The sequence below is a fragment of the Nitrospirota bacterium genome (assembly GCA_040755395.1).
Classification (GTDB): domain Bacteria; phylum Nitrospirota; class Nitrospiria; order Nitrospirales; family Nitrospiraceae; genus DATLZU01.
The window spans coordinates 56,419-170,261 of record JBFMAX010000006.1 but is presented as its reverse complement, the minus strand read 5'-3'; the positions used below and the strand labels follow the sequence as shown (position 1 = coordinate 170,261).

General features: G+C 61.9%; 107 protein-coding genes, 3 tRNA genes, 1 other RNA gene and 3 pseudogenes (2 of these 114 only partly in view). 61 read left to right on the top strand and 53 right to left on the bottom strand.

The window, feature by feature from the left end; translation table 11 throughout:
* From gyrB to AB1555_11615, 3 genes are all read left to right on the top strand, one after another.
* Positions 1 to 1,963: the 3' portion of a DNA topoisomerase (ATP-hydrolyzing) subunit B gene (gyrB, locus tag AB1555_11625; GenBank protein MEW6247340.1), read on the top strand. It extends 539 nt beyond the left edge of the window; 1,963 of the gene's 2,502 nt are visible here — the last part of the coding sequence; its start codon lies beyond the left edge, outside the window; the stop codon is at positions 1,961 to 1,963.
* A 92-nt stretch (positions 1,964 to 2,055) separates the two neighbouring features.
* A complete protein-coding gene (gene gyrA, locus AB1555_11620; GenBank protein MEW6247339.1) occupies positions 2,056 to 4,530 on the top strand; it encodes a DNA gyrase subunit A in 2,475 nt (824 codons plus the stop codon).
* Positions 4,531 to 4,702: 172 nt separating this feature from the next.
* Entirely contained in the window at positions 4,703 to 5,278 is a 576-nt protein-coding gene (locus tag AB1555_11615) for a hypothetical protein (GenBank protein MEW6247338.1), read from the top strand.
* Here the strand turns inward: AB1555_11615 and AB1555_11610 are convergent.
* The gene (locus tag AB1555_11610; protein MEW6247337.1) at positions 5,229 to 5,729 is read right to left on the bottom strand and encodes a DUF721 domain-containing protein; all 501 of its coding nucleotides are present in this window, start codon (positions 5,727 to 5,729) and stop codon (positions 5,229 to 5,231) included. The genes AB1555_11615 and AB1555_11610 overlap by 50 nt on opposite strands.
* 151 nt (positions 5,730 to 5,880) lie before the next feature.
* Here AB1555_11610 and smpB point away from each other — a divergent pair, with 151 nt between their 5' ends.
* The 16 genes from smpB (at position 5,881) to ssrA (ending at position 18,133) form a co-directional block, all read left to right on the top strand.
* Positions 5,881 to 6,363 (top strand): SsrA-binding protein SmpB, encoded by a 483-nt coding sequence (gene smpB / locus AB1555_11605; protein MEW6247336.1) that lies wholly within the window; start codon positions 5,881 to 5,883, stop codon positions 6,361 to 6,363.
* A gap of 144 nt (positions 6,364 to 6,507) precedes the next feature.
* Positions 6,508 to 7,134: a TetR/AcrR family transcriptional regulator gene (locus tag AB1555_11600; GenBank protein ID MEW6247335.1), complete on the top strand. Its 627-nt coding sequence runs from the start codon at positions 6,508 to 6,510 to the stop codon at positions 7,132 to 7,134.
* Entirely contained in the window at positions 7,131 to 8,117 is a 987-nt protein-coding gene (locus tag AB1555_11595) for an HlyD family efflux transporter periplasmic adaptor subunit (GenBank protein MEW6247334.1), read from the top strand. The genes AB1555_11600 and AB1555_11595 overlap by 4 nt, the downstream gene beginning before the upstream one ends.
* A 3-nt stretch (positions 8,118 to 8,120) precedes the next feature.
* Positions 8,121 to 9,062 (top strand): ABC transporter ATP-binding protein, encoded by a 942-nt coding sequence (locus AB1555_11590; GenBank protein ID MEW6247333.1) that lies wholly within the window; start codon positions 8,121 to 8,123, stop codon positions 9,060 to 9,062.
* A complete protein-coding gene (locus AB1555_11585) occupies positions 9,059 to 10,201 on the top strand; it encodes an ABC transporter permease (protein ID MEW6247332.1) in 1,143 nt (380 codons plus the stop codon). The genes AB1555_11590 and AB1555_11585 overlap by 4 nt, the downstream gene beginning before the upstream one ends.
* A 241-nt stretch (positions 10,202 to 10,442) precedes the next feature.
* Positions 10,443 to 10,892 carry a DoxX family protein gene (locus AB1555_11580; GenBank protein MEW6247331.1) on the top strand — a complete coding sequence of 150 codons (450 nt, stop codon included), beginning with the start codon at positions 10,443 to 10,445 and terminating at the stop codon, positions 10,890 to 10,892.
* Positions 10,893 to 10,921: 29 nt separating this feature from the next.
* Positions 10,922 to 11,782 (top strand): NmrA family NAD(P)-binding protein, encoded by an 861-nt coding sequence (locus AB1555_11575; GenBank protein ID MEW6247330.1) that lies wholly within the window; start codon positions 10,922 to 10,924, stop codon positions 11,780 to 11,782.
* A 25-nt stretch (positions 11,783 to 11,807) separates the two neighbouring features.
* Entirely contained in the window at positions 11,808 to 12,860 is a 1,053-nt protein-coding gene (locus AB1555_11570) for a trypsin-like peptidase domain-containing protein (GenBank protein ID MEW6247329.1), read from the top strand.
* 26 nt (positions 12,861 to 12,886) lie between these two features.
* Positions 12,887 to 13,624, top strand: a complete 738-nt coding sequence (locus AB1555_11565) for a pirin family protein (protein ID MEW6247328.1) — start codon at positions 12,887 to 12,889, stop codon at positions 13,622 to 13,624.
* Between the two features lie 25 nt (positions 13,625 to 13,649).
* Positions 13,650 to 14,306: a DsbA family oxidoreductase gene (locus AB1555_11560; protein ID MEW6247327.1), complete on the top strand. Its 657-nt coding sequence runs from the start codon at positions 13,650 to 13,652 to the stop codon at positions 14,304 to 14,306.
* A gap of 84 nt (positions 14,307 to 14,390) precedes the next feature.
* Complete coding sequence (locus AB1555_11555; protein MEW6247326.1) at positions 14,391 to 14,837, top strand: VOC family protein; 447 nt, start codon at positions 14,391 to 14,393, stop codon at positions 14,835 to 14,837.
* An 11-nt stretch (positions 14,838 to 14,848) separates the two neighbouring features.
* Positions 14,849 to 15,751: an MBL fold metallo-hydrolase gene (locus tag AB1555_11550; GenBank protein MEW6247325.1), complete on the top strand. Its 903-nt coding sequence runs from the start codon at positions 14,849 to 14,851 to the stop codon at positions 15,749 to 15,751.
* A 9-nt stretch (positions 15,752 to 15,760) separates the two neighbouring features.
* Entirely contained in the window at positions 15,761 to 16,165 is a 405-nt protein-coding gene (locus tag AB1555_11545) for a VOC family protein (GenBank protein ID MEW6247324.1), read from the top strand.
* Between the two features lie 98 nt (positions 16,166 to 16,263).
* Positions 16,264 to 16,650 (top strand): rhodanese-like domain-containing protein, encoded by a 387-nt coding sequence (locus AB1555_11540; protein ID MEW6247323.1) that lies wholly within the window; start codon positions 16,264 to 16,266, stop codon positions 16,648 to 16,650.
* A gap of 15 nt (positions 16,651 to 16,665) precedes the next feature.
* On the top strand, positions 16,666 to 17,640 hold the full coding sequence (locus tag AB1555_11535) for a DedA family protein/thiosulfate sulfurtransferase GlpE (GenBank protein MEW6247322.1): 975 nt from the start codon (positions 16,666 to 16,668) through the stop codon (positions 17,638 to 17,640).
* Positions 17,641 to 17,782: 142 nt separating this feature from the next.
* Positions 17,783 to 18,133: a transfer-messenger RNA gene (ssrA, locus tag AB1555_11530) on the top strand.
* A 417-nt stretch (positions 18,134 to 18,550) separates the two neighbouring features.
* On the opposite strand, the gene AB1555_11525 is transcribed toward ssrA, so the two are convergent.
* Positions 18,551 to 18,793, bottom strand: coding sequence for a type II toxin-antitoxin system HicA family toxin (locus AB1555_11525; GenBank protein MEW6247321.1), 243 nt, complete (start codon positions 18,791 to 18,793; stop codon positions 18,551 to 18,553).
* Positions 18,790 to 18,996, bottom strand: coding sequence for a 2-oxoisovalerate dehydrogenase (locus tag AB1555_11520; protein MEW6247320.1), 207 nt, complete (start codon positions 18,994 to 18,996; stop codon positions 18,790 to 18,792). Before AB1555_11520 ends, AB1555_11525 begins: the two co-directional genes overlap by 4 nt.
* 675 nt (positions 18,997 to 19,671) lie before the next feature.
* On the opposite strand from AB1555_11520, the gene AB1555_11515 reads away from it, so the two are divergent.
* The 3 genes and pseudogenes from AB1555_11515 (at position 19,672) to AB1555_11505 (ending at position 22,582) form a co-directional block, all read left to right on the top strand.
* Positions 19,672 to 19,944: a hypothetical protein gene (locus AB1555_11515; GenBank protein ID MEW6247319.1), complete on the top strand. Its 273-nt coding sequence runs from the start codon at positions 19,672 to 19,674 to the stop codon at positions 19,942 to 19,944.
* Between the two features lie 517 nt (positions 19,945 to 20,461).
* Entirely contained in the window at positions 20,462 to 21,022 is a 561-nt protein-coding gene (locus tag AB1555_11510) for a Panacea domain-containing protein (GenBank protein ID MEW6247318.1), read from the top strand.
* Between the two features lie 409 nt (positions 21,023 to 21,431).
* Positions 21,432 to 22,582 (top strand): annotated as a pseudogene (locus tag AB1555_11505) (IS3 family transposase).
* Positions 22,583 to 22,648: 66 nt separating this feature from the next.
* Here the strand turns inward: AB1555_11505 and AB1555_11500 are convergent.
* From AB1555_11500 to AB1555_11465, 8 genes are all read right to left on the bottom strand, one after another.
* A complete protein-coding gene (locus AB1555_11500) occupies positions 22,649 to 23,194 on the bottom strand; it encodes a PIN domain-containing protein (GenBank protein MEW6247317.1) in 546 nt (181 codons plus the stop codon).
* Positions 23,187 to 23,546, bottom strand: coding sequence for an STAS-like domain-containing protein (locus AB1555_11495; protein ID MEW6247316.1), 360 nt, complete (start codon positions 23,544 to 23,546; stop codon positions 23,187 to 23,189). The genes AB1555_11500 and AB1555_11495 overlap by 8 nt, the downstream gene beginning before the upstream one ends.
* A gap of 25 nt (positions 23,547 to 23,571) precedes the next feature.
* The gene (locus AB1555_11490; protein ID MEW6247315.1) at positions 23,572 to 24,444 is read right to left on the bottom strand and encodes an ATP-binding protein; all 873 of its coding nucleotides are present in this window, start codon (positions 24,442 to 24,444) and stop codon (positions 23,572 to 23,574) included.
* Between the two features lie 123 nt (positions 24,445 to 24,567).
* Positions 24,568 to 25,824 carry a restriction endonuclease subunit S gene (locus tag AB1555_11485; protein ID MEW6247314.1) on the bottom strand — a complete coding sequence of 419 codons (1,257 nt, stop codon included), beginning with the start codon at positions 25,822 to 25,824 and terminating at the stop codon, positions 24,568 to 24,570.
* Complete coding sequence (locus tag AB1555_11480) at positions 25,821 to 27,581, bottom strand: class I SAM-dependent DNA methyltransferase (GenBank protein MEW6247313.1); 1,761 nt, start codon at positions 27,579 to 27,581, stop codon at positions 25,821 to 25,823. Before AB1555_11480 ends, AB1555_11485 begins: the two co-directional genes overlap by 4 nt.
* A complete protein-coding gene (locus tag AB1555_11475; protein MEW6247312.1) occupies positions 27,578 to 27,772 on the bottom strand; it encodes a type II toxin-antitoxin system RelE/ParE family toxin in 195 nt (64 codons plus the stop codon). Before AB1555_11475 ends, AB1555_11480 begins: the two co-directional genes overlap by 4 nt.
* A gap of 59 nt (positions 27,773 to 27,831) precedes the next feature.
* Positions 27,832 to 28,044 (bottom strand): hypothetical protein, encoded by a 213-nt coding sequence (locus tag AB1555_11470; GenBank protein MEW6247311.1) that lies wholly within the window; start codon positions 28,042 to 28,044, stop codon positions 27,832 to 27,834.
* Positions 28,045 to 28,055: 11 nt separating this feature from the next.
* Positions 28,056 to 30,356, bottom strand: a complete 2,301-nt coding sequence (locus tag AB1555_11465) for a DEAD/DEAH box helicase family protein (GenBank protein MEW6247310.1) — start codon at positions 30,354 to 30,356, stop codon at positions 28,056 to 28,058.
* Positions 30,357 to 30,680: 324 nt separating this feature from the next.
* On the opposite strand from AB1555_11465, the gene AB1555_11460 reads away from it, so the two are divergent.
* Entirely contained in the window at positions 30,681 to 30,929 is a 249-nt protein-coding gene (locus AB1555_11460) for a hypothetical protein (GenBank protein ID MEW6247309.1), read from the top strand.
* Between the two features lie 52 nt (positions 30,930 to 30,981).
* Here the strand turns inward: AB1555_11460 and AB1555_11455 are convergent.
* Positions 30,982 to 31,388 (bottom strand): annotated as a pseudogene (locus AB1555_11455) (SAM-dependent methyltransferase).
* 43 nt (positions 31,389 to 31,431) lie between these two features.
* Between AB1555_11455 and AB1555_11450 the strand changes: the two are divergent.
* The 6 genes from AB1555_11450 to AB1555_11425 all read left to right on the top strand — a co-directional run bounded on the left by AB1555_11450 (position 31,432) and on the right by AB1555_11425 (position 37,874).
* Positions 31,432 to 32,250 (top strand): polyphosphate kinase 2 family protein, encoded by an 819-nt coding sequence (locus AB1555_11450; protein MEW6247308.1) that lies wholly within the window; start codon positions 31,432 to 31,434, stop codon positions 32,248 to 32,250.
* A gap of 723 nt (positions 32,251 to 32,973) precedes the next feature.
* On the top strand, positions 32,974 to 34,020 hold the full coding sequence (locus tag AB1555_11445) for a chromosome partitioning protein ParB (protein ID MEW6247307.1): 1,047 nt from the start codon (positions 32,974 to 32,976) through the stop codon (positions 34,018 to 34,020).
* Between the two features lie 93 nt (positions 34,021 to 34,113).
* The gene (locus AB1555_11440; GenBank protein MEW6247306.1) at positions 34,114 to 34,464 is read left to right on the top strand and encodes a 4a-hydroxytetrahydrobiopterin dehydratase; all 351 of its coding nucleotides are present in this window, start codon (positions 34,114 to 34,116) and stop codon (positions 34,462 to 34,464) included.
* Positions 34,465 to 34,501: 37 nt separating this feature from the next.
* Positions 34,502 to 36,364: a RiPP maturation radical SAM C-methyltransferase gene (locus tag AB1555_11435; GenBank protein MEW6247305.1), complete on the top strand. Its 1,863-nt coding sequence runs from the start codon at positions 34,502 to 34,504 to the stop codon at positions 36,362 to 36,364.
* A gap of 66 nt (positions 36,365 to 36,430) precedes the next feature.
* Positions 36,431 to 37,441, top strand: a complete 1,011-nt coding sequence (locus AB1555_11430; GenBank protein MEW6247304.1) for an NAD-dependent epimerase/dehydratase family protein — start codon at positions 36,431 to 36,433, stop codon at positions 37,439 to 37,441.
* Between the two features lie 100 nt (positions 37,442 to 37,541).
* Complete coding sequence (locus AB1555_11425) at positions 37,542 to 37,874, top strand: arsenosugar biosynthesis-associated peroxidase-like protein (protein MEW6247303.1); 333 nt, start codon at positions 37,542 to 37,544, stop codon at positions 37,872 to 37,874.
* Positions 37,875 to 37,907: 33 nt separating this feature from the next.
* On the opposite strand, the gene AB1555_11420 is transcribed toward AB1555_11425, so the two are convergent.
* Together AB1555_11420 and AB1555_11415 are read right to left on the bottom strand one after the other, a co-directional pair.
* On the bottom strand, positions 37,908 to 38,177 hold the full coding sequence (locus AB1555_11420) for a hypothetical protein (GenBank protein ID MEW6247302.1): 270 nt from the start codon (positions 38,175 to 38,177) through the stop codon (positions 37,908 to 37,910).
* A 92-nt stretch (positions 38,178 to 38,269) separates the two neighbouring features.
* Positions 38,270 to 39,082, bottom strand: a complete 813-nt coding sequence (locus tag AB1555_11415; protein ID MEW6247301.1) for an inositol monophosphatase family protein — start codon at positions 39,080 to 39,082, stop codon at positions 38,270 to 38,272.
* Positions 39,083 to 39,415: 333 nt separating this feature from the next.
* Between AB1555_11415 and AB1555_11410 the strand changes: the two genes are divergently transcribed.
* Positions 39,416 to 39,925, top strand: a complete 510-nt coding sequence (locus AB1555_11410; protein ID MEW6247300.1) for a winged helix-turn-helix domain-containing protein — start codon at positions 39,416 to 39,418, stop codon at positions 39,923 to 39,925.
* A 448-nt stretch (positions 39,926 to 40,373) separates the two neighbouring features.
* On the opposite strand, the gene lpxC is transcribed toward AB1555_11410, so the two are convergent.
* The 6 genes from lpxC to rplI form a co-directional block, all read right to left on the bottom strand.
* Positions 40,374 to 41,318, bottom strand: coding sequence for a UDP-3-O-acyl-N-acetylglucosamine deacetylase (lpxC, locus tag AB1555_11405; GenBank protein ID MEW6247299.1), 945 nt, complete (start codon positions 41,316 to 41,318; stop codon positions 40,374 to 40,376).
* 186 nt (positions 41,319 to 41,504) lie between these two features.
* Positions 41,505 to 42,176, bottom strand: coding sequence for a response regulator transcription factor (locus AB1555_11400; GenBank protein MEW6247298.1), 672 nt, complete (start codon positions 42,174 to 42,176; stop codon positions 41,505 to 41,507).
* On the bottom strand, positions 42,163 to 43,284 hold the full coding sequence (locus AB1555_11395; GenBank protein MEW6247297.1) for a sensor histidine kinase: 1,122 nt from the start codon (positions 43,282 to 43,284) through the stop codon (positions 42,163 to 42,165). The genes AB1555_11400 and AB1555_11395 overlap by 14 nt, the downstream gene beginning before the upstream one ends.
* A 150-nt stretch (positions 43,285 to 43,434) precedes the next feature.
* On the bottom strand, positions 43,435 to 43,899 hold the full coding sequence (gene nrdR, locus AB1555_11390) for a transcriptional regulator NrdR (GenBank protein ID MEW6247296.1): 465 nt from the start codon (positions 43,897 to 43,899) through the stop codon (positions 43,435 to 43,437).
* A 15-nt stretch (positions 43,900 to 43,914) separates the two neighbouring features.
* Positions 43,915 to 45,171, bottom strand: a complete 1,257-nt coding sequence (gene glyA, locus AB1555_11385) for a serine hydroxymethyltransferase (protein ID MEW6247295.1) — start codon at positions 45,169 to 45,171, stop codon at positions 43,915 to 43,917.
* Positions 45,172 to 45,270: 99 nt separating this feature from the next.
* The gene (gene rplI / locus AB1555_11380; protein ID MEW6247294.1) at positions 45,271 to 45,741 is read right to left on the bottom strand and encodes a 50S ribosomal protein L9; all 471 of its coding nucleotides are present in this window, start codon (positions 45,739 to 45,741) and stop codon (positions 45,271 to 45,273) included.
* 236 nt (positions 45,742 to 45,977) lie between these two features.
* Here rplI and AB1555_11375 point away from each other — a divergent pair, with 236 nt between their 5' ends.
* The 15 genes and pseudogenes from AB1555_11375 to pyrE all read left to right on the top strand — a co-directional run bounded on the left by AB1555_11375 (position 45,978) and on the right by pyrE (position 62,410).
* Complete coding sequence (locus tag AB1555_11375; GenBank protein ID MEW6247293.1) at positions 45,978 to 47,462, top strand: AAA domain-containing protein; 1,485 nt, start codon at positions 45,978 to 45,980, stop codon at positions 47,460 to 47,462.
* Positions 47,463 to 47,505: 43 nt separating this feature from the next.
* Positions 47,506 to 47,592: transfer RNA gene (locus AB1555_11370), tRNA-Leu, on the top strand.
* Positions 47,593 to 48,219: 627 nt separating this feature from the next.
* Positions 48,220 to 48,363 (top strand): hypothetical protein, encoded by a 144-nt coding sequence (locus tag AB1555_11365; GenBank protein MEW6247292.1) that lies wholly within the window; start codon positions 48,220 to 48,222, stop codon positions 48,361 to 48,363.
* 12 nt (positions 48,364 to 48,375) lie between these two features.
* A pseudogene (locus tag AB1555_11360) lies at positions 48,376 to 50,521 on the top strand (N-6 DNA methylase).
* Positions 50,518 to 51,225 (top strand): restriction endonuclease subunit S, encoded by a 708-nt coding sequence (locus tag AB1555_11355; protein MEW6247291.1) that lies wholly within the window; start codon positions 50,518 to 50,520, stop codon positions 51,223 to 51,225. The pseudogene AB1555_11360 and the gene AB1555_11355 overlap by 4 nt, the downstream one beginning before the upstream one ends.
* Positions 51,226 to 51,772: 547 nt before the next feature.
* Complete coding sequence (locus AB1555_11350; protein ID MEW6247290.1) at positions 51,773 to 52,573, top strand: type IV toxin-antitoxin system AbiEi family antitoxin domain-containing protein; 801 nt, start codon at positions 51,773 to 51,775, stop codon at positions 52,571 to 52,573.
* A complete protein-coding gene (locus tag AB1555_11345; protein ID MEW6247289.1) occupies positions 52,501 to 53,448 on the top strand; it encodes a nucleotidyl transferase AbiEii/AbiGii toxin family protein in 948 nt (315 codons plus the stop codon). The genes AB1555_11350 and AB1555_11345 overlap by 73 nt, the downstream gene beginning before the upstream one ends.
* Positions 53,445 to 55,250, top strand: a complete 1,806-nt coding sequence (locus tag AB1555_11340; protein MEW6247288.1) for a type I restriction endonuclease — start codon at positions 53,445 to 53,447, stop codon at positions 55,248 to 55,250. The genes AB1555_11345 and AB1555_11340 overlap by 4 nt, the downstream gene beginning before the upstream one ends.
* 24 nt (positions 55,251 to 55,274) lie before the next feature.
* Positions 55,275 to 56,855, top strand: a complete 1,581-nt coding sequence (locus AB1555_11335) for a type I restriction enzyme endonuclease domain-containing protein (GenBank protein MEW6247287.1) — start codon at positions 55,275 to 55,277, stop codon at positions 56,853 to 56,855.
* Positions 56,856 to 56,984: 129 nt separating this feature from the next.
* On the top strand, positions 56,985 to 57,941 hold the full coding sequence (locus AB1555_11330) for an ATP-binding protein (protein MEW6247286.1): 957 nt from the start codon (positions 56,985 to 56,987) through the stop codon (positions 57,939 to 57,941).
* Positions 57,942 to 58,190: 249 nt separating this feature from the next.
* Positions 58,191 to 58,418: a hypothetical protein gene (locus AB1555_11325; protein ID MEW6247285.1), complete on the top strand. Its 228-nt coding sequence runs from the start codon at positions 58,191 to 58,193 to the stop codon at positions 58,416 to 58,418.
* 450 nt (positions 58,419 to 58,868) lie between these two features.
* The gene (locus AB1555_11320; GenBank protein MEW6247284.1) at positions 58,869 to 59,807 is read left to right on the top strand and encodes a TIGR01777 family oxidoreductase; all 939 of its coding nucleotides are present in this window, start codon (positions 58,869 to 58,871) and stop codon (positions 59,805 to 59,807) included.
* 357 nt (positions 59,808 to 60,164) lie between these two features.
* Positions 60,165 to 61,139 carry a DUF523 and DUF1722 domain-containing protein gene (locus tag AB1555_11315; protein MEW6247283.1) on the top strand — a complete coding sequence of 325 codons (975 nt, stop codon included), beginning with the start codon at positions 60,165 to 60,167 and terminating at the stop codon, positions 61,137 to 61,139.
* A gap of 37 nt (positions 61,140 to 61,176) precedes the next feature.
* Positions 61,177 to 61,692 (top strand): CbiX/SirB N-terminal domain-containing protein, encoded by a 516-nt coding sequence (locus tag AB1555_11310; protein ID MEW6247282.1) that lies wholly within the window; start codon positions 61,177 to 61,179, stop codon positions 61,690 to 61,692.
* A gap of 118 nt (positions 61,693 to 61,810) precedes the next feature.
* On the top strand, positions 61,811 to 62,410 hold the full coding sequence (pyrE, locus tag AB1555_11305) for an orotate phosphoribosyltransferase (protein ID MEW6247281.1): 600 nt from the start codon (positions 61,811 to 61,813) through the stop codon (positions 62,408 to 62,410).
* A 250-nt stretch (positions 62,411 to 62,660) separates the two neighbouring features.
* On the opposite strand, the gene AB1555_11300 is transcribed toward pyrE, so the two are convergent.
* Positions 62,661 to 62,972: a hypothetical protein gene (locus tag AB1555_11300; GenBank protein ID MEW6247280.1), complete on the bottom strand. Its 312-nt coding sequence runs from the start codon at positions 62,970 to 62,972 to the stop codon at positions 62,661 to 62,663.
* 86 nt (positions 62,973 to 63,058) lie between these two features.
* Between AB1555_11300 and AB1555_11295 the strand changes: the two genes are divergently transcribed.
* Complete coding sequence (locus AB1555_11295; protein MEW6247279.1) at positions 63,059 to 63,487, top strand: rhodanese-like domain-containing protein; 429 nt, start codon at positions 63,059 to 63,061, stop codon at positions 63,485 to 63,487.
* On the opposite strand, the gene AB1555_11290 is transcribed toward AB1555_11295, so the two are convergent.
* The 16 genes from AB1555_11290 to AB1555_11215 all read right to left on the bottom strand — a co-directional run bounded on the left by AB1555_11290 (position 63,484) and on the right by AB1555_11215 (position 82,538).
* The gene (locus AB1555_11290; GenBank protein ID MEW6247278.1) at positions 63,484 to 64,419 is read right to left on the bottom strand and encodes a phosphodiester glycosidase family protein; all 936 of its coding nucleotides are present in this window, start codon (positions 64,417 to 64,419) and stop codon (positions 63,484 to 63,486) included. The two genes, AB1555_11295 and AB1555_11290, sit on opposite strands and share 4 nt — an antisense overlap.
* Before the next feature lie 187 nt (positions 64,420 to 64,606).
* Positions 64,607 to 66,229: a response regulator gene (locus AB1555_11285; protein ID MEW6247277.1), complete on the bottom strand. Its 1,623-nt coding sequence runs from the start codon at positions 66,227 to 66,229 to the stop codon at positions 64,607 to 64,609.
* Positions 66,230 to 66,253: 24 nt separating this feature from the next.
* Positions 66,254 to 66,709, bottom strand: a complete 456-nt coding sequence (locus AB1555_11280) for a response regulator (protein MEW6247276.1) — start codon at positions 66,707 to 66,709, stop codon at positions 66,254 to 66,256.
* A complete protein-coding gene (locus AB1555_11275; GenBank protein MEW6247275.1) occupies positions 66,706 to 68,205 on the bottom strand; it encodes an ATP-binding protein in 1,500 nt (499 codons plus the stop codon). The genes AB1555_11280 and AB1555_11275 overlap by 4 nt, the downstream gene beginning before the upstream one ends.
* A gap of 141 nt (positions 68,206 to 68,346) precedes the next feature.
* Positions 68,347 to 69,843 (bottom strand): NADH-quinone oxidoreductase subunit N, encoded by a 1,497-nt coding sequence (locus AB1555_11270; GenBank protein ID MEW6247274.1) that lies wholly within the window; start codon positions 69,841 to 69,843, stop codon positions 68,347 to 68,349.
* The gene (locus tag AB1555_11265; protein MEW6247273.1) at positions 69,840 to 71,561 is read right to left on the bottom strand and encodes an NADH-quinone oxidoreductase subunit M; all 1,722 of its coding nucleotides are present in this window, start codon (positions 71,559 to 71,561) and stop codon (positions 69,840 to 69,842) included. The genes AB1555_11270 and AB1555_11265 overlap by 4 nt, the downstream gene beginning before the upstream one ends.
* On the bottom strand, positions 71,558 to 73,192 hold the full coding sequence (locus AB1555_11260) for an NADH-quinone oxidoreductase subunit M (protein ID MEW6247272.1): 1,635 nt from the start codon (positions 73,190 to 73,192) through the stop codon (positions 71,558 to 71,560). The genes AB1555_11265 and AB1555_11260 overlap by 4 nt, the downstream gene beginning before the upstream one ends.
* Positions 73,193 to 73,214: 22 nt before the next feature.
* Positions 73,215 to 75,212 carry an NADH-quinone oxidoreductase subunit L gene (nuoL, locus tag AB1555_11255; GenBank protein ID MEW6247271.1) on the bottom strand — a complete coding sequence of 666 codons (1,998 nt, stop codon included), beginning with the start codon at positions 75,210 to 75,212 and terminating at the stop codon, positions 73,215 to 73,217.
* Position 75,213: 1 nt separating this feature from the next.
* Positions 75,214 to 75,516, bottom strand: coding sequence for an NADH-quinone oxidoreductase subunit NuoK (gene nuoK / locus AB1555_11250; protein ID MEW6247270.1), 303 nt, complete (start codon positions 75,514 to 75,516; stop codon positions 75,214 to 75,216).
* Positions 75,517 to 75,600: 84 nt separating this feature from the next.
* Positions 75,601 to 76,143, bottom strand: a complete 543-nt coding sequence (locus AB1555_11245; GenBank protein MEW6247269.1) for an NADH-quinone oxidoreductase subunit J — start codon at positions 76,141 to 76,143, stop codon at positions 75,601 to 75,603.
* A gap of 10 nt (positions 76,144 to 76,153) precedes the next feature.
* Positions 76,154 to 76,741: an NADH-quinone oxidoreductase subunit NuoI gene (nuoI, locus tag AB1555_11240; protein MEW6247268.1), complete on the bottom strand. Its 588-nt coding sequence runs from the start codon at positions 76,739 to 76,741 to the stop codon at positions 76,154 to 76,156.
* 50 nt (positions 76,742 to 76,791) lie between these two features.
* On the bottom strand, positions 76,792 to 79,503 hold the full coding sequence (locus AB1555_11235) for a molybdopterin-dependent oxidoreductase (GenBank protein ID MEW6247267.1): 2,712 nt from the start codon (positions 79,501 to 79,503) through the stop codon (positions 76,792 to 76,794).
* Positions 79,504 to 79,617: 114 nt separating this feature from the next.
* Positions 79,618 to 80,862, bottom strand: coding sequence for an NADH dehydrogenase (quinone) subunit D (gene nuoD / locus AB1555_11230; GenBank protein ID MEW6247266.1), 1,245 nt, complete (start codon positions 80,860 to 80,862; stop codon positions 79,618 to 79,620).
* A 65-nt stretch (positions 80,863 to 80,927) separates the two neighbouring features.
* Positions 80,928 to 81,419, bottom strand: coding sequence for an NADH-quinone oxidoreductase subunit C (locus AB1555_11225; GenBank protein ID MEW6247265.1), 492 nt, complete (start codon positions 81,417 to 81,419; stop codon positions 80,928 to 80,930).
* Between the two features lie 127 nt (positions 81,420 to 81,546).
* Positions 81,547 to 82,062 (bottom strand): NADH-quinone oxidoreductase subunit B family protein, encoded by a 516-nt coding sequence (locus tag AB1555_11220; protein ID MEW6247264.1) that lies wholly within the window; start codon positions 82,060 to 82,062, stop codon positions 81,547 to 81,549.
* Positions 82,063 to 82,154: 92 nt separating this feature from the next.
* Positions 82,155 to 82,538 (bottom strand): NADH-quinone oxidoreductase subunit A, encoded by a 384-nt coding sequence (locus AB1555_11215; protein MEW6247263.1) that lies wholly within the window; start codon positions 82,536 to 82,538, stop codon positions 82,155 to 82,157.
* A 654-nt stretch (positions 82,539 to 83,192) separates the two neighbouring features.
* Between AB1555_11215 and AB1555_11210 the strand changes: the two genes are divergently transcribed.
* Both AB1555_11210 and priA read left to right on the top strand, forming a co-directional pair.
* Entirely contained in the window at positions 83,193 to 84,593 is a 1,401-nt protein-coding gene (locus AB1555_11210) for an OmpA family protein (protein ID MEW6247262.1), read from the top strand.
* 140 nt (positions 84,594 to 84,733) lie between these two features.
* Positions 84,734 to 87,106: a primosomal protein N' gene (priA, locus tag AB1555_11205; GenBank protein ID MEW6247261.1), complete on the top strand. Its 2,373-nt coding sequence runs from the start codon at positions 84,734 to 84,736 to the stop codon at positions 87,104 to 87,106.
* On the opposite strand, the gene AB1555_11200 is transcribed toward priA, so the two are convergent.
* The 6 genes from AB1555_11200 to AB1555_11175 all read right to left on the bottom strand — a co-directional run bounded on the left by AB1555_11200 (position 87,101) and on the right by AB1555_11175 (position 92,360).
* Positions 87,101 to 87,541, bottom strand: a complete 441-nt coding sequence (locus AB1555_11200; GenBank protein ID MEW6247260.1) for a hypothetical protein — start codon at positions 87,539 to 87,541, stop codon at positions 87,101 to 87,103. The two genes, priA and AB1555_11200, sit on opposite strands and share 6 nt — an antisense overlap.
* Positions 87,542 to 87,723: 182 nt before the next feature.
* Positions 87,724 to 88,095 (bottom strand): response regulator, encoded by a 372-nt coding sequence (locus tag AB1555_11195; GenBank protein MEW6247259.1) that lies wholly within the window; start codon positions 88,093 to 88,095, stop codon positions 87,724 to 87,726.
* Positions 88,096 to 88,181: 86 nt separating this feature from the next.
* Positions 88,182 to 88,826, bottom strand: a complete 645-nt coding sequence (locus AB1555_11190; protein ID MEW6247258.1) for a response regulator transcription factor — start codon at positions 88,824 to 88,826, stop codon at positions 88,182 to 88,184.
* Between the two features lies 1 nt (position 88,827).
* Positions 88,828 to 91,233, bottom strand: coding sequence for a PAS domain S-box protein (locus AB1555_11185; GenBank protein MEW6247257.1), 2,406 nt, complete (start codon positions 91,231 to 91,233; stop codon positions 88,828 to 88,830).
* The gene (locus AB1555_11180) at positions 91,230 to 92,021 is read right to left on the bottom strand and encodes a hypothetical protein (protein ID MEW6247256.1); all 792 of its coding nucleotides are present in this window, start codon (positions 92,019 to 92,021) and stop codon (positions 91,230 to 91,232) included. Before AB1555_11180 ends, AB1555_11185 begins: the two co-directional genes overlap by 4 nt.
* A gap of 254 nt (positions 92,022 to 92,275) precedes the next feature.
* A tRNA-Leu gene (locus AB1555_11175) sits at positions 92,276 to 92,360 on the bottom strand.
* Between the two features lie 168 nt (positions 92,361 to 92,528).
* On the opposite strand from AB1555_11175, the gene AB1555_11170 reads away from it, so the two are divergent.
* The 9 genes from AB1555_11170 (at position 92,529) to AB1555_11130 (ending at position 101,132) form a co-directional block, all read left to right on the top strand.
* Complete coding sequence (locus tag AB1555_11170; GenBank protein MEW6247255.1) at positions 92,529 to 93,179, top strand: HAD-IB family hydrolase; 651 nt, start codon at positions 92,529 to 92,531, stop codon at positions 93,177 to 93,179.
* Between the two features lie 123 nt (positions 93,180 to 93,302).
* A complete protein-coding gene (gene queE / locus AB1555_11165) occupies positions 93,303 to 93,941 on the top strand; it encodes a 7-carboxy-7-deazaguanine synthase QueE (protein MEW6247254.1) in 639 nt (212 codons plus the stop codon).
* A 73-nt stretch (positions 93,942 to 94,014) separates the two neighbouring features.
* Positions 94,015 to 95,535, top strand: coding sequence for a leucyl aminopeptidase (locus tag AB1555_11160; protein MEW6247253.1), 1,521 nt, complete (start codon positions 94,015 to 94,017; stop codon positions 95,533 to 95,535).
* A gap of 94 nt (positions 95,536 to 95,629) precedes the next feature.
* Positions 95,630 to 96,730 (top strand): beta-N-acetylhexosaminidase, encoded by a 1,101-nt coding sequence (nagZ, locus tag AB1555_11155; GenBank protein MEW6247252.1) that lies wholly within the window; start codon positions 95,630 to 95,632, stop codon positions 96,728 to 96,730.
* Entirely contained in the window at positions 96,727 to 98,016 is a 1,290-nt protein-coding gene (locus AB1555_11150; GenBank protein MEW6247251.1) for an MFS transporter, read from the top strand. Before nagZ ends, AB1555_11150 begins: the two co-directional genes overlap by 4 nt.
* Before the next feature lie 23 nt (positions 98,017 to 98,039).
* A complete protein-coding gene (locus tag AB1555_11145) occupies positions 98,040 to 98,426 on the top strand; it encodes a hypothetical protein (protein MEW6247250.1) in 387 nt (128 codons plus the stop codon).
* Between the two features lie 78 nt (positions 98,427 to 98,504).
* A complete protein-coding gene (locus AB1555_11140) occupies positions 98,505 to 99,002 on the top strand; it encodes a phosphate-starvation-inducible PsiE family protein (protein MEW6247249.1) in 498 nt (165 codons plus the stop codon).
* Between the two features lie 19 nt (positions 99,003 to 99,021).
* The gene (locus AB1555_11135; GenBank protein MEW6247248.1) at positions 99,022 to 100,533 is read left to right on the top strand and encodes a DASS family sodium-coupled anion symporter; all 1,512 of its coding nucleotides are present in this window, start codon (positions 99,022 to 99,024) and stop codon (positions 100,531 to 100,533) included.
* A gap of 149 nt (positions 100,534 to 100,682) precedes the next feature.
* Positions 100,683 to 101,132, top strand: coding sequence for a hypothetical protein (locus tag AB1555_11130; protein MEW6247247.1), 450 nt, complete (start codon positions 100,683 to 100,685; stop codon positions 101,130 to 101,132).
* Between the two features lie 34 nt (positions 101,133 to 101,166).
* Here AB1555_11130 and AB1555_11125 read toward each other — a convergent pair whose 3' ends face one another.
* The 4 genes from AB1555_11125 to AB1555_11110 form a co-directional block, all read right to left on the bottom strand.
* Positions 101,167 to 102,618 (bottom strand): amino acid permease, encoded by a 1,452-nt coding sequence (locus AB1555_11125; GenBank protein MEW6247246.1) that lies wholly within the window; start codon positions 102,616 to 102,618, stop codon positions 101,167 to 101,169.
* Positions 102,619 to 102,728: 110 nt separating this feature from the next.
* On the bottom strand, positions 102,729 to 103,466 hold the full coding sequence (locus tag AB1555_11120; GenBank protein ID MEW6247245.1) for a gamma-glutamyl-gamma-aminobutyrate hydrolase family protein: 738 nt from the start codon (positions 103,464 to 103,466) through the stop codon (positions 102,729 to 102,731).
* Complete coding sequence (locus tag AB1555_11115; protein MEW6247244.1) at positions 103,466 to 103,915, bottom strand: hypothetical protein; 450 nt, start codon at positions 103,913 to 103,915, stop codon at positions 103,466 to 103,468. Before AB1555_11115 ends, AB1555_11120 begins: the two co-directional genes overlap by 1 nt.
* A gap of 127 nt (positions 103,916 to 104,042) precedes the next feature.
* A complete protein-coding gene (locus tag AB1555_11110; GenBank protein ID MEW6247243.1) occupies positions 104,043 to 104,513 on the bottom strand; it encodes a hypothetical protein in 471 nt (156 codons plus the stop codon).
* 105 nt (positions 104,514 to 104,618) lie between these two features.
* Here AB1555_11110 and AB1555_11105 point away from each other — a divergent pair, with 105 nt between their 5' ends.
* The 3 genes from AB1555_11105 to AB1555_11095 all read left to right on the top strand — a co-directional run bounded on the left by AB1555_11105 (position 104,619) and on the right by AB1555_11095 (position 107,684).
* Entirely contained in the window at positions 104,619 to 105,836 is a 1,218-nt protein-coding gene (locus tag AB1555_11105; protein MEW6247242.1) for a M24 family metallopeptidase, read from the top strand.
* A gap of 165 nt (positions 105,837 to 106,001) precedes the next feature.
* Positions 106,002 to 106,847 carry a twin-arginine translocase TatA/TatE family subunit gene (tatA, locus tag AB1555_11100; protein ID MEW6247241.1) on the top strand — a complete coding sequence of 282 codons (846 nt, stop codon included), beginning with the start codon at positions 106,002 to 106,004 and terminating at the stop codon, positions 106,845 to 106,847.
* A gap of 36 nt (positions 106,848 to 106,883) precedes the next feature.
* On the top strand, positions 106,884 to 107,684 hold the full coding sequence (locus tag AB1555_11095) for a HEAT repeat domain-containing protein (GenBank protein ID MEW6247240.1): 801 nt from the start codon (positions 106,884 to 106,886) through the stop codon (positions 107,682 to 107,684).
* Here AB1555_11095 and AB1555_11090 read toward each other — a convergent pair.
* The 6 genes from AB1555_11090 to AB1555_11065 all read right to left on the bottom strand — a co-directional run bounded on the left by AB1555_11090 (position 107,650) and on the right by AB1555_11065 (position 112,477).
* Positions 107,650 to 108,168 carry a PilZ domain-containing protein gene (locus AB1555_11090; protein ID MEW6247239.1) on the bottom strand — a complete coding sequence of 173 codons (519 nt, stop codon included), beginning with the start codon at positions 108,166 to 108,168 and terminating at the stop codon, positions 107,650 to 107,652. The two genes, AB1555_11095 and AB1555_11090, sit on opposite strands and share 35 nt — an antisense overlap.
* A gap of 28 nt (positions 108,169 to 108,196) precedes the next feature.
* Positions 108,197 to 108,715, bottom strand: coding sequence for a TIGR02266 family protein (locus AB1555_11085; GenBank protein MEW6247238.1), 519 nt, complete (start codon positions 108,713 to 108,715; stop codon positions 108,197 to 108,199).
* Between the two features lie 240 nt (positions 108,716 to 108,955).
* A complete protein-coding gene (gene clpX, locus AB1555_11080) occupies positions 108,956 to 110,206 on the bottom strand; it encodes an ATP-dependent Clp protease ATP-binding subunit ClpX (GenBank protein ID MEW6247237.1) in 1,251 nt (416 codons plus the stop codon).
* 16 nt (positions 110,207 to 110,222) lie between these two features.
* The gene (clpP, locus tag AB1555_11075; protein ID MEW6247236.1) at positions 110,223 to 110,861 is read right to left on the bottom strand and encodes an ATP-dependent Clp endopeptidase proteolytic subunit ClpP; all 639 of its coding nucleotides are present in this window, start codon (positions 110,859 to 110,861) and stop codon (positions 110,223 to 110,225) included.
* Positions 110,862 to 110,959: 98 nt separating this feature from the next.
* Positions 110,960 to 112,285: a trigger factor gene (gene tig, locus AB1555_11070; protein MEW6247235.1), complete on the bottom strand. Its 1,326-nt coding sequence runs from the start codon at positions 112,283 to 112,285 to the stop codon at positions 110,960 to 110,962.
* A 109-nt stretch (positions 112,286 to 112,394) separates the two neighbouring features.
* Positions 112,395 to 112,477 (bottom strand) — tRNA-Leu (locus tag AB1555_11065).
* Between the two features lie 467 nt (positions 112,478 to 112,944).
* Between AB1555_11065 and AB1555_11060 the strand changes: the two genes are divergently transcribed.
* Positions 112,945 to 113,843 carry the 5' portion of a HEAT repeat domain-containing protein gene (locus AB1555_11060; protein MEW6247234.1) on the top strand. It continues 172 nt past the right edge of the window, so 899 of the gene's 1,071 nt are visible here — the first part of the coding sequence; the start codon lies at positions 112,945 to 112,947; the stop codon falls past the right edge of the window.

The window sequence follows — 113,843 nt, the reverse complement described above, 5'->3', positions numbered from 1 at the left end:
CATGGTCACCTTCAAGCCGGACCCCCAGATCTTCGAAACGACCGACTTCAGCTTCGACGTGCTGGCCCAGCGGCTGCGCGAGCTGGCCTTCCTCAACAAAGGGCTCGCGATCACGCTCAAGGACGAGCGGAAGGAGCCGGTCAAGGAGCAGACCTTCCGGTACAAGGGCGGGATCGTCTCCTTCGTCGAGCACCTCAACGAAGCCAAGACGCCGCTGCACAAGCCCATCTACATCAATGTCGAGAAGCCCGACATGATCCTGGAAGTGGCGCTCCAGTTCAACGACGGGTATGCGGAAAACCTGTTCTCGTTCGCGAACAACATCAACACCCGCGAAGGCGGCACCCACCTGGTCGGATTCAAAGCGGCGCTGACCCGCACCATCAACAACTACGCCGGCGCGCACGACCTGCTGAAAAAGGAAGTCGAATCGCTCACGGGCGACGATGTGCGCGAAGGGTTGACGGCCGTCGTCAGCGTGAAGTTGCGGAACCCGCAGTTCGAAGGCCAGACCAAGGCGAAGCTCGGCAACAGCGAGGTGAAGGGCATCGTGGAGGCGGCAGTCAACGAGGCGTTGGGGACGTATTTCGAGGAAAACCCGACGATCGCCCGCAAGATCGTCGGCAAGGCGATCGACGCGGCCCGGGCGCGCGAGGCGGCCCGCAAAGCGAAAGAGTTGATCCGCCGCAAGAGTGCGCTCGACGGAGGCTCGCTGCCCGGCAAGCTGGCTGACTGCGCGGAGAAGGACCCGGCGCAGAGCGAACTGTTCATCGTCGAGGGCGACTCGGCCGGCGGCTCGGCCAAGCAGGGACGCGACCGCAAGTTCCAGGCCATCCTGCCGCTGAAAGGCAAGATCCTCAACGTCGAGAAAGCCCGATTCGACAAGATGCTCTCGAGTGACGAGATCCGCACCTTGATCATGGCGCTGGGCACCGGCATCGGCCGCAAGCGCGAAGACGCAGAGAGCGAGAAAGGGAAGGACGACAAGGAAGCCTTCGACATCGCGAAAGCCCGATACCACAAGATCATCCTGATGACCGACGCGGACGTGGACGGCAGCCACATCCGCACCCTGCTCCTCACCTTCTTTTTCCGCCAGATGCCGGAATTGATCGAGCGCGGCTACATCTACATCGCGCAGCCGCCGCTGTTCAAGGTGAAGAAAGGCAAGACCGAACGCTATCTGAAGGACGAGGCGGCGTTGAACGAGTATCTGGCCGACCTGGCCATCGAGGATGTCGAACTATACATGGACAGCTCCCAGGCCTTTGTCACCGGCCGCCGGCTGCTGCCGATTTTGAAAAAGCTGATCGCGTTCGAAAGCCTGCTCGGCCGCTTGAACAAGAAGCACCACGAGGCGAATATTCTCCGCGCGTTCGTGGACGAACCCGGACTGGATCGCGATCTGTTGAAGAACCAGGCGGCGCTCAAGAAGGTCGTGGCGAGCGTCAAGAAGACGCTCGCGCTCGCCTATCCCAAAGCCGCGCCCACGATCGACATCGTCGAGGACGAAGAACACCAGTCCAACAAGGTCATCACCCGGATTCAGACCAACGGGATGGTGCACAGCCTGGATGTGACGCACGAACTGGTCGGCTCGGCCGACTTCCGCGAGCTGCAGAAACTCGCGCCCTCCGCGATCGGGCTCGGCCGGGCCCCGTACAAGCTCAAGGCCAAGGGAGCCGAGACGCAGCACCCCGACACGTCGCAGTTGGTTCAGGCGATCCTGGAACACGGGAAACAGGGGTTGACCATCCAACGCTACAAGGGGTTGGGCGAGATGAATCCCGAACAGCTCTGGGAGACGACCATGAACCCGGAGACGCGCACGCTGCTCCAGGTGAAGCTGGAGGACATCACCGGCGTGGACGAAATCTTCACGATTCTGATGGGCGACGAAGTCGAACCGCGGCGGAATTTCATCCAAGAGCACGCGCTCGAAGTGCGCAACTTGGATGTATAAACGTTATTCGTGAATCGTGAACCGTAGAGAAATACCGGTTTGGAATTCGCGGTTAACGTTTCACGTTTAACGGTTAACGACAAAGGAAAGACATGCCTCCCGACGAACGACTAGGCCAGATCGCGATCGAAGACGAGATGCGCTCGTCCTATCTCGATTACGCGATGAGCGTGATCGTGGGACGCGCGCTGCCGGACGTGCGCGACGGCCTCAAGCCGGTCCACCGCCGCATCCTCTACGGCATGAACGAGATGGGCCTGGCCCACAACCGGGCCTATCGCAAGTCGGCCAAGATCGTCGGCGAGATCATGGGGAACTACCATCCCCACGGGGACGCCGCGATCTACGACACGCTGGTGCGGATGGCGCAGGACTTCAACATGCGCTACCCGCTCGTGGACGGCCAGGGCAACTACGGCTCGATGGACGGCGATCCGCCCGCCGCCATGCGGTATACCGAGGCGAGGCTGACGAAGCTCGCCGAGGAAATGCTGGCCGACATCGATAAGGAGACCGTCGATTTTGTGCCCAACTACGACGAATCGAGGGTCGAGCCGGTCGTCCTGCCCGCCAAGGTGCCCAATCTGCTCGTCAACGGCGCGGGCGGCATCGCGGTCGGCTACGCGACGAACATCCCCACGCACAACCTGGCCGAAGTCATCGACGGCCTGCTGCTGCTGCTGGAGAACCCGGACGTGACGGTCGCGCAACTGATGAAGAAGATCCCCGGCCCGGACTTCCCGACGGCCGGCTTCATCTACGGCACGGAAGGCATCAAGAAGGCCTACGAGACGGGGCGGGGCCTGCTGACCCTGCGCGCGAAGGTCAACATCGAAAGCGACGAGCGGACCGACCGCGAGCGGCTGATCGTCACCGAGATTCCGTATCAGGTCAACAAGGCGAGCCTGATCGAGAAAATCGCCGAACTTGTCCAGGACAGGCGGATCGAAGGCATCGCGGACCTGCGCGACGAGTCGGATCGGGACGGCGTGCGGATCGTCATCGAGCTGAAGCGCGGCGAAATTCCGCTGGTCGTGCTGAACAACCTCTACAAGCACACCCAGCTCCAGACGACCTTCGGGGTCATCATGTTGGCCCTGGTCAACAACCGGCCCGAGGTCCTGAATCTCAAGCAGATCCTGTCCGCGTTCGTCGAGCACCGCCGCGAAGTCGTCGTGCGCCGCACGTCCTTCGAGTTGCGGAAGGCGGAAGAGCGCGCCCATGTTCTCGAGGGGCTCAAAATCGCGCTCGACAACCTCGACGCGGTGATCGCGCTGATCCGCCGCGCCCAATCGCCGGACGAGGCGAGGGGCGGTCTGATGCGGCGGTTCAACCTGACCGAGATCCAGGCCAACGCGATCCTCGACATGCGCCTGCAGCGCCTGACGCAGTTGGAGCGCAACAAGCTCGTCGAGGAGTACCGAGAAGTCCTTAAGCAGATCGAGTATCTCCGCTCCGTGCTGGGCAGCGAGGCGCTGGTGCGAAAGATCATCAAGGACGAGCTGGTCGAGATCCGGGAAGCCTACAAGGACGAGCGGCGGACGCAGATCGTCAAGGAAGAAGCGGAGATCAACATCGAAGACCTCATCGCCGAGGAGGAAGTCGTCGTCACCATTTCCCACGCCGGCTACATCAAGCGGAACCCGGTGTCGCTCTACCGGGCCCAGCGGCGCGGCGGCAAGGGCAAGATCGGCATGGGTATCAAGGAGGAGGACTTCGTCGAGACGCTGTTCACCGCCTCCACGCACGACTCTCTCCTGTTCTTCACCGACGCCGGCAAGGTGTATTGGCTCAAAGTCCACGAGATCCCGGAGGCGGGCCGGGCCGCCAAGGGCAAGGCGCTCATTAACCTGCTCGCGCTGAAGTCGGACGAGAAAGTCACCGCCACGGTGCCGGTCAAAGAATTCCGCGAGGACCGATACGTCGTCATGGCGACGAGGCAGGGCGTCATCAAAAAGACCGAGCTCTCCGCCTTCAGCAATCCGCGCCAGGGCGGCATCATCGCGCTCTCGCTCGACGAAGGCGACAAGCTCATCGGCGTGGAGATCACCGACGGCCAGCGGGAAATCCTGTTGGGCACGAAACAGGGCATTACCATCCGGTTCAAGGAGGACGACGTGCGGTCGATGGGCCGGACCGCCCACGGCGTGCGCGGCATTACCCTCGAAGAGGGCGATGAAGTCATCGGGATGGAAACCATCACCCCCGACTCCACCACGTCCATCTTGACCGTGACCGAAGGCGGTTACGGCAAGCGGACGCCGGTCACGGAATACCGCGTCCAGGGACGCGGCGGGAAGGGGATCATCAGCGTTAAGACGACGGAGCGCAACGGGCTTGCGGTCGGCTTCCTCCAAGTCCGCGACGGCGACGAAATCATGCTGATGGCGGCCAAAGGCAAGATTCTGCGCTGCCGCGTGGACGACATCCGGGAGATCGGGCGCAACACGCAGGGCGTCCGGATCATCGAGCTCGAAGGCGAGGACGACCGGGTGGTCGCGGTGGCCCGGTTGGCGGAGAGCGGCGAGCGCGAGGACGCGGCCCCGGATAACGGGAACGACGGGTGAAGCAGAGCCGTCAGCGTTCAGCAAGAGTTTTGAGTCATCTGACCCTCCTCCATTCCGGACATGGCTTTCCCTTGTCGCCGACAGGGCTGACTGCTGATAGCTGACCGCTGAAGGCTCACGAGACGCGTCTATTATCCGCCCGCCAGTGCTTACCGCAGTCGCACCATCGTACATGCTCGCGCGGATACAAAAATTAGACACCGTCGTCAAACTGGCGCTCGGCGTGTTCGTCGGGTCGTTCGCGTTGATCTGGGGCGGGATGTTCCTCAGCCGTCCGGACCGGTCTATCCCGCCGTACAGCATCGGGTCACAGGAAGGCACGGCGGTCGCCGTGCATGTCCCGCCGTGGACCAGCGACACCGAAATCGAGACGTTGATCGAGCGGTTTAGAAAGGTGGGCCGGGAGACCCGCAACTTCGGTCCGATGAAGATCCGTCCCACCACGCCCGGCGATCCCCAAGGTCGCTATCGCCGCATCAACATCTATATCTTTACCCATGACGCCTGGACGGACCCCGACATTCTCCACAAGTACCTGACCGGCGAGGATCGGGCCGTGAGCGAGGGATTCGAAAAAGCGGTGCGGGGATTCTATCGGCTCGAGGACAACGAAGAGGAGGGGCGCATCGGTCCTCTTCTGCGCGGCAAGGACACGCTCGGCACGGCGGCGTACGCGCGGGAGCTGTTCAAGGGGTCGATCACCGCAGGGGCCGAGGTTTCCCGGGGAGAGACAGCGCCTGGGCCATAACGGCCGCCAATCGAGCCCGCAACTCCGGGTCCTTCACCGCCTCGGCATGCGCCGCCGCTTCGTGTTCAAGAGCGGTTCGAGGTTCCAGGGTCGAGGGTCGAGGTTCGGGATCCGGCGTCGAACGTCGAAGCTCTTCATCTTCCGGACCGAAGTCGCCGATGCGCAGGACGATGTCGGTGACCGCTTCGCCGCCGGCTTCGGCGTTGATCCTGGCCAGCAGATCCGGCTTGAGGAACGTCAGTTGGTGGAGCCACACGGAGTCGCGGACGAGCAGATAGAGTTTCTTGAAGCGAATGTGGTCCGGTCTTGTGTGCGCCGCGATCTGCAGGCCGACGATCTCCCCCCATCGCCGGCGAAGCCGGAATTCAGCGAGCTTCGCGTCCAGGCCCAAACGGCGGGCCATGCCGCCGAGGATGGATTCGAGGGAGTCGAAGGAACCGGCCGCAGGCATGGAGGCATTCTAGCAGCGTCGCGCACGCGAGACTAGCGCGACAGGCAAGAAAGTGGTGTTCCCGGGTTCGCGCCTTTCTCGCCCGTCTCGCGCGTCGGCCGATGCTGGGACTGATGGCTGAGCGCCGCTGCGGGTGCTATAGTGGCGCGTCATGGTCAAGGACAAAGACACGAGCGAAAAGGTCGTGGTGACCAATCGGAAAGCGTTCCACGACTATTTCATCGAGGAAAAGTTCGAAGCCGGGATCGTCCTCAGGGGCACGGAAGTCAAATCGCTGCGCGAAGGGCGGGCCAATCTGCAGGACAGCTACGCCAGCGTGGACGACGGCGAGGTCTTCCTCCACCACTGCCACATCAGTCCCTACAGCCACGGCAACATCATGAACCACGACCCGCTGCGGCCCAGGAAGCTGCTCCTCCACCGCAAGGAGATCAACAAGCTGATCGGCCGGACGCAGCAGAAGGGCCTGACGCTGGTCCCCCTCCGCATCTACTTCACCCGGCGCGGCCACGCCAAAGTCGAGCTGGCGCTCGCCAAAGGCAAGAAACAGTACGACCGTCGCGAAGCCATTAAGGAACGCGCGGCCGGGCGCGAGGTGGAGCGAGCGATGAAGGGTGCGCGCCGCAAGCAGTAAGCCTTCAACGCCACGGACACCGAATCGCCCTCCGGTATTTCTTCACCATCTCTATTCATTGCCTTCCGCGATTCACACATGTGTTGAGAGAAGCCCTTGACGTGAGGAAACTAGAAATACTATAAACGTTTCCTAAGGATCATCATGCGTCCCGGCAAGGCACGGCCGCAAAGGCTCTCGAACGAACATCCCGCCGTCCAGCGGATTGTCACCGCGGCCCGTCACCACTTTTTTGCCCACGGGTTCCGCAGCGTCACCATGGATGACCTCGCAGAAGAACTCGGGATGAGCAAGAAAACGCTCTACGCCTGTTTCCCGAGCAAAACCGCTCTTCTGGAGGCCGTGCTCCTGGACAAATTCCGCAGCATCGAGACGGACTTCGAAGCAATTACATCCGAGTCCGCGTCCGATGTGCTTGGCGCGCTGCATCGACTGCTCGCGTGTGTGCAGCGCCACACGGACGAGATTCAACCGGCGTTTGTGCGCGACATGCGGCGGGAGCCGGAACTGTTCAAGCTGGTGGAGAGCCGGCGACGGGATCATATTCAGCGGCATTTCGGCAAGCTCTTCGAGGAAGGGCGCAGAACGGGGATCATCCGCAAGGACATTCCGGCCAAGGTAGTTATCGAGATTCTGCTCGGCGCCGTGCAGGCCATCATGAATCCAAAAAAGATGGTGGAACTCGGTCTCACGCCGAAGACCGCGTTTTCCGCCATCATCGCGGTGATCCTTGAGGGCATGATCGCCGAGACCGGAAGGGCAAAGAGATGACCGGCTTGGACGCGGCGCATCGAAGCCTGCTGTTTCGCGTCGGCGGCGCGCTGGCAGTGCTGTGCCTGTTGTCGAGTTGCAGCCGCTCGGATCCTGATCGAGTGCAGGGATACGTCGAAGGAGAGTTCGTGTACGTGGCTTCGCCGCTGGCGGGCGCGCTGGAATCACTGCATGTGCAGCGGGGCTCGCAGGTGAAGGCGGGCGATCCGTTGTTCGCGGTGGACAGCACGGCGGAAAAGGCCGCTCGGGACGAGGCGGAACGGAGACTGGCCCAGGCCCGCGCCAATTTGGAGGATGCGAAAAAAGGCAAGCGTCCCTCGGAAATCGAATCCATCAAAGCGCAACTCAAGCAAGCATGGGCGGCATTGACGCTTTCAGAGAGCGAGTTTGCGCGACAGCAAGAGTTGATGCGTGTCCCCGGGGCGACCGCGGAGCTGGAGTTTGATCGAGCGCGTTCCGCGAGGGACCAGAATCGCCAGCGAGTGTCGCAACTCGAGGCCGAGTTGAAAACCGCGCAGCTCGGCTCACGCAGCGATCAGATCGCAGCGGCGGAGGCCGAGGTGCGGGCACGGGAAGCGGCGTTGGCCAAGGCGGAGTGGGACCTCTCGCAAAAGCGCCAGGCGGCGCCGCAAGCGGGGCTGGTGTTCGACACCCTTTATCGCCAGGGCGAATGGGTGCCTGCGGGGCGGCCGGTGGTCGTACTCCTGCCCCCGGAGAACATCAAGGTGCGCGCGTTCGTGCCACAGGCACAGATCGGCACGATTCATCCGGGAGACACCGTGCGCGTCACCGTGGACGGCGTGCGCGAGCCGTTCATCGGGAAAGTCGGTTTCATTTCACCGAAGGCGGAATACACGCCGCCGGTCATCTACAGCCAGGAGAGCCGCGAGAAACTGGTCTTCATGGTCGAAGCGATCTTCGACCCCAAGATCGCGGTCAACCTGCATCCAGGCCAACCGGTGGATGTGCAATTCGGGTCCTGATCCATGGCTCACGGCGTCGCCGCAAATAATCTCGCGATCGACGTGCAAGGCATGACCAAGCGGTTCGGCAACCTGACAGCCGTCAACCACATCAGCCTCCAAGTCCGCACAGGCGAAATCTGCGGGTTCCTCGGCCCGAACGGCAGCGGCAAGACGACCTTCATCCGCATGCTCTGTGGACTGCTCCGGGCTGATGCGGGCGGCGGCACGTGCCTCGGCTACGATGTGATTACCGAGAGTGAAGCGATCAAACGCGAAGTCGGCTACATGACTCAGCGGTTCAGTTTCTATGAGGACTTGAGCATCGCCGAGAATCTCGACTTTGTCGCGCGTATGTATGCCGTCAAGAATCGTCGTGAAGCCGTGGGCGACAGCCTGGAGCGACTTGGGCTCGCGGGACGGCGGAAGCAACTTGCCGGCGAGCTGTCAGGCGGCTGGAAACAACGCTTGGCCTTGGCGGCGTGCCTCATTCACCGGCCGAAATTACTGCTGCTCGATGAGCCCACGGCGGGGGTCGACCCCAAAGCGCGCCGGGAATTCTGGGAGGAAATTCACCAGTTGGCCGGACAAGGGCTGACGTTCCTGATCACCACGCACTACATGGATGAAGCCGAACGCTGCCATCGGCTCGCCTACATCTCCTACGGCACATTGCTGGCCTACGGCACGGTGGCCGAGGTGATCGCGCAGGCACGCCTGACGACGTGGTCGGTCAGCGGCCCGAATGTGCTGGCGCTCGCCGAGCAGCTCCGCGGCCGCTCCGGTGTGCGGCAGGCCGTGGCGTTCGGCAACAGGCTGCACGTGAGCGGAGACGACGCCGTCGCGCTTGAGCGAGCCATCGCACCGTTTCGCGTGGAACCCTATGAATGGCGCCGGATCGAATCGGGGCTCGAAGACGTGTTCATTCATCTAATGGACAGGTCACAGGAGAATGTTCCGTCATGAAGGCACGGCGCGCATTCTCACCGGCGCGGTTTTGGGCGATGGTCGTCAAGGAATTCATCCAGATGCGCCGGGACCGCCTCACGTTCGGCATGATGATCGGCATCCCGCTGATCCAACTGACCCTCTTTGGCTTTGCCATCAATTCGGATCCGAAGCGCTTGCCGACCGCCGTGCTCCTGGCCGACCATGGTCCGCAGGGCCGCACGGTCCTGTACGCGATACAGAACAGCGGGTACTTCGACTTCGTCCGTCAGGTCAAGACCGAATCCGAAGGGCACGCCGTGCTGGCGCGCGGCGAAGTCCAGTTCGTCATCAACATTCCGGAGAATTTCACCCGCGATCTCCTTCGCGGCGACAGACCCGCCATTCTCGTCGAAGCGGACGCGACCGACCCCGCCGCCACCAGTAACGCCCTCGGTTCCTTGCGCACCTTGCTGGACACTGCGCTACAGAACGACCTCAAAGGTCCCCTCGCCTTTCTCGCCGGCGCCGACGGCCCGGTGGATGTGCGCATCCACGCGCGGTACAACCCCGAAGCCATCACGCAATACAATATCGTGCCGGGCCTGATGGGCGTCGTCCTCACGATGACCATGGTGATGATCACCGCGCTGGCCATCACGCGAGAACGTGAGCGAGGCACCATGGAAAATCTGCTCTCCATGCCAACCAGACCGCTGGAAGTGCTGATCGGCAAGATCGTTCCGTACATTCTCGTCGGCTATATCCAGGTGGGGTTGATCCTCATCGCTGCCCGCGTTCTGTTCGACGTGCCCATGATCGGGAGCCTCGGTCTCTTGCTCGTAGTCGCCCTGGCGTTCATCGCGGCCAACCTGGCGATGGGCATCACCTTTTCCACCTTGGCCAAGAACCAACTCCAGGCGGTGCAGATGTCGTTCTTCTTCTTCCTGCCGTCGTTGCTCCTTTCCGGATTTATGTTTCCCTTCCGCGGCATGCCGTCCTGGGCTCAGGCGATCGGCGAACTCTTTCCGCTGACCCATTTCCTGCGAATCGTCCGCGGCATCCTGCTCAAAGGCAACGGCCTGGAAGACGTGGCCTTTCAGCTTTGGCAGATCGCGCTATTTGCCGTCGTCGCCCTCGCCATCGGCGTGACACGCTACCGGCAGACGCTGGATTAGAGCGCTCGCATGTGGTTGATAATTCAGGAGGCCATGATGGAATTCGAGCCGGGGTTTGGGCAAATTGGGGGCGAAATGCCCCCTTGACTATTGTTCTAATTAGAATTATTTTGATACAAACCAATAGCCGAGCGTGCGGGCAGACGCTGGATGGCGATAGGCGGCGACGCACTTCAAAGGGGGTATCTAGACCCACCGCATGCAAGCTACCTCCAACGGTTGGTATGCAGGAGGACAAACCATGAAGGCATTCTTTGAGACCGATGACAGTTGGACCGGGTTAGTCCTGCGCGTGACGTTGGGACTGGTGATGTTTCCGCACGGCGCGCAGAAGCTGCTGGGCTGGTACGGGGGCTTCGGCTTCAGCGGCACCATAAAGTTTTTCACGGAGACCATGCACCTTCCGTGGATCGTCGCCTTCCTGATCATCATGGGCGAGTTCTTCGGAAGCCTGGGCCTGCTCGCGGGTTTTCTGACGCGGTTCAGCGCGGCGAGCATCGGCGTCATCATGCTCGGGGCGGTCTCGCTCGTCCACTGGCCGCACGGGTTCTTTATGAACTGGTTCGGCAAGCAACAGGGCGAAGGGTATGAATATCATCTGCTGGTGATCGGAATCGCGATCGCGCTGATCATCACCGGCGCGGGGCGCTGGTCGATGGATCAGCAGATTGCCGAGAGGATCGCCAAGTAAAACGGTCGCGGTCAGAAAGGAGGCGGATCATGTTTGTCGTGGCGGGAGCCACAGGACACACGGGCGCAGTGGTGGCGGACACGCTGTTGGCGCACAGACAGCCGGTCAACGTCATCGTGCGGACGCCGGACAAGGGAGCGGCCTGGAAGGCCAAAGGGGCTCAAGTGGCCGTCGCGTCGCTGGAGGACACGCCGGCGATGGCCGAGGTCTTTGAGGGAGCCACGGGCGCCTATCTGTTGATACCGCCCAACTATCAGGCGCAGGCTTATCTCGATGACCGCAAACAGGTCGTCGATGCGTTGGCGCAGGCGGTGAAAACGAGCGGGATCGATCATGTCGTGTTCCTCTCCTCGATCGGCGCGCACTTGCCCGAAGGCACCGGGCCGATCCGCGTGCTCCGTTATGGCGAGCAGCAACTCGGCGCCGCGGCGAAAAACCTGACAATCCTGCGCCCGCCCTCGTTCTTCGAAAACTGGGCGCCGGTGCTGGGTCAAGCCAAGACCGAGGGGACGCTTCCGTCGTTCATCGCGCCCGATCGCAAGATCCCGATGATCTCGACGCGCGACATCGGACGCCTCGCGGCGGAGCAGCTCATGGCGGGAGGCCGGGGGCGCAAGGTGCTGGAGCTGTCCGGTCCCGAGAACTACAGCCCCAACGACGTCGCGGCGGCGCTGGGAACGATTCTCGAGCGGGCGATCAGCGTTCGGCACGAGCCGCTCAGCGCGGTCGTGCCGACGCTCAAGTCTTTCGGATTCAGCGATGACGCTGCGCGCCTGTTCGAGGAGATGTATGAAGGCTTTGAACAGGAACGGATCGATTTGGAGCGGGAGGGCGCGACGCATGTGCGCGGGCGTGTCACGCTGGCCGAAGCGCTCGCCGAATTCCTCTGACGCACGGAAGACAGGGAATGATCCCATGGCACAGGGTCTTTACAGAGCCACGAACGGCGACACGGCGGCCTCGACCGGCGGACCGATCCCGGCGTCCGCCTCCGACGAGGAATTGCTCGACGCGTATTCGCGCGCGGTCATCCATGCCGCCGAGACGGTCAGCCCATCGGTGGTGAATATCGAGGTGGTTCACCGCGTGAAAGGCCGCGCCTCAAGGGATGCCTGGTCCCCGAGGGAAGCGCACGGCGGCGGATCCGGCTTCATCTTCACGCCGGACGGGTTCGCGTTGACGAACAGCCATGTGGTGCACGGCGCGGATCGGATCGAGGCGACGTTGTCGGACGGCCGGCGCTACGAGGCCCGCCTCATCGGCGATGATCCGGATACGGACTTGGCGGTCGTCAGGATCGACGCGCCGAACCTGGAGCCGGCGATGCTCGGCGACTCGGAGCGTGTCCGTGTGGGTCAACTGGCGATCGCGGTCGGCAACCCCTACGGGTTCCAGTGCACGGTGACCGCCGGCGTCGTCAGCGCGCTGGGGCGGTCGCTGCGATCCACCTCGGGTCGGTTGATCGACAACGTGATCCAGACCGATGCGGCGCTGAATCCGGGGAACTCGGGCGGGCCGCTGGTGACGTCGCGCGGGGAAGTCATCGGAGTGAATACCGCGATCATCCGGCCGGCACAGGGCCTCTGCTTCGCGATCGGCATCAATACGGCCAAGTTCATCGCAGGTCGCCTGATCAAGGAGGGCAAGGTGCGGCGCGGATATCTGGGGATCGCCGGCCAGAACGTGGACCTCCCGCGGCGGCTGGTCTTGTTGTATGGATGGCGCGCGGAGAGCGGCATCCTGGTCGTCTCGGTGGAACGGCCTAGTCCAGCCGACCGGGCCGGCGTCCAGGAGGGCGATGTGATTGTGGGCTACGGGGACCAGACGGTCGAGAGCATCGACGATCTGCACCGGCTTCTGGTGGAAGAACGGGTCGGCCTGCCCATGCCGCTCACGATCATCCGGCGCGGCGTCAAACAGACGCTGGAAATCATGGCGGAGGAATCGCCGGTCCGGGCGCCGGCGTGAAACCCCGGAGGGAAGGAGACGCGATCATGGAGACGATGCGGACGGCGGACAGGGCTTCGACGATCGACATCCGGCGAGGCCGCGAACGGTTCCATACCCAAATCGGCTGGCTGGATTCGTATCACAGCTTCAGCTTCGCGGACCACTACGACCCGCTGAACACCCATCACGGCCTGTTGCTGGTGAGCAACGACGACGTGATCAAGGCCGGCACGGGATTTCGGACGCACCCGCACCGGGACATGGAGATCGTCACCTGGGTGCTGGACGGCGAGGTGGAGCACAAGGATTCGGTCGGCAACAAGGGGATCATCTATCCGGGGCTCGCGCAGCGCATGAGCGCCGGGACGGGCATCTGGCATTCGGAGATGAATCCCCGGCAGGATACAGACCTGCACCTGGTCCAGATGTGGGTCCTGCCCGATACGGAACGCATCACGCCCGGCTACGAACAGCTCGATATCACGAACGAGCTGAACCGCGGCGGGCTGGTGCCGATCGCCTCGGGCCGCGGCCACAACGCCGCCATCTCGATCCGGCAGAAAGGCGCCGTGCTGTGGGGCGGCCGCTTGAGGCCGAACGAAACGGTGACCGTACCCGACGCCAAGTTCGTCCACCTGTATGTGGCGAAGGGCGGCGCGACGTTGGAGGGCGCCGGGGCGCTCGAGACCGGCGATGCGGTCCGGCTGACCGCGGCCGGGTCGCGACGGCTGACGGCCGATGGAACGGCCGGTGCGGAGGTGCTGATCTGGGAAATGAACTGAACCAGAAGAACGGAAGGTGTCGGCGATGATCCTCGAGATCGACGTCGTTTCGGATGTGGTCTGTCCTTGGTGCTACGTCGGGAAGCGGCGGCTGGAGCGGGCGCTTCAATCCCTCGACGGCCGGTACGAGTATCGGGTCACCTGGCGCCCGTTCGAACTGAATCCCGGCATGCCTCCGGAGGGGATGGACCGCCTCCAGTATCTCGAGGCGAAGTTCGGCAGCGTTGCGGCGGTCCGGCAACTGGAAGCGCGCGTTGCGGCGGCGGGATCGGAAGAGGGCCTCGACTTTGCGTTCGACAAGATCCGCCGGACCCCCGATACGTTCGACGCGCACCGGCTGATCTGGCTGGCGCAGCCTGAAGGCCTACAGGACGCGGTCGTCGAAGGGCTATTTCGCGGCTATTTTACCGAAGGCGCCGATCTGAGTCGTCGCGAGACGCTGATCGAGATCGCCGGCAAGGCGGGCCTGCCGGCCGACCGGATCGAGCGGTTGCTGAACGGCGAGGACGGCGCGGCGGCGGTGCGGGAAGAGGAGGCCAACGCCAAGAAGGCGGGGATCAACGCCGTCCCGCACTTCATCGTCAATCGGAGGTACGCCCTCTCGGGCGCGCAGGATCCGCGGAGACTCGTCTCCGCATTTGAGTTGGCCATGGTGCAGGCGACGGTACGGACTGGTCGGTGACAGGACCCGCATGTTCATGCCAGTCCTGAGTTTCGTCACGACGGACAGCACACCGGTTCATCTTCACGAAGACGGAAGACGCACATGCGAGCGCACTATCTCGGCCACGTCGTCTTTTATGTGAAAGACTTGGAACGGTCGCTGGCGTTCTATCGCGATCTCCTGGGGTTCAAGGAAGTCGGCCGGATCTTCGAGGGCAAGGCCGCGGCCCTCACGTCGGGCCGGACGCACCATGAGCTGCTGTTGATCGAAGTCGGCGACGCGCCGGCGCCGCCGCGCGGGCGGCGGTTGGGGCTCTATCACATCGGCATCAAAGTGGGGGATAGTCTGGAAGAGCTGCGGACAGCCAAGCGCGAGCTGGAGCGTGCCGGCGTTCCGATAGAGGGCATGAGCGACCACACGGTCAGCCAGAGTCTTTACCTCCGCGATCCGGACGGGAACGAGGTCGAGCTGTACGTAGACGCCGACGAGTCGATCTGGAAACAGAACCCTGCGGCGGTGGTCTCGCCGATCAAGCCGCTCCGTCTGTGAAGGCCGCCGTCATGGCTGATATCAAGAAACGCCTGGAAACCAACGTGGCCGGCAACTTCTTCGTCGATGCGACCTGCATCAATTGCGACACCTGCCGGCAGCTGGCCCCGAAGAGCTTCCAAGAGGTGGGCGAGTTCTCAGCGGTCACGCATCAGCCGGAAGGAGAGACGGAGCACCGCCAAGCCTACCAGGCCCTGCTCGCCTGTCCGGTGTGCTCGATCGGGACGGAACGGAGCGACAAGGCGCACCTGCAGGCGGCGATGACGAGCTTCCCGCTTCATCTGGAGGGCGGCGTCTATTACTGCGGGTTCAACTCGGAGAAGTCGTTCGGCGGGAACAGTTATGTCATCCGCCATCCGGCCGGCAACTGGCTCATCGATTCACCGCGCTATCTGAAGCGGCTCGTGCAGGCCTTCGGAAACATGGGCGGCATTCGGTACATCTTCCTCACGCACGAGGACGATGTGGCGGATTCAGCCCGGTACGCGAAGGAGTTCGGTGCGATCCGTATCATCCATCGCGCCGACGCCCACGCGGCGCCGGGGGCGGAATGGATCGTAGAGGAAGACGAGGCGGTCGAGGTGTCGGCGCAGTTTCGGATCATTCCGGTACCGGGCCACACTGAAGGCAGCATGGCGCTGCTCTATGACGACCGTTTCCTGTTTTCCGGCGACCATCTGTGGTGGGATCGGGACAGCAAGGGACTGGGCGCGCCGGAACGGCTGGTGTGGGACCGGCAACGCCTGTTAGGATCGCTCGCCAAGCTGCTCTCCTATCGCTTCGAGTGGGTGTTGCCGGGCCACGGCGACCGTCTCCGCCTCTCAGCCGTCGAAATGGCCGTCCACCTGAAGCGATTGGTGGAGCGCCGCATCCCCACCCCGCTCCTCTCCCTCGACGGGGAGGAGAACAAGTAGGAAGGACCCATGGCGGTTCACGTGTACGGCTGCAATCATGTCGCGATCGAAGTCACGGACGCGAAGAAAGCCGTGAAGTTCTACGCGGACGTGTTCGGGTTGAAGATGCTCCGCGGCGGCGAAGGCGCGGCCTGGTGCAAACTGGGCGAACACCAGTTCATGGCCATCTTCGAAGTCAAACAGCTCCAGCCCGATCGCGTGAAACACTTCGGCCTCATGGTCCGCGACGACCGGCAGATCAAAGAAATACGGAGAAAGCTCACCAGGAAATACAAGCTCAAGCTGGTACCCGGCTTCCGCTGCGACTTCCGCGACCCCTGGGGCAACCGCATTCAGGTCGTGGACCTGCACGATGAGTCGCTGGTGTGGCTGCTGCCCTATCAGGAAGTACAGAAGGCCGGTATCCGGTTGTAGAGGGAATCCCCTCACCCTGTCTCTCCCCTTCAGAAAGGAGAGAGGAGAAAAGAGAGGGCCATGGAATGGGCGATAGGCGGGAAGAAGGAGGAACACATATGGCGACCAAGCTCAAAATTCCCAGCGCGGCCAAGGCGAAGAAATATTTTGCGGACAAACTGGCGTTCACCACCGGCCCCGTCGAACTGGAACGGTGGGTCCAACAGGGGCAACCGGTGAACATCGTGGATGTGCGGGCCTCGGAGGATTATGCCGAGGGCCGCATCCCCGGCGCGACAAATCTGCCCAAAGACCGATGGGGGGACGGCAAGCAGCTCAAAGCGGTCCTGCGCAAGGATAAGATCAACGTGCTCTATTGCTATTCCCACGTCTGCCACCTGGCCGCGACGGCGGCGGTCGAATTTGCAAACAAGGGCTATCCGGTGATGGAGCTGGAGGGCGGCTGGCGCTGGTGGAAGGAGAACGGGTTCGACATCGAGAAATGAGGGTGAGTGACCGCAATGGATGAAGTCAGCGCGTTTCTGGTCGAGTACGGGTGGATCGTCTTGTTCGCGGTGGTCTTCGCCGAGCAGATCGGCTTGCCGCTGCCGGCAATCCCTGTGCTGTTGGCGGCGGGCGCCCTGGCCGGCGCCGGGAAGATGAATCTCGCCTTCGCTGTTCTGCTCTCCGTCGCGGCCTGCCTGGCCGGCGACGTGATCTGGTACGAGTTGGGCCGCCACCGGGGCCGGCAGGCGCTCAATCTTCTCTGCCGCATTGCGTTGGAACCGGACTCCTGCGTGCGGCGGACCGAGAATTTCTTCACGCGCCACGGCATCCGCGCGTTGATCCTGGCGAAGTTCATCCCCGGCCTGAGCACGCTCGCCCCGGCGTTGGCCGGGCTGTTCAGGATCGGACACAAGCGGTTCCTGCTCTATAACGGCCTGGGGGCGGTGCTGTGGACGCTGGCCTTTATGTTGCCGGGGTATGTGTTCAGCAGCCAACTTGAAGCGATCGCCTCTCACGAGGCCCGCGTGGGCACGTTCCTGCTGGTGGCGCTCGGCCTCGGCCTGGTAGCGTACGTCGCCTACAAGTTCGCTCATCGGCACTGGCTGCTGCGCGAATTGCGGATCGCCCGTATCACCGCGGACGAGCTGAAAGATCTGATGGACAACGGCCAGGAGGTGTTGGTGGTGGATCTGCGGGGCGCGCTGGATCACGAAGTCGACCCCTACACCATTCCAGGCGCCCTCCGCATGACGGCGGAGGAATTGGAACAGCGGCACCATGAGATCCCGCGACACCGGGACGTGATTCTGTTCTGCGCCTGCCCCAACGAGGCCACCGCGGCCAAGATGGCGCTGATGCTCCGGCGCAAGGGCATCACCAAAGTCCGCCCGCTGGCCGGCGGCATCGACGCCTGGCGCGAGCGTGCGTTTCCGCTGGAGGCGACCGTGCGTCAGCCCGAGCCGGATCGGGTCGGACTGGTATCCCCTTGATCTGTGCGGTATCATAATCCCGTAGGGCTGACCTATCTCGTGAAGCGTATCGCGTGCTGATATCCGGAACTTGGCGAAGGGGTTTGTGATCCGAAGCCCTGCGCTTCACGAAAAACGTTTCACGCGTAACGTCTTACAAGGAGGGGGTGAAAGGTTTCGACGGGGATAGTGAGGCCATCGGGGCATGTCGAGCTCTCGGGGACTCGTAAAACCTCCGGGAAACAAGCAACTGCCAATCACGAACTGGCACTCGCGGCTTAAGTGACCGCGACGTCCCTCCACCTGAGGCCTGCGGGGGTGGAAGGGGCGCGATGCAGCAGGCTGGTCCAAAGCCGGTGCTCAGCGGCTGAGGACGAGACAATACTGGGCTAGCGGCCGTTCTAAGCCAGCCGATGGGCGTGGGCGGCGGCGAAACCAAAACGATCGGCTACACATGTAGAACCGGTGCGCTGAAGATCTTCGGACCCGGGTTCAATTCCCGGCACCTCCACCAAACCTCGCTTGCGCGTACCGGCGGTTCATCGGGCGAAGCCCCTCCCGATTGACGCCGCCGGATAAACCTCTCCAGTATCAGATCATGAGGCTCCGAGGGCTTTCACCTTATCACTCGGCCTTCCCGCAGAGACGAGAAACGACCCTCGAGCATTTTCTCCCGCCCCGGAACTTCTCTGGTCGGCCGAATTGGAAGCCAGGGACACTGAAAAACCAGCCTGGCACCGTTTCCGACCCCTCACCCCAAGCCCTCTCCCCATGCGTGGCGACCGGCGGACGGCAAGATTGCAAAGATATCAAAGCCCGACCCCAAAACCATTTCCCGGGAGCAGAGAGGCGAGGACTCTGATTCTGCGAGGGTCGCGGCCTGGCTCGGCTCGCCGCAGGCCGCCCGCAGTTGTTAGTCAGTCCCAACCCTTTAGCCGAAGAGTTTTTCAGCGAGTTCGTCGCGGCTCACTTCAAAGTGTGTGGCGATGTCTGCAAGGATTCCGGACAGGGTCCCGATGCGAAGGGGATTGTGCTGTGGAATGGTGACGTGGTGTTCGCCGTGCTGTTGAGTGGTCAAGCGCAGGTGGCTGCCGGATTGACGAGTGACTTGATAGCCGAGCTTGCGGAGGGTGTGCGCGAGATCGTTCCCCGAAAGCTCACGGGGAAGTCTCATATCGCGATAACTTCTTCACGGACGTGATGGAGCCGAACGACTTTCGGGTGTTTCCCTTCGTCGAAATGACACCGAACAGCATCCCGGACTTTGGCATGGAGTTCCGCAAGCGTGTCGGCCTCGGTGAAAATCGAGGCTCCAAGCGCGCGCGCTGTGTAGCCACCCTCAGGGGCTTCTTCAACCACAAAGATCAGTTCGTTCATGATCATGCCTCGACAGCAGCAAGATTCCTGGTGCACATGGTAAACCGACTCGCCTAGGATGTCCAGTGAGTCTGCATAGGCACAACCCCGCAAACGCAATCCCGGTTCACCCACCCCCTGCGCCGCCCATGCTTCAGCCTCACCGGCTCTGAGGCTGTCGAAGGACCGCGCTTCTCCTGAGCTCAACCGAAGAGCCCGGGAAGACAATTGGGGCTGGCTCCGGCACCTTATCACTTTGCGTGGTTGCTATATTGACGAGGACAACTTGACGGACGGAATAAAAGGGGTCGGACGGAATAAAAGGGGTCGGGAGTCGTTTCATTATGCAGACATGATAGGTGAGAACGGCAGCGGCCACGCGGGGGCGACGGAGACAGGATGCATATCTATGCAAATCGCAGGTGTCCTCTCAAGAATAGACTCCCGACCCCTTTTCTTGCTCTGCTGATCATCGATTGTGAATCACCCGGCTCGACACCCTGAGGAGTCAGCCGGACTGAGCTCCTGCCGCCACTCTTCCATGGATGTCACCATTCGCCGTTTCGCGCGCGTTTCGGTGCGGGTTCCCATCGCATCCCACGGAAATCCCTATCATCGTGGATTGTGCGTAGTACACGTTGACAGGTGCCAGCGGTTTGGTACCTTTGACACAATATGTAAACCGGAGGGACGAGCATGAAAACACCTCGCAAAGCGGCACAATTCTTCATTCTCCTGATGGCCGCGGGCGTTTGCTTTGGCTGCGCCGAGGCCAAGATCGGTATCGGGCCATTCAAGGCCGCGTCGGTTGAAGTCGGGCCGGGGGGCGTTGAGGCCAAGGGACCCAGTGCGGGGCCGCTGAAAGCTGGATCAGCCGAAGTCGGGCCGGGGGGAGCCGAGGCGAAAGGACCCGGTGCGGGGCCGTTTAAGACCAAGAAAGCGAATTCGCAGCCGAAGAAGGACGAGTAACCGAACACAGCACCCGACGCGTCGCCAACTCAGGAGTGTCGACCCACCCGCTTAAACGGATCCAGATCGTAGTGCGGCGATGAGGGTCCGAATCTGTCGGATCACTTGGCAGCCGCGGTAGTCGCCGGCCCGGCTCGCACCTGCTCGTCTTGGGCCCGCTGACACCCTTTGATGCGACCACTCCCACACCGGCTCTTGCACCGTCTTTAGCAAGCCCTCGAGCTTACGCCTCCTCGGAAGACTTCGTCAGGCCTTAGAGAGTGCGCGGCCTACCTAGCAAAAGACTCCCGGTACCTTTTCTTTCCGGCGGTACCTTTTCTTTCTCCCTAAGGCTGCGCCAGCTCCCTCAATTGGCGCGACTCTCTCTTTAATCTGAATTCTTGCCAGTCTCTCTTGGCTGCCACTATAATGCACCTGTTAGGATCAACGTCGCAGAGCTCCCTTATCCGAATTCTTGTCCTTTCCTCGAAGGAATAATTGCTCGCTTTCCATTACACTCCGGCGCGGGAGGAAATGTATGGCGCGTGTGGTCCCAGAGAATGGGAAACAGCCGCTTGATCGAACCAAGCTAAAGGCGCTGGTCCATTACGTCTGCTTTCAGTGTCACGACCCCTCGGTCTTAGGAGCGACGAAGCTGAACAAGATTCTCTGGTATTCGGATGTGATCGCATATGCGACAACCGGTGCATCGATCACCGGCGAGACATACACAAAACAGCAATTCGGCCCGGTTCCTCGACACATTCTTGGCATTGTCGACGAACTTGAAGCCGAAGGAGCGCTGGCGGTACGGGAAGTTGAGTATTTCGGGAAGGTAAAGAAGGAGTATGTCGCGCTGAGGAAGCCGGACATCTCTATGTTCACACCAGACGAGATCAGCTTGATCGACTCGGTGATCGACGTGGTGTGTCATAAGCATACCGCGACGTCCATCAGCTTGGCCTCACATGACGCAATCTGGAAATTGGCTGAAATCGGAGAAGAGATCCCCCTGTATGCAGCACTGGCCTCAGAGCTTGGAGAAGTAACCGACGAGGATGTGAAATGGGCCAAGCGAGTCTTAAGCAAGACGGCCTAGCCCATGGCTGTTGCCAGAACTGTCATCGTTGAATCGGCTGCGAAGGAGTACCTTGAGCAGGAAGAACAGAAAGATCCATTACTGCGAAACGTCGTTCGAGCGCTTGAGTGGCGCTTGGCGCGACAGCCCGAGATAGGCTACCGCGTTCCAGGCTTTAACCCGCCCCGGTACCTCGTCAGATCCCAGCCCTACCGCCTCCCGGTCCCACGGTTCTTAAGGCTTTTGTATCGCTATACCGAGGACGAAGTCATTATCGAGTTCGCCGAGGTGGAAACAGCGGGACGAAGAAAAAGGGTCGGGAGTCCTTTACGCGAATCGCGGGTTTCCTCTCAATAATCGACTCCTGAGCTAGCCCGGGTTTGACGGACACCTCAAAAGGGGGCACGATGAGCTCCTGAGGAGGTGCGACATGGGGCAGCGACGACGGTTCACTCCCGAGTTTAAGCGACAAGCGGTGCAGCTTTTGAATGCCGGCCAACGCCCGGCCGCTGAGATTGCCCGTGAGCTTGGTATCCCACGCAATCGTCTGTACAAATGGCAGAAGGACGTCGCCAAGCATGGCGGGGCGTTTCCCGGTTCCGGTCGGCAAGCGGAACCGGCTGCCGAACTGGCACGTCTCAAGCGGGAGTTGGTTCGGGTCACCGAGGAGCGGGATATTTTAAAAAAAGCCGCCGCCTACTTTGCGAGGGAGTCCACGTGAGATACGCGTTTATCCGGACTCAAGAACGCACGCATCGCGTGACCCGCTTGTGCGCGGCCCTCGCCGTCAGTCGCAGCGGCTACTATGCCTGGCGGGATCGGCCGATGAGTGCCCGTACTGCCGCCGATCAGCAACTCCTCCCCGTGCTGCGCCGGCTGCATCAGCAGGCGCGGGAAGAGTACGGCGCGATGAAATGATGGCGCGCGGTGAACCAAAGCGGAGTCCGGTGTGGCCGTCATCGCGTAGCGCGGTTGCGCAAGCTAGCGGGCCTCGAAGCCCGGCGGATCCGTCGCTTCCGCGTCATCGTCGAGCACCATCAGCTGCCCCCGCCCGCGCCCAATCTCCTCCACCAACGCTTTGTGACCACTACGCTCAATCGGGTGTGGGGCGGGGATTTTACCCACGTCCCGACGCGAGCGGGCTGGCTCTATGTGGCCGTGCTCTTGGATCTGTATTCGCGGCGGGTGATCGGCTGGGCCATGAGCGCCAAGCCCGACCAACAGCTGACGCTCGAGGCCCTCGCCATGGCGGTGCGCCAACGGCGCATCCAGCCCGGGCTCATTCATCACTCGGACCAGGGGTCGCAATACAGCTGCCTGGCGTACCAACGTCGCCTCGCAGCCCTCGGCATAACGCCAAGCATGAGCCGGAAAGGCAATTGCTACGACAATGCCGTGGCGGAGAGCTTCTTCAGTACCGTGAAGAAGGAATTGATCCATCACCAGATGTATCATACCCGGGACGAGGCGAGCCGGGAGATCTTTGCGTTCATCGAAGGGTTCTATAATCGCCAGCGACTGCATCAGAGTCTGGCGTATCTCAGTCCGCTCGAGTTCGAGCGACGGATCAGTGACTCTTAACTTGGTGTCCACGAAACCCGGGCTAGCTCATCCCGACCCCTTTTCTTGCTTTCGAATTGGCCTGTGCTAGCGCAGCAAGTGCGCGTTAGCGGTAAGGATGGCAAGCCCGCTCCCACGAAAATCGGCGTCATCTGTCACCAGAGTCAGCGATTGCGTCCTGCATAAATGGGTAAGCAAGAGATCATTAAGGTCCGACTTGCCCGCCGCGAACCGGCTCATTAGATCTGCCGGGTCCAATAAGGTAAAGCCACTCTCGATTCGCGTTGCAATTTGAAGAATACGTTTGCAGGAGTCCGCGATGCTCTCGGCAATCGCATGGAATGAGGAACTGTTTCGGAACGCTTTGAAGTCGGGTGGTCGCTTCGTAGAGGACAAACTATTGTAAGCCAGCCGAGCCAGGACATTCACGAACTCCGAGAGAACTATCGCGTCAATGAAAATTGTGCCACGAGCAGCGAGTATGCGTTTTAATGCCGTCGAGTAGACCTTTGCTCGCCGATCCGTAGGCCTGTACTGGGGGCTGTAAATGAAGAGCCAGACGTTGGCATCTAAGAGAAGTTTGTCGGATGGAGCGAACCTGTAGTCATCTATTCGGCGAATCGTCTCAGGCATTCTCTCCCCGCAGAGCAGCCCGCTCAGCCTTCCTGAATCGTTCAGGATGTTTGAAATACTCTTTGGCTGTATCGACGACGCGCTTCAGCAAGGCGAGATCTGCGGGGGCCATATCCTTCACCTTAAGTCGCGCTCGTATCTCCTCCTGAGAGAATGAACCGTAGAGTTGCCCGATAGCGGCGTTCAGAAAGGCGGAGGTGAGGCTCGTGACATTCCGGAACGATACCGTGACGGTCCTCCCCTCCTTCAGAGCCGCGGCAATGCGCTGGAAGACCTTTTGGCCATCGTCCGAGGCCACACACAGCGGACTTCCAACGATCTCATACGGCGAAATGATGATTCCTTTCTCCATAACTGATCCCTTTCTTGCGGAAAGACTAAAAGATGTCCGTTTCCTTCACTTCCGATGAGAGCACATAGGATCGCCGATCGGCCGTGTTGATTTCAACGTTCACCACCGTTCCCGGGAACGGCGCACTGAGCAGGGCGGTCTGCACATGTCCCTTCTCTAGCGACCAATAGCCGGCATCCGAAACGATTTGAATCCTTCCTCCGTTGAGGGTGATGAATTCGGCTAGAAGTTTCAATCCGAGTCCTCCAGGGATGGGGCCGCGTTTGGTTGTATTCCTCTCGCTCGTCGCCCAGACGATCGCCTTATCCGCCGGCAAATCCAAGCCGGTATGTTCCAGGACACTGCGCCGAATCCCTATGCCCAGATCAGCTACGGAGAAGTCCAATCGATTCTTCATTGGGAAGAACTGGCCACAACTGAAAATTCCAAGCTCCGTCTGCGAGTGAATCACGGCATTGCTGAAGATTTCAAAGACGCTCTCGCGAAAACGCTTCACGAGTCCGGATGACATGCGTGGCATCTCCGTCCGCCGAACGAATTTGGATTCGACATAGCTCGCGAAGAATCGGTCGTCCTTTACATCGAACCGCTGATAAGGAATCGTCGTGCCGTAGGTATCCCGCGCTAGCAAACGCCCGTAATGGCTGAGGAACCCGTTCTTCGACAGAATTCTCTCGATCTGAGGTTGGAGATTGACGAGTTGCACCTTATTGACGTTGTACCCGATACAATACAGCACAGCGCCAAGAGGCGCGCACATATCGGCATCGAACCAATCGGCTTTGGCCAGATCGATCTCGATCGTTGTGAATCGACACGGTTCGAGGGTTGCATGCAGGCGAACCAGTTCCTCGAAACCGGCACGGTTATGGCGGATCTCCGGCAAAGAAATTTTCACGAGGTTGTCTCCTGAAGGTTAACCCGCCGGCGCTTTCAATAAGCGCTCATCACTAAATCCGCGGCAAGCGCTGCGATCCAAAGCCTGATCATAGTCAGAGATGGCCTAGCATGCTGCACACCTTCATTTTGTGCCCACTACCTTAGCCTGCTCTTCCATCTCGCCTAGAAGCTCTCTCATGTGAGCCTCGCGCCACTTGGCGGTGAGGGCTCCGGAGAAGGCGTGACCCAATAGAGACAAAAAGAGCCGATCGATTGAAGCGTTGGCCAATTGGCCATGGTCGGCAGCAGCGGACACGGTCTCAGCTTTTTCCACATAACGCTTTTGAAGATCAAGCGGAGGTACGGGTACCTTAACCGCCTTAACGTTCCCCACGCTGATTGTGTTCAAGCCCGAAGTGGTCTTACCCGACCTGATGAGTTGGAGGCGGCCGCCGCTGCTATTTAAGAAATGGCTGATGTAAAGCGGCAGCACCTTGCTTTGGTCAACCCGCGCCCGGATCAGGTGATTTTGATGAACGCAGGGGTCGATTGAACCATTCCAGACTGCAGAGCGACCGATCTCCAAGGGATTGCCGTGTCCCTCAACGATGAGAATATCGTCTTGCCTTAGTCGAGTTCGCTCGATTTCATCTTTGGTGGCTCCGATTAGCTTTATTTCGCTCAGATCCAACTGATCACGATAGATATTAGCCACACGAAGATAAGAAACCTTTAAGCTCAACTCTTTACGTGCGGGTGTCAATTGAAGCCCTCCCTGCACGTCTGCGAAATCCCCAATCCTGAGAACCACCCAGGCTCTCGGGTTCGTCACCGGATCGCCGAACATTTTGTAGAAGAGGGCGGGGAGGATGCGGGCGGCCTTGGCGTCGGCCTCGGCGCGCTTCCGGCGCAGCGCGTCGGCCTGGTCGAGGATCTCGACGATTCGGCGCTGCTCAGAAAGGGGAGGTAATGGAACCCTTATTTGCTCCAAGGACGCGCGGTTAAGGCAGTTTCCTTTCACAGCACCATGGCAGAGCGCCAGATAATCGACACGCTTCAGGGCGTACAACAGGAACTTATTTAAGACTGGGACGCCAGACTTGGGCGGAAGCGCAGCTATTGCTTCATTCGTGTAAAGGCGTTTTCCAGCTATGCCAAGCTTGCCAAGGCTTAACTTGTACCCAAGTAGAACTGTCCCTGGCGCCACCGGTTGAATGTTTGTTTCAGTGAGGGCAAGGTCGGTAATTCGCTCCCTTGAATCTGACACCACGTCGTCGTTCAGATCGCTTATCGTGACCCATACATGTTCTCCACCGAAATACTCAGGCCGTGCCCTGGAGGGCGTCCGGCCTGTCGAGATTTCACAGAGCTGGCCAAGTGAATAGGTAGGCCACTTCATACTGCTGACTCCACTTCTTTGAGCAGCTTCTCTAATCCTTCCGTGATCTCTCGCTCGATGGTGAGCACCTCCCGAATCAACTGCGCCGGGTCTTCTTCTGGTGGCTTCTCTGCGACCTGGGGCTTATAGCGGCCCGCCGCTAGGTTGTAATCGTTCTCCGCAATCGTGTTGAGCGTGGCCCACCAGCAGCGGTGCTCCGGGGTCCCCGGTTCGAGCAGCGTGCCCGCCTCAACACCCGGCGGGTCTTTGAAGCCGGACTTTTTGTACGCCGCCCATTGCTGGAGCAGGTCTGGAATGTCGTTGCGGTCCGGGGTCTCGGGACGCCCGCCGCCGACGATCTTGTCCGGGTCGTAACCGTCTGCGCGCACGTCGTAAAACCAGACCTTTCGATTGATGGAAAGAGACTTCGCCTCATCCTCCCCTCTCCCGCGGTGGGAAGAGGGTGCAGATGACGGCCCACTCACTCCGTGGGGAGAGGCAATCGAGGAAGAATCTCTCCCCTTGCCAGGGGGAGAGGGCTCTGACGAGACGGGGCGGCGGAAGACCAGCACGCCGGTCTTGACGCCGGCGTAGGGCTTGAAGACACCCGCCGGGAGGGAGACCACGGCCAGTAGCTCATAGTCCTCGACGAGCTTGCGCCGCAACTCCACATGCGCGCTCGTGGAGCCGAAGAGCAGTCCCTCGGGCACGACCACGGCGCAGCGGCCACCGGGTGCCAGGGCCTGCATCATGACACCCAGGAAGAGTAGCTCGCTCTTCTTCGAGTTCGTGGGGAGATCTTTGCGAATCGAATCCTGCGGCAATACGCCCGAAAACGGGGGATTCGACAGGATCACCTTGTAACGGCGGCGCAGGTCGTCTTCCGTCAGCCCGCCCATCTCGGAAAGCGAGTTGGCCCTCTTGACCTGGGCCTTGCGAATGCCATGAAGTACGAGGTTCATCATAGCGATCCGCATCATCTGCCGGCTCACGTCAAAGCCGTAGAGCGCGCGCTCCAGCAGGTCCCAGTCCGGAATCCTTTCTCCTGGCCCCTTTCGGTACCACTGGATGGTCGGCAGCCGCTTTTGCTCTTCGCTCACCTTTTCCAGCCACTCTTCTCCGTAGATGGGCACCCGCTGTGGCTCGGCAGAGTACTTGGCCAGGATGTACTCGACGGCGTCAATCAGAAAGCCGCCGGTGCCGCAGGCTGGGTCGAAGATGGTGTCGCCGAGATCGGGGTCCACCATCTCGACCATCATGGCGCGGATTTGGCGCGGGGTCCGGAATTGGCCATTGAGCGCCGACTGGCCGAGGTGGGTAAGGAGATATTCGAAGATGTCGCCTTTGACGTCGGTGCCGAGCTTGCGAAAATCGAGACTGTCCAATTCGTCTACGACCTGCTTGAGGACATTGGGGTCAGTGATCTCGAAAACGGCGTCGCGGAAATACTCGGCAATCTTCGGCTCTTCTTTAACGAGCGAGGCCATATAGGGAAAGACTTCATCGCGGACAAAGTTCCGCAGCTCTTCGCCGCTCTTGAATCGCCATTTCGACCACCGGTACCGCTCGGCCTGCTTGGGAAACAGCAACCGCCCGTTCCCATTGCCTTTGCCCCCCGTAAGTCGAGCCCGTAGTTCGCGGTCGGCCTCCTCTTCGTCCAGCAGCTTGAGGTAGATGAGATAGGAGATCTGCTCGATGTAGGTGACGGGGTTCGTGACGCCCCCGGCCCAGAGGATATCGGTGATGCGGTCGAGTTTTCTGCGGAGGTCCTGGTTCATGTTCTGTACACTTCGCGGCGATGACCGATCGTCACGACCGTGACGAGTCCTTTGGCGTCATCAACTTCATACACGACACGGTAGGCCCCGATTCGAATTCGATACACTGGCACGCCAGTGAGCTTCTTGTGGCCATGCGGGCGTGGGTTTTCCGCCAGCTTGAGAATCGCCGCGTCAATGCGGCGAAGCAACGGATCGTCGAGGCGTTCTCATTCCTTCACGGCCGCAGGTTTGATCGCGAGCCGGTACCTCACAGGCGCCCGGCCTTCTTTAGCCGTTGGCGTACCTTCTGGTACGGCAGCGCGCGCTCAGCTCGCCGCTCGTACCATCGCGCCACATCGAGGAGGTCCTCTTTCAATGCCGGGGTTGCGAACAAGCGTTGCAGCACGGCTTCTCGCTCCATCTTCGGCAATGCCTCGAATGCGGTCAGGAACACCTGTGCGGTCGCATCTGCGGGTTTCATCTGGTTTCCTCCTATACCGACCTTCTCACTAACACCGATTCGTTCAGGTCCCGAATGACTTCCTTAAGCCCCGTCTCGCCGAACAGCTCGACGCCCAGGCCGGCCGCGTTGAGGATCGACAGGGGCGGCTTAAAGAGGTCGTCCAACTCGAGCTTGCCGCCGACGATCCCACGATTCTTGAGCAATGACAGGTACTGGGCCTGCTGCGGTGTCAGGGATTTCGTGACCAGCCAGGCCTGGAAATTCTCCGTCACCTCTTCTTCGCGGCTCTTCACCTTCACCAAGCCCAGCGCGTGCTTGATGAAATCCACCAAGTTGCCGCCTGGCTTCCGGTAGGCGCGCCGCAGGTTGTCTTCATTGAAATAGTACTTGGGGTTGTTCAGCCGCGCGGCCAGCGCCTCTTCTTCCTCGGCCGAGAGCGCCTGTCCGGCTCGGATCTTCTGGATGACAGGATCATCCGCCACGGTGGAACGAATGGTGCGTTCCCAGTTCGTCACATAGTCGCGTTTATCGACTCGCTCGCCCTCCGGCCCGACTTCTACGTACGTCACCGCCTGAAGCCATTCGTCCTCTAACCCCAACTCGATCAGGTCGCGCACCGGTCTAGGCGGTGTCGGTTCGCCACCCGGTGCGCGGCCGCCGCCGGTGCTGACGAACACGTCGGCTTCACTGTCGTTGAAGTACTCGTGGTTGCCGAAGAAATCGTAGATGACAAAGCCCCGCTTCCCGATATGCGGAGCGGTCCGCGTGCCCCGGCCCCGCATTTGTTGGTACAGGATTGGGCTGCGCACCCGGCGGCACATGACCAGATGGAGGACCTCCCGGCAGTCGAACCCTGTGTCGAGCATCCCGACGCTGACCGCGATCTGCGGGAGGTCTTCGCGCTTGAACTTGCGAATGAGGTCGTCGGCGTTCGGGACGTCGCTCGTGATGACTTCGGCGTAGCGGCCGTTATATTCGTGGTGCAGTTCGTTCAGGTAATAGGCGAGCCTGGCCGCGTGGTGCTTGGTAATCGCGAACACGATGGCCTTGCCTGGACCGATCTTCTGCCCTGGCGCCAACTCCCGATAGTGCGCCCAGGCCAGCCGATCGAATTCTTGCATCATCTTCCGGTTGGTGTCCTCATTGGTCCACTTATGCTCGAACTCGACCGGGTCGTAATGCTCCTCCTCCACGTCGGCGCCTTCGGCCAAGAGGACCGTGATGCCAGTTGCAAACTTGTAGGGGACCAGGTAGCCCTCGCGAAACGCCTGCTGAATCGAATAGGCAAAATCCGGCTGATTGTCTTTGCAGTGATAAAACTGGAAAGTGTTCCGTTCGATGTAGGCGGAGGGAGTCGCGGTGAGGCCGATGTGCAGGGCATCGAAATGGGTTAGCGCGGTTTGCCAGGCGCCATAGATGGACCGGTGGCATTCGTCGGCGATGACGACGTCGAAATAACCGCTGGTGAACTCCGCATACCGGCCGATCATGGTTTGGAGTAGGCAGACAGTGATCTGTTTTTCTTGGCGAACCGCGCCGGGCTTGAGCCAGTAGCTCCCGTACTGGCTGAGGATGTCTTGCAGGGCTTCGATTGCCTGTTTGGCCAGTTGGTCTCGATCAACCAGGAAGAGGACGCGCTCTGCCCGGCCTGCTTTGATGAGGCGCTGAAGGTAGAGGCAGATCAGGTCCGTCTTCCCGGTTCCGGTGGGCAGCTCAATAAGGAACCGGCGCTTGCCCAATTCCACAGCCTGATCCAGCGCCTGCATAGCCTTTTGCTGGTAGGGACGAACCCGGCGTTGCTCCCCTTGGCGCAGGTAGAACTCGGGAATCTCGATCGTCGCCAGCGGCCGCCGCGTCTCCCTGACGTGGACCAGCCGTTCGAGATCGCGCCGGGAATAAAACGAGTTGACGATGCGCGCGTCGTCGTTGGTGTAGTCCCAGAAGTAGATCAGTTCACCATTGGTCAAGAAGATAAACGGCGCGCCGAGACTCCTGGCGTAGGGGAGCGCCTGGTGCTTAGCGGTGTAGGGATCGATGGCCGTGCGTTTCGCTTCGATGATGGCGAGCGGTCTCCCGTTCCGGTCGAGCAGCACATAGTCGGCTCGCCCGGCTTTCGGTTCACTCGCTCCTCCGGTCAATGAAGCTCCTCCGTGCCCAGCCGCTTCGGCCGAGGCGCTTGCGCCGCCAGGCAGCGTGGCCATTACCTCTGTCAGCACCATCGACTTGTCGGACGGGTCCCAGTCTGCTTGTCTGAGCAGGTCGTCGATCAGAATTCGCGCGTCCGTTTCCTTCGTAAAGTCCGGCATGCCCTTCCCTTGCAGAGCCGACATTCCGAGCTGGCTCCTTACACGCTGTCCGGCCGCATGCTCCGCAAGGTGCCTGCAGAACTGCAGCCTCAGGCGTGTTGCGGAGCGTAACTGGTCAGGGTCTGGATGGTCAACCCAACGCTCAGATACGCAGAAGGATAAGACAAGGCGGCCCAAAAAGCGACGGGGTCGAACCGAGGCGCAGCGTAATGAGCAGAAGCCAGAAACCGCTTTGTCGGGAGAGCCGTCCGGGGACGGGAAAACCCAACGGGCTTGGCGGCGCCAGGCCTCTTGAAATCCTCCATCCGGCGCGCTACTCAAATAGCGTGTTGGCCAGGAGGTGAAGTGATGGAAGTCGAAGGGAAGTTTACCCTGAAGAAGCGTGAGGACGGGCGGTTTGACGTGAGTTTCGAGCCGAAGGAGGAAGGCAAGGCGCCGAAACGCTCGCGCAGTTTTTCAAGCTACGACGGGATGCGCCGATACTTGCTGGACCTGGGGGTCAAGTCGGACAAAATTCCCGCGCTCGAGGAACTGCGACCCGGCCGGACCACCAGCATCAGCGACGTGAAGGTCGAATCGAGCCGGATCGCGGCCTGACCAACGGGAACGGGATTCAGAGCCTGGCTTCCCGGACCAGGTTGAACGGCGTCTAAGTAGCGCGCTGGAAGCGGGTGAAGCTCCCTTTCGCCGCCACCTCGCGTAGTCGCGCTTCCCTGGCTTGGGCGCCCAAGGCCGGACCCTTGTAGGCCAGCGACGCCGGCATGCAGATCGTCGTCGAGGCGGCATAGAACCCCGGCCGATCGGATTGAGGTTCTCCTCGGTCCTGTCGCCCAAGAACGGTTCCACAATCATACAGGTGCCGTCAGGCGCCAGAGAGTTACGCACGTGCTCGGCCGCGCCGACCGGATCGCCCATGTCGTGCAGGCAGGCGAAGTGGGCGACGAAGTCCTACCCCCTGCCCGGGTAGCCCGTGGACTTGGCAACCTTGAAGGTCACATTCTCCACTCCCGCCTCTTTCGCCCGCTTCCGCGCCGCCAGGATCGACGGCTAGTGATAGATAATGAAAGTCGCTTCCTTCACCCCGACGGAGGGCCAAGTCATGGAACAGTATCGGGTCAAGCCGGGTACGAAGCTCAAGCTCCGCAAACTCGATCCCGATGACACGGGAACCTACAAGAAGACTGCGAAAGACAAGGCGAAGGCGAAAGCGAAGACCAAGAAACTTGCTAAGAGCGTCGCTGGCCTTCAGGAACGACTGTACGCCAATGCGGACCGGGCGCTGCTCATCGTGCTCCAAGGCATGGACACCAGCGGCAAGGACGGCACCATCAAGAAGGTGATGCGCGCCGTCAACCCGCAGGGGTGCCGGGTGACGTCTTTCAAAGCTCCCACGCCGGTCGAGTCGGCGTATGACTTTCTGTGGCGCGTCCATCGGGAGGTGCCGCCGAAAGGCTATATCGGGATCTTCAACCGCTCGCACTACGAGGACGTGCTGATTACGCGCGTGCACGGCATGATCTCCGGACAGCGGGTCGAGGAGCGGTTCGATCGCATCAACGCTTTCGAAGAGCTGTTGCATGGAAACGGGACGACGATCCTGAAGTTCTTTCTGCATATCTCGAAGGACGAACAGCGCGAACGGCTGGAAGAGCGGGTGAATGATCCCGAGAAGCGCTGGAAATTCGATGCCGGGGACCTGGAGGAGCGGCAATACTGGGACGAATACATGGAGGCGTTCGAGGACATGCTCTCCGCCACCAGCACGGAATGCGCGCCGTGGTACGTGGTGCCGGCGAACCGGAAGTGGTATCGCAACCTGGTGGTCGCCGACACGGTTGTTTCAGCGTTGGAGGACATGAAGCTCACCTGTCCGCCTGCGCCGGCGGATGTGGACTTCGAGCATCTCACGATCGTATAGGACGAAAACGAAAAACGATCCCGCGTTGCGCGGCGTCGGGTCTGCGCGAGAACCCTTCCAGAGCCTCTTTCTACCCCATTGACACTCGCCTCCGTGAGGAGTACATAGACCCTGCAACCTGTCGAGTGATTGATCAGGTGCAGGGAGTCGGCAGACCGCGCGACTGTCATCAAGACTCCCGGGAGACTCCCGAACGGGAGGAGGTGGATTGATGGACGATCGTACTCCACCTGGCCAGAGCGGCCCGCCGAGTCGAGGGCGGGCTTCTGCTCGGTCATGCTAGCCGGTTCTTCAACGGCTGTGCCTCACGGCACCACAGACCACCCGGACTAGAGCCTTACAAAGTCGGAGAACCTGAGGCGAGCATGAGGAACACAAGCGCCTGGGAGTTACCGGTTCTCCCCCGACCAGAAGCCTCAGCAGCTCCCCAATCGCGCGGGTCTACCCGAAACAAGTAAAATACGATTACTCGGCGTCCTAAGCGCCATGCATGGGCTACCTTCCGGAGGGTAGCCCATGTCGTTTCCAGCCGTGTTCTCAACTTTCCATTCCACATATCCTCTGTAGTGCTCATGAGCCGTTGGCTCACCCTGTAGGATGAAAATCGACCCTCCCTCACCCTCCCCTTCGATGGGGGAGGGAGGGGGCAGCTGTTGGTTGTTTTCAAGGCGGGGCGAGGGGCTTTCCTTTTCCTCCGAGGGTGGCCTACCATATCTCCCACGTATGGCAGAGAGGAAACTCAAGGCTCCTAAACCGGTCGGAACGGCCCGCCGCCGCCGCAAACCCGCCGGCGCATCGGCCGGCCTGACCGCAACCGAGCTGCAGGCCGCCGCGCCGCCTGCCGACGTGGCGGAGCTGCATCGGGCGATCGAGAACGATGGGGGAAAGGTCCTGTCGGTCTACCGCGAACCCTATGGCGGAAAGTGGTTGGTCTTCGCGGCGTTGCCCATCGACCTGGTCGAGCCGACGCCGTATCAGCGGAATCTCTCCGACAGTCACGTGCGGAAACTGGAGGCGGTGATCGGGAAGATCGGGCGCTTCCTTGATCCGATCGTGGCGGTCCGCGCGCCTCGGGAGGGAGGTAGAGAGGTAGAGGGATATAGGGGTAAGGGGAGCGAAGAGTCGGGAAGCCGCGTCAAATACTGGACGCCGAACGGGCATCATCGGCTTTCCGCGATGCGGACGCTGGGAGCGAAAAGCATCACGGCGATCGTGGTGCCGGAAGCGTCGGCGGCCTATCAAATCCTCGCGTTGAACACGGAGAAGGCCCACAACCTGCGGGAGAAGGCCCTCGAGGTCATCCGCATGTACCGAGAGTTGGCTCGTCTGGACGATGTCACCGAGGAAACCTACGCGCTGGAATTCGAGGAGCCGGCGTTGATCACCCTGGGTCTCTGTTATGAGGAGCGGCCCCGTTTCAGCGGCGGCGCGTACCATCCGGTGCTGAAACGGGTGGATGAGTTTCTCAAGCAGCCGCTGCGCGCGGCGCTGGAGGTTCGCGGGCAGCGGGCGAAGGTCGTGCTGGCGTTGGATGATCTCATCGCGCAGCAGGTCGAAGCGCTGAAGGCCAAAGGCTTGACCAGTCCTTATCTCAAAAGCTTCGTGGTCGCGCGGGTGAACCCGATCCGCTTCCGGCCCAAGGATGCCGCCCCGTTGAGTTTCGATGAGGCGCTCGATCGTATGGTGAAGGCCGCAGCCAAGTTCAACCCGGACAAGATCAAGGCGGAGGATCTGGCAAGGTCGGGCGGCGCGGCGGAGGAAGGCGACTGAGGCACCCTGGTTGCGGGGGCAGTCTGGGTGCCGTTAGAATGACGTTTCCGAACTGTACCGCTGCTTCTGTGACGGCAGTGAAGGAGGAACCATATGGGGCTTGCGGATAACAAGTGCGTGCCTTGCCGGGGCGGCGTGCCGCCGCTGCCCGAAGCCCGCGTCCAGGAATTACTGAAAGAACTCGGACGCGGCTGGCAACTCAACAAAGACGGCCATCTGGAGCGGCTCTATACGTTCAAGGATTTCAAGCAGGCGTTGGACTTCGTGAACAAGGTCGGCGCGGTGGCGGAAGCGGAGGGCCACCACCCGGACTTGTACCTGGCCTGGGGCAAGTGCAAGGTCGAGGTCTGGACCCACAAGATCAACGGATTGACCGAGAGCGACTTCTACCTGGCCGCGAAGGCGGACCGGGAGTTCGAGCCTTTCCGGGCGACGGCGGCGTAAGAGCTGCGCCGGGCGGGCTGACCGAAGGGAAGAGACGATGAACGACAAGGCGCCGGTGGCGCTCGTCAACATGCCCTTCAGCTACTCGAAGTACCCGTCCATTCAACTGGGCACGCTCACCGCCCTGTTGAAGTCCAAGGGAATTGGCGTCGAGTGCCACTATCTGAACGTCCGGTTCGCCCACAAGATCGGCGTGCCGCTGTACGAATCGATCTGCGAGAAACGGGCGCTGTTCGGAGAATGGCTCTTTTCCTACCTGCTCTTCCGCGACAACCCGAAACGCGCCGACTATCCGCGCATGTTCAAGCCGGTCTTCGAACAGCTCTCGCGCGAGAGCGGACAGCCGGCGGCCTACTTCGACGAGATGGCCAACCGGATCGCGCCGCAGTTCCTGACGTGGGCCATGACGGCGATCGATTGGGGCCGGTACCGCATCGTCGGCTTCACCTCCACCTTCGATCAGAACGTCGCCAGCCTCACGATGGCGAAGCTCATCAAGGATCTGTATCCCCAGGTCAAGATTGTCTTCGGCGGCGCCAACTACGACGGCGACATGGGGCTGGAATACTTCCGCGCGTTCCCCTGGATCGACTTCGTGGTGGTCGGCGAGGGCGAGGAGGTCTTCCCGCCGCTGGTCACGCAGATCTTGGAAGGGAAGGACGATGCGTATCCCAAAGGCGTGGCCTATCGCAGAGACGGTCAGGTCCGGTTCGAGCCCAACCCGTCGCTCTTCAGCGACTTCGCGCGCACCGGCCCGCCCGATTACGACGACTACTACCGGCAGTTGGCGGAATTGGGCGCCGAGTCGTTCCGCGGGCTCGATCGCATTCTGCTCTATGAAGGCTCGCGCGGCTGCTGGTGGGGCGAGAAACACCATTGCACGTTCTGCGGGCTGAACGCGCAGAGCATGAAATTTCGGGCGAAGGCGCCCGAGCAGGTGATGCGCGAGCTGGAGTATCTCTCTAGCCGCTACGACACCACGCGCTTCCGGCTCGTCGACAATATCATCGACATGAAATACATCGAGAACCTGTTCGGGAGGCTTGCGGCGGAACACTGCGACCTCGATGTGTTCATCGAAACCAAGAGTAATCTCCAGAAGCAGCAGATCCGCACGCTGGCAGCGGGCGGCGTGAAATGCATGCAGCCGGGACTGGAGAGCCTGAGCCAGAACCAGTTGCAGGCGATGGACAAGGGCGTCAGCCCGATGCAGAACATCCTGTGCCTCAAGTGGAGTTATTACTACCGGATCGTCGTTTCCTGGAATATCCTGCTCGGCTTTCCCGGCGAGACCAACGAGGACTATCGTCGGCAGATCGAGTTGATCCCCTCCCTGTTCCATCTGCAGCCGCCCGAGGCGGTGGGCAAGTTCTGGTTGGAGCGGTTCAGCCCGTATTTCATGCGGCCCCACCAGTACGGCGTGCGGATCACCGGACCGGGGTTGGCCTACGAGTATGTCTATGACGCCCGGCAGGTCGACTTGATGAAGATCGCCTATGATTTCGAGTACAAACTGGAGGACTGGCAGGTCGATCCTGATGTCTACCAGGAGCTGGTAGATGCGGTACACGAGTGGCAGCGGCGGTATGCCTCCGACGACAAGCCGTTTTTGTATTATTCCAAGGCGATGCGGTACATCACCGTGTACGACGGGCGGAATCCCGGCTCGCCGACACGCGAGCGCTTCGATTGGCCGGCGTCGTTCATCATCGAATGTTGCAACGAGGCGCCCAAGTCGGCGGAGCAGGTTCGCAGCGCCCTGCAGGCGCGCGAGCCGCAGGCGGACTATTCGGCCGACACGATTGCGGCGCTACTCGCGCAATTGGCCGCGAAGCGCATGGTGTACGAAGAGAAAGGCAAATACTTGACCCTGGCTATTCCCGAGCATCCCTTCTTGTGACGGTCCGGGCCTGCGGGGCTCTTCCGGCTGCTTGCCTCGCTTCTCCTTTTCCGGAAGGAAACCGGCATGAAAGTTTTGGTTGTGGGAGGGACCGGGCAGCTCGGCGCCAACCTCGTCCGAGCGTTGCTGGCCAGAGGCGACCAGGTCCGCGTCCTGGTCCGGCCCATTCAGTCCAGCCGCCAGGCGGTCGGGCATCTGATGTTGCGCGGTCTCGAGATCGAACGGGTCGACGGCGACCTGAACGACGCAGAATCGCTGGTGCGGGCCTGTGAGGGGGCGCGTGTCGTCTACCAGGCGGCCAGCTACTACCCTTTGCAGACGATTCCCGTCGAGGCTGCGACGAAACAGGCGCTCACCGAAACCGGCAATCTGCTCCAGGCGGTGCAACGCGCCTCGGTCGAACGGCTCGTCTTCACCAGCACCCTGACGACGATCGGCTTCCCCGCGCAGCCCGGCCGACTCGCCGACGAGGACTGCGCGTTCACCACCAAATACAGGAACAACCCGTATCTGATGTCGAAGATCGCGATGGAGAACGAAGTGCTGGCGGCGGCCAAGAACGGCGTGCCGGCGGTGGTGATCAACCCGACCGCGTTTTTCGGCCCGTTCGACAGCAAGCCGACCAGCGGCACGCAGATTCTGATGATCGCGAAGCGGATGATGCCGGCGTACGTGGACGGACCCGTGAACGCGATCGATGTGCGGGACGTGGCGGAAGGCATGATTCTCGCCGCCGAGCGGGGGCGGGTCGGCGAGCGGTATATCCTCGGGAATTGGAACACCACGCAAAAAGAGCTCAACGCCCTGATCGCGCGGGTCGCCGGCGTGTGGCCGCCGTTGGTGCCGGTTCCGTTTGCGTTGGCCCGTGTCGGCGCCAAGTGGGGTGACACGGTGTTCCGCACGATCTTCCGTCGGCCGGCGCCTGTGCCCGGGTTCTTTGTGGAAATGCTCGCGCACATGCAGCAGTATGACTGCTCCAAGGCCATCCGCGAGCTGGGCTATCCGCGCCGCCCGGTGGAGCACGCGATCCGTGACGCGCTGGCCTGGTTCAAGGCGAACGGCTACCTGCCGGCATGATAGCGAAAGCAGGAATTATGAAGTAGGAATTGGGAATTGTCAGATCGGTCGTGTCGGGATCCATCTCCAACGTTCATCGTTCACTATTGCGGAGTGACTCATGGAGACCTATTACCATCCCAAAGACTTGGGTAAGTTCGCCGACATGGGCAAGGGCAACAAGGAATTGTGGGAAAAGTTCATGAGCTATTACAACGCCGTGTTTGCTGAGGGAACGCTGACGGAGCGGGAAAAGGCGCTCATTGCGCTCGGCGTGGCCCATGCCGTGCAGTGCCCCTACTGCATCGACGCGTACACGCAGGCGTGTCTCGAAAAAGGCTCGAACGTGGAGGAGATGACGGAAGCCGTCCATGTCGCATGCGCCATCCGGGGCGGCGCCTCGCTGGTGCACGGCGTTCAGATGCGGAACGTGGCGGACAATCTCACGATGTGAGCTCCGGGCAAGCCCCAAGGGGCGAGGAGGCTCTCAGGCGTTGCCCGGCGGATCGGGTTCCACCTCCGACAAGACCCGGGAGAAGCGGGCGCCGACGATGGCGGTGACCTTGGCCATGAGGTCCTTCACTTCGCTCCATTCATGCGGCAGGAGGTCGTGTTTGAGCTGAGGATGAATCGCCCACTCGGCGCTAACTTGCTTGCCGTTTCGGGATACGAGCACGCGGAGCAGTTCGACATCCCACACGTCGGGGTTTTTCTGAGCCGGCTGACTGACCTGGCCGGGCGGAACATAGGTTGCCATGGTGCCCCCCTGTAGAATGCGTGATGACGCATCTTAGCCCATCTCGTCGGCTCCTGTACACCGGGTGCGGTCCGGGAAGTCGCCGCCGGCGTTCAGCCCAGCGCCAGGACCGCCAGCATGGCTTCATGGATCAGCCCGTTACTGGCCACCAGTTCCTGATCGTAGATTGAGAGCGGCCCGCCTTTGAAATTCGACACTCGCCCGCCCGCCTCCCGGAGGATCACCGTTCCGGCCGCCATGTCCCATGGCTGCAGCTTCAGTTCCCAGAAGCCGTCGAATCGACCGGCGGCGACATAGCACAGGTCGAGCGCGGCCGTGCCCGTGCGCCGCAGCCCTTGCGCGCGCAACGCGAATCGGGCGAAGTGATCCAAATTGTTGGCCGGCGTGTCCCGGATGTCGTAGGCAAAGCCCGTGACGAGCAGGGCCTGATCGAGCCGTTGCACGGCGGAGATATGAATGCGGGCGCCGTTCAGGTACGCGCCCTGTCCGGCCACGGCCGTGAACAGCTCGTCTCTCGTCGGATCGTACACCACTCCCAGCAGACACTGTCCGTCGTATTCCAGGCCGATCGACACGCAGTAGGCGGGATACCCGTGCGCGAAGTTCGTGGTTCCGTCCAATGGATCGATGATCCACTGAAACGGAGAAGGGTCGCCGATCTGTCGCCCTCGCTCTTCGGCAAAGATCCGGTGCGAGGGGTGGGCAGCCTTGATGCAATCGACGATCGCCTGCTCGGCCCGGTGGTCCGCATCGGTTACCAGGTTCACGACGTTCTTGTATTCGATCCGAAAGCCCGAGCGCGCATGCTGCTGCAGGATCGCACCGGCCTTCCGGGCCGCTTCCACAGCGATGGTCTTGAGACTGTCGCAAAAGGAGACAGAGAGGGGAGGTATCACGTCGCTCATCGTGCCCGATCATAACACGGAACGACTGCAGGAACGCCGGCGCGGGCGATAGCCGATCGAGTTCGTGCGAGAATCAACAAGAAGCCGAGCCCAGGATTATTCAGGACCGTGGTTGGCGTGAGGCTCTTCCTGCATTAACTCGTAACCATTTGAAAAATTGCATGTGATGAACTATAAGCCTTATTGAGCAAGGCTTTTCTTGCTTTTAAATGCATACTGGATTCGTGAGCATGTTGGATGATCGATGAATATATTTGAGACTTGTAATGTTTTTAGTTGACAAATACGCAAAGCAATGCTATAAAGCAAGCATGCTTCTGAGAGGTGGGGCTTGTGGAAGAATTGACAGACATCCTGGTCGGTCTGGAGCAGCGAATCAGCGCTTATCGCAACCGCCTGCAGGAGTTGGAGAAAAAGCGCCGACGCCTCGATGAAGAAATTGCGACGATCAAAAAGTATCTCGAACTCGCCGAGACTCTCTACCGGGTGGAAGCCGACAAAGCAAAGCTCGCCAGCCTTTCCAGCCAAATCATCACCGATGAGAAGGGGGCCCGTCCGCTTCCGGTCACGGACGTTACGGATCAATCTCGGGAGATCCTGCTGGGCCGCACCAAGTACGTCGGGAAAAGCGTGCCCGAGGCCGCCTATCAGATTCTCCGCGAAGCCAACCGGGCGATGCACGCGAAGGAATTGTTGCAACGTCTTGTCGAGGGTGGATTGCAAATCAAAGGGAAAACGCCGCTGACGTCGGTCGCGACATCATTGAAGCGCGATAAGCGGTTCAGAAAAGTGGGCCCCAACACATTTGAGGCGCTGGAAATCCCTCTGACCGAAGCCGTGTAAGCTGACGTCGGCGGGGTCGTGTTTCTAATCGCGAAGGGAGGTGAGAGTCTTGGCGACGAAGAAGGCAGCGAAGAAGAAGAAGAAGTAACCCCGCCTCGGTTCAACGCCGGGGGTGAGGCCACTTGCCTCCGGCGTTCTTTTTTCTCTTACCACGATCGCCTCTTCACGACGGTTTCTAAGAGCGTTGAGCTCACTCCGCACCATGAAAAATCCCCTCCCCGAGACCCTCCCCCTTGAAGGGGGAGGGGAGGGTGGGAGTGAAGCCGACGGCTGAGAGCTGACCGCTGACGGCTTTTCCTACACAGTCCCCATGAGCGATGGCTCACCCACACACGATGAACATCATGAGAGGGCGAGAGGAAAGAGGCTTGGGGCAAGAGGGGAAGAGACTCCGACCTCTAGCCCAGGGCCTCTGGCCCCGAGCCCGTTTTCAAAGGATGAAGAGAGATTATTGGACGGTGGAGGCGTGCATGGCCAGGCCATAGGCCGGCCGAGGGACGTTGACCACGGGGCGAGAAGCGGAGGCGGCGCTGCCCTCGTGCAGGTTCAGTAACACCCATTTGTCGGGCTGCTGAAGAATGTGTTCCACCAGCTTGGTGTGGAGGGCATGTCCGGACCGTTCGGCGATCAGATGGCCGATGAACGGAACGCCCAGCAAGGCGATGTCTCCGATCAAATCGAGCACCTTGTGCCGAACGAACTCATCCTGATACCGGAGACCGGACGTGTTCAGGACCCCGTCGCGGGTCAGGACGATCGTGTTGTCGAGCGAACCGCCTTTGGCGAGGCCTCTCGACCAAAGCGCTTCGACTTCGTGCAGGAAGCCAAAAGTCCTGGCGTCGGCGATGTCCCGTTCGAACGCCGAGACGGAATGGTCGTAACTATAACTCTGCGTCTGAATCAGAGGATGGCTGTACTGAATGGAGTACGTGATCCGCGGCGTCGAGCTGGGCTCGATTCTGATCCGCTTCGATCCGTCAACGACCTCGATCGGTTGGGTGATCTTTAAGAACGGCTGAGGACGGTGTTGCGGGATGATCCCCGCCGCTCGGACCATCTGCACAAAGGGTCCGGCGCTGCCGTCCATCACCGGCACTTCTCCGGCGTCCAGTTCAACATAGACGTTATCGACTTCCAAGCCGGCGAGCGCGGCGAGGATATGCTCGATGGTCTTGACCTGGGAGCCCTGACCGCTGATCGCCGTGCAGAGTTCGGTCGAGGCCAGGTTCTCGACCGAAGCGCCGAGCGCGATATGGGAAGACCCGTTCCGAACAAGAAAGACGGTACCCGTGTCCGGCGGCGCCGGTCGAAGGGTGAGCGTGACAGGCTGACCGGTGTGAAGGCCCACTCCTGAGCAGGAAACCGTGTCCGCGATCGTGTGCTGAGAACGCATCGGATCTGAACGCCCCTATGAAGACCGGGAAAGGACATAGCAACGGGCATGCCATAGCGGTATGCTCTCGAAAACTCTGTAACGCTATGAAATCGTTTAGCAGATTCGTTCAGGCTGGATAAATGGTCTTGTTGTAAAAAACTCACACGTGTGGCTTTTTCACGGGGAATTTTAGATGTCTGCGCCTCACGGCCTCGGCTCGAGTTCAATGAGCCCCTTCCGGATCGCCAGGATCGCGGCCTGTGTGCGATCGTAGACTTGGAGCTTGTGAAAGATATTCCGCACGTGGTTCTTCACCGTTTTTTCGCTCAAGTCCAGGCTGTTGGCGATCTCTTTATTGGTCTTCCCGTCCGCGACGAGCCGCAGCACGGTGATCTCCCGTTCCGTTAAATCGTGTTCCACCCACGACGGCTTTTTCCCCTTCTTCTGCGCCATCAATGAGAACTCCGCGAGGATCTTGCTGGCGACCGACGGGTGAATCAGCGACTCTCCGCGATAGATGGCGCGGATGGCCGCCACGATCTGGGACGACTCGGAGTCTTTCAGGAGATAGCCGGTCGCGCCGGCGCGAACCAGGTCGAAGATGTACTGCTGTTCCTCGTACATGGTCAGCGCGACGATTCCCATGTGCGGGAACTCGCGCTTGATCTGTCTCGTGGCCTCTACGCCGCCCATCCTGGGCATGCTGACGTCCATCAGGATCACGTCCGGAAGCAAGGCTCGGGCCTTTTCGATCGCCTCGAGCCCGTCCTGGGCCTCCCCGACGACTTGAATGTCCTCTTTCGTCTTGAGGATGGCGGCGAGCCCTTCCCGCACCACGCGATGGTCGTCCGCGATCAACACCTTAATTTTTTCCATGCCGGGCCGCCTCCTTCTTCACGAGGGGGACGCGCACCACCACCTGCGTTCCCCGTCCTTTCTTCGAGTCGATCCTCGCTTCTCCCCCGACCAGCCGCGCCCGCTCCACGATGCCGCGGATGCCGAAATGGTCCCACTTCTCCGGATCGCGCGCAACAGCCTCCATGTCGAACCCGATCCCGTCGTCCGCGATCGTGACGGTCAACAGGTCGAGCCCGATGTCCAGTCGAACTTGGACGCGGCCAGCCTTGGCGTGCTTTTGCACGTTGCTCAACGCTTCCTGCACGATCCGGAACAAGAAGATTTTGGTCCGCGGAAAGAGGAGATTTTCATCGCCGCTGAGCGCGAACTCGGTCTTGATATGGTACTGCGTTTCGTAAGACCTCAGGTAATTCGTCAGCGCCGGAATCAGCTCCATTTTGTCGTAGTGCACCGGACGGAGGTTGAAGATCACCTGGCGGGCTTCCTGAATGGCCAACTTGAGCTGGGCCTTGGTCTCGCGCAGCGTCGCCTGACAGGCTTTCGGGTCCTTGCGCAGGAGTTCCTGGCACAGGTCGAGTTTGAAGTTCACGCCGGCCAGGCTCTGGACCAGGCCGTCATGAATTTCGCAGGCGATGCGCGTGCGCTCCTCCGTCACCGCCGCCCCGGCCTCCTTCACATAGAGCCGGTACAGGGATTGATACTTCGCGAGGGTTTTTTCGATTTCGGCCGTCGCCCGAATGCGGGCTTCGATGAGCTGCCACATGAACTTGGCGCTGGCTCCGCCGATGACGGCCACGCCCATGCGGTGAAACTCCTGCAGCGTCCGCTCGACGTCCGGATTGCCCGTGACGTCGATGATCAGATCGACCCGTTCCATGTCGAGCAAATCGCGATAGTCGCGCGTGACGGGGATGCGTAATCGCTTGGCCAGGCCGAGGCCGGGCGCACGGGGATCGATCTCCGCGACGCCCACGATTTGCACCAACGGGTCCGTCGCGAAGATCTCCATCAGCGCCGTCCCGCCTCGCCCGGCGCCGATGATGGCGACATGCGTGGCTCCGGCGGCGCGGCGTTTCGGGCCGCGGATCGGTTTCGTCCGCGATCGTCTGAGAGGCACGGTCGGCATGCTCGGTGTCGGCGGCGCCGGTCGTCAAACCGGGCGACCCTCTCCATCCCACGCGGCGGGCCGCGGCGCCGGGAGCGGGACTCGCCCCTGACCGGGTACAGGCGTCGTGAAAGTGAAACAGAGGCGTGCCGGAACGAGACGGGCGCCGGGCTACTTGTCTCGCCGCTGTTGGGCCAGCGCTTTCAGTTCATCCATGAACTGGTCGATGTCCTTGAACTCCCGATACACCGACGCGAAGCGGACGTAAGCGACTTGGTCGAGTTGATGCAGTTCCTTCATGACCTCTTCGCCGATGGTCCGGCTCTGGATCTCGCTCTCGCCCATCTCTTGAATGCGTTTTTCGATCCGGTCCGTGACCGCCTCGATAATCGCCGTGCTGATCGGCCGCTTTTCGCAGGCCTTCTTCAAACCGGCCAGGATCTTGGATCGATCGAACGGCTCCCGGCGCCCGTCCTTCTTGACGACGACGGGCAGGCTCTCCTCGACGCGCTCGTACGTGGTGTAACGGCGTTTGCAGGAGAGGCATTCGCGGCGCCGGCGGATAACCTCGCCCTCTTTCGCCATCCGCGAGTCCACAACCTTATCTTCAAGCTCGTCGCAGAACGGACATTTCACAGGCGGCCAACCTACTCACGCGGGGGACGATTCGTAGGAATAGAAAATGGGGAATCGGTCGCACAACGCCTTCGCCTGGGCGCGCACGTCGGTGTGCGCCTGCGTGTCGTGAGGGCGTTGGAGCACCCGGTCGATCAAAGAGACGATCTCGCCCATCTCCCGTTCCCGCATCCCTCGGGTCGAGACGATCGGTGTTCCCAGGCGAATGCCGCTCGCCACCGCCGGCGGCTTTTCGTCGTAGGGAACGGCGTTCTTGTTGACGATGATGCCGGCCGCATCCAGCGCGGTCTCGGCTTCCTTCCCGGTGATGCCTTTGCTCGTCAGGTTCACCAGCATGAGGTGCGTGTCCGTGCCCCCCGACACGATCCGATACCCGCGGTCCACCAGGCCTTGGGCCAGGGCACGCGCGTTGGCCAGCACCTGCCGCTGGTACAGCTTGAAACCGGGCGACAGCGCTTCTTTCAGGGCCACCGCCTTGGCGGCGATGACGTGCATCAGCGGGCCGCCCTGCAGTCCCGGGAACACGATCTTGTCCACGGCCTTGGCGTGCTCCGCCTTGCACATGACGATGCCGCCGCGCGGCCCGCGCAGGGTCTTGTGGGTCGTGGTCGTCACGAAGTCGGCGTAGGGGACGGGGTTGGGATGCAACCCCGCGGCGATGAGGCCGGCGATGTGGGCGATATCGACCATCAGATAGGCGCCGACGGACTGCGCGATCTGCTGGAAGCGGGGGAAATCGAGCGTGCGGGCGTAGGCGCTGGCCCCCACCACCACCATGCGCGGACGACAGTCTTCGGCGATTCGCTGAACCGCGTCGTAATCGATCGTTTCGGTCTCGCGATCGACGCCGTAGGAGAAGGCCCGGAAAAGGGTGCCGGAAAAATTGACGCGGCTCCCGTGCGTGAGATGGCCGCCCTGCGCGAGGTCCATCCCGAGGATCGCATCGCCCGGCTTCAGCACGGCGAGGTAGGCGGCCATGTTGGCCTGCGAGCCGGAATGAGGCTGCACGTTGACGTGCTCCGCGCCGAAGATTTGCTTCGCCCGCTGGATCGCCAGCTCCTCGACCGTATCCACGTGCTGGCAGCCCCCGTAATAGCGCTTGCGGGGATACCCTTCGGCGTACTTGTTGGTCATGAGGCAGCCCTGGGCCGCCAAGACCGCCGGACTGGCGAAGTTTTCCGACGCGATCAACAGGAGCTTCTCGCGCTGGCGCTGTTCCTCCGCGCGGATGGCCTCGTACACGTCGAGGTCCGTCACTTTCAGAGCATCCATCGAACCGATCGCGTCACTCATGTCGCGCCTCCGCCCCTTTCTTGGCTGTCTCGGTGATCCGGTGTGTCACGGTGAATCGCTCCCGGGCGGGTCCCCGGCTTACTCCTTGGCGGAAGCCTCCGGCTCCTGCTTTTTCACGACTTGAACGGTCACGCTGGCGGTGATGTCGCGCGGCAGCTTCACGGGAACGGTGAATGTGCCGAGCTCCTTGATCGGCTGGGCCAATTGGATTTTCCGGCGGTCGACGGTGAAGCCCTGTTCGGCCAAGCCCTCCGCGAGATCTTTCGCGGTCACGGACCCGAACATCTTGTCGTCCTTGCCGACCTGTGCGGTGACGGTGAGCGAGACGGCGGAGATCTTTTTCGCCAACGCTTCGATCTCCAGTCTCTCTTTCTTCGCCTTTTCCGCCATCATGCGTTTCGCATGTTCAAAGGCCTTGATGTTGCGGCTGTTCGCCTCGAGCGCCTTCCGGCGCGGCAAGAGATAATTGCGCGCAAATCCGTCCGAGACATCGATCAGGTCGCCCAGATGGCCGATCCCTTCGAGCGTTTCCTGGAGAATCACTTTCATGACCCTAACTCCTTCTGTTGGAAAGAGAAAAAGAATACTGACCGGACGACGAAAAGTCAATTCGCGAATGGCGCGTGATGATGTCAAGCCGCGTGTAGAAATCTCATGTTCTCTTTCGATCGTTGCCGCCGCCCGCACCACGGCGCGCGGTGCATGATCTTCGCCGCTCGGCCCACCTGGACAGGTCAGTCGGCACATCATTAAGATACGGCGGATTCAGAGGGGGACATGCCCGCATGAAGGTCCGGGAACTGCTCGACGACTTTGCTGCCAAGCTCGAGAGGGAACGGGCGCGAGCCGCGACCAAGGGATGGGACGCCCCGGTGTCCCTCGCGAACGGCCGGTTGTGCGCCACGGCGGGCAACCTCTCCTTGTATGAGTTCGAGTCCGCCCAGGCCACGGCCCTGGCTGAAGATTGGCCCGTCACGATTATTCCGCCGGATGAGGCCGAGCCGACCGAAGGCATCGTGCTGGGGTATCGCGGGAATCGGCTGTTGGTGCAGACATTCGACGGCTTGGGCCAAGTCGTGTCTTCCGCGACGCTGGTTCCCGATGCCTCGGGCTTTCTCGAGACCGCCTCTCGCCGCCTGGCCGACATGGCGGCCAAGGCCGATACCTACACGCTCGGCGCAGCGGAGCGGTTGTTGCCTTGGCTGGCGCCGGGTCAGCCGGCGAACGGACAGACGCCGCTTCCCACCGCGTCCGCCTCCGTCCTCACGACCATCTGGACCGAAGAGGTGACCGCCCGCCGGCAGAGACTCGCCGCGCTGGCGGTCGAGTTGGTCCGCCTGAACAAACGCCTGCTCCTCGTCAGCCCGAGCCACGCCGCGGCGGACCAGGTGTTCGGCCTGATCGCCAGGGCGATGAAAGGAGCCGGGCTCCCCTACAGGAGCCACCTGTGCCGGTATGAATTGCCGCTCGAACGCGAGGTCGCCGGCATCGCGCTCCAGGAACTCGGCTTTGAAGCGCAGATGCACCAGTTCTATGCCAAGTCGAGGGCCGACAAGGCGGCGCTGCGCAAAAAATACGAACGCTTCCGGGATCTCAGTCCGCTCCTGGCCTACAAGGCGCAGAAGCAGCGGGATCTGGACGAAGTCAAACTGCTGGAATGGCGCCTGCTGACGCAGCTCACCGAATTGCAGGACAAGATCAAAGAGATCGATGCGACGGTCTCGGCCTACGAGTCGCTCCCGATCTGGAAACGACTGGGGATGCAGGCCGTCGGGAAAAATCTCGAATCGTTGGCCGAATACCGCAAGCTCTATGACCAGCAGGCGCAAGGCCTCCGGCGCGAGATCGACGTCGCCAAGCGCCGGATCGAGGAACTGGCGCCGGAAGCGGCCGTGCCGAAAGACCTCCGGCCCGAGTTCGAGGAGCTCAAGGCGGAGGTCAAACGGCTCGGGGGCACCAAGAAGATCAGGGAACTGCTGGCGGCGGAAGAAGGCACCAACCGCCAGGCCTTTATTCAGAACCGCCGTCTCGTCGCCACGACCGCCGCGCGCGTCGTGGCGGATCCGCTCTTCGGTCGCGTGCGCTTCGACGTGCTGCTGGCCGATGAAGCGCCCTGGATTCCCGGCGCCTTCCTGCTCGCCGCCGCCGGACTGGTCCGCGAGCGCATCATTTTGAGCGGCGATACCCGCGACATCGCCGCCGCCGGCTGTTGGACGGCGTCGGATGAGATGATTCGCTGGGGACGGCAAGCGCAGCCGTCGTCCGCTTGACGCCGCGTCCGCGAATTCGGGATAATCCCCTCCCCGACAGCGTGCCGAAGTGGCGGAACTGGCAGACGCACTAGATTCAGGGTCTAGCGCCCGCAAGGGTGTCCGGGTTCAAATCCCGGCTTCGGCACCAAACAAAGCTCGCTCCTACCGTGGGCTATTTTTCGGTGTGCCGTATCTGGAACCCACGGGAAACACCTGAGGCAGCTTCCTTTTCTGTAGTGGCCAGGCGGCGTGGCGCGTACCGCCGACTCTTCATCGCCTTTTCGTAATTGTCGTCGGCGGATAAGCACCTCCAGTGGATGAAGCTTTTCTCATCCTAAACAGTGCCTTGCTCGCCCCGGTCCCTTGCCATGGCTCCTGGCGACTGGATAGAACCTTCCGCTGAGCATTCTCGCGTTTTCACGCGTGTGCTCGGCGCGAGCCACCGCCGGGCACCGTTCTTCGATACAGAACTTCTATTGGCCCTCGAAAGCCCAACTCCTGATTTCTGAGGAACAGTCTTCTCAGGAGAATTGAGTCCCTCGCGCTCCTCACCCTCAGACGTATGAACCTCCCATTTTCTTGTCCGCCTTTTCTTACACTCCAGGCGCATGACCGAGAACGAAGAAATCCTGGTAATTCCTCAAACGGGGTATCGAGTCAGCGTGCGATTTCCGGTAAACTGAGCGCCGCTCAGGGCGAAGTCATTTGGCGCGATAGTGACTCGCGAAGTAGCCGGAATGCACGCCCTCAGGTCACCGCACTTCCACGCGTCGGTATGTTGGCGACGGTTCGCGACCGCCGCAGCATTATCAGCGCGATCGAATCGTTTCATGGCGGGACAGAGTGCCGGCTCGACTTGGTCACGGTGGAGTACGCCGACAAGGAAGTCTCAGGGGTTAGGATGGTCCTCCAAGCCTAGATAGAACGCAGTATGACCGTCACTTTCAACGACATCGAAAAGCTCGAATCCGATCTCTGGGAGGCGGCGGACAATCTCCGCGCCAACTCCAAGCTCACCTCCAGCGATTACTTCATGCCCGTGCTGGGTGTGATTTTCTTGCGGCATGCGGCGAACCGCTTCCAAGCGGCAACCCGGCAAATCGAAGAAGACCAAGCCGCCGGCAGGATGCCCAAACGTAAGGTACGGCCTGAAGACTACCTGGCGCGTCGTGCGCTCTACCTGCCTGAGAAGGCCCGCTACGACTGGATCATGGAGCAAGCGACCACCAGAGGTAGCGACCTGCCGAAGCTCGTCACCGAGGCGATGACCGCGATCGAAAACGGATTCCAGCCTCTTGCCGGTGTGTTGCCGAAAGACTATGGCATCTTCGAAGCCAAGGTCCTCGAAGATTTGATGCGGCTATTCAACAGTGAGCAGATCAGGCAGGCGTCAGGCGACGTGTTTGGCCGCATCTATGAGTACTTCCTTGCCAAGTTCTCCGTCCAGAAAGCGCACGATAACGGGGAGTTTTTTACTCCGCCTTCGCTGGTCCAGATGATCGTCAATGTGATCGAACCCGACCACGGTATCGTATTCGACCCAGCCTGCGGTTCGGGTGGCATGTTCGTCCAATTGAGCCATTTCATCGAACAGGAGGGCGGCGACACGGCGAAGAAAGTCGTTTTCTATGGCCATGAGAAGAATCGGGATACAACCCATCTGGCAATCATGAATCTCGCGGTTCACGGGCTGGAGGGCAAGATCGCGAGCGAAGCGATCACGTACTATGACGACCCCTTCACGCTCGTCGGCAAATGCGACTTCGTGATGGCCAATCCACCCTTCAACGTGGATTTGGTGGACGCCGAACGCATCAAGGGTGACCGGCGTCTGCCTTTCGGCCTGCCGGGCGTGAATAAGCAGAAGAAGGTCAGCAACGGCAACTACCTCTGGATCTCCTACTTCTGGAGCTATTTGAACAGCAAGGGCCGCGCCGGCTTCGTCATGTCTTCCCAAGCGTCCAGCGCCGGTCACGGCGAGAAGGAGGTGCGGAAAAAGATTGTCGAGACGGGGGATGTGGACGTGATGATCTCGATCCGCTCCAATTTCTTCTACACCCGCACCGTACCCTGCGAGCTGTGGTTCTTCGACCGGGGCAAGCCCGCCGACCGCAAGGACAAGGTGCTGATGATTTGACGCCCGGAACGTCTACCGGAAAGTAACCCGGAAGATTTACGACTTCTCGCCCGAGCAGATGATGAACCTCGCCGCCATTGTCTGGCTTTACCGAGGCCAGCACAGGCGCTTTCTCTCACTGGTGAAGGAGTACCTCAGGCACCTGTGCGAGGAAAGCGACCAGGTTCCCGCCAAGCTCGATGCCTTCGAAGCCAGGCTCAGAGACCTGCAAGGCCGGTTCGACCGGCTCAACGAGGTCATCTCGACGCATACTGAGCTCGAAGCAGTCAAAAAGCGGGCGTTTGCGGATGCAGTCGGCGAACTGCGCGAGGCAGCCAATCTGTACAAGACCGACCGGAAGAAGGTCCTCGCCGGCCAGCAGGCGTTCAGCCAGAGATACGCCAAGGCGCTGCCGGACAAGAACGAGAAGAAGCACGCCGCGCGTCAAGCGTTCGATCACATCGCCGTGGCACTGCACGACCTCATCAAGCAGGTGGATTTACTCTACAAGCTTGCTGCGCGCATCGCCGATCTCGCCTCAGAAGTATCCCTCGCCCCCGGCAACGGGGAACAGGATCGGGGTGAGGGGATGTCCTGCGACCGCCGCGCCGCGGCCAAGCTCGTGAAGCAGCTCGATGAAGAGCGCAAGGTCGCAGTCGAGCAGATGAAGCGCGCCATCTACTTCCACCGGCAGACCGTGTGACTTCAGGACCGCTTTCCCAAGGCTGAGTTGCAAGCTGTGCCGGGACTGGTCAAGTTGGTTGATTGCAAGGAGATCGAGGCCGCCGACTGGAGCCTCACGCCCGGCCGCTATGTGGGTGTTGCCCCACCGGAGCAGGACGAGGACTTCGACTTCGAGCAGACCCTACGCGACATTCACACCGAACTGGCCGATCTGAACAAGGAAGCAGCGGAATTGGCGGCGAAGATTCAGGAGAACTTCGAGGAACTAGGGGCATGAAGTGGACGACGAAACCTTTAGCTGAAGTTGCGGACTTCCGCTTGGGAAAGATGTTGGACGAAAAGAAAAACAAAGGAGAATCCCTCCCTTACCTTGCCAACATCAACGTGCGCTGGGGTGAGTTCGATTTGGAAGGTCTTCGTGAGATGCGGTTCGAACATGACGAGATGGACCGGTACGGTTTGAAATACGGCGATATCGTCATGTGCGAAGGTGGAGAACCGGGGCGCTGTGCATTGTGGAAAGACGCTGTGCCAGGAATGATGATCCAGAAAGCGCTCCATCGCATTCGTCCTCATGACTGCCTTGACAATCGCTTCCTATATTACTCCTTTCTTCATCTGGGTAGGCGAGGGGCGTTCACGCCCCTCCTTACTGGTGCGACGATCAAGCACCTTCCTCGGGAAAAGCTTGCCAAGGTAGAGATTGCGTTCCCTTCCCTCGAAGACCAGCGTCGCATCGCCGACATCCTGTCCGCCTACGACGACCTGATCGAGAACAACCGGCGGCGGATGGCGCTGTTGGAGGAGGCGGCGCGGCAGCTCTATCGCGAGTGGTTTGTCCGCCTCCGCTTCCCCGGCCACGAACACACCCGCATCATCAACGGCGTGCCGGAGGGGTGGGGGGAAAAGCGGCTCGCAGAAGTCGCCGAGATCAAAGAGAATCGCTTCCCGCCTCGTTTGATGGTGAGATCGAGTATATAGATATCTCCTCGGTCACGCCGGGTTCGATCAACGAGACGACGCGCTACGACTTCAGGGACGCGCCAAGCCGTGCGCGCCGAGTCGTTCAGCACGGCGACATCATCTGGTCGTGCGTTCGGCCAAACCGCAGGTCTTACGCGGTCATCTGGCAGCCAGCACCCAATCTGATCGCCTCAACAGGGTTCGCCGTCCTAACACCCTCTACAGTTCCGACGGCCTACTTGCTCCAAGCGACGACCACAGATGCTTTTGTTGGATACCTGGAGAACCATGCTCGCGGTGCTGCCTATCCGGCTGTCGTTGCAAGTGATTTTGAGCGGGCCGAAATTCTTGTTCCACGGTCCGCGCTTCTTGGAACATTCAACGAACTAGCGGAGCCACTCCTCTCTCAGTCTCATATTCATCGGCTTCAGAACGTGCGGCTCCGCGCCGCCCGTGACCTCCTGTTGCCGCGCCTGATGAGTGGGGAGATGCCTGTCTAAGGCCTCGCATACTATTTCATCGATAGTCGCTTGACAGGCGATTTACCCATATATACAGTGCAGCCATGAAAAAGGGCTTGGGAGAGATCGAACGGCTCCTGTTTGCGTATGTTCAGATGCGGGGACAAACGACCGTCCGGGCGGGTGAATTGGTGCGACCACTGCATTTGTCCGCGCCGCGCGAGCGCAATCTGCTCAGTCGGCTGGCCAAAGCCGGGTGGATTGCCCGCGTTCAACGCGGGCTGTATCTCGTGCCACGAAAACTGCCGCTCGGCGGCAAATGGAGTCCGAACGAAGTGCTGGCCTTGAACACACTGATGAAAGAACGCAAGGGGCGATACCAACTCTCCGGGCCCAATGCTTTCAATTATTACGGTTTTGATGAGCAGGTTCCCGTCCGACTGTATGCGTATAACAACCGGATATCGGGGGACTGGAAAATCGGCGCAGTCGACATGACCTTGATCAAGGTGGCCGATGAGCGGCTTGGTGACACGACGACAGTGCCGGCGCCAGACGGAGAGACCGCGGTCTATTCTTCGCGGGTTCGGTCGTTGGTCGATGCCGTGTATGACTGGTCTCGCTTTAACGGCATCCCGCGCGGGTATGCGTGGATTCGTCGGGAGTTGAAGGCCCGGCGGATCAGCGCGGCGGAGTTGGTGGCGTGCACCCTGCGCTACGGCGATAAAGGGACGATCCGAAGGATGGGTGCCCTGCTGGAACGGGAAGGCGTCGAGGAAAAATTGTTGCGCAAGCTGGAACGGGCTCTGACGCGAACGAGCAGTCCCATCCCATGGAATCCACGAAAGCCAAAACGGGGCACCGTGAATCCGCGCTGGGGCGTGGTGATGAACGACCGGATGTGATGTCCATGCCAGATCTCTTCACGCCAATCGAGCTGTTTCGTGAAGCGCTTGGTTTCACCAGCCAGCACCATGGTTTTCCTGAGCGTCTGATCGAGAAGGATTATGTCTGCACGGTGCTACTGGAGGCTTTGACTGCGACCCACGACGGCCTCGTGTTCAAGGGCGGCACCTGCCTCGCAAAGGTGTATGCCGATTTCTATCGCATGAGCGAAGATTTGGACTTCGTCATTCCCATGCCGGTGGATGCGCCTCGATCGGCGAGAAGCGCGCGGGCGAAGAGACTGAAGGACTTCGTCGCCGCGCTTCCGGATCAGTTTCCCTTTGTGCGTGTGGTCGAACCGCTGACTGGCGCGAATAACTCGACGCAATATAATGCGGTCATCGGGTATGCCTCGTCCCTTGGGGGACGAGACGAGACGATCAAGATCGAGGTGGGTCTTCGGGAGCCTCTGGTGCTGCCGCCTGTCGATGGCCAAGCCAAGACGATTCTTCTCGATCCTGTGTCTCGCGAACAGCTTGTTCCCGTCAAGCCGGTGCGATGCATTTCCAAGATCGAAGCGTTTGCCGAAAAGTTCCGGGCGGCTTTGTCCCGCCGGGAACCTGCGTTGCGTGACTTCTTCGATTTGGACTACGCCGTTCGGACCCTGGGCCTGAAGCCGGACAATACCGAGCTGGTCGCGCTGGTGCATGACAAAATACAGATCCTCGGTAACGATCCGGTCGATGTCTCGGCAAGCCGGTTGTCCGCACTGAGGCAACAAGTTGAACCTCAACTGCGGCCGGTTTTACGAACCGAAGACTTTAGGGCGTTCGATTTGGACAGAGCCTTCGGAATCGTGGCTCAAATGGCGAACCAGTTGAGTGTCCGCCGATGATCACCGACATCAACAGTGAGGATCGACTGGTCCAGCAAACGTTCGCAGGCTACCTGCACGACCGCCTCGGCTGGGAGAGTGTCTATGCTTATAACGAAGAGACGTTCGGACCGGAGGGCACGCTGGGGCGCATGTCGGAACGCGATGTGGTGCTCGTGCGTGATTTGCGCGCGGCGCTTGAACGGCTCAATCCCGACCTGCCGCCATCAGCCCGCGAGCAAGCGATCGAGAGGCTCAGGCGCATCGACTTCGCGCGCTCGCTCTTGCAGCACAACCGGGAGTTCTACGGCTTCATTCGCGGTGGCGTCCCGGTCGAGTGGCGCGAGGCTTCCGGTGAAACCCGCCATGCGCACGCCCAGGTGATCGACTTCCGGCAGGCTGCTAGTAACCGCTTCCTCGCCGTACGCGAGTTGAAAATCCAGGGCGTGCGGGTGCCCCACTACAATCGGCGAGCGGACTTGGTGTGCTTCGTCAACGGCCTGCCGCTGGTCTTCATCGAGCTGAAGGCGGTCTACCGAACCATTCGCGCCGGGCTCGACGACAATCTCACGGACTACCTGAGCGAGCACAGCATCGCCCACGCCTTCCACCATAACGCGTTCCTTGTGGTGAGCAATGGGGATCGCGCCCGCTATGGCTCGATCACCAGCAAGTGGGAGCACTTCGTCGAGTGGAAGCGCAACTCGGAGAATGAAAAGGGTCGCGTGGATGCTCAGACGCTCCTGGAAGGGATGCTGGCCAAGGAGCGGCTGCTCGACCTCGTCGAGAATTTCATTCTGTTCGACGACAGCCGGCCCGGCGGTACGCGGAAGATTGTAGCTCGCAACCAACAGTTGCTTGGAGTGAATAATGCGGTTGCGTCCGTCCTTCGACAGGAGGAGCTCAAGCGGACCATTCCCCTTCGAGAGCGTGTCATCGAGTACCGCATCCCGAAGCCGGACTTGCTCAAGGCTGCGGAGGGGCCTCCAGCCGAATCGGCCTATGCCTCACGGGTGGCCTCCAACCATGCCGAAGACCATGAACTCCCTTTGGTCAAGCGGGCGCACCCTGATCTCGGGCGGTTGGGGGTGTTCTGGCACACCCAGGGGAGCGGGAAGTCCTACTCGATGGCGTTCTTCGCCGAAAAGGTGCGTCGCGTCGTGCCCGGCAACTTTACCTTCCTACTCATGACCGATCGGGAGGATCTGGACGACCAGATTTGGCGGGCGTTCGTCTGTTGCGGAGTGGCAGATGAGAAGACGCCGCGGGCCAGTTCAGGGAAGGAACTTCAGGAACTCTTGCGCGGCAACCACCGGTTCATCTTCAGCCTGATCCACAAGTTCAACCAACCTGTCACCGAGCCTTACAGCGAGCGTGACGACATCATTGTGATCTCGGACGAGGCGCACCGAACCCAGGCTGGGAAGTTCGCGCGCAATATGCGGCTCGCTCTGCCCAACGCCGCGTTCATCGGCTTCACCGGGACTCCGCTATTCAAGCATGACGAACTGACCAGGCGCATCTTCGGCGATTACATCTCCCGGTATGACTTCAAACGGTCCGAGGAGGATCAGTCCACGGTCAAGCTTGTGTACGAGAATCGGGGCGAGAAGCTGGGCATCGCCCGGCTCGATTTGAACGATCGGATTGCGGCAAAGATCGAGGAGGCAGAGCTTGATCCGGATCAGACCGCGCTGTTGGAGCACCTCCTCGGGCAGGACTATGAGGTCATCACGGCTGACGATCGACTGGATAAGTTGGCTGATGACTTCGTCGAGCACTGCAGCACACGCTGGCAGACCGGCAAGTCAATGCTCGTGTGAATCGACAAGATTACCTGCGCGCGGATGTTCCAGCGCATTGAGCCGCGCTGGCAGGCGAAGCTTGCGCAGGTCAAGACCCTGATTCCCATCACAGAAGCGGAATTGGCCGCTGCCAGCGGCCCTGACACGCGGGAGCATCTCGCCAAGAAGCTTGAGTCGTTGCGCGGGCAGGCTCAGTGGATGGAGAGCACCATCATCGAGATCGTCATTAGCGAAGCGCAGAACGAGGTCCGCGACTTCCAAAAGTGGGGCTTCGATATCATCCCGCATCGTGTCGTGATGAAGACCGGCTTCCAGACGTCCGACGGCAAGCGGGTGGCGGTGGATGACGCCTTCAAAGACCCCCAGCATCCGTTTCGCATCGCCGTCGTCTGCGCCATGTGGCTGACCGGGTTTGACGTGGAATGTCTCGGGACTCTGTATATCGACAAGCCGATGAAGGCTCATACCCTCATGCAGGCCATCGCCCGCGCCAATCGGGTGTATCCCAGCAAGGAGTGCGGCGTCATTGTCGACTACAACGGGATGCTCAAGAGCTTGCGCGAAGCGCTGGCGCAGTACGCTGTCGGTGACGAGGAGCATGCTGATGGAGGCGAGGCCATCGTGGCCCCGATCGAAGAGTTGGTGGCGTTCTTGGCGCAGGCGCTGGAGGCGGCGGAAAACCATCTCAGAGGACTGGGGTTCGATCCAGGCCGGCTTCACGGTGCAACCGGGTTCGCGCGTATCGAAGCACTGCGGGATGCCGTGGGTGCACTCTATACCTCAGACGAAGTGAAACGACGCTTCGAGATTATGGCGCGACAGGTCTTTGCCCGATTCAAGGCATTGCTCATGGAGCCGAGTGCCCTCGCCTACGCGGAACGCCACGACAACATCGAGGCGATTTACAAGAAGTTGCAGGAGAGGCGCGACACCGCGGATGTCACTGAGGTGTTGAAGGAACTCCATCGCATCGTTAATGAGGCCATCAGGGCTCAGGCACCCGGCGAAGATCACGCCGAGGGGCTCACAGTGGACCTAAGCCGGATCGATTTCGGCAGGCTCCGGGATGAGTTTGCCGGCAAGGTCCGGCGCAAGCACGCCGCCCTCCAAGACATTCGCGACGTGGTCGAGAAAAGGCTGGCGCAGATGCTCGCCAGGAACCCGATGCGGATGGACTATTATAAAAAGTATCAGGAGATCATTGCAGACTACAATCGCGAAAAGGATCGTGTGACCGTTGAAGAGACCTTTGCGAAGCTCGTCGCGCTTGCACAGAGCCTCGATGCGGAACAACGGCGTGCTGCGGAGGAGGGGCTCAGCGACGACGAATTAGCGCTGTTTGACCTGTTGTTCAAAGATAATATCAGCAGGGCGGATCGTGAGAGACTCAAGCAGGCAAGCAAGGCCCTGCTCCCGTCTTTGCGCGAGTTGCTTCGCCCCATGCACGACTGGACGCAGAACACCGCCACCCAGGCCGAGGTGAAAGTGTTTATCCTCGATCACCTCTGGCAAACGCTGCCTCGTCCTCCGTTCACAGACGAGGAGACCGAAGCGGTCGCTGGACGTGTTTATGACTACGTCTGGCAGCGGAGCGCGAGCGGGTACGATCTGCTCGCGGCATAGTGTCATGGCCGCGCCCGCAAGGGAAAGGGGGGCCACAACGATCCGTGCGGCGCCTTGCTTGACCGGTGTGCTGGCATGCTTCGCCTGTTAACGGGGCATGGCATATATGCTCTTGCCCACAGGATTTCGGTGACCACGGACGACAAAGAAGGTGGCGACCTTATGGAAAAGTCCGCATCGGAATGGATGGAGCAGGATCTACTCTCGCTAATTCAGAATGGAGTAGAGGAGAGAATCGATCTCGAATACAAGAGCGGTGACGCCCTCACTGCCAACGACAGAGCGAAGAATGAAATCAGCAAGGACGTTTCGGCTTTGGCGAACGGTGCTGGCGGCGTGATTGTCTATGGCATGGTGGAAGAAGGGTATGTGCCCCGGAGGTTGGATGGGATCGATCCGTCGCAGATTACAAAGGAGTGGCTTGAGCAAGTGATCAACGGACGGGTCCGTCCACGATTGACTGGACTCCATATCAATCCGGTACCACTCACCACTTCCGCTCCCGGGAAGGTCGCATATGTTGTAGGCGTTCCACAGGGGCAGACGGCTCATCAGGCGGGAGACAAGAGGTACTACAAGCGGTTCAATTTTGAATCTGTTCCGATGGAAGACCATGAGATCCGGGATGTCATGAATCGCGTGAAACATCCCCTTATCGTCCCCACCTTCTTACGAAGATTCATAGGTCGAGAAGGAACCGTATGCGAATACGCCCTGAGCATCTCACTTCTTAATAAGGGGTCAGTGTCAGCTCATGACATCAAGGCAGTTTTCACCGTGCCAAGGACAGTATCCAAAGCCGTGAAGGGTTTTGATAAGCAACACGGCGTCGAAATCCCTTCCCGTTTGTTTGGGAATCAATGGTTCGAGAATCCATTGACCGCGATCGGGCGTGTCATTTTCCCAGAAGATGAATGGGAGCTTACCAACGGAAAAGATCGAGACTTTGTGATCATCGTAGATACAAATCGCATCGATAGGAATGAGATGAGGGAACCCATTCTGTTCTGGAAGACCTATGCAGATGACATGCCCCCGCAGTCTGGGCAAGTCATGCTGGGAGAGATACCTTCCGTAAACGTCTGAGGGTGAGCAAAGGCGTCACGAACCTTTCATTGAATCCCCGAGCCCCAGAGCGTACACTCCCGGCCACAGGAGCCGGGCCGGTGGACACACGCGACCGACGCAGCGCGCGTGGCTTGCTTCATGGCCGGAGAAGCGGTGATGCGTGGCGCCCTGGTACAAGCTCGCCCTGCGCGAGCGCGTGTCGGAACAAGGCGTCCGGTACCCTTTGCGTTGACCGTTGAGTCGGATCATCACCACAGGAGGTGCCCCATGGGACCAGGCCTCAAGCGGACCACCATCGCCCGAATCGGCGCGGGCGTCGCGTTTCTGTGCGGAGTGATCGGGGTGTTGGCCGGAATCACGGATCACACGTGGAAATTGTCGCCGCTCGGCTGGTTTACCGGAGGAGCCCTGCTCGGGCTGGTTGCCTTGTTCGTGCTGGTTGACGGGGCGGTGTCGTTCGAGCGATCCGTGACCTCGGCGGGCTCCAAACACTAACAGGCCGTTGAAAAAGTCCGCCAGCTTTGTTGGGGGTACCCAGTGCTCTTGTAGCACAATGGAGCTGATGCTCCGAGGCTCAACGTCTTGGACCTGTTGCAGCAAGAAGAGCAACGGGTGCCGCGAGTACGCCTCGCCTCCTCGCTCGCTGCGGCCTGGGTACCCGCCTAGCGGGTGCGACGGCCTTTTTCAACATCCTGCCGGCTATGCTGATCCTGGTTGTCATCTGCCGAGGTCTTGCGGTTCGATGGCGCCGCAATAGTTTTTCGACAACCTGCTCAGTAAGCGGTCTCCACGCAAGGCTTGGCTGCTAACGACATTCCACAGCAGGTCGCTGTCTTCTCGGCAAGGATAAAGGCTCAGGTACCTGTGGCCTGCCTCCCCTTGATCTGACCCCTCCGACCCGATAGCCTGTGTCCCTCGATTGCCGCGCACTCTGAGGAGGAACCCATGAAGATCGTGATCACCGGCGGAACCGGCTTTATCGGTCGGGCATTGTGCCGGGCGTTGGCCGCTGAAGGCCATGATGTCGTGGTGCTGTCTCGTCGGGCCGGAGAGGGCGAGTTGGGCCTCGACCCGTCTGTCAGGGTCGTCGAGTGGGACGGGGTGACGGCGGGTCCCTGGGAACGGGAGTTGGAAGCGGCCGATGCGGTGATCAACCTGGCGGGGGCTTCGATTGCCGAGGCGCGATGGACGGCCGAGCGCAAGCGGATGATCTACGAGAGCCGCATCGCCCCCACGCGACTGCTGGCACAGGCCCTCGGGCGAGCCTCCGCCCGCCCCCGCATGTTCCTTTCCGCGTCCGGCGTCGGCTACTATGGCCCCCGTGACGACCGTCCCTTGCAGGAGCATGACCCGCCGGGAACGGGGTTTCTGGCCGAGCTGTGCGTGGCCTGGGAACGGGAGGCGATGTCGGCGCAGCAAGCCGGGGCCCGCGTCGTCTGTTTGCGCTTCGGCATGGTGTTGGAGAAGGACGGCGGGGCTCTCCCGAAAATGCTGCCGCCGTTCCGCGCCTTCATCGGCGGGCCGATCGGGCCGGGGACCCAATGGGTATCCTGGATCCACCGGCAAGACCTTATCGGAATCATGGAATGGGTGTTGGCCGCGCCGGCGGTGAGCAGTCCGGTCAATGCGGTCGCTCCGGGCGCGGTGACGATGCGGGAGTTCTGCGCCACGTTGGGCCGGGTGCTGCGCCGACCCTCCTGGTTGCCGGTGCCCGAGCGGGTGCTGCGCCTGGCGTTGGGCGAGCTCGGCACGGTGCTCACGACGGGGCAGCGCGTCCTGCCCGAGGTGGCGCAACAAGGCGGGTACCGATTCCGCTATCCGTCACTGGAGCCGGCCCTGCAGGCGATCCTCGGGCCGGCGGTATCCGCCCGACCCGCGGCATGAGAGTTAACCCTGATCCGAACATATTTCTCTCGGCAAAATGCCTTTCCCCGGTTCCCGAAAGGATCCTCTCCCTCGCGCGGGAGGGAGAGGAGACAGGTGAGGGTGGTATCCGAAAAGAACCCCCTCACCGCAGCTTCTCCCCCAATGGGGGCGAGGAGAAGAGAGGGATCAAGACCCTTACCTTCCCCCAGGTGGGAGACCATCAGTTCCTCGATTCAGGAGGATTCGCGCATTCCACCCGTGGCTTGGGCCCATTGCCCATCGCTGTTGCAATGGGCCCAGGCAGATGATGCCTTCGTGCGTCATGCAGACTCGCGCGGTGCACGCACCGGTTGGCATCTGATAAAACCGCGACGTATGCTCGACGAGACTTGCGAAGCTGCCAGCAGGCCGATTCGCCTCGGCGTCAGTCGCTGCCTGCTCGGCGACCACGTCCGTTACGATGGCGGGCACAAGCGGGACAGCTTCGTGGTCGAGGTGCTCGGGCGGTTCGTGGAATGGGTGCCGGTCTGCCCGGAAGTGGAAGCCGGCTTCGGTGTTCCGCGGGAGGCGATGCGGCTGGTCGGCAATCCACGGCACCCGCGGCTCCTGACGGTGCACTCCGCCTGCGATCGGACGGAGGAGATGGCGCGCTTCTCGGAGGAGCGGGTCCGCGAACTGGAGGCGTTGGACCTCTCGGGATTCGTCTTCAAGAAGGATTCGCCCAGTTGCGGCGTCGAGCGAGTACGCGTCTTCAATTCTCAAGGGATCCCCAGCCTCAAGGGCGTCGGGCTGTTTGCGCGCGCGTTCGTGCAGCGTTTCCCGCTGATCCCGGTGGAGGAAGAGGGCCGATTGTGCGATCCTGTGCTTCGCGAACACTTCATCGAACGGGTGTTCTGCTATCGACGCTGGCGCGACCTCCTCAAGAAGCGCGTCACGCGCCAAGCCATCGTGGATTTTCACACGGTCCATCAGTATCTGTTGCTGGCGCACAGCCGCGAGCACTTTCAGCGCCTCGGGCGTCTCATGGCGAACGCCCATCGGTATCGACCACTCGACTTGGCCCGGCGGTACGGTGCGGGGATCATGGAGGCGTTGAAGACCACAGCTACGGTTTACAAGCACGCGAGCGTTCTCCGCCGCATCGCCAGCCATATGATGGGTCTGCTGAAGGCCAGCGAAAGGGAAGAGTTGCGTGACGTCATCGAGGATTATCACCGCGGGCTGGTGCCGCTGGTGGTGCCGATCACGCTCCTAAAACATTATGTCCGGGCCTATAACGTGGCAGCCCTTCGGAATCAGGTGTATCTGAATCCTCATCCCAAGGAGTTCATGCTGCGCAATCACGTCTGATCCTTGGCGCAACGGATCCGTAAAAAGGAGAGTGGGGATGCGGCAAAGCAACCGAGGAGTGATCTTGATCGGCCACGGCGGCATTCCGAAGGATTGTCCGTACGAGCTGGTGATGAAACTGAAGCGCCTGGAAGCGCAGCGGCGGGCGGCCGGCGGGGCACCGACGGCGGAGGAAGCGGACTTGGATTGCCGGATTCGCCGGTGGCCACGGACGAGCTCGAACGATCCTTATAAGGCCGGTCTCGAAGCCCTGGCCGCGCGGCTCGAGCCGCTGCTGGAGGGGAGCCTGTTCCGCATCGCCTACAATGAGTATTGCGCGCCGACGCTGGAGGAGGCGGTCGACGAGCTCCTCAAAGAAGGAGCCAGGGAGATCACGGTGATCTCCTCCATGCTGACGCCCGGAGGGTCCCACGCCGAAATTGAGATTCCGCAGACGATCGACCACCTTCGGCGAACGCATCCCGGCGTGGTCTTTCGCTACGCCTGGCCCTTCGATCTCGACTTGGTCGCCGGCATGCTGGCGACCCAGGTCAAGGGGTTTGGGGGAACGTAGGCGGCGGCGAGACGGACGGCCGGCGAAAAGCGGATGTGTTTTGAGCGGCGAAGCGTGTAGAATCGGCCGCCCCGTCCCATGAACACGGGCGGCGCGCAGGACGAGCGGAGGAACGACTATGTTACGAGATGAGCTGGCGGACGCGTTTATTGCGACCCGGTCGTTCAAGTGGGACCCCCACGGCGGCTTCAAGCTGGCCTCCGGCCTGACCAGTCCGTTTTATGTGGATTGCCGAGTCCTCATGGCCCACCCCGGCCCCCGGGCGTTGGTGGCGCAGGCGGCATGGGACCTCCTCAAGGATTTGGAGTTCGACTGCATCGGCGGTCTGGAGCTGGGCGCCATTTCGATCGCAACGACCATCTCCGATTACGGCTTTCGCGCGACGCCACGGAGGGACTGGCGGACCTTCGTCGTCCGCAAGCAGCCGAAGGATCACGGTCTGGGGAAGTTGATCGAAGGGGCCGTCCAGGCGGGCGATCGGGCCTTGATCGTGGACGACGTGCTCACCAGCGGCGGATCGCTGCTCAAAGCCGTCGCTGCGGCCCGCGAGGCCGGGCTCGACGTCCGCTACGCCTTGGTCATCGTGGACCGGAAGGAGCAGGACGGACAGGCGAACGTCGAACGGCAGAGCGTGACGCTGTTCAGCCTGTTGACCATCGAGGATCTGATGCGCCGGCACGAGAAAGCCCACGCGGCGGCCAGCCCACACTATTCATGACCGCTTCTCCTGCAACCGCCGATACGCCGCTGCGACAAGGCTGGCCGCGACTGGCAGCGACCAGCCGGGCGGGCTCGCCCCTCGCAGCCTCAACATCCTGTTTCAAGTATGCCTCGGCCTCTCGGGGCTCCCCGCGGGGGTGCCCATTGCTCTTCTCGTGCAATGGGTCCAACGCGTGGGGTCTTGGCGGTTTCGTCACGAACCGTCATGAACAATGTGGGCCAGGGCCTGACTCGGCGGGGCTCCGCCTTCATTTGCATTGAAACTGGATTCCCCAGCGGCGTTCGTGGACCACCTCTTCCGCTCCTCCCATCACGCTTGACACCCGGCTTCGCCCCTTCGCCTCTCCTTCCCGGACGATCGTATACTGGCTACCGCAGCGCTGCGCGATCAGTTGGAGCGCGTCCCGCCGGAAGGGTGACACCAGGTGACCCTGCTCGCCTTTGAACGGATACACCACGATCCCGCCGGTCTCGGTTTCCTGCACCACCTTGGCGCCGTCCGCGCAGCCGCCCAGGGTCAGCAAACACGCCAGCGCGACGGCTCTTGACCAGCCTTTCATGGGGCTCCTATCATAAGTGCTGTTCGTCTCCTGCCCGACGCGACATGTCTCTGCACGGACCTTCTCGGTTACAAGGAGGAAGGACCATGGCCTACCGTCGATATCTTGTGTGGGGCAGCCTTGCGCTGCTCTTCGTGCTGACCGGCGCGAGCGGCGTGCCGGCCTATCATTCTTACGTGCTGACCGTCCAACAACTGCGGGCCGGGTTGAACAAGGCGCCGTCGTTGGCCCAGAAAGGCTTTTTCTTGATCGATGTCCGGTCGCCGGAAGAACACGCCACCGGAGTCATTCCGGGAACGGACCGGAACATCGATTTCCGCGAGATCAAAGCCCGCCATCGCGAGATCGGCGCTAAACCGGACGACCACATCGTGGTCTACTGCCAGTCCGGACGCCGCAGCCATATCGCGGCCGAAACGCTGGCGGATCTGGGGTACCGCCACGCCTACAACGTCAAGGGCAGCATGAACGCCTGGCTGGAAGCCGGATATCCCGTCGAACCGCCCCGTCGTTAGCGCCGCGAGGTCCGGCCCGGTGCGGTCTTGTCCGATTCCGGGCGCGCCGCGTCCCGGCGGGGTTTCGCGCCGATAACGGCAGGCAACGGGACATGTCTGGACACATTCCCGTTCACGATGTCCCGCCAATCCGGCTGTCCGCCCTCTGCGCTCCGGCTCGGCAGGAGATCGGTCCGGATGAACACGTCGGAGGACGACCCGCCGTCCATCGCCATGGCCTGACGGATCGCGGGAAAACCGCTCCGCAGACACTCAGCCAACCCGTGCAGCGTGACGGCCTCCGCAGTCTTGATGACCAGGATCCGTCCCTCCCCGTCTTCCGCTACCACCGTCTGTTGGGCCCGTTTCCCCGTCTGGCGCACCCGCGGCTTCCCCGTGCGATCCAGCAGCATCAGCGACTGGGCCGCCTCTCGGTACGAGGGATTCTCTTCGTGGAACGGCTCGAAAGCCAGATCGAGCACCCGGGCCTTCCGGAGGCCCGGGACGACCGGTTCGGCGACGAAGAGGGCTTGCCAGGAATGGTGCCGCTTGGCGCCGAGGATCCGCCCTTCCTTCATCAGCAGGCCCAGATACGAGTAGTCCTCTCGGAACAGGCCGGCGTTGAACAGGACGTGGGCGCCGGTCCGACGCTGCCATTCCTGAATCGTCAGCGGCGCGGCGAGCCCTTCGTCGTGAAACTGGTAGATCGAGAACTCGAATCGTTCCGGATCGATCTGCACCATAAGCAGCGCGGGCACGTCCTGGCAGGCCGGCGCCGGGCGCCACAAGGTCACCGCCAAGCCGTCGGCCAATGGATTCCATTGGATGCTCTGGGCGGGGGCGGAGTCGGGAGAACCCGCGTACCCGAAGAGGATCAGCAGAATGACAGAAAGGAGTCGGGCGGAACCTGACCGGCTTGAATGGAAGGGACCGTGATCGCTGCGCCGTCGCATCTGGCTTCTCCGGCCGCCGCGGGCCGATCGGCTCTGTGGCGGGTGCGGCACGTCCGGAAAGACTCCCGCCGGGACCGTCGAACGGCAGTATAGAGAGCCATACGGAGGAGCGTCAATCGGCCCGGCGCGGGGACGGGGAGGATGCGTTCGGAAGCGCCCGCCGGCGGACGGATGGAAGAGAGGAGGGTCAGGTCTTTGTGTGGGCCGCCAGATGCTCGCCGGCGCCGTTGCGCCCGGGTCCGGATTTGCCGTCCAACAGGTCCCGAACGGTTCTCGCCAACACCTCGGGCGTGAAGGGCTTCTGGAGGAACGCCGTCCTGCGCTCGTCCATCCCGGAGCCGACCCCGACGTCGTCGAGATAGCCGGACATGAACAGCACTTTCAGATCCGGCTTGATCGTCAGCAGATGGTGCGCCAGCTCCCGTCCGCTCATGGCCGGCATCACGACATCGGTCAGCAGCAGATGAATGAATCCCGTCTGTTGCGTGGCGAGCAGGCAGGCCTCGACCCCGTTCTTGGCCTCGAGCACCCGGTAGCCGCATTTCCGCAACTCCTCCCGGATGACGTCCCGCACGCTCGGCTCGTCTTCCACCAGCAGAATCGTCTCGGTGCCTCGCGACACCTGTTCGGGAGACGAGACGGTCTGGGCGGTCTCGGCTTCGGATTCGACCTTCGGGAGATAGATGTCGAACGTCGTCCCCTTCCCTACTTCGCTCCAGACGTCGATCCCGCCGCCGCTTTGCGTGACGATGCCGAACACGGTGGAAAGCCCCAGTCCCGTGCCCTTGCCTTCCTCTTTGGTCGTGAAGAACGGTTCGAAGATGTGGGACAGCGTGTCCGCGTCCATGCCGCAGCCGGTGTCGCGGACGGACAGTTTCATGTACGAGCCGGGCGGCAAGGGCCGCAGGTGATGCATCGGAATCCGGACGAGCGTGGTCTGCGAGATCTCGATCGTCAGCTTGCCCCCGCGGGGCATGGCGTCGCGGGCGTTGACGACCAGATTCATCACGACCTGTTCGAGCTGGCCTTGGTCGGCCTTGACCCGGCCTTCGTCCGGATCGACGACGATGACGAGTTCAATGTCCTCGCCGATCAGGCGGCGCAACATGCTGTCCAGGTTCTGCACGACGCTGTTGAGGCTCAGCACTTTCGGCTCGAGCGCCTGCTTGCGGCTGAAGGCCAGCAGTTGACGGATCAAGGTGGCGGCCCGTTCGCCGGCCTTTTGGGTCTCCTCGATCTGGGCCCGCAATGGATGCTCCGGTCCCAACTCGGCAAGCAGCACCTGGCTGTAACCCATGATGACGGTCAGGAGGTTGTTGAAATCGTGCGCCAACCCTCCGGCCAGCCGCCCGACGGCTTCCATTTTTTGCGCCTGGCGGAACTGCCGTTCGCTCTGCCGCAGGGCTTCCTCGGCTCGCTTGCGTTCCATTCGCTCGTCCACCTCGCGGAGGGCGCGCTGGACCGACGGCACGAGCCGGGCGAGTCTCTGTTTCAGGATGTAATCGGTCGCACCGCGGAGCATCGTGTCGATGGCCAGTTCTTCGCCGAGGGTGGCGGAGACGAAAATGAAGGGGATGTCGGGCCGAAGCTCGCGGGCGATGGCCAAAGCGGAGATGCCGTCGAAGGACGGCAAGGAATAGTCGGCAAGAATCATGTCGTAGCCGCCGCGTTTCAGAGCGGCCAGAAAGTCGGCCCGGGTTTCGACGCGGTCGGCTTCGCAGGGAATCCCGCCCTCTGCCAGCGTCGCCGTAATCAGTTCGGCGTCGGTCGGGTTGTCTTCGAGCTGCAGCACGCGCAACGGTGTCTTCATGCTGCTCTCCGTGCCGCGACGGTCCTACAGCGCGGCCCCGGCTCCCTCCGGCGGAGGTTCGTTGATCAGCCCCCAGAACATGCCCGATTCTTTCACCGCCTTGAGGAACTGCTGAAACTCGACCGGTTTGACGACGTAGGCGTTCGCCCCCAGGGCGTAGCTTTGGGCGAGGTCGCGCTCCTCCCTCGAGGACGTCAGCATCACCACCGGGATCGGCCGGAGCCGGGCGTCGGCCTTGATGGTGCGCAGCACTTCGAGCCCGTCCACTTTGGGCATCTTGAGGTCCAGGAACACGACCGCGGGATTGCCTTGCAGGCGCGTCTTGTACCGCCCTCGGCAATAGAGGTAATCCAGCACTTCGGCGCCGTCCCGGCAGACGACGACCTTGTCGGCGAGATGGTGTTCTTCCATGGCGGCCAGCGCGAGCTCCGCGTCCCGGGGATTGTCCTCGGCCAGTACGATCGGTTTCCCGGCGGTCATGCGGAAGCCCTCGTAGTCGGCAGGGAGAAGTAGAACGTCGCGCCCTTGTCCGGTTCGCCTTCGGCCCAAGTCCTGCCGCCGTGCCGGTGGATGATCCGCCGGACATTGGCGAGCCCGATGCCGGTCCCTTCGAATTCTTCGGCCCGGTGCAGCCGCTGGAACACGCCGAACAGCTTGCCCGCGTATTGCATGTCGAAGCCGACGCCGTTGTCCCGCACGAAGATCACGACTTCGTCGGGGCGGCTGCGGTCGCATCCGATCTCGATCTTAGCCAGCGGGCGCGTGCCGGTGAACTTGATCGCGTTGCCGATCAGATTCACCAATACCTGCCGGAGCATCGACGGATCGCCTTGCACCTGCGGCAGCGGCCCAATTGTCCAGGAGATCGCCCGTCCTTGCAAGTCATGCCGCAAATCATGCAGGACGTTCTTCACCAACTGGTCCAGATTGACCTTTGTGCGCAGCATTTCCGTCCGGCCCATGCGCGAGAAGATCAGCAGATCGTCGATCAATTGCCCCATCTGCTTGGCCGATTCCGAGATCGTTTGGAGGTACCGGCGGGCCTTGTCATCGAGGGCCGGGCCGGCGCTCTTCTCCAGCAGGGCGGCGTAGCCGTCGATATGGCGGAGCGGGGCCCGCAGGTCGTGCGACACAGAATAGCTGAACGCCTCCAACTCCTTGTTCGCGGCCTCCAGCAGTTCGCCGCGCCGCCGCAGCTCGGCCGCGACGCGCTTGCGCTCGGTGATGTCGTGCCGGATCAGGTAGTACACCGAGGCCAGCAGGACGAACTGCAGCAGCGTCCCCGCTCCCAGCAGGAGAATCGTGCTGCGCGTGCTCTCCGCCGATTCCGCGACGCGGTGGCGAAGCGCGCGGTTCTCCTCGTTGGCCATTTCCGCGATGACGCCGTGGGCCGCCGCCAGTTCGCGCTTGGCCGCCCCTTCGAGCGCCATTTGTCTGACCCCCTCGAAACCCTTCCGTTTCCGCAGTTCGATGGCGGCGGCCTCCGCCTCCAGTTGCTTCTTGATCAGGCCTTCGAGGAAGTTCACCCGGCTCTGCTGCGTCGGGGCGTCGGCGGTCATCTCCCGGAGGTAACGAAGGTACTCGGGCGAACGGTCCACGGCGTTCTGGTACAGAGCCAAATAGGCGCTTTCGCCGGTGACCAGGAACCGGCGATGACCATTCTCTGCGTCGTCGAGGGTGGCGGCGACCCCGTCGAGGAGCTCCAGGAACGCGTGGCTGCGGGCATCCAGGCGGCTGTTCCGGATGAGCGTGTTGGTGTTGCGATACGACACGGCGGTGATGACCAGGACGCCGGCGAACACCAGCCCGAATCCCGCCAGGATGCGACGCTCGATGGGCCAGTTCTGAAACCAGCGGAGCCAAGGGGATTTCGCGCCTGTCGTCGAGGCCGGCGCGGGTTGGTCGAAGGCAGGGAGAAGTTCCGGCTGACCGGCTTGGGGCGGCCGCTCACGGTCGATGTCGTCCGTCGGACACATGGGCAAACCGGTGACCTGATCCGGCGATCGAGGCTCCTGGTGATGGAAAGGACTGTACCGCCGCTTCCTCGAACGCTGCAAGGATTATTTGCGTCGGTTCGGACCGGGCGGTGTCGGCGGACGGCGCCGCACGACGGCGGATCAGCCGCCGAACGGAGGGAGCGGGGGCGCGACCGAGGCCGATGGGCCGGCGAGGTTGGAGAACATGAGGGTGGCGGCGACCACCCAGTCGATGAACGGTTGAGGGTAGATGCCCAGGATCAGCGTGCCCGCCAGCCCCACGTAGACCACGGCCCTCATCGGTCCGGAGACGCTCAGGGGCGAGGGATCCGTCGGCTCATGGATGTACATCTTCTTGACGACGACCAGGTAGTAGTACATGGAAATCACGATGTTCACCAGGCCGACGATGATCAGCGTGTAGAGCCCTTCCTGAATGGCCGCCACGAAGATGTAGAGCTTGCCGATGAAGCCCGCGAGCGGCGGCACCCCCGCGAGGGAGAGCAGGAAGATCAGCATCGCGAATGCCAGGAACGGCGACCGGCGATTGAGGCCGTTGTAATCGTCGATCTCGTCGCTGCCGATGAAATTCCCCACCGCGATCACGACCGCGAAGGCGCCGAGGTTGGCGAACAGATAGGTCAGCAGGTAGAAGAGAATGGCGTCGCTGCCCATCTTGGTGCCCGCGGCCAACCCGATAAGCACGTTCCCGATCTGCGCGATACCGGAGTAGGCCAGCAGGCGTTTGATGTTCCGCTGCGCGATGGCCACGATGTTGCCGTACGTCATGGACAGGATCGAGGCGCCGACGAGCAGCAGCACCCAGGTCGGCTTGAACGTCGCGAGCGCCACGAAGAACATGCGGATCAGAATCGCGAAGGCTGCGCCCTTGGGCGCGATCGAGAGGAACGCCGTGACCGGCGTCGGCGCTCCGTGGTACGTGTCCGGAATCCAGGCATGGAACGGAACCGCGCCGATCTTGAAGCCCAGCGCGGCGAAGATCAGCAGGAACCCGATCGCCAGTCCCGGGGTGGCGGACGCGGCGGTCATGTCGGCGAAGACGATCTTGCCGGTTTCTCCGTACACCAGGCTGATCCCGTAGGCCAGGAGCCCGGCGGCGAACACGCCGAGGATGAAGAATTTGAGCCCCGCCTCGTTCGAGGCCATGTCATCGCGCAGGTACGCCACCAGCACGTAGAACCCGAAGGTCGAAAATTCCAGCGTGATGAAGACGGAGAGCAGGTCATTGGCGGAAGCCATGAACATCATGCCCAGCGCCGACATCAGGACCAGGAAGTAGTATTCACCTTTGAAAAACCGAAACCGCCGGACGTAGTCGATCGAAGCCAGAATGACCAGCACCGTCGCGCCGACGATGAACATCTTGAAGAACAAGGCCATCCGGTCCACGACGAACATCCGGTTGAAGAGCGTGCCCGAGACCCCCGACAGATCGAACCAGGCGAGACACCCCAAGGTCAGCACCAGTCCCCCGATGCTCAGGTAGGCCAGTTGCTCCTTCGGGAGTTTCGGCAGAGCAAAGTCCACGCTCAGCACGACGCACAGCCAGAACGTGAGGAAGATCTCCGGCAGGAGCAGCAGGAGATCGGACCCAGTCATGGTGAGATTGAACGTCACTCTTTTCCTCGTGAGGCGTGAGGCGTGAGGCGTGAGGCGTCATTGGAAGCGACGGTCGGCAGGGTCAGCGCGGCCGCCGCGTTCGCTTCACGCTTCACCGGGACCCATTGCTCTGCAGAGCGCAATGGGTGCCCCGCTTCACGGTCTACTGATGCGATCGGCACCACCTGGGTGATGCGCGCGACCAACGGATCGACGCCGGACCGGATCACCGAATAAAAATGTCCGGGGAAAATGCCGAAGCCGATGCTGCAGGCGATCATCAGGAGCAGTGGCAGCCGGTCGACGGTCGCCACCGCGTCGTGGGCGTGGCTGTAGTGTTGCGACATCGGCCCGTAGAAGACCCCGCGCATCATCCGGAAGAGATAGGCCATCGTCAGCACGATGCCGACCACGGCGATGATGACCTGCAGCGGGTACTTGTTCCAACTGCCGACGATGATCATGATTTCGGCGATGAAGTTCACCGTGCCCGGCATGCCGATCGAGGCCATGCAGGCCACGATGAAACAGCCCGCGACGAAGGGCATGCGGTTGACCAGTCCGCCCAGCGAGGGGATGTCCCGCGAGTGGGTCTGGTCGTACACCCAGCCGGCCATGGCGAAGAGCATGCCGGTCGCCAAGGCGTGGGCGAACATGTACAGCACCGCGCCGGTCAGGCTGATGTAGTCCAGCGCCGCCATCCCGAGGAACACGTACCCCATATGGCTGGAACTGGAGTAGCCGATCACGTACTTGGTGTCCTTCGCGTAGAAGGCCACGAAGCCGCCGTAGATGATGCTGAAGACGCAGAGCACCGCGGCGATCGGCATCAGCTCCTGCGTCGTCTCCGGCAGAATCTCGAACGCCACCCGGATGATCGAGAAGTGCCCCAGCTTCATCAGCACGCCGGCGTGCAACATGCTCGTGGCGGCGGGCGCGGCGGCGTGCCCGACCGGCGACCAGGAGTGCAGCGGCCAGATCGGGGCGATGGAGGCGAAGCCGAAGAAAATCAGGAGCCAGATGATGTCCGCCAGCAGCCCGGTGAATTTCGCCTGTTCGCGCAGCACCAGAATGTCGAACGTGTTCAGACCGGAGAACTTGTAGATGAGGAGGATCCCCATGAGGGCGACGACGGCGCCGGCCGAGAGGAACAGCACCAGCTTCATCGCCGCGTATTCCTTGCTGTTCGAGGCGAAATTGAAGATGAAGCCGACGGAGTCCCGTTTCTTGATCCCCTCGGGGTCGGTCATCTCCAGATAGCCCTTCGTGTGGCTCCCCCAGATGCCGAGCAGGAGGTACATGGGAATCACGGACATCTCATAGAAGAAATAGAGGAAGAAGAGGTCCAGCGACATGAAGACGCCGATCGTCGCCGCGGCCAAGATCAGGAGCGAGATGTAGAACTCCTTGGTGCGGTCCTTGATGTGCCAGGAGACGAAGATGCCGGCGAACAGCAGAATGGAGGAAGCCAGGACCAGCGGGGTGCCGATGCCGTCCACGCCGAGGTAGAGCGACACGCCGAGCTGTGTGGACCATTCGTACCGCCAGAGGAATTGGAACCCGCCTTTGACGGGGTCGTACGCGTAGAAGAGGTAAAACGAGGCGATCAGCGAGATTCCGGCCGAGACAGCGGCGATCCCGCGCACCAAGAGCGCCTGCCGGTTCGAGACGAACACCAGCACGATGGACCCGACGAAGGGCGCGAATAAAATGTAGAGCAGCGTGGAGTCGCTCATCTCCAAGTCCCGTGAAGCGTGAAACGTGAAGCGTGAGGGGATGCAGTGCGAGAGGATAGCTCCACTTCGCCTAACGCCTCACCCCTCACGCCTACCGGTTGTCCCGCCGTCGCGCCCCGTTCCAGCCTGTCCACCAACGCCTGGACCGATCCGTTCATCATCCGCAGGAACGGGGAAGGATAGAGCCCGATCCAGAGGATCATGACGCACAGCGAGACCGCGATGGCGATCTCCCGCGCGTGCAGATCGGGCATCGCCTGTCCCGGCCCCTTCGTCAGAGGGCCCATCATCGACCGCTCGTAGTACCACAGGAAATAGGCCGCCCCGAAAATGACTCCGGTCACCGCGATGGCCCCGTACACCCATTTGGCTTTGAACGCCCCCAGGAGGATCAGAAACTCGCCGACGAACCCGTTCGTCCCGGGCAATCCGATGGAAGCCAGGCCGATGATGAGCAGGAACGTGGCGAGCAGCGGCACTTGCCTGGCCAGCCCTCCGCCCAACACGGAGAGTTGCGTGCTGTGCCGTCTCACGTACAGGAAGCCGGCGAGGAAGAACAAGCCGGCGGTGCTGAAGCCGAGATTGATCATCGTGAGCAGGCTACCCTGGAGCCCCTGAAAGTTCAGGGCAAACAGACCGACCACGCAGAAGCCCAGGTGGCTGATGCTGCTGAAGGCCAGGAGCCGGCGAAAGTCCGGCTGGATCAAGGCCATGATCGCGCCGTAGAGGATCCCGGCGAGAGCCAGCGCCATCACGACCGTCACGACCACTTCGTTCTTCGAAGCTTCCGGCAGCAGCGGGATGCTGAAACGCAAGAACCCGTAGGTCCCGAGTTTCAGCCCGGCGAGCACCACGGCCATCCCGATCGGTCCCTCGAGCAGAGCGTCGGGCAGCCAGGTATGGAACGGGAACACCGGGGCCTTGAAGGCCAGGCCCAGGAAGATCAGCCAGAAGATCACAAGCTGTTGATCGACCGGCACCGGCACCGTGAGCAGCTCGAGCAGATCGAACGAATAAGACGGCTCGACATGATGCGTGACCGCCCACCGGTGGTAATTGATGTCGAGCAGGGCGAACCCCACCAACATGAAGACACTGCCCAGCAGCGTGTACAGGACGTACTTCAACGCCGCGTAGTGCCGTTCCGGCCCGCCTCCCCAGAGCTTGATCAGGAAGTAGCTGGGGATCAGCATGAGCTCCCAAAAGACGAAAAACAGGATCAGGTCGATCGAGACGAAGACCCCCATGATCGTGGTCTCGAGTCCCAGCAACGCCATCAGGTACAACTTCGCTTGATGCCGGACCGTATCCCAGGAATAGATCACGATCAGCACGGTCAGGAACGCCGTGAGGCCGACGAACAGCACGCTGATGCCGTCCACCGCCAGGTGGTAGCTGATCCCCAACGGAGGAATCCACCGCGCCCGCTCCGTGAACTGCATGGCCGCCGACTCCGGCACGAAGCGCAGGAGCACGAACGCGGCGAGCGCCAGCTCCAGCAGCGCCACCGCCAGCGCCGTGACTTTCACCAAATCCTCGTCCTCCAGAAACCACAGCGCCACCGCGCCCAGCAGCGGGAGGAAGAGCAGACAGGAGAGGATGGGGAACCCTGCGCCGAATTCTTCCAACATCGCGTGATGCCCTTTACGCGCTCTACCGCAACGCGATCCCGATGGGAGACGAGCCGGTCCACCAGAGCAGCAGGAGATGGACCAGGATGAACAGCCCCGCGACGATGATGGCCGCGTAGTGATGGACCATGCCGCTCTGGAGCCTGCGCCAGGACCGGGCGGCCAAGTGATTGGCGTAGCCGATGACGTTCAGGACCCCGTAGATGACATGCTTCTCGAACCAGGTGCTGACGGCCGAGCCGGTTTCCGTGAGCCGGCCGACCGCGCGGACGACCCCGTCGATCACGGTCCGGTCGAACCAGTCCAACAGCACCCCCAGGCGTTTCGTCGGTTCGACGAACAGCGCGTCGTAGATCTCGTCGACATAATATTTGTTCAGCAGCGTCCCGTAGGCCACGGGCATGCGCGCGGCCCACACGTCCGCCGTCCCCGGACGGACGCTGTACAGATAATGGGCGAACCCCCACCCCGCCAGCGCGATCACGGTGGCGACGCCCATCAACGTCAGCACCACCCCGACGCTCGGTTCATGGGTGTCTCCGGCGGCCGCGGCGACGGGCCGGAGAAAATGATGGAACCAGCCGCTCTCCGGCGGAACGCCGGGGAAGCCGCCGACGACCGAGAGCGCCGCCAGCACGACCAGGGGCCCGATCATCACGGGCGGAGCCTCATGGATGTGCTCGGCTGTGTGGTGATCCACCCGCGACTCGCCGTAGAACGTAAGGTAGGTCAGGCGGAACATATAGAACGCCGTGAGGAAGGCGCCCAGCGCGGCCATCGCGTACAACGCATAGTCCTGGTGCGTGAACGCGTGGGCCATGATCTCGTCCTTGCTCCAGAACCCGGCCAGGGGAAAGATGCCGGCGATGGCCAAGGTTCCGATCAGGAACAGCCGGTGCGTCCAGGGGATTTTCGATTTGAGACCGCCCATCTTGCGGATGTCCTGTTCGCCGCCCAGGGCGTGGATCACCGAGCCGGCGGAGAGAAACAGTAGGGCCTTGAAGAACGCATGGGTCATCAGGTGGAAAATAGCGGCGGTGTACGCCCCGATGCCGCAGCCCAAAAACATGTATCCGAGCTGGCTGACGGTCGAATAGGCCAACACGCGCTTGATGTCGGTCTGCACCAGTCCGATCGTCGCGGCGAACAGCGCCGTCCCGCCGCCGACCCACGCCACCGTCGTCATCGCGACCGGCGAAAGGTCGTAGATCGCGTGATTGCGGACGATCATATAGACGCCGGCGGTGACCATCGTGGCGGCATGGATCAGCGCGCTGACCGGCGTCGGGCCTTCCATCGCGTCGGGCAGCCAGGTATAGAGCGGAATCTGCGCCGATTTGCCGACGGCGCCGATGAGCAGACAGAGCGCGATCGCGGTGGCGGTCTCGGGCGTGAGCGACCCGACCTGCGCGAAGACCTTGGTGTAATCGAGGGTTTTGAAATTGACGAAGACCAGGAAGATCGCCAGCAGGAAGCCGGCATCGCCGATCCGATTGACGACGAAGGCTTTGGTCGCCGCCTTGGCGGCCGACACGCGGTCGTAATAGTAGCCGATCAGCAGGTAGGAACAGAGCCCGACGCCTTCCCACCCGATGAACAGCACCGCATAGTTGTTGCCCATCACCAACAGCAACATGGAGACCATGAAGAGGTTCATGTAGGTGAAGAAGCGCGTGAATCCTTCCTCGCCGTGCATGTACCCGACCGAATAGATGTGGATGAGGAAGCCCACGCCGGTCACGACCAGCAGCATGATGCAGGTCAGCGGATCGATCAGGAAAGCCAGATTGATCGTCAGGTCGCCGCCGAAGATCCATTGATAGGCCGTCACCTCGCGGGTGGCGCCGCCGGACTTCAGCGTGTCGGCGAAGACGCCGATCGCGCAGAGAAACGACAGCCCGACCGAGCCCCAGGCGAGTTTGTGCGCGGCCTCGTGGGAATAGCGGTGGCCGAGCAGGCCGTTCAGGATCACGGCCGTCAGCGGGAAGAGCGGAATCAGAACGACCAGCAGCTCGAACACGTTACCACTTCAAGAGGGCCATTTCGTCCACGTTGGTCGAAATCTTGCCTCGGAACACGACGATGATGATGGCCAGGCCGACGGCCGCTTCTCCCGCCGCAATGGCGATGACAAAGAGGGCGACGATCTGGCCGGCCATGGATTCCAGGTAATGCGAGAAGGCGACGAGGTTGATGTTCGCCGCGTTCAGCATGATCTCCACCGCCATCAGGACGATGATGAAGTTCCGGCGGATCAACACGCCGATCAACCCGGTAGCGAACAGGATCGCGCTGACGGCCACGTATGCGCTCAGAGGCACCATAACCCGTTAGGCGTAAGGCGTCAGGGGTGAGGCGAAACCCCGAAGCCAGCCGCATGTGCCCGCCTTTCTCCGACTCTCAACTCCTCACGCCTCACGCCTTATCCCCTCACGACCTTCCGCGTCCGCTGTCGAGGGGGTCTTGGCGAGGACGATCGCGCCGATGATGGCCCCCAGCAGAAAAACTCCGACGATCTCGAAGGGCAAAAGATAGTCGCTGAACATCTTGATGCCGACGGCATAGCTCGCGCCGTCTCGGAGAACTACCTCCGCTGGCGCATCGCCCTTCGATCCGCCGAACGGCGATCGGAGCACCAGGAGCAGCAACTCGCCAGCGATGGCGACGGCGGCGAAAAGGATCAGCGCGTAGCGGGTATGAAAGTACCGCTCTTCCGTTTTCAAATTGAGCAACATCAACACAAAGAGGTAGAGCACCAGGATCGCGCCGGCGTACACGATGATCTGCACCGCGAAGAGAAATTCGGCGTTGAGCAGGACGAACAGGCCGGCGACGTGCAACAGCAGCGTCAGCAAGGCGAGCCCGCAGTGGACAGGGTTCTTCAACGCAACGGTCAAAATCCCCGCTGCGATGCTCACCAGGGAGAAGTAGGCGAAAAAGACCGGGACCATGCAGGTTGGATCAGCTCAGATGTTTAGGCGGCGGCTGCGTGGGCTTGAGAACCGACTGGGGGAAAAAGTATCGGTATTCACGGCTCCACTCGTCGTCCTTTTCCTGGTTGTGCGCTTGCAAATATTTCTTGGCGTCAGCGAGATGGCGCTCGCCGATCTCGTAGAGCCGCTTCTTGTCGAACAGCAGTTGGCGTTTGTCGTGGGTGGAGTATTCGTACATCTTGGTCATGGCTAGGGCGTTGACCGGACAGGCCTCCACGCAATAGCCGCAGAACACGCACTTGGTGATATCGATATAGAACTCGCTGGCGTATCGCTGAAGCGGGCGGGTCTTGTCTTCCGCGCTGATGACCTTGATGCAATGAGAGGGACAGGCGGCTTCGCACAGATCGCAGCCGACGCAACGTTCCTGTCCGTCGTCGTACCGCAACAGTCCGAGCGTGCCCCGATGCGTGTCGGGGATGGTCCGATGCTCCCGGGGATACTGGAACGTGATGGGGCGGTGGAACATGTGCTTGAACGTCACCTTCATCGCATCCCAGATCTCGTAAAACAACGCGGCCTGGAGCACTTTTTTCGCGAGGACGCCGACGCTCATCTTGCTCTCCACTCAGGACTGCGGCTGGGTCAAGTCGGCAGAGCTTACTCTCAACCGCCGACCTTTTCAATATTGACCCACGTGAACTTGAAGGACGGAACTCCGGTGGTCGGGTCAGCCTCGACCGGCATCAAATCCTTGACCGGGGGCTGGTTGAAATGCTCCGGGAAAAAGCAGGCGCCCGGCATGATGGCCGGATCCGCCTCCACGCCCAGTTCCACCGATCCCCGTTCCGAAGTGACTCTGACCTTCGCGTGCTCTCCGAGCCCGAGTCGCTCCAGGTCTTGCGGGTTCATCTGGAGCCGCCCCGTATTGGGGGCGACCTTGATCAGTCCGGACGCCCGGGTGGACAGCTTGCCGGAGTGGTAGAGGACCTGCCCTATCGTCAAACCGAACCGATGGCCGTTCTCCGCCCCCGCTTGCCGCTTGCCGCTTGCCGAATAACGACTCCTGACCTCGGCCGCATAGCCGTTCGAGAGATAGGAAGCTTCCGGCTTGGGACTGATCTTCCGTGGTTGGCCCAGGTTGTAATACCCCGGCAGCAGTTTCATGATCTCGTTCTGGATATCCTGCGCGGACTCGTAGTCCCACTGGCAGCCCAGCCCGTTCGCGATCGCCGTCATGATGTGCCAGTCGGGCACGCTCTCGCCGAGAGGGTCCATCGCCTGCCGCACGCGCAGGACCTTCCCTTCGAGGTTGGTGAAGGTCCCTTCCTTCTCCGCGTAGGTGCACGCCGGCAGCACAAAGTGGGCGAGTTGCCCGGTCTCGGTCAGGAAAGGGTCCTGGCAGATCAGCAAGTCGAGCCGGTCCAGCGCGGTTCTCACGTCGACGGACGCGGGCAGCGTCGCGAGCGGGTTCTCGCCGACGAGGTACAGCGCCTTGATCTGCCCGCTCCGGCAGCGAACCAGGATGTCCATGAGGGTCGCTCCCGTTCCGACGGCGGGCAGCGTCGCGTCCCAGGCCTTGGCGAACCGCTCGCGCGCGGCCGGGTCGTCGAAGCGGGCTTGGCCGGGCAAAAACTCCGGAGCCGCACCCATATCCACCGCGCCTTGCTCGTTGATTTCCTCGGTGAGCGTGCCCACGCCGCATCCGGGCCGACCGAGTTTGCCGGTGACCCAGGCGAGATCGATCAGCTTGAGCACGTTCTGGTACCCGTTCGGCCGCCGCACGATACCCTCCGCGCAAAGGGCGATGGCCCGCGGCGCTTCCGCGAAGATCGACGCGGCTTCGCGGATCTGTTCGACTGCGATGCCGGTGCGGTCGGCGGTCTGTTCGAGCGAAATCCCGGCGGCCGCCTCTTTGAGCGCCGCGAACGCCTCCGGATACGGGCTCGTCGCGTCTTCGTCGACCAGATCCTGGTCGATGACCGACTTGACCAACCCGTCGATGAACAGCCCCTCGGTACCCGGCTTGACCAGCAGGGGATGAGAAGCCAGCTTGGCGATGTTGGTATTGGCCGAGTCCACGACGATGACCTGCGACTTGTAGACCCGAATCGACTCCTTCACGCGTACGGCCGTGAGCGGATTGGTTTCAGTGATGTTGCTGCCGACCAACAGAATCGCTTTCGCCTTGGTGATGTCTTCCCAATCGTTCGGCATCCGCCCGACGCCGAGCGCGCGCCGGGCGGCGTGGACGAAGTTGAGGTGCCCGTAGCGCGCGCTGCTGTCGAGCTGGTTGGTGCCGATCGCCGCCCGCATGAGCTTCTGGAACAGATAGAGCTCTTCGTTCGTGCAGCGGGCCGTGATCAGGCCGGCCACCGCCTGCGGGCCGTGCATCGCCTTGATGTCGGCCAGGCGGCTCACGAGCGCGGACATGGTCTCGAGCCAGGGCGTTTCCACTAGCCGATTGGCCTTGCGGACGAGCGGCTGTGTCAACCGGGTCTCGCTGTCGAGGTACTGAAATCCGAACCGGCCCCGGACGCACAACCCGCCGTGGCCCTTGGCGGTCTCCGCGCGGTCGCCCCACTTGTTTTTCCAGGACAGCGGCGAGGTCACGCGGATGACTTCCGAATCCTTGGTCTCCAGATACATCTGGCAGCCGTCCCCGCAGTAGTTGCAGGTGGTCATGGTCTTCTTCATCTGCCAGGGCTTGTAGAGATACTTGGAGTATTTGTTCGTGATCGCCCCCACGGGGCAGACCGCGAGGCAGTCTCCGCAGAATTCGCAGGAGAGCGGGAGGTCGCCTTTGGCCACCACCTGGTTGAAGCCGCCCTTCTTCATGAACTGCAGCGCATCGATCATCAGCACGTCCTTGCAGACGTTGATGCACTCGGCGCAGGCGATGCAGCGGTTCATGTTGAAGTCCAGGACCAGGCTGCGCGTGTCTTCCGGGATGAACTTCTGCTTGGCGTTGGCGAGGTTCGTCACGCCGTGGAGAAAGGCCATGTCCTGCAGTTCGCAATGACCGTCCGCGTCGCAGACCGGGCAATCCAGAGGATGGACCGAGAGATGCTTCTCGACCGCCTTTTTCCTGGCCAGGAACAAATCCTCCCCTTCCGTGCGGATGACCATGCCGGCCGTCGCCTTGGCCGTGCAGGACCGGACGGGCGCTTTCTTGCCCTCCTGCATCACCAAACACATGCCGCACGAACCGAACGGGTCGAAAGTGTAGTGATAGCACATGGCGGGAATGATCTTGCCCGTGCTGGAGATGACGTCGTACAAGGAGACTCCGTCTTTGGCCGTGACGGCCTGGCCGTCGATCGTCAATTCGATCGTCGCCGCTTCGACTTCAGGATTGGTCGCCGGTTTCAATGCCATAGTTCTCTCCGTCCAGCGTCAATCGTCATTGGGCATTCGTCCACAGTGAAAGGAAGAGTTGCGGGGCTCTCATTCCCCGATAGACGAATGACGGGTGACCATTGACGTGTTTCCTCACCGATCGCATTCTCCCATGACGATATCGTAGGTCCCGAAGATCGTCACCGCATCCGCAATCATGTAGCCTCGCGACATGTGGTCGAACGCGCCCATGTGGATGAACGAGGGAGCGCGGATTTTCAGGCGATAGGGCTTCCCTCCGCCGGTGCTCACGATGTAGAACCCCAACTCGCCCTTGTGGGCCTCCGTGCCGCAATAAATCTCGCCCGGAGGGGCGTTGAACCCCTGCGAGAAGAGCTTGAATTGCTGGATCATGGACTCGAGATTGGTGAAGACCCGGTTTTTCGGCGGCAGCGTCACGCTCGGCACGTCCGCCATGATCGGCCCGTCGGGCATCTGATCCAGACATTGCCGGATGATCTTGACGCTTTCGTACATCTCCCGGACGCGGATCCAGTACCGGTCGTACGTATCGCCGTTCTTGCCGACCGGAACGCTAAACTCGCAACGGGGATAGGCGGCATAGGGTTCGTATTTGCGCAGGTCATAATCCACGCCCGACCCGCGGAGCGTGGGGCCGCTGAGCCCGAAGTTCACCGCGTCCTCGGCGGAGATCACCGCCACGCCTTTGGTGCGCGCGAGCCAGATGCGGTTTTTTTCCAGGAACACGACATACTCGTCGATCTTGGGCGGAAAATAATCCAGGAACTTCCGAAGCTTGTCGATGAGCGAGGGGGTGAAATCGCGCTCCACCCCGCCGATGCGGTACCAACTCGTGGTCAGCCTGGCCCCGCACAGCTCGTCGAACCAATCCAGCAGGATCTCGCGGTCGCGGAAACAATAAAAGAAGACGGTCATGGCGCCGATGTCGAGCGCCTGAGTGCCCAGCCAGAACTGGTGGCCGATGATCCGTTGGACTTCCGCCACGATCGTGCGCAGGTACTCGGCGCGTTCCGGGACGGTGATGTTCATCAGCTTTTCGACCGCCCGGCAGTAGGCGAAGTTGTTGTACATGGCGCAGACGTAATCGAGCCGGTCGGTGTGAGGGATGAATTGGTGGTAGGTCCCTTCCTCGGCCAGCTTCTCGACCCCCCGATGGAGGAACCCCATGACCGGCGTCGACTTGACGATCCGTTCCCCTTCCAGCTCCAAAATCACTTTCAGCACCCCGTGCGTACTGGGGTGCTGGGGCCCCATGTTCAGGAGCAGCTCTTCCGTCCGGAGCGTCGGAAGCGTGGCGCTCTCCGGATGTTCGGGATCGACCCTATAGACGGTTGTCCGTTGATCTTCGAGTTTCATCCTTCGTAGCGAGCAGCAAGTAGCTGACAGCGAATAGCTCGAAGCTGTTCGCGGTCAGCTATTCGCTAGGTTTCTTTCAAAAACTCGAACGTGTCGCGCCAGCCCTTGCCGCGCAAGGGGAAATCCTTCCTGAGCGGATACCCTTCCGGGTAATCGTCAGGCATGAGGATACGACGAAGATCGGGATGGTTTCTAAACCGGATTCCCATCATGTCGTAGACCTCGCGTTCCATGAAGTCGGCGCCTTTCCAGATATCGGTCAAGGAGTCCACGATGCAATCCGATTCGGGGACCCGTGTCTTCAACCTGATCCGGTGGCGCTTCCTCAGCGAATAGAACTCGTACACCACCTCGAAGCGCTCTTCGTCGTCCGGCCAGTCCACCGAGCTCACGTGGACGATATAGTCGAAATCCATTGCCGGATCGTCGTGAAGAAATTGCGCCACTTGATGCAAGGCCTCCCGCTTGACGGTGACGGCCAGATCGCCCCGCCACTCGACGGCCGTCACGAAGCCATCGGGGAAAGCGTCCTGGATTCTCTGAGCCAGAGGATGCATGCGTGACACCGACAATTAGGAATTATGAATTAGGAATGTGGAATAGTCCGATAATAGGTGCGTATCCTGAACCGCCGGCTGCGCTCAGCCCCGGTTATTCATTCATCGCATAATCCCACAGTCAAAATTATGTTTTGACCTGTTCCGGTTGTTTCGTAAACACCCGCCGCTGCATGATGCGCTCTTGCAGCTTGAGAATGCCGTCGAAGAGCGCTTCAGGGGTCGGCGGGCAGCCGGGGACGTAGATGTCCACCGGCACGAAGCGATCCACCCCCTGCACCACGCTGTAGCTGTCGTAGATATTGCCGGATGTGGCGCAGGACCCCATCGCGATCACATACTTGGGTTCCGGCATCTGATCATAGATCTTCCGGATGACCGGCGCCATGCGCCGGCAGACCGTGCCGGCCACGATCATGAGATCGGACTGTCGCGGCGAGGCCCGAAAGACGCCGGCCCCGTAGCGGTCCATGTCGTAGCGCGAGGAGACGGCGGCGATCATTTCAATGGCGCAGCAGGCGAGTCCGAACGTCATGGGCCAGAGCGAGCCCTTCCGCGCCCAGTTCACCGCCTTCTCGACCGTCGTCGTGATGACGTCGAGATTGCCGTCCTTTTCATGCCGTCCGATCTGAATCAACCCCATGGTAACCTCGTTAGGCGTGAAACGTGGGGCGTGAGGCGAACGGAACAAGTTCCTCTGAACCTCTTGCGCCTAACCCTTCACCCCTCACGGAACTAGTCCCATTCCAGCGCGCCTTTTTTCCATGCATACACATAGGCGACCAGGAACAAGCCGATGAAAATCAACATCTCGACCAGTCCGATCAGTCCGATCTTGTCGAACACCACGGCCCAGGGATACAGAAAGATGACTTCGATGTCGAAAATGACAAAGAGCATCGCGAAGATGTAATAGCGGACCGGGAACGGCATTCGCGCGTCGGAAAACGGTTCGCTGCCACATTCGTACGGGCTGAGTTTTTCCGGTTCCGGGTATTTTGGCTGGACCAGGTAACTCACGAGGAGAGTCACCACGCCGAAGGCCAGCGCGATCACGACAAACAAAAGAATCGGAAAGTATCGCGTCAAATAATCCAGCAGAAGCTCGGCGCCGGTCATAGGAACCGCTCTCTCAAGACTTTGACTTGAAAAGAACATCAAAAATCTTAGACCCCGCCGAATTGCAATAGCAAGAGAACAAAGGACCTAGCAAGGGCCCTCCGAAAGCCCTACCAAACCCGAAGGCTCACCGTTCCAACCGTCCTGGAAACGAGAAAAGGCGATCAAGTCGGAGGAAGAACTCAATGCCTGAGCTTACTTCTTCATCTTGTCGGAAGCCATGCGAAGCCCCAAGGGAGGATTGCCGGACCGCGCATCCCATTCGGTTTCGAGGGCGGACAACGCCTTGATCTTCTTCCTACGGTGAATTTGGGTGTCGATTCGGCGACGGCCCGGCGGGGCGGGGCTTTGACTTTTCCGCTCGGGCGATCGCGATCGGTTTGGCATGGGAGAACACTCCAGGTGCGGTGCACTCTCAAGGCCCTGAAATCGCTTGACAACCCAGTATGGTTTGCTATGGTTGGCAAGTCAACATCTTGATCTTGGACGACCCCGATGCGCACTCCACCGTCCGGAATCTTGTCGGCTCTTCTGATCTGCGCGGTCCTCGGCGGATCGATCGATACCCCGGCTCAAGCTCAAGATGCCCAGAGTGTCAGGCTTGGTGAGGCTGCCCTGAGATTTTCCGCAGGGTACATTCGCGAAACGACTCCCATGGACGGGGTCGTCAACTCCCTGACAGGAGACAACCAGACAACCGGCAATCGCATGCTCGTCGGGGGAAGCGATACCGTCTATTTGCGGTTGACCGGCCCCGGAGAAGCAGCGGTCGGCGACTTGTACACCGTGTACAGACGCATCCGGAAGGTCTTTCATCCGGCGACCGGTCGCTACCTGGGGTTCCTGACCAATGTATTGGGAGTCGTCCGAGTCATTCAGGTCGACCACGAACTCATCATCGCTCACGTCATCCGGCCGTACGCGGCTATTTCACCGGGCGACGGGGTCATGCGATTCGCACCGCCGCCTCAGGAAGAGACAGCGCCAGAGGCTGGTAGCTTCGGTGAGACCGAAGGCATGATTGTCGAACTCCAGACGAATCAGTTCTTGATCGGTCAACGGAACTTGGTGTACCTGGACAAAGGGCGGCTTGACGGACTCAGGATCGGAGACCGGCTCGAAGTCTTCAGAACCGGCTCAGGGCTTCCGCGGCGCACCCTGGGAGAAGTGAAAGTCTTGGCGCTCGAGGATGGCACGGCGACGGGTTTGTTGACGCGGGCCACGGCGCCCATCCTGCGAGGCGATCGCTTTCGGTGGAAAGGTTCCGACCTCGGCGGGTCGGCCGGAGGTCTGCTGCTTCCGGAACAGTTGCAACCGGAGATTGAGGCGAAGAAGCCCGACGAATCGGTTCCTGCTGCCGGAAGGGACAAGATTCAGCTCCAGCAGGTCGGGAGCCGCACGTTGATCAACCTGGATGAGCTAGTCGATCAGTTGGAATATGAATCGGGAGAGGTCACGGTCAAGCCCGGCGGGATGAAAATCCTCGAGCAGATCGCCGACTATCTCCAGACCGTGACCGACAAGCATATCCGAGTCGAGGGTCATGCGGACAACGTGGAGATCGGCCCATCGCTCAAGGCCAAGTATCCGACCAACTGGGAACTGTCCAAGGCGCGGGCGTCCTTCGTCGTGCGATATTTGATCGAAAAGGGCGGCATCGACTCGGCGCAGTTGTCGGCGGTCGGGTATGGCGACACGAAGCCGGTCGCGAGCAATGCGACCGAGGAAGGCCGGCGGAAGAACCGGCGGATCGAAATCGTTCTCTATTCTTCGGAACCCTCCCAGAATGAACCAGGGCGTGCGCCGGAGCAGTCGTCGGCCAGCGAGGCAGGCTATAGTTTTTCCCGCCTGGGAGCCTCGTCGTCGGTCTCCGATGCTCCAGACGCACCGCCGCAGCCGAGCAGCCAGGCTCCCACTGACCCCGCAACTCCGCCAACCGGGCAAGCCGCTCCCGCGGGAGAGGCGAGCGGATCCGACGTGACCGTTCCGCCGACCCAAGATGCCCCTGCGCCTCATCCTGATCAGCCGTCTGATCCCGCGCTGCCCCAGCCGTAGTCGAGTGGCTCCTTCCGTCGCCCTCGTCAGCGCCTTCGCCGCTCCGGACGTTGTGAATCTGTTCTGACAGCGGCTTCGCCGCACGACCGGTCCGCGTTCCTTTCATTGTTCCGCGTCTGAGGAGCCTGCTAGAATGCCGCATGCCCGACGGCGTGTCCGCTCCGCAGTCAGAAACACCGGTTCCCGTTCCGCCCCTCTATGCTGAGGTCATCATCCCTCGACACGTGGCGCGGACATTCACCTATCTCATTCCGGCCCGCCTACAAAACCGTACCCAGGTAGGAAGTCGAGTGCTCGTTCCCTTCGGGCGCAGTACCCTGCAAGGCGTCGTGGTCGCGGTGACTGACCGACCGTCGGCGGAGTCCGCGTTGAAACGGCTCCGCGAGATCCGATCACTGCTCGACAACAAGGGCGATGAGCTTAGTCCCGAATTGCTGGAGTTATCCCGCCTGATCGCCGAGCGCTATCTCGCGCCCTGGGGCCAGTGTGTGAGGTTGGTGCTCCCGCCGACCCAACCGAAACGTCGAGAGGCCAAGTACGTATTGACTGAAGCCGGACGTCGGGCGTTGAGCGGCGAGGAACGCCTCTCCGCCGCGGATCAGGAACTCCTGCGTCGGCTTGCCCGACGAGCGAAAGGATTGACCGAAGCCTCATTGCGGAAGGCCGCAGGGACGTCGTTGAGGCGGGCGTTGAGGAGAATCACGCGAAAGGGCTGGGTGCGCAAACAGGACGCCGACCAACATGGTCCGGAGGCGGGGACCAGGCGACAGGCGGCCGTCGCCGACGAGATAGACGATCTCGATCCACGACCGATCGCTCGGAGACTCGATCCCCAGGATCTCTCGCCGGAAGCGCCCTCACCGCTCGATCGGCTGATCGGTTTGTGCGATCCTCCCCGGCATTCTGCGGTTCTCCTCCATGCGCCTCCGGAATATCGCTTCGCTTGTCTGATGCGGGTCGCGGAAGCGATGCTGGCGCGCCGGCGCGCTGTCCTGGTGGTCACGGGAGAGGTGCTCCGGGCCAGGCAGGTCGCGCATCAGGCGAAGTCTCGCTGGGGAGATCGGGTCGTTCTGGTCCATAGCGGGCTGCCCGCAGCGGTCCGGGCCGAGGGCTGGCGGAGGATTCGCGAAGGCACGGCGAGCGTCGTGATCGGCACGAGGTCGGCGGTCTTTGCGCCGGTCTCATCCCCGGGGCTGGTCTGGATCGACGGAGAAGAAGACGCCTCGCTCAAGGAGGAGCAGGAGCCCCGCTACCACGCGCGGGACGTGGCCTGGACCCGCGCCGGCCGGGGTCGCGCGCTGCTCGTGCTCGGCTCGTCCCATCCGTCGTTGGAGACCATGCAGGCGATTAAGCGCGACGGAGGCGCGCTCTACCTCGCACTCGAAGCTCCAGGTCAGCCGAGGGTGGAACTGGTCGATCTCCGGACGTATCCGTCCGGCACACTCCTGTCGCCGCCGATGGTCGAAGGTATCGACCGCGCGCTGGCTCAACGGAACAGAGTCGCGCTGTTTCTCAACCGCAAAGGGTATGCGCGGGCTCTCACCTGTCGCGATTGCGGGAGCGTCCCGCGGTGCGGACAATGCAGCGTGGCGCTCGCCTATTACCGCCGGATCGGCCGCTTGGTCTGCCCGTACTGCGGGGCGTCCGTGGCGCTTCCCGACACCTGCGCCTCCTGCCGGGCCGCGAGGATCGAGCCGGTCGGGTTCGGCACCGAACGCCTGGAGGACGACGTCAGACGTTTCTTCCCGAAGGCCAGGATCGCGCGCCTCGACCGGGACGTGATCCGGCATGCCTCGCAGGTGGGAGCGGTCCGGCACTTGCTCGGGGCCGGAGAGCTGGACCTGATCATCGGGACGCAATTGCTGTTTCAGCTCGGACCGCCCCCACTGTTCGGATTCGTCGGTGTGCCGTACGCGGACGCCGGATTGCACCTGCCGGACTTTCGCGCCGCCGAACGGACCTATCACGCCTTGCTCGACGCGATGGGGTTGGCGTGGCCAGACGACGCCGGCGGCCGAGTCGTCCTGCAGACGTATTTGCCGACCCACCATGCCGTCGCCGCGGTCGTCGATCGGGATTTCCAGATGTTTGGCAAGACGGAGCTGGCCATGCGCGAGGCCCTCGGCTATCCACCCTTTTATCATCTCATCGGCTTGAGAGTGTCCGGCAGGAACGCCGAACGGGTGGAGACGTCGGCGGTCCGATGGGCGGAATTGTTGAGAGAGCAGGTGCGGCGGGTCGGGCGACAGTCCGCTCATGGCGTGACGGTCCCGGCGCCTGCCGAAAGCCTGGCGTGCATTCAACGGAAGACCGAGGGGGTGAGCGTGCTGGGTCCGGTTCCGGCGCCGGTCGCCAAAGTCCGCGGGCGGTATCGCTGGCAACTGCTGGTGAAATCGACCGACCGCGAGATCGCACGCGCCCTTGTCGCCGCAACGCTCGAGCGGGTCGAAGGGGAGAGGACATCGAAGGATCTGAAATTCGAGGTGGACGTCGATCCCGTCGAGGCTCTATGAAGGACGAGTTCCCTTCGACTGAGACGGCCCGGCGGCCTGGCGATCTCCGGGTTTGCCGGAGAGAACACCGCCGTTCCCGCCGCGGGTTCCCGCTCGCTTGAACAGTCCGTAGGCGAAGGTGATCCAGAAGATGGACGAGAAGAGCCCGAAGAGGATCGCCGTCAACATCGCTCCCATCTGCTCGTTCGTGGGGTCCGTCGTCGTCAATCGGACCTGAATCATCGTGGCGATCGGCCACGCCAGGCTCTCAAAGCCCAGGAGCAGCGTGGACCAAGCCCAGATTTCGCCGATCGTACGGCCGCGCCACAGCAGGAATCCGAGAGCCGCGAGCACCAGCGCGGCGGTCCATGCGAGAGGCAACGCACCCCAGATCAGCCAAAACCCGACGGCGACCACGAGGCTGCCGAACAGGGCGTTGAGTCGGAGAGGCCACATTTCCGGGGGGTCGGGTGGTCAGCGCTCGGTTTGGAGAAGAGCGAATAGCTCGAAACTGTTTGCCGCCGGCTACCCGCGGTTTTCGCAAGCAGTGTGAAGGGATCGCGGAGCGAAGTCAACCCCGGCTCGGGCCGACGAGGAGGGAAGCAACAAGAACGAAGGGGCGACCCGGAAAAGGGTCGTTAGGTCCGGAGTTCGGCGCGAACCGCTTCAAGGAGCGCCTGCATGTCGAACGGTTTGTGCAGCGTCCTCCTGGCCCCCAACATTTGCGCGACGTCCAGATGGTTCAGAATCCCGATCATGTCGCTCCCGCCGGTGATGGCGATGATCTTGGAAGACGGAAACTCCCGGCGGAGCGAGACGATGCTCTCCAGCCCGTCCTGATCCGGCATCAGAATGTCCATGATCACGAGGTCGGCCGGACAGCAGCGGTATCGGTGCAGACCTTCCTTCCCGTCGCGGGCTTCGTGCACTTCGTAACCGGCCTCTTCCAGCGTCCGCCGGATCATGCTCCGGATTGGGTCCTCGTCGTCTACGACGAGCACGGACGGCATGATGCCCTCCTCTCGTCCAAAGTCTAGCCTTCGATTCCCAGCCGGCGACGGCCTGCTCAATTGGGGACGTTGCGGACCGGACCGTTCTATCGTCCTTGCCGCTTGACAAAGAACGCCGCGGCTTGGGCCCGTCGCGTGACCCGGAGCTTCTGAAACACGTTGGCAAGATAATTCTTGACCGTCTTGTCGCTCAGGCCCAACGCGGCGGCGATCTCTTTGTTGGTTTTTCCTTGGGCGACAAGCGCCAGGACCCGTTCCTCCTGCGCCGAGAGCGGGTCTCCTTTCGCGGTCGTGTCGGCGGTTCCCAAGCCTTTGATCCAGGCGAGCGCGCGCTGCGCCATCGACGGATCCAGAATGGACCGTCCCTGGGCGATGTTCCGAATAGCCCGGATCAGCGCAGCCGAGTCGATCTCCTTGAGCAGATAACCCTGGGCGCCGGCCAGTATCGCGGCGAGGACCGAATCGTCGTCCGCGTACGAGGTCAGAAACACGATACGCGTCGAGGGGCAGGCGGAAAGGATCTCGCGACAGGCTTCGACACCGGAGCCATCCTGCAAGCGGGCGTCCATCAGAATCACGTCGGGTTTCAGGCGCAGGGCTTCGCGCACCGCCTCGGTCATGGCCATAGCTTCGCCCACGACGCTGATGCCCCGGTGACGGCTGAGCACCGTGCGCAGGCCGATGCGGACGACCTCATGGTCGTCGACCAGCATCAGCCGAATCGGCTTCATCTTAAGGCTCGGCATAGGGAGCGTCTTTCGGGATCTCGAAAATTACGCGGGTTCCTTGCCTCGGTTTCGACAGCACGGCGAACTTGCCGCCGAGCCGCTCGGCGCGGGCGGCCATGTTGGCCAGCCCATGACCGACGCCGGTCGCCTTCAGCGGATCGAACCCGATCCCGTTGTCCTGCACCGTGAGGCGCACGCAGTCCTTCAAGACACGGAGCGAGAGACTGCCTCGGTCGGCGCGGGCGTGGCGGAGGCAATTGCTGACGGCTTCTTTCGCGACATTCAACAGGTGCCCGCGCCAGTCCTCGGGAACGCTGGCGGTCGCCGCCGGGTCGATGGACACGCGGAAGCGCGTCGAATGCGGGCCTCCGAGGGTCTGGACCATCGTCCGCAAGGCCGTCGGGAGTTCGTGGCTCATGGCCGATTCGGTGTCGAGACCGGCGATGAACGAGCGGATCTCACGCATGACGGCGTTGAGCTGGGCGACGGCCCGCTCCAGCGTCTTTCCGGCTCGTCGGGGGTCTTGTTTCTGCAGAGGCTTGCAGGCTTCCAGGTTCAGGCCGACGGCGTACAGCGATTGCAGAATGTCGTCGTGCAAGTCCTGGCTGAGCCGCTGCCGCTCTTCCAGCGCCTTTCGCAGATCGCGTTCGCGCTGACGGAGTTTCTCTTCCGCCCTCTTGCGTTCGCTGATGTCGGCCAGGAGACCCAGAATCGCGTACGGTCGGCCCTTGTCGTCGCGCAGGAGAGCGGTCGACAGTTCGGCGTGGATCAACGTGCCATTCTTTCTTCGGCGGATGACCTCCAGTCCGGCGAACGATTCGTCTCTCAAGACGCGTTCGCGCAATGCGAGGTGTTCTTCGCGTTTGTCCGGCGGGACGAAGGGAAGCGTGCGGCCGACGGCTTCTTCCTCTCGCCAGCCGAAGATCCGCTCCGCGGCGGGGTTCCACAGCTTCACCTTTCCCTGCAGGTCGATGATCACGATCGCCATCGGCGAGGAGCGGACGAGCGCGGTCAGCATGCTATTGGTCACCCGCAACTCTTCTTCCGCCTCCTTGCGGTCCGTGATGTCGCTCAAGGAACCGGACATGCGGAGCACGTTCCCGGCCTCGTCCCAGATCGCCTGGCCCTTGGCACGGAACCAGCGATAGCCTCCCGCCTTCGTGCGAAGTCGATACTCCACGTCGTAGGGCATCCGGCGTTCGATGTGGTCGAACAGCGCCGCGAAGACCCGGTCGCGATCCTCAGGATGCAGCAGCGGCGTCCAACTCCCCAGGACGTTGGGGAATTCATGCTCCTCATAGCCAAGCATGTCCCTGACGCGCGGAGACCACCACAGCGGAGTTTGGGGATCGTACCAGGGAAGGTCGGGCGCCTTGTGGCCGTCCCACAGCCCGTCTTGGGAGCCGCGCACGGCCAGATCGAATCGCTCCACGCTGTCCCGCAGAGCCGCCTCAAGCTGTTTGCGCTCGGTGATGTCGCGTAGGAAGCAGAAGAACCGGCCGCCGTCCTGGTCGAGGTATCGGATGCTGACGTCGACGTCGACCTGCGAGCCGTCTTGACGCCGAAGGCATGTTTCGAAGCGGTCCCCGCCGGATTGCATGATCCGTTGGATCGAGCGCGACACTTCATGAAGCTCCTCGGCGACCTCCAGGTCATGAATGTTCATGGCGAGCAACTCATCCCGGCTATAGCCGGTCAACCGGCCAAACGCCTCGTTGACCTCCGCGATGTTGCCCTCCCGGTCGAGTTCACAAAAGCCATCCAGTGCGATCTGGAGAATGGCTTGGGTCCGTTCCTCCACCCGCCGGCGACCCAACTCGGCCCCGGCGCGGGTTGCGAACAACGTGACAATGTGCGCCAGGTCGAATGGCGTCCGGATGGGCTCGTCGTGGAGCAGGCTGAGCACGCCCAAAGGCTGGCCTGCCGCGTTCGCCAGCAGGGCGCCGCAATACGCCTCCGCGTTCACGCCGGCGGACAACGTGAAAGCGGGGAACCGCTGTTGGAACCCGCTGGGGACATAACAAAGGCGCTCGCGCAAGACCTGGGCGCACGGCGTTCCTGCCAAGTCGTATTCGAAGTTGTCGACAAAACGGCCTCCGGCCCAGACCGCCAGGGTTCGGATTCGTTCCTTCCCTCCGGGCAGCAGCTCGCCGACCAGCGCGTACCGGACCTGTGCCGCCGTGGCGAGGTGGTACACCAGGGAACGAAAGAATTCCGGTCCCGCCGAAGGGTCCGTGCCTGCGACCACGGCGCTCAAGACATCGGCCTGGGCCTTGAGTCGATCCAGGGCGGATTCGAGACGTTCCGCCTGCCGGATGACGAGCGCTTCGTGCACTCCCAACAACTGCTCGAGAGCCGACACCCGGGCCAACAGTTTTTCCGACTCGCCGACTGCTCCGTTCGGGTTCATGGCGCGCTCTCCTGCGTCCGGGTCCCTGCGCCCGGCGCGAACACCCGGTCTCCATCGAACGGCAGGACCGCCAGCTTCACGGCCAGCGCCAGCGTCCGGAAGAGTTCCGCCGCCTCCCGGGGAATCTCCACTCTGGTGAACAGAATGACGGCGAACAGATTTCCCGAGGGCAAGAGCCCGCCGAATCCCACCACGGATTGAATCCCGTAGCACAAGACGAACTCCTGCTGAACCGGCACATACGGGCTGCCCGCCGCCCGGGGAACGAAAAAGACGTTGTAACTCTTCTCGTGCTCATCCACGAGCAGCTCATGGCCGCTGGGCAGCAGCGCATCGACGGAGACTCCAAATTGCGTCAAAAGTTGGGAAAACATCGGGAACTGCATGGAAAACCGATCGCCGGTAATCGGGATCGCCTTGTAACGCTTGGACTGCGTCCGGTCGTTCCATTCCGGTCGCAGGCCCGCCGAAGCCATCAGGGTCAAGCACTTCATGGAAGGGGTGTCGGGTTGACGGCCCAGCAGACCGACGACGTAGCGCCGGCTTTCTTCATCGAGTGAGCCGAAGGGATGGGTTTTGAAAAATCGCACGAGCGCGCAGGCCGGCTCGGGCGACGGCGAGAAACCCATGTGCTCGTAGAAATACCGGACGACACGTCCGGCGACTTCCTCCAGGCTCGACGCGCCGACGCCCAGGGTGCGAAGCACGGCGCTGCACTGAGTGATGTTCCGCAAGCTCAGCTCACGTAAATTGTACAGGCGGCGGTCGGCGGGCGGGGTATCAGACATGCTGGGTGACTCCGGTTGAGATGTTGATAGGACGACGAAACAAGCCGCGAGGTCTCAACCAGGATACCAGACCGTCTGGCCGGTGCCTTTGCCTGCGGCGCATGGCTGTGCGGCTACGAAGATCGCTCAAAGGAACAGGGGCTTGAGAACAGCCGTCCGAATCGAAATCGTTTCCTGCGACGGGATGGAATCCGTCCACCGGTAGGCGAACACTGAGGATTGCGGCCCATGAAGAAACCGGGAAGAGGGAGGGTTGGTGCCGAAGGGGGGACTCGAACCCCCACGGGTTGCCCCATACGCCCCTCAAACGTACGTGTCTACCAATTCCACCACTTCGGCGCTGGGCGGATTATAGAAGTGGGCCAAAATGCTTGTCAATCAACCGCCTGTCCGGTAGAATCGGCGCCGCTCAGAGAGCCGTCGGCGTCCAGTGCGACCGCGCATCACAACCGCGCCGGGGATCAGGTGCTCGCCTCGTTTCAGACTTCCACAACCGGTCGTCGGACAGTGAAGATCGCCGCGTTCTTCGACGTGGACAATACCCTGCTGCCCGGAACACCCAGCGAAGTACGGTTTTTTCGCTACCTGTGGAGGACCGGGGTCGTCGGCTGGCGGGAAGCCGGCGCAAGCCTGTGGTGGTGGCTGCGTCACGTTCCCCCGGTCTCCCTGCAGCCCCTTCGGGAACGGAAGCTCTATCTTACCGGCAAGCACCCGGCCGAGATGGAATCGTTAGCGGAGGCGTTCTGCCGGGCGGAGGTCCTCCCGTTTCTGTCCGTCGACGGGTTGGCCAAACTCGACGCCCATCGCCGCGAGGGGCACGAGATCGTGCTCATCACGGGCTCTCTCGATTTTTTGATCCAGCCGCTGGCCGCTTTCTTAGCGGTGAAGGCGGTTTTGGCGGCCAGGCCGGAACGGACGGTGGCCGGGTTCACCGGCCGGCTCGTGGCCCCGCTTCCCTACGGCGACGGGAAACGGCGGTTGATGGCGGCCTTTGCGCGGCAGAACGGGCTTGATTTGGGCGAGTGCTACGCCTATGGAGACAGTCCGGGAGATGTGGAGGCGCTGCGGGCGGTCGGCCATCCGATGGTCGTGAACCCGATCAGAGGGATGGCCCGGATCGCCCGCCGCCATGGATGGCCGATCGTGCGATGGGAATAAATGAGACAATAGCTCTCAGCGGTCGGTTGTCAGCGTTCAGTTCTCGGACAGAAGGAAGCGTCCGTGCACATGCTTTTCATGGCAGACCGCTGATGGCTAACGACTGAAGGCGCATTGGTTGAAATGCTGCGCGTGACGGAAATTTTCCATAGCATTCAAGGAGAATCCACCCATGCGGGCCGGCCCTGCGCGTTCGTGCGGTTGACCGGCTGTCCGCTGCGGTGCGTCTGGTGCGACACGGCCTATGCCTTTTACGGCGGCGTCGAGATGTCCCTGGACGACGTGCTGGCGAAAGTTGGGGCGCTCGGTTGCCGGTTGGTCGAGGTCACGGGCGGTGAGCCGCTGCACCAGCCGGAAGCCTACGCGCTGATCGAGCGGCTCTGTGCAGAAGGCTACGACGTATTGCTGGAGACCAGCGGCGCGATCGACATTTCGCCGGTCGACAAGCGGGCCCATGTCATTCTCGACATCAAATGTCCGGGCAGCGGCATGACGGAGCGCATGTGCTGGGAGAATCTCGCCCGGTTGACCGCTAAGGATGAAGCGAAGTTCGTGCTCAAGGATCGGGCCGATTATGAGTGGGCCAAGACGATCCTCCGGCGATACGAACTCGCCGACCGGTGCCCTGTGCTGTTCAGCCCGGTCTTCGGCGAGTTGGACCTCCGCCAACTCGCCGAGTGGATCCTGGCGGACCGGTTGCCCGTTCGCTTTCAGGTTCAACTCCACAAGTACATCTGGGCGCCCGATATGAGAGGGGTATGAGCGGGAAGCCCCAGCCGTCGGCGTCGGGCTGAGAGCCGATAGCCGGCGGCTTGTCCGCGAGCAAGGAGACGGAATGAAGATCATGCGAGTGATCGCGAAGCAAGGACGGGTCGAGACGGAGCAGGCCGAGGTGGTGGTGCTGACGCATTTCGAAGGCGATACCTCGTTCCAGGACGATGCCTCCGCGGTGGATCGCGCCCTCGACGGCCGCCTGCGCGATCTGCTGAGAAGCGGCGAGTTTGAAGGCAAGCAGAACGAAACCGTGCTGTTCCATAATCCGGGCAAGGCGGCCGCCAAACGCGTGCTGCTTGTCGGCTTAGGCAAGAAAAAGGACCTGCGTTTGGATACGATCCGACAGGCGTTCGGCTGCGCCGTCAAGCGCGTGCGCCAGGCCAAGGCCACCGCCTTCACGGCGGCCGTGCCGCAGGGTTCTTTGCCCCGCACGTCCGCGATCGACATCGCTCAAGCGATGGTCGAGGGCGCCGTGCTCGGCAGCTATCAGTTCAACGTGTATCGCAGCGAGAACCGTGCGGAGGCGAAGAACCTTGCCCGCATGACGGTCATCACATCGCGCGCGGAGGAACTGGACGATCTCAAAGAAGGCATTCGGCGCGGCGTCGCGACGTCCGAGGCGGCCGTGTTCGTGCGCGATCTCTGCAACCATCCTTCGAACGTCATGACGCCGTCGCGCATCGCGGGTGAAGCGAAGATCATCGCCGGGGAACGAGGCGTGAAGCTGAAAGTCCTCGAGCGCGCGGATATGGAGAAGCTGGGCATGGGGGCGTTGCTGGGCGTCGCGCGCGGCAGCCACGAGCCGCCCAAGTTCATCATCCTCGACTATCGCGGCGCCGGGACTGGCGGCCGGCACGCGAAGCCCATCGTGTTCGTGGGCAAGACAATCACGTTCGACACCGGCGGGATCTCGCTCAAGCCGGCGGAGAACATGGAACAAATGAAGGCCGACATGACCGGCGGCGCGGAGGTGCTGGCGACCGTGCGCGCAGCCGCGCGCCTGCGCCTCCCCGTCCACGTGATCGGCATTCTGCCGGCCACGGAGAACATGCCGGGCGGCGGCGCGATGAAGCCGGGCGACATCGTGAAGACGCTCTCCGGCAAGACCGTCGAGGTGCAGAACACGGATGCGGAAGGGCGGCTCATTCTGGCCGACGGCCTGGCCTACGCGACCCGTTATAAGCCGGCCGCCGTCATCGACGTGGCGACCCTGACGGGCGCGTGCATGGTCGCGCTGGGGCAATTCGCGATCGGCATGTTCGGCAACGACGAGACGCTGAAGGAGTCCGTGCGGAAGGCCGGGCTCAAGACCGGAGAGCGCGTGTGGGAAATGCCGCTCTGGGAGGAATATTTCGAGCAACTGAAAAGCGACGTGGCGGATATGCGAAACATCGGGGGGCGCGGCGGGGGCATGATCACCGCGGCCCTGTTCCTCAGCAAGTTCGTCGGCGATTATCCCTGGGTGCATCTCGACATTGCCAGCACCGACTGGAGCGAGCGGGAGCGGGCATACATTCCGAAAGGCCCGACGGGAATCGGCACGCGACTCCTGATTCAGTACTTGATTGATCGGTCGCTCTAAGCGAGGAATCCGTTGATCTGTCGATTTGGTGAACGGTCGGAATTTCCGGCTATTCAGCAGATCATCAGATCGACAAATCGACAGATCATAGGCCATGACGTTGCGTGAAAAGATCGGCCAGCTGTTCATGGTGGGATTCTCCGGCACTGCGGTGTCGAAGGACGTGGCGTCGCTCGTGACCGACTACAGGCCCGGCGGGGTGATTCTGTTTTCGCGCAACTTAGAGGCGCTGGATCAGATCGTCCAGTTGACGAACGACCTGCAGCGACTCTCGCCGGGCTCGCCGCTCCTGGTCGCGATCGATCAAGAGGGCGGGCGGGTTTCGCGCCTGCCGGCCGGGTTCACCATCTTTCCGCCCTGTGCGGTCTTGGGCGCGTGCCATTCCTACGACCTGACCTACGCGGCTGCGGCGACCACCGCCGCCGAGTTGCGGGCCGTCGGCATCAACATGAACATGGCGCCGGTCCTGGACGTCAACAGCAATCCGGCCAACCCGGTGATCGGGGACCGGGCCTTCGGGTCCGACCCGACGACCGTCTGCGAGATGGGGCAGGCGACGGTGGCCGGGCTGCAAGACAACAAGGTCGTCGCCTGCGGAAAGCACTTCCCAGGGCACGGCGATACCGCGGCCGACTCCCACAAGGAGCTGCCGGTCGTCGAGGCGCCGGTGGAACGATTGCGCGACATCGAGCTGTCGCCGTTCCGCCACGCGATCGCGCACGGCGTGGCCACTCTCATGACCGCGCACGTGCTCTACCGCGCCTGGGATCCCCGACTGCCCGCCACGTTATCCCCGACCATCCTCACCACCTTGTTGCGGGGAGAGATGGGCTTCGACGGGGTCGTGTTGACCGACGACCTGGAGATGCACGCGATCATCGACCACTACGGCATCGAAGAGGCGGCGGTCCGGGCTTTTCTGGCGGGCGCCGACATGTTGCTCGTCTGTCAAGACCCGGCTCGCGCTGCGGCGGCCGTCCAGGCGATGGAGAGGGCCTTTGAGGACGGGACCATCCCGGCGAGCAGGCTTGAGATCTCGCTGGGGCGGATCGCCCGACTCAAGCGGCGGTTTTTGTCGGCCTCCAAACCCGTCTCGCTCGCAGATGCCAAACTGGTCGTGGGATGCCGAACCCACAAGGCCTTGCTGGATTCCATCCGGCAGGCGAGGGATCGGCTGCTGAAAGCACAGGCGTGAAGACGCCCCCTGATCAGTGGGCCGGCCCGAAGGAGATCTGGGCCTGGTGCATGTATGATTTCGCCAATTCCTCCTTCACGACCCTCATCGTCACCGTCGCCTACAGCGTCTATTTCGTTCAAGTCGTCGCCGGCCACCTGCGTCCGGAAGGCCTCGCGGAACGGCTCTGGTTTTGGGGGTACGCTGCGTCGATGTTGGTGGTGGCGGTCTTCTCTCCGACGCTCGGGGCGCTGGCGGACGAGCGGGCGAAGAAACGGGCCTTTCTCATCGGCTCCACAATTCTGTGCGTGGTCTGCACGGCGCTCCTCGCGTTGGTCCGAGCCGGCGATATCGGGCTGGGGCTGACGCTGTTCGGGCTGGCCAATATCGGCTTCGACCTAGGATTCGTCTTCTGCAGCGCGTTTCTGGTCGAGCTGGTTCCGCTCAGCCGGATGGGCCGGATCTCCGGCTACGGCTGGGGGCTGGGTTATGTCGGCGGGCTTCTTTCGTTGGCGCTGGCCTATCCGTTCATCCGCGGCGGCTTCGTGGAGGCCAATCTGCCGCTCTACCGCGCGAGCTTCGCGGTGACCGCCGCGTTTTTTCTCGTGGCGGCGATTCCGACGTTTCTCTTCCTGCGGGAACGCGCCCAACCGCAACAGTCGAATGCGACGACCGCGGTCTGGCGGTCGGTCTTTCGCCGGCTCGGCGAGACCGCCCGCCGGCTTGGCCACTACCGGGATCTCAGCCGCTACCTGATCGCCTACCTGGTGTACACGGATGCGATCAACACGGTGATCGTGGCCTCGGCCATCTTCGCGAACAAAGTCCTGGACTTTACGCCGGGCGATCTGATTATGTATTTCCTCGTCACCCAAGTGAGCGCGGGACTCGGGTCCATCCTGTTCGGCGTCCTTGCGGATCGAATCGGCGCGGCCCGGACCATCACGGTGACGCTGTTTCTCTGGACCGCGCTGGTGGCGGGGGCGGCGCTGGTGCGCACCCACGGCCAATTCTACGCGATCGGGCTTCTCGCCGGCGCGGCCTTGGGCGCCAATCAGGCGACCAGCCGCACCCTCCTTGGACGGTTTACTCCGCTGGGTCGGCAAGCGGAGTTTTTCGGATTCTTCTCGGTGGCCGGCAAGTTCGCCGCGATCATCGGCCCGCTGGTCTACGCCGAAGTGACGGCCTGGACCGGCAGCCAGCGTTGGGCGGTCCTGTCGATGGCGGTATTTTTCGCCGTCGGCTGGTTGATCTTTCGGACCGTGGACGAGGAACGAGGCATGGCGGCGGCGAATGCGAAGGCTTGAAGCGGAAGGGGCGAAGAGGCTCTATGGCTGTCAAAAAAGGCGACATCATCGACGAACGGAAACGGCACCCGGAAGGATGCGGCCTGGTGGTGAAGGTGATGGCCGGGGGCGAGGGGTTTGAGAAGATCATCTGCTGCGGTCATGAACTGACCGAAGCGGATGTGGTCTCCGAAGTGACGCCGGCGATGGGCCGGAAACGGGGCGACTTGGAGGCGGGAACCGTGCTCGATGAGAAAAAACTCCACCACGACTCCTGCGGCCTCCGCGTCATGATCATGGACGGTGGGGCGGGCTTTCAGGAAATCCGATGTTGCGGGCATTCCCTGACAACGACATCGGTGCGAGGGCTGCAGTTCGGTGGGATGCGAGGGCCCCTAGCGGAGGGGTTCGAGCGGCCGGGGAACGCGTAAGAGGACGGTGCCGGAAGGACGACACGGTCGCCTGCGTCCAGCGCGATCCTCGGCACATCGTCCCGGAAACGGAGGGCTATGCGCGATCGGACGGAAATGATCAAACGGAGCCTCACGTGGTTGGAATGGCTAGATAGTTGGGGATACATCACCGCCGGACTTAGCCTGCTCGTCCTCGGCATGCTCATATTCGCCCAAAGCTGGATTGTTTTTTTCCAGCGCGCCACCCAGTCGAATCTGCACCCGGCCGGTCTCAAACTCCTCAACGATCTCTTGCTGGTCATCATCCTGCTGGAGTTGTTCAGAACCGTCATCCGCTATCTGAAGACCGATGTCCTGCTCCTGGAACCCTATTTGGCGGTCGGTATCATCGCCTGCATCCGGCGAATCCTGACCGCCAGCGCAGAACTGGCCCATCTGCCGGAGATCACGGCCGAAATGTTTACCCGGTATCTGCTAGATGTCGGCCTGAACGTCGGGGTCATCATGGTCCTGATCTTTGCCGTCTTCATCCTGCGCAAACGGCCCGAGCGGTCGGTGTTAGTGTCGCCCGCCCTGGAAAAGGCGGGCGGCTGAACCGCTTTCGCGATGGATCTTGCGGGACAGCGCCACCCAAGAAGTCCACACCGCCCGAGATGCGCGCTTCTCGCGCCTGAAACGTGCGGCCGCCTTCGCGGGAGGGCCTGCCGTCGCGGCGTTGGTCTTGTTCGCCCCGTCTCCCGAGCTTCCGCGTGACGCCCAGGTCCTGGCAGCTATTCTGACCTGGGTCGTCCTGTACTGGGTCGTTGAACCCATTCCCTTGCCGGTCACCGGGGTGCTCGGCACAGTCCTCTGCGTTATGGTCGGTCTCGGCTCCTTCCGGACCGTGTTCGCGCCCTACGCCCACCCGATTATGTTTTTGCTCATCGGAGGTCTGCTGCTCGCTGAGGCGATGACCGTTCACGGGGTGGCTGGACGATTCGCCGCCGCCCTAGTGTCGGCGCCGTGGGCGGCCGGTCCCAGGCGCCTGCTTCTGATGATCGGGATCGCGACCGCCGGCGTCTCCATGTGGATCAGCAACACCGCGGCCACGGCGTTGATGTTGCCGATCGCGCTGAGCCTCACCACCTCAGTGGGAGCGGAGGCACAAGCCGTGCGCGGCCCTGATCGGGCGGGCCTGCTGCTTCTGTTGTCCTTTGCCGCCACGGCCGGCGGCATGGCCACCGTCATCGGCACGCCGACGAATCTGGTCGGAGTCGGACTGATCGCCGAACAAACCGGAACGACCATTTCGTTCGCCACTTGGATGGCGTTAGGCGGTCCGTCGGCGCTCGCCCTCCTCGCGGTCGCCTGGGGAGTCGTGGGATGGCTCCATCCCGCCGCGCTCCCGGCGGTGTTCAATCACCGTGCCCTACAGAGCGGACCCCGCCAGGCGCTCGGACCCTGGACGCGGGGCCAAGTGAACGCCTGTACGGTGTTCGGTGTCGCGATTCTGCTGTGGATCCTCCCGGGACTTGTGATCGCGCTGGGGGGCTTGGATCATCCGGCCGCCCTCTGGGTCCGGGTGTTCTTGCCCAGCGAGCGGGTGGCCCTCCTGGCCGCCGGCCTGCTCTTCGTCCTTCCAACCGACCTGCGGCGAGGCGAATGGACACTGTCGTGGAAGCACGTGGTAGGCATCAGATGGGATGTGCTGCTCCTGTTCGGGAGCGGGTTGGCGTTCGGCGAACTGATGGTGAAGACCGGCCTCGCGGATTTCATAGGCCGGGGCTTCGTCTCCCTGTTCGGGAGTCACACGATCTGGAGCTTGACGGCGGTGTCGATTGCGGTCGCGGTTCTGGTCAGCGAGTTGGTTTCCAACACCGTCACAGCCACCATGGCGGTTCCCCTGGCCATCGCGATCGCCCAAGCGACCGGCGTTTCGCCGCTTCCGCCGGCGCTGGGCGCCACGCTCGGCGCAAGCCTGGGCTTTGCCCTGCCGGTCTCCACGCCGCCCAATGCGATCATCTACACCACCGGGTTCGTCCCTTTAGGCAAGATGATCCGCGCCGGCCTCCTCTTCGACGTGATCGGGGCCGCCATGATCTGGGCGGCGCTCAGGCTGCTCTGCCCTGTCTTGGGGCTGACCTGACAAGCACACGACGAACGCCATGACCCGACGAAAAAAGGCATCGCCCTTTTGCTGATCGAGGCCCTTCGTGGTCGCAGCGCGATGCCGCCACGATATGGGTCGCCTCTTCCTTCCCGCTCCTCTTGCCCAAGGGCGCCGGTTATGGCATCATGGCACTTTCCGAAGGTTGGGTGATGGCCAATCTGCTCGAATACGTCGGCTGTATCCACATTTATCTGGGTCCCTATCGTGGGAATCCGATCGCACTCTATCTGAAGCGCGGGAATGGGGTGTGCGAGATCGGTCCCAAGGCGTATCCATGGAACGATGTTGTCGGCGTAGGCGAAACCCCGAACCGCGCCGCCGCCGATTTCGAAGAAAAATGGAAGGCGAAAGGGTTGTCTCCCGACATGTATACGGGACCGTCCTGGGAAGGCGGGATCAAACCCGAAAAGCCCGCGCCGCCGAAGCCTGCAGCCCCGCCGAAGCCCCCTACGGCTGCAGCTCCAGAAAGCGCCGGTCCTGCACCGGCTCCCTCGCCTCAACCTGCCGACGGCAGTCCAGCGGTCGTTACGTCTCCAGTGCCTGAGTCAGTCGCTTCACGGACGGGAGCCACCTAGCAACAAGATTTCCTCACCAGGATCTCACTCTCCATCATACGCTTTCCGATTGTGGGATGGCCTGTTGCTCCGGCAAGGGTTCGTCCGCCAATCTGCTGCGCCTGATGCCGTAGCCGAAATAGATCGCGATCCCCACCACCGTCCACACGACGAATCGAATCCAGGTCATCGTGGGGAGGAAGGCCATGAGGCCCAGGCAGGTGGCCATGCCGAGCAGAGGGATCCACGGCATGAACGGAATGCGGAAGGGACGGCGTTGTTCGGGTTTTGTCCGCCGCAGGACGATTACCCCGAGGCAGACGAGGACAAACGCAAACAAGGTCCCGATGTTGGTCATGTCGGCGGCGTCGCCGATGGGGACCAGCGCCGCGAGCACGGCCACGCCGGCTCCGGTCAGGATCGTGGCATGGTGCGGAGTGCGGTAGCGCGGATGCACTTTGGAGAGCCACGGGCTCAACAGTCGGTCCCGCGACATGGCGAAGAACACCCGGATCTGTCCGATCATCATGACGAACAGCACACTCGTGATGCCGGCCACGGCACCCGTCGCGACGACGGCCGCGCCCCAATTGAATCCCACCACCCGCAAGGCCTCGGCGACCGGCGCGTGGACATCGATCTGCTCGTAGGGGATGAGCCCGGTCAGGACTGCGGCGACTGCGATATAGAGCAGAGTGCAGATGCCGAGGGAGGCGATGATCCCGAGAGGGACGTCCCGCTGAGGATTCCGGGCTTCCTCCGCCGTCGTCGAGACCGCGTCAAAGCCGATATAGGCAAAGAAGACGATCGCCGCCGCGGCGCCCACGCCCTGGAACCCAAAGGGCATGAAGGGCGTCCAGTTGGCCGGCTCGACGGCGGAGATCCCCACCCCGATGAAAAACAGAATCACGGCCAATTTGACGAGCACGATCAAGCCGGTGGCCCGTGCGCTTTCCTTGACGCCCAGCACCAGAATCCCGGTGACGAGCAGGACAATGATCGCGGCCGGCAAGTTGACGACGCCTCCGTCTACGCCGGGCGCATGCGTCGCCCAATGCGGCAGCTCGATCCCGCAGAATTTCAGAATGTTGTTGAAGTACCCGGACCATCCGATGGCCACGGCCACGCAGGCGACGCCGTATTCCAGGATCAGGTTCCAACCGGTGAGCCAGGCCAGGAACTCTCCGAGGGTCGCATAGGAATAGGTGTAGGCGCTGCCCGAGACAGGGATCATGGCCGCGAACTCGGCATAGCAGAGGGCGGCGAGCGCGCAGGTGAGTCCGGACAGAACGAACGAGAGAATGATGCCCGGTCCGGCGCCCGGTCGGTGGGCGTCCCCGACGATCGCGGTTCCGATCAACACGAAGATGCCGGTTCCGACGATGCCGCCGATGCCCAGACCGGTCAGATCCCAGACGGTCAGGGTTTTCTTGAGCCGATGTTCCGGATGATCGGCGTCGGCCAGGATTTGATCGATGGGTTTAGTCCGGAACAGGCGACTGGCCACGTAGGCTCCGACGCGCGCGGTTACACAGCGGGGTCAAGAGACGGACATCGCTGACGAAAAGTATAGCAGGTTGCCGGCGGAAGAACGCTCCGCCCGGCTCGGCACATGGGTTACGATTTTCCACGGGCGGCCTTGAGAAAGGCTTGGAAGAGACGTCGGTGAATGTCGTGTCGGTCGAAGAGAAACTCCGGATGCCATTGCAACCCCAGCAGAAAGGGATGATGCGGCGACTCGATGGCCTCGATGACGCCGTCCGGCGCGACGGCGCTGGCCGTCAAGGACGGTGCGAGCTGCTTGACCGACTGGTGATGGGAACTGTTGACCCGGATCCGATCCCGCCGGACGATCCGTCTGAGCAGACTCCCCGGTTGCACCGTGACGGGATGTGAGAGCGCCGTGGCCGGCTTGGCCTGCCGATGCGGCAGAGCCCGGGGGATTTGTGACGGGATATCCTGGAAGAGGCTCCCGCCGAGGGCGACGTTGATCGTTTGCATCCCGCCGCAAATGCCCAACAACGGCACGGCGCGCTCGGCAGCCAGTCTGGCCATCTCTAGCTCGAATTCCGACCGCTGTCGGCTCATCACGCGGAACTTGTAACGTTGCCGTTCGCCATACAAGGAGGGAGGAAGATCGGGACCGCTTCCGGTGAGCAACACGCCGTCGAGGTTCTCGAACAGTCGGCGTCGAAGGGCGGGATCGGCCGCGAGGGGGAGAATCAGCGGAACGCCGCCCAGTTCTTCGATCGCGCGTACGTAACGGGCGCGTAAAAAATAGGTGGGTTCCCGGCCCCCCATGTCTTCCCGGTCTCCCGCGTTGAAATCCGGGGTGACCCCGATGACGGGTCTCATTAGGGGGTTGGAGCCGGCTCCGGTACGGCCGAGTCGGGCCCGGCTTCCTCCTCCGGGGGAACGCCCAAGAAGCGCACCGGTTTGTTCCCTTTCAGATGATCGGGAGTGATGACGTAGGTACCTCTGATGCTGGTGTCCCAGACCTTCTTGGCCGCCTTCTCGTCCGCTCCCGTGAAGACATACGTCAGCCCGCCGACGATGCCGCCGCACAAGGCGAAGACGACCTTGGCGACTCCATAGGGAATCGTGAGCAGGGCCGCTCCGATACCGAGGCCGCCTTGCGACTCGGTCGATTCGGTACCTCCCTCTTCCTTGGTCTGCGCGGTCGCTAAGGGCTCAAGGGTGAAATGGCAGATCGCGAGGACCATGACGACCGCCATGATTCTGAGGCATCGAGCGCTCGATCGATTTCGCTTGTCGATCAACGGTGCCACTTGGAAATTATCCACGTGCGCGTCCTCCTCTTCCCGGTTAACGTTCGACAAACTGGGCGCGGCAGAGCCGCGTTTGTGTCCGAGTCATTGCTTATAACAAATTCGACCGTGAATGCAAACCCCTGCGCCCAGGACGAAGCGATCAATTGGCTGCGGGAAGGCTCGACCCCTCGGTAAGGTCGAGTTCGGTCAGGATATGCGATTTGATGACCGTTTGGTGTGCGACCACGACCCTGTCCAGCTCGCGGGACCAGGAGTCAGCATGAACTTGTTGGTTCTCCTGGACGAGACCGGCCTGCAACGCCAGATCGAGCTTGCAGGCACAGAGGGCTTGCGCGAACAGGTCTTCCGCGCGCGCAACATACCCTTCCCGCTCATCTTCGGGAACACCGGCCAGGACACGGTCCAGCCACTGGCTCCAGCCGAGTGTCTGGCGCGCGCGCGCCAGTTGTTCCAGGCCGATCTCGACCGCCACTTGCACGCCTCCTTTCCAGCTCCGCTTCTTGACGTTGAACACGCAGGACAGGCGGTTCGGATGCTCGGCGACGGGCTCCGGCCCGAAAAAGAACGTGACGCGATATTGAGCGAGTTCGAGCGAAGGATCAGGGAGCAAATGCGCCCTCCATAAAAAGAGCAACCAGCCGTCCGGCCTGTTATTCTACCATGCTCGTCGCTGCGCGCCCACCGCCGATTGACGGTGTTCCGACAGGACGATAAGATGCCGGCGATGAGCGAGTCGCCGATCCTCAGCCGACGCGTCGATGAGATTCAACAAGCCCTCCGGGAGCAGCCGGGGCTGGATGGCTGGCTTTTCTATGATTTCCGCGGCAGCGACCCCCTGGCCTGCCGGGTTTTGCACGTCGATCCCGCGACCCATGCGACGCGCCGCTGGTATTACTGGATTCCGACGCACGGCAGTCCGATCAAACTGCTGCATCAGATCGAGCCGCACGTGCTGGACCACTTGCCGGGAACCGCCCTTTCCTACGTGTCGTGGGAAGAGCAGAAAACCCGTCTCGGTCAGATGCTCGGCGGGGTGCGCCGTGCGGCGATGCAGTACTCGCCGATGAACGCGATTCCGTATCTGTCGAGGGTGGACGCCGGCACGATCGAGTTGGTGCGGAGCTTCGGAGTCGAGGTGGTGACCTCCGCGGACTTGGTGCAACGCTTCGAGGCGGTCTGGAACGATCGGCAACTGGCATCCCATCGCGTCGCGGCTCAAGCGCTCCGCCGCATCGTCGACGAAGCCTTCGACCATGTCAGGACATCCGTCGCACAACGTGCGCCGTTGACGGAGTACGCGCTGCAGCAGTTCATCCTGTCGCGCATGAGGACGCACGGCTTGGTGACGGGAAGCCCGCCGATCGTGGCGCTGAACGAGCATAGCGCCGATCCGCACTACACGCCGGGACCGAGCGGCTCGGCCGAGGTCCGCCGCGGCGATCTTGTGCTGATCGATCTGTGGGCGAAGCAGCCCGAACCGGGGGCCGTCTATGCCGACATCACCTGGACCGGCTACGTGGGCGACCGCGCACCGGCCCGCCAGCGCGAAGTCTTCGAGATCGTGCGGCGAGCGCGGGATGAGGCCCTGTCGTTCGTCCAGCGCCAGGCGGCGGCGGGAAGATTCCCCTGCGGCTGGGAAGTGGATGACGTCTGCCGGCGGGTGATCCGCGACGCCGGGTATGGGGAGCGATTTCTGCATCGCACAGGCCATTCCATCGGGGAAGAGGTGCACGGCAACGGGGCGAACATCGATAATCTGGAAACACAGGACACGCGCCGGCTCCTGCCGCGGACCTGTTTTTCCATCGAGCCGGGCATTTACCTAGCCGGCGAATTCGGGATCCGCAGCGAGCTCGATGTCTATCTCTCGGACCGGGAAGCGATGGTCTTCGGCCAACCGGTCCAGACCGAGATCGTACCGATTCTCACATGATGCGGTCAGCGTTCAGCCATCAGTCTTCAGGATCGCGGATTCCCCTTCTTCGGAAGTTGAACGCTGATCGCTGAAGCCTGAGCGCTCCTTATGGAGCCTCGCTTGACACCGCCTGCGAGCACGGGCTAGAGTCACCCAAGGCCTCAACCCGCGAGGAACCACGCGATGTTTGGCACCCTAGGCTTCTCCGAACTGATCATCATTCTGGCCATCGTGCTGATCATTTTCGGTGCGGGCAAGTTGCCGCAGATCGGTGAAGGGCTGGGCAAGGCGCTCAAGGGCTTTAAAAAGGAAGTACACGACATTCCACCGCCCGAAGCCATCCAGCCTCCCCCGGATCAGCTTCCCTCCCAAGCGCAACCCAGGCCCGCGGCGGAGGAGACGCAAGTTGCCTCCAGCCAGTCGGCGTCCGCCGCTCCCAAGCCGACGGCGCCCTACACACCGGGTCCGGAACTGACTCCAGGAACCACGGCTGCGCTTATGGCGAATCTTGGGCCCCAGGAAGCGCAACCCAAGGTTGTCAAGGCGGCACAAGCTGCGCCGCCCGCTGCGGCGAGCCCCGCCTCCGCCGGCGCTCAGGGGCACCAGCCGCCGACGATGGAGGAGCGGATGGCGACTCCGCCTCCCGTCGCGCGGGCGCAATATCCGCCGTTGCCTCCGAGCGCGCAGCCCAAGCCGGTTGCGAAGCGTCCCTCCGCAATCGTGAACAAAGAGGCCGTCGCTCGGGTGCAGGCACAACAGGCGGCCCTCAAGCAGAAGGCCGCACAGCAGGCGCAGGCGGCGTCGCAATCAGGGGGACTCTCGCCTCAGGATATGCAGAGTCTCGGGTCCGGACTGGGCGATGCGCTCCGGACGTTCCGGCAGGCGGTCGCCGACGTCCGCAACACGGTCGATCCGGAGATGCGCACCATTCAAGCCGAAATGGACGCCGCTCAGAAAGAGATCGAGCAGTCCATCGAAGCGGCCAAACAGATGCCGGCTGTGCAGGAAGAACCCCCCAAGCCGGCCTGATCAGCCAACAATCCTCCAATCCGGTTTCAGCGACCCTTGCGTGCGATCCATCGCCAAGCTCCTTCGCCCACCATCCTCCTCTTGATCGGCATCCTCGTTCTCCTGTCGGCCTGCGATGGAGATGAGCCGCCACGCAGCCCGGATACGATCGTCTCGTATCTGGCGTCGCTGCTCGCGGACGCGGACCCCGAGGTTCGACGAACCGCAGCGGAAGGTTTAGGAAAGCTGGGACAATCGGGCGCCGCTGAGGCCTTGGTCGAGGCGCTGAATGATCCGGACCCCGCTGTCCGTCAGGCCAGCGCCTGGGCTCTTGGCCAGCTTGGGGAGGCCGTGGCTGGTCGGGCTTCGTTGCCTCTGGTCGGTCGGCTGCGCGATCGTTCCGAACAGGTCCGGCTCAGCGCGGCCAGAGCGATCGCCGAGATCGGAGAAACGGAAGCCGTCGTCGAACGGCTGACTCGGGCACTCAAAGCGTCCGATGCGGCGACGCGGCGCGCGGCCGTTCACGCGCTCCTCTCGCTCGATGCGCCGCCAGCGTATCCGGCTCTCGTTGAGGCGCTCCGGGATGACGATGCGGAGGTTCGACAGGGAGCGGTTGCGGCGCTGGGGGAGTTGGCCGATTCGCGGGCGATTCCCCTGCTCCGCGAACGTCTCTTGCACGATCCTGCCGTCGGCGTGCGAGCCGAAGCGGCATTTCGCCTGGGAAAGATCGGCGACCGAGCGGCCGTTGCCGACTTGGAAAAGGTGGCGGCGGACGATGCGGATGCGGGAGTGCGCCGCTGGGCCAGGTGGGCGAGCGAGCAGATCAGCTCAGCGCCCGATTCCGGTTCAGCGCATTGACGAGTTCCAGGACCTGCGCGCGGGCTTCCGGCGCGATGTCCGTGAACTGCACGCCCATGCCGGGAAAGAGCAGGTAGCGTTCGGGCTTGTTCCGGGTCCAGGCGACCTTGGCCCTGGCCTTGAGCTTCTCCCAGGGCCGGTCGGGAAGCGCGAATTCCACGGCCAATTCGGTGCCCTGCGGAAGCGGGGCGCTGCTCTCGATGAACAATCCGCCCCCGCCGATACCTCCGGTGAGGCTGTCGAACTGTTTTCCTTCCGGCGTCGTGTAGCGGACTCGGATCGCCAGCGGCGCCCGCGGATGGGCTCGGCTGTGCGCAAAGCGTGAGTCTTCATCGGAAGCGAGAATCCGCTCGATGACGGCCTCCCAGGTCAGCGTCCCCAGGCGCTCGCCGTTGATCCCTACGAGCGTGATCGTTTCCTGGTCGCAGTCGATATCGAGGGCTTTGCCCTGATGAGCTTCTGTCACAGTCACCGTGAGTTTCATGCGCGATTCCCTTGCCGGATCGAACCGGTCATGTCGGCTGGCCGACCGCCTGGAGCGATCTGACGAGCTCCAGAATGCGGGTCCGCGTGTCGTTCGACACATCGGTGAACCGCACGCCCATGCCCGGAGAGAAGGTATACTGATCAGCTTTGGGGCAGACCCATGCGACGACCCCTTTGGCCGCCAGCCAGTCCGAGGAGCGTTCCGGCAGGGAGAATTCCATCGCGAGCTTGGTTCCCACGGGCAGCGGCGCCTCGCTCTCGATGAACAGTCCTCCGCCTCCGATCCCTCCGGCTCGGCCTTCGAAATGACGCCCTTCGGGAGTGCTGTACTTCACCCGGACGGCCAACGACACCCTCGGCTCACTTCGCGCGTCCTTCGCGCTCTGGGGTTTGCGATAGGCCAAAATCTGGTCGATGATGAAGTCCCAAGAGAGACTGCCCAGCGGCTCGCCGCCGATTCCCAGCAGCGTGATCACCTCACGCGCGGGATCCAAATCCAGAGTCTTGCCTTTGTGTCGATTGCTGGAACTGACAGGCAGTTTCACGGTCGCACCCGGCGGTACTTTCCCTGAGGGTTAGTATAGCGCAGGGTTCGGAAATGTCGAATAGAAGCTGTGAATCGGCCGGCGGCCCAGCCGAGGCCGGCACAGAACGGGGAGAAGAAAATAGGCAAGGGCCCGATCGGCGTGGAAGGAAGCCTCAACCGGCCATGATCGGGGGATCGCGACCCGAGAGAGGGGCCGGTGAGGCGAAAATTGGGCGCGGCTAAGCCGTCGGGTCCCGGCTTAGGCGCTCTTCATTTCTTTGTCCTGTTCGTAGAGGCGGATCGGCTGGCTTTTCCCGGAGATGACCTCTTCCGTAATGACAATTTCCTTGATCTGTTTCTGGGAGGGGACGTCGTACATGACGTCCAGCATGACCTCTTCCAGGATCGCGCGCAAGCCACGGGCGCCGGTTTTCTGCGTGTAGGCTTTGCGCGCGATCGCGCCGAGGGCTCCTTCCGTGAACTTCAGTTTCACTTTCTCGAAGGAGAGGAGCTTCTCGTACTGTTTGGTGAGGGCGTTCCTCGGCTCGGTCAAAATGCGGATCAAGGCCTTTTCATCGAGTTCCTCAAGGGTGGCCACCACCGGCAGGCGCCCGATGAACTCCGGGATCAGGCCGTACTTCAGGAAGTCCTCCGGTTGAACCTGAGCCAGCAGCTCTCCCAGACGGGCGTCGGAACGGCTTCGGACTTCCGCGCCGAAACCCATGGCTTTGCGGTTCAATCGCTGCTCGATGATCGAGTCGAGCCCGACGAAGGCGCCGCCGCAGATGAAGAGAATGTTGCTCGTGTTGACTTGGATGAACTCCTGGTGAGGGTGCTTGCGGCCGCCCTGCGGAGGCACATTGGCGACCGTTCCTTCGATGAGCTTGAGCAAGGCCTGTTGAACACCCTCGCCGGACACGTCCCGCGTGATGGAGGGGCTGTCGCTCTTGCGGCTGATCTTGTCGATCTCGTCGATGTAGACGATTCCTCGCTCGGCCCGCTCGACGTCGTAATCGGCGGCCTGCAGCAGCTTGAGGATGATGTTCTCGACGTCCTCGCCTACGTACCCAGCTTCGGTCAGCGTCGTCGCGTCCGCGAGGGTAAAGGGGACATCCAAATACTTCGCCAGTGTCTGAGCCAACAGCGTCTTGCCCGTGCCGGTCGGCCCGACCATGAGGATGTTGCCCTTCTGGAGTTCGACGTCGTCGACTTCACGGGAGGAGATGCGCTTGTAGTGATTGTGGACCGCTACAGAGAGGATCTTCTTGGCGCGGTCCTGACCGATGACGTATTGGTCGAGATGGTGCTTGATCTCGGCCGGCTTCCTCAGCTTAGATGAGATCTCTTCCTTCGCTTCTTCCCAGTCCTCCGCGATGATGTCGTTGCACAGGTTGACGCATTCGTCGCAGATGTAGACCGTGGGACCGGCGATCAGTTTGCGCACTTCGTCGCGGCTCTTGCCGCAGAATGAACACCGGAGGTGCCGATCCAACTTTTCCTGCTTCGGCATACCGCTCCCCCTGAAGCTATTTCTCTTTCGCCCCGTCCTTTCCCGACTCGCTCTGTTCAAGCCCCTTGGCGATCTTCGGAGGACGAGTGATGACCTCGTCGATGATGCCGTACTTCTTGGCTTCTTCGCCGGACATGAAGTAATCGCGTTCCGTATCCTGGGCAATCTTCTCCAGCGGTTGGCCGGTATGCCGGGCGAGAATGTCATTCAGCCGCTCGCGAATCTTGAGAATTTCCCGGGCGTGGATGTCGATTTCGGTCGCTTGTCCCTGAAACCCCCCCATCGGCTGGTGGATCATCACCCGCGCGTTGGGCAACGCGAACCGTTTGCCCTTCGTACCCGCGGCCAGCAGCAGGGCTCCCATGCTGGCTGCCTGGCCCAGACAGATGGTCGTAATGGGCGGCTTCACGTATTGCATGGTGTCGTAGATGCCCAGCCCGGCCGTCACGCTGCCGCCTGGGGAGTTGATATACAGGTTGATGTCCTTCTCCGGATCTTCGGCTTCCAGAAACAGCAGTTGAGCGATAACGAGGTTCGCGAACACGTCGTCGATCGGGGCTCCCAGGAAAATAATGCGGTCTTTGAGAAGGCGCGAATAAATATCGTAGGCGCGCTCGCCTCGATTCGTTTGCTCGATGACAATCGGAACCAGCATGCCGTGCAATCCTTTCAGCTAGAAAGTCGTCGGTAGTCTACCATATTTGGTGTCCGCGCGTGCTCAGGATGTGGTGAGACGGAAGGAGCGGATGACGGTCATCCCTGAATCACCGAATGGCGATAGACGAAATCGAGGGCTTTGTCCGCCAAGATGCGGGCCTTCAATTCGTCCACCGACTCTTGTCCGCCCGCAAGGATCAACCGCCGGAGTTCATCCGCCGACAGCTTGAGTTCCCCGGCCAACCGGGCGATTTCCGCGTTGATATCCTCCTCTTCAACGGTCAGCCCTTCTTTTTCTGCGATCGCTTCCAAGATCAAGCCGATCTTGACCCGGCGTTGGGCTTCTGGGCGGTTCTCCTCGCGGAATTTGTTGAGTTCCTCCCCGCGGATCGCGGGTTCATCCTGGCCAGCTCCCGCCCCTCGTTGCCGGCGGCGTGCCTGCAGGTGCTGCCGGAGCATGGCCGACAGCTCCCGTTCCACAAGCGTCTCGGGCAGTTCAAAGTGATGAGTTTCCGCCAGGCGCTTCAGGATCGTGTCTTTGTACGTTTCCTCGATGTCTTTCTTCAGCGCCTTTTCCAATTCGCCGCGGAGTCTGTCCCTGAGTTCCTGCAACGAATTGTAAGGACCGCAGTCCTTGGCGAATTCGTCATCGACCGGCGGGAGCTTTTTCTGTTTAATCGAGCGGATCTTCAGGCGGAAGACCACCGTCTTTCCTGCCACCCGGGGATCGGGATGGGTCGGAGGATACGGTTGGGAGATCTCCACCAACTCTCCCTCTTTTTTGCCGAGGAGATGCGGGTCGATCTCAACGCCGAGGATCGGGGTCCTCGACCCGACCTTATGGAGCAGACCTTCTTTCTTGGTCCCTTCGAGGGACGCGAGGTCAAGAAACCCTTCGACGTCGAGGATCGCATAATCCCCTTCGCTGAGCGGGATTCCCGCCGGCGCGGCGTCCAGCCTGGCATGTTGCTCTCGGAGGACCTCGATCGCTCGATCGATTTGTTCGTCGGTGACCGTCCGTTTATCGGGTTTGAGCGAGATGGGATTAGGCGCCTTGTAGTCCCGCAGTTCGATCTTGGGCTTGATCTCGACGGTCGCCGTAAAGGTGAAGGCGGCGTCTTTCTTGATCTTCACCCGCTCCAACGGCGGAATTTCGACCAGGATAGGGACGATACCGGCCTGCCGGATGGCTCGATCATAGTAATCCGGTACAAGTCTCCGGACGACGTCTTCCTCCACCGTCTTCGCGTAGCGCTTTTCCAGCAACGCCAGGGGGGCTTTGCCCGGACGAAAGCCGGGAATTTGGACCTGGCGGTTCAGTTCATTGTACGCTTCAACAAATCGCTGCTTGACTTCCTCGGCCGGCACTTCGATCTTGAGCGCCCGTTTCATCGGTCCGAGTTCGGTGACTTCCATCTTCATGTGTCATGGACTCCAGCCGACAACCCGACCCCAGCAGCATCCGCTTTCTGTCGGGAACTTAGCGTGTCAGTTCGGGTTTTGAGGGTTGCGGATCGGTTCGCGAGATTGTTGGTGCGAGAGGGGGGACTTGAACCCCCACGGTTGCCCACGAGATCCTAAGTCTCGCGCGTCTGCCAGTTCCGCCACTCTCGCCCCTGCCGACCTGTAGCGGAAGCGCAATCACCGCGTTGCGCGCGCCGTTCGGCCGCCTCGCTACGGCTCTCTTGTACAGCCCGTCGCGCGCCAGTGTCAACCATGATTGTCCGAGGCGACGGGCGGCTTCGGGCTCCTTGACGGCTACGATCGATTCTGCGACACGGGGGCGACGACCGCGCTTCCGCTCAACGGACCCAAGGCGAGTCCGGACAAGCCTCGCGGCCTGGTCGGAGTCTCCCGGCGAGAGGAGGTAGCGCAAGGGTGGGTTGGGCGGTATAATAATCCATCGAAACACTCGGGAAGGTTTCCGGATCTTCACGGACTTGGCCGGTGGCGTCTCGGTGTTCAACTCCCAACGTTCTCGCCGGTTGATCGGGTTTTTCTTCCTTGACACAGACTCGGAAGCCTTGACCGTCGCGCGGCATGCGAGGTCTCTCGGGAAGCGCACCGGAAGGAGGTGCCAGATGAAACGATGGGTTATTATTGGAACAGTCTTGTTCGCTGCGGTGGCGTCAGCGGAGACGAGCTGGGCGTATCGAGATTATTTCAGCCCCGAACAAAAGGCCCAACTGGCCAAGATTCAGACAGTCCTAGTGGAAGCCATCGCCCTCACGGACAAAGGCGCAGTCGACGCCGGGCCGATCGCGGAAGTCGTCACGCGTCGCATGAGCGAACTCGGCTATACGGTCGTCCGTGACGGCGCGAAGCCCCACGACGTCGTCTTCAAGGTCAAGTGCGAGCAGCGGAAGACGTGGGAAGGCACGACAGCGGCCGGAGGAGACAACGATCTCCCCGATGCTCCCTCTCGGCTGTGGAAGGGGCCGGCCTGCCAATTGACGTATGTGCTGGGCGGTATGAAGATCAAGTGGCAGAAGGAAGTACGAACGGACTTTGACGACGCGGTGCAGGCGGCAAACGGTGGAGACCCCGGTGCGTTTGCGATGGCCAAGCTCAAGGAGCGGCTGGAGCAGTACGATTTCCCGGTCCTCGTCACAGCGGAATGGGGGCAGCCGGATCGACTCATTAAGCTGCTAGACGACAAGGGCACGAATCAGTTGCGAAGGCTGAAAGTGATTTCGGTCCTCGGCGAGATGCAGGCGGACGAGGCGCTGCCCAAACTCAAGGAGGCGCTCAAGGACAAAGACTTGGCCAAGCAGGCGGCCGTGGCCTTGGGCAATGTCGGCAGAGACGGCATCCCGCTCTTGATCGATATTCTGAAAAATTCCAAGCAACCGGAGCTCCAGGCTGCGGCGGCGAAAGGCTTGGGCGATGTCGGGAACCTGTACGGCGACAATTCCGTGGTGCCCCCGCTTCTCGAAATGCTGGATGCGCCGGGGATCGACGTGACCGTGCAGACGGAGAT

Excerpts from the sequence above, each read along its gene's own strand:
- AB1555_11315 (MEW6247283.1), top strand. The coding sequence starts at position 60,165 with ATGCTCGACGAGACTTGCGAAGCTGCCAGCAGGCCGATTCGCCTCGGC.
- AB1555_11515 (MEW6247319.1), top strand. The coding sequence starts at position 19,672 with ATGAAAACACCTCGCAAAGCGGCACAATTCTTCATTCTCCTGATGGCC.
- AB1555_11555 (MEW6247326.1), top strand. The coding sequence starts at position 14,391 with ATGCGAGCGCACTATCTCGGCCACGTCGTCTTTTATGTGAAAGACTTG.
- AB1555_11560 (MEW6247327.1), top strand. The coding sequence starts at position 13,650 with ATGATCCTCGAGATCGACGTCGTTTCGGATGTGGTCTGTCCTTGGTGC.
- AB1555_11585 (MEW6247332.1), top strand. The coding sequence starts at position 9,059 with ATGAAGGCACGGCGCGCATTCTCACCGGCGCGGTTTTGGGCGATGGTC.
- AB1555_11275 (MEW6247275.1), bottom strand. The coding sequence starts at position 68,205 with ATGTGTCCGACGGACGACATCGACCGTGAGCGGCCGCCCCAAGCCGGT.
- AB1555_11350 (MEW6247290.1), top strand. The coding sequence starts at position 51,773 with ATGAAAAAGGGCTTGGGAGAGATCGAACGGCTCCTGTTTGCGTATGTT.
- AB1555_11460 (MEW6247309.1), top strand. The coding sequence starts at position 30,681 with ATGGAAGTCGAAGGGAAGTTTACCCTGAAGAAGCGTGAGGACGGGCGG.
- AB1555_11245 (MEW6247269.1), bottom strand. The coding sequence starts at position 76,143 with ATGGTCCCGGTCTTTTTCGCCTACTTCTCCCTGGTGAGCATCGCAGCG.
- AB1555_11295 (MEW6247279.1), top strand. The coding sequence starts at position 63,059 with ATGGCCTACCGTCGATATCTTGTGTGGGGCAGCCTTGCGCTGCTCTTC.
- AB1555_11225 (MEW6247265.1), bottom strand. The coding sequence starts at position 81,419 with ATGCATCCTCTGGCTCAGAGAATCCAGGACGCTTTCCCCGATGGCTTC.
- AB1555_11565 (MEW6247328.1), top strand. The coding sequence starts at position 12,887 with ATGGAGACGATGCGGACGGCGGACAGGGCTTCGACGATCGACATCCGG.
- rplI (MEW6247294.1), bottom strand. The coding sequence starts at position 45,741 with ATGAAAGTGATTCTCCAGGAAACGCTCGAAGGGATCGGCCATCTGGGC.
- AB1555_11195 (MEW6247259.1), bottom strand. The coding sequence starts at position 88,095 with ATGCCGTCCGTGCTCGTCGTAGACGACGAGGACCCAATCCGGAGCATG.
- nuoK (MEW6247270.1), bottom strand. The coding sequence starts at position 75,516 with ATGGTGCCTCTGAGCGCATACGTGGCCGTCAGCGCGATCCTGTTCGCT.
- AB1555_11465 (MEW6247310.1), bottom strand. The coding sequence starts at position 30,356 with ATGTCGGCTCTGCAAGGGAAGGGCATGCCGGACTTTACGAAGGAAACG.
- AB1555_11280 (MEW6247276.1), bottom strand. The coding sequence starts at position 66,709 with ATGACCGCCGGGAAACCGATCGTACTGGCCGAGGACAATCCCCGGGAC.
- AB1555_11345 (MEW6247289.1), top strand. The coding sequence starts at position 52,501 with ATGGAATCCACGAAAGCCAAAACGGGGCACCGTGAATCCGCGCTGGGG.
- AB1555_11140 (MEW6247249.1), top strand. The coding sequence starts at position 98,505 with ATGCGCGATCGGACGGAAATGATCAAACGGAGCCTCACGTGGTTGGAA.
- AB1555_11365 (MEW6247292.1), top strand. The coding sequence starts at position 48,220 with ATGTTGGCGACGGTTCGCGACCGCCGCAGCATTATCAGCGCGATCGAA.
- clpP (MEW6247236.1), bottom strand. The coding sequence starts at position 110,861 with ATGCTGGTTCCGATTGTCATCGAGCAAACGAATCGAGGCGAGCGCGCC.
- AB1555_11200 (MEW6247260.1), bottom strand. The coding sequence starts at position 87,541 with ATGTGGCCTCTCCGACTCAACGCCCTGTTCGGCAGCCTCGTGGTCGCC.
- glyA (MEW6247295.1), bottom strand. The coding sequence starts at position 45,171 with ATGGATGCTCTGAAAGTGACGGACCTCGACGTGTACGAGGCCATCCGC.
- nagZ (MEW6247252.1), top strand. The coding sequence starts at position 95,630 with ATGACGTTGCGTGAAAAGATCGGCCAGCTGTTCATGGTGGGATTCTCC.
- AB1555_11510 (MEW6247318.1), top strand. The coding sequence starts at position 20,462 with ATGGCGCGTGTGGTCCCAGAGAATGGGAAACAGCCGCTTGATCGAACC.
- AB1555_11570 (MEW6247329.1), top strand. The coding sequence starts at position 11,808 with ATGGCACAGGGTCTTTACAGAGCCACGAACGGCGACACGGCGGCCTCG.
- AB1555_11400 (MEW6247298.1), bottom strand. The coding sequence starts at position 42,176 with ATGGAAAAAATTAAGGTGTTGATCGCGGACGACCATCGCGTGGTGCGG.
- AB1555_11105 (MEW6247242.1), top strand. The coding sequence starts at position 104,619 with ATGCCGGCGATGAGCGAGTCGCCGATCCTCAGCCGACGCGTCGATGAG.
- AB1555_11260 (MEW6247272.1), bottom strand. The coding sequence starts at position 73,192 with ATGTTGGAAGAATTCGGCGCAGGGTTCCCCATCCTCTCCTGTCTGCTC.
- AB1555_11485 (MEW6247314.1), bottom strand. The coding sequence starts at position 25,824 with ATGAAGTGGCCTACCTATTCACTTGGCCAGCTCTGTGAAATCTCGACA.
- lpxC (MEW6247299.1), bottom strand. The coding sequence starts at position 41,318 with ATGCGTTCTCAGCACACGATCGCGGACACGGTTTCCTGCTCAGGAGTG.
- priA (MEW6247261.1), top strand. The coding sequence starts at position 84,734 with ATGCCCGACGGCGTGTCCGCTCCGCAGTCAGAAACACCGGTTCCCGTT.
- tig (MEW6247235.1), bottom strand. The coding sequence starts at position 112,285 with ATGAAGATGGAAGTCACCGAACTCGGACCGATGAAACGGGCGCTCAAG.
- AB1555_11145 (MEW6247250.1), top strand. The coding sequence starts at position 98,040 with ATGGCTGTCAAAAAAGGCGACATCATCGACGAACGGAAACGGCACCCG.
- AB1555_11340 (MEW6247288.1), top strand. The coding sequence starts at position 53,445 with ATGATCACCGACATCAACAGTGAGGATCGACTGGTCCAGCAAACGTTC.
- AB1555_11430 (MEW6247304.1), top strand. The coding sequence starts at position 36,431 with ATGAAAGTTTTGGTTGTGGGAGGGACCGGGCAGCTCGGCGCCAACCTC.
- nuoI (MEW6247268.1), bottom strand. The coding sequence starts at position 76,741 with ATGAGCGTCGGCGTCCTCGCGAAAAAAGTGCTCCAGGCCGCGTTGTTT.
- AB1555_11190 (MEW6247258.1), bottom strand. The coding sequence starts at position 88,826 with ATGAAGCCGATTCGGCTGATGCTGGTCGACGACCATGAGGTCGTCCGC.
- AB1555_11180 (MEW6247256.1), bottom strand. The coding sequence starts at position 92,021 with ATGTCTGATACCCCGCCCGCCGACCGCCGCCTGTACAATTTACGTGAG.
- AB1555_11415 (MEW6247301.1), bottom strand. The coding sequence starts at position 39,082 with ATGAGCGACGTGATACCTCCCCTCTCTGTCTCCTTTTGCGACAGTCTC.
- AB1555_11540 (MEW6247323.1), top strand. The coding sequence starts at position 16,264 with ATGGCGACCAAGCTCAAAATTCCCAGCGCGGCCAAGGCGAAGAAATAT.
- tatA (MEW6247241.1), top strand. The coding sequence starts at position 106,002 with ATGTTTGGCACCCTAGGCTTCTCCGAACTGATCATCATTCTGGCCATC.
- AB1555_11610 (MEW6247337.1), bottom strand. The coding sequence starts at position 5,729 with ATGCCTGCGGCCGGTTCCTTCGACTCCCTCGAATCCATCCTCGGCGGC.
- AB1555_11210 (MEW6247262.1), top strand. The coding sequence starts at position 83,193 with ATGGACGGGGTCGTCAACTCCCTGACAGGAGACAACCAGACAACCGGC.
- AB1555_11470 (MEW6247311.1), bottom strand. The coding sequence starts at position 28,044 with ATGAAACCCGCAGATGCGACCGCACAGGTGTTCCTGACCGCATTCGAG.
- clpX (MEW6247237.1), bottom strand. The coding sequence starts at position 110,206 with ATGCCGAAGCAGGAAAAGTTGGATCGGCACCTCCGGTGTTCATTCTGC.
- AB1555_11290 (MEW6247278.1), bottom strand. The coding sequence starts at position 64,419 with ATGCGACGGCGCAGCGATCACGGTCCCTTCCATTCAAGCCGGTCAGGT.
- AB1555_11520 (MEW6247320.1), bottom strand. The coding sequence starts at position 18,996 with ATGAACGAACTGATCTTTGTGGTTGAAGAAGCCCCTGAGGGTGGCTAC.
- AB1555_11495 (MEW6247316.1), bottom strand. The coding sequence starts at position 23,546 with ATGGAGAAAGGAATCATCATTTCGCCGTATGAGATCGTTGGAAGTCCG.
- AB1555_11480 (MEW6247313.1), bottom strand. The coding sequence starts at position 27,581 with ATGAACCAGGACCTCCGCAGAAAACTCGACCGCATCACCGATATCCTC.
- AB1555_11335 (MEW6247287.1), top strand. The coding sequence starts at position 55,275 with ATGTTCCAGCGCATTGAGCCGCGCTGGCAGGCGAAGCTTGCGCAGGTC.
- AB1555_11500 (MEW6247317.1), bottom strand. The coding sequence starts at position 23,194 with ATGCCTGAGACGATTCGCCGAATAGATGACTACAGGTTCGCTCCATCC.
- AB1555_11440 (MEW6247306.1), top strand. The coding sequence starts at position 34,114 with ATGGGGCTTGCGGATAACAAGTGCGTGCCTTGCCGGGGCGGCGTGCCG.
- AB1555_11325 (MEW6247285.1), top strand. The coding sequence starts at position 58,191 with ATGGGACCAGGCCTCAAGCGGACCACCATCGCCCGAATCGGCGCGGGC.
- AB1555_11535 (MEW6247322.1), top strand. The coding sequence starts at position 16,666 with ATGGATGAAGTCAGCGCGTTTCTGGTCGAGTACGGGTGGATCGTCTTG.
- AB1555_11525 (MEW6247321.1), bottom strand. The coding sequence starts at position 18,793 with ATGAGACTTCCCCGTGAGCTTTCGGGGAACGATCTCGCGCACACCCTC.
- AB1555_11435 (MEW6247305.1), top strand. The coding sequence starts at position 34,502 with ATGAACGACAAGGCGCCGGTGGCGCTCGTCAACATGCCCTTCAGCTAC.
- AB1555_11375 (MEW6247293.1), top strand. The coding sequence starts at position 45,978 with ATGAAGGTCCGGGAACTGCTCGACGACTTTGCTGCCAAGCTCGAGAGG.
- AB1555_11120 (MEW6247245.1), bottom strand. The coding sequence starts at position 103,466 with ATGAGACCCGTCATCGGGGTCACCCCGGATTTCAACGCGGGAGACCGG.
- AB1555_11450 (MEW6247308.1), top strand. The coding sequence starts at position 31,432 with ATGGAACAGTATCGGGTCAAGCCGGGTACGAAGCTCAAGCTCCGCAAA.
- AB1555_11590 (MEW6247333.1), top strand. The coding sequence starts at position 8,121 with ATGGCTCACGGCGTCGCCGCAAATAATCTCGCGATCGACGTGCAAGGC.
- AB1555_11355 (MEW6247291.1), top strand. The coding sequence starts at position 50,518 with ATGAAGTGGACGACGAAACCTTTAGCTGAAGTTGCGGACTTCCGCTTG.
- AB1555_11265 (MEW6247273.1), bottom strand. The coding sequence starts at position 71,561 with ATGAGCGACTCCACGCTGCTCTACATTTTATTCGCGCCCTTCGTCGGG.
- AB1555_11320 (MEW6247284.1), top strand. The coding sequence starts at position 58,869 with ATGAAGATCGTGATCACCGGCGGAACCGGCTTTATCGGTCGGGCATTG.
- AB1555_11580 (MEW6247331.1), top strand. The coding sequence starts at position 10,443 with ATGAAGGCATTCTTTGAGACCGATGACAGTTGGACCGGGTTAGTCCTG.
- gyrA (MEW6247339.1), top strand. The coding sequence starts at position 2,056 with ATGCCTCCCGACGAACGACTAGGCCAGATCGCGATCGAAGACGAGATG.
- AB1555_11300 (MEW6247280.1), bottom strand. The coding sequence starts at position 62,972 with ATGAAAGGCTGGTCAAGAGCCGTCGCGCTGGCGTGTTTGCTGACCCTG.
- AB1555_11575 (MEW6247330.1), top strand. The coding sequence starts at position 10,922 with ATGTTTGTCGTGGCGGGAGCCACAGGACACACGGGCGCAGTGGTGGCG.
- AB1555_11420 (MEW6247302.1), bottom strand. The coding sequence starts at position 38,177 with ATGGCAACCTATGTTCCGCCCGGCCAGGTCAGTCAGCCGGCTCAGAAA.
- AB1555_11160 (MEW6247253.1), top strand. The coding sequence starts at position 94,015 with ATGAAGATCATGCGAGTGATCGCGAAGCAAGGACGGGTCGAGACGGAG.
- AB1555_11395 (MEW6247297.1), bottom strand. The coding sequence starts at position 43,284 with ATGCCGACCGTGCCTCTCAGACGATCGCGGACGAAACCGATCCGCGGC.
- AB1555_11310 (MEW6247282.1), top strand. The coding sequence starts at position 61,177 with ATGCGGCAAAGCAACCGAGGAGTGATCTTGATCGGCCACGGCGGCATT.
- AB1555_11130 (MEW6247247.1), top strand. The coding sequence starts at position 100,683 with ATGGCACTTTCCGAAGGTTGGGTGATGGCCAATCTGCTCGAATACGTC.
- nuoD (MEW6247266.1), bottom strand. The coding sequence starts at position 80,862 with ATGAAACTCGAAGATCAACGGACAACCGTCTATAGGGTCGATCCCGAA.
- AB1555_11220 (MEW6247264.1), bottom strand. The coding sequence starts at position 82,062 with ATGGGGTTGATTCAGATCGGACGGCATGAAAAGGACGGCAATCTCGAC.
- queE (MEW6247254.1), top strand. The coding sequence starts at position 93,303 with ATGCTGCGCGTGACGGAAATTTTCCATAGCATTCAAGGAGAATCCACC.
- AB1555_11090 (MEW6247239.1), bottom strand. The coding sequence starts at position 108,168 with ATGAAACTCACGGTGACTGTGACAGAAGCTCATCAGGGCAAAGCCCTC.
- AB1555_11545 (MEW6247324.1), top strand. The coding sequence starts at position 15,761 with ATGGCGGTTCACGTGTACGGCTGCAATCATGTCGCGATCGAAGTCACG.
- AB1555_11185 (MEW6247257.1), bottom strand. The coding sequence starts at position 91,233 with ATGAACCCGAACGGAGCAGTCGGCGAGTCGGAAAAACTGTTGGCCCGG.
- AB1555_11285 (MEW6247277.1), bottom strand. The coding sequence starts at position 66,229 with ATGAAGACACCGTTGCGCGTGCTGCAGCTCGAAGACAACCCGACCGAC.
- AB1555_11235 (MEW6247267.1), bottom strand. The coding sequence starts at position 79,503 with ATGGCATTGAAACCGGCGACCAATCCTGAAGTCGAAGCGGCGACGATC.
- AB1555_11595 (MEW6247334.1), top strand. The coding sequence starts at position 7,131 with ATGACCGGCTTGGACGCGGCGCATCGAAGCCTGCTGTTTCGCGTCGGC.
- AB1555_11425 (MEW6247303.1), top strand. The coding sequence starts at position 37,542 with ATGGAGACCTATTACCATCCCAAAGACTTGGGTAAGTTCGCCGACATG.
- AB1555_11550 (MEW6247325.1), top strand. The coding sequence starts at position 14,849 with ATGGCTGATATCAAGAAACGCCTGGAAACCAACGTGGCCGGCAACTTC.
- smpB (MEW6247336.1), top strand. The coding sequence starts at position 5,881 with ATGGTCAAGGACAAAGACACGAGCGAAAAGGTCGTGGTGACCAATCGG.
- AB1555_11615 (MEW6247338.1), top strand. The coding sequence starts at position 4,703 with ATGCTCGCGCGGATACAAAAATTAGACACCGTCGTCAAACTGGCGCTC.
- pyrE (MEW6247281.1), top strand. The coding sequence starts at position 61,811 with ATGTTACGAGATGAGCTGGCGGACGCGTTTATTGCGACCCGGTCGTTC.
- AB1555_11600 (MEW6247335.1), top strand. The coding sequence starts at position 6,508 with ATGCGTCCCGGCAAGGCACGGCCGCAAAGGCTCTCGAACGAACATCCC.
- AB1555_11215 (MEW6247263.1), bottom strand. The coding sequence starts at position 82,538 with ATGACCGGCGCCGAGCTTCTGCTGGATTATTTGACGCGATACTTTCCG.
- AB1555_11445 (MEW6247307.1), top strand. The coding sequence starts at position 32,974 with ATGGCAGAGAGGAAACTCAAGGCTCCTAAACCGGTCGGAACGGCCCGC.